We start from the raw sequence: 115,343 nt of genomic DNA, 5'->3' as shown, positions 1-115,343 counted from the left end.
GATTGCCCGCATCAAAGCCTCGCCGTGGTTTAAAAACACCGTGATTGTGGTGAGTTCCGATCATCTGGCGATGAATAACACGGCGCATCAGTATCTGATCAAGCAGCCGCGCCGCGATCTGTTTATGGTGATCCGTGGCGATCAGCCGCAGGCCGAGGTGCTGGACGGCAAGCGCAGCACGCTGGATAACGGCGCCACGGTGCTGGATATTCTCGGCGGGGATAACGCGATTGGCCTTGGCCGCAGCGGGCTGTCTTCAGCCTCGCTCTCCAGCCAGTTCGATGACATGGCGAAGAAGGTCACGGCGTGGAAAGCCGATATCATTCAGCTGTGGAATTTCCCCAGCCAGATGAAGACGTTCACCATCGACCAGCCCAAAAATACCTTTAGCTTCTCGGGCGCGACGTTCAGGCTGCCGATCCTGTTCCGCGTATCCGATCATCAGGTAGAGCCGCTGCCGGAAGGCGAATACGCCGCGCCGCTGCGCTTCCAGCTGGCCGATTTTGCCGCCAGCGATAAGTTTGTCTGGGTCGATCGCTGCTTCAAAATGGGCCGGCTGTGGCAGCCGGCGCTGGCGCTGTCGACCGATCTCTGCTTGGCGATGGGCCAGACCGGCGGACAGCCCACGGTGACGCGCATCGACCAGCCGGTGTGGCAGGGTAAAGCGCAGTTCCCGCAGGTGAAGGTCAGCGCGGCGACCTACCAGCTCAACGAGCAGCAAATGCGCATCGAGGATAATGCCATTCGCTACCAGGCGGACAGCTTCCTGCTGACCGTGCCGGGCGCGCCGGCCAGCGTGAAGCGCTTTAGCGGTATTTCACGGCCGGAAAGCTGGGGGCGCTGGTCGAACGCCAACCTCGCGCCGGAGGTGAACATTGAATATGTCGATCCGCTGCCGGCGCGTTTTGACGTGGTGATCACCGCACGCGCCTATGGGGCTAACGCCCATCGACCGATTCCGGTGCGCGTCGGCGAGCAAGTGCAGCAGCTCAATCTGGGTGACGCGTTCTCCACGCAAACGCTGCATTTCACCAACCCCGGCGCCAGCCGCAACCTGATCATCACGCCGCCAGAACCACAGCTGTCTAATCTCGGCAACATTACCGGTCAGGATCCACGCAAACTCGGTATCGGCATGGCGGAGATAAAAATAATTCCGCAGCCCGAAAAGTGATAAAAATGCGTGCCAGACCAGGGCCTGCCAGCGTGCAGGCCCTTTTTATTGCCGCTTAGCGTTACTCATTGTACGAATTGATATTTTTCGAGACGTCGCGCAAAATCCACATCATCACATGGTGCAACTATCACCACCTGGATAACCTTGCAGGCAACAGGAAAGGCGACCAGGAGCAACAGGGATGATACCGACGATGATGAACACCCATAAGGCATTCAAAGCGCTGCAGCAGGCGGGCGTGGCCGATCACCAGGCCGAAGTGATGGTCGACATTTTTGCCGAAATGCAGCAGGAAAACAGCCTGACCAAAACGCACCTTTCGCAGGCCATGGAAGGCGTGATGCGGGCAAATCACGCCACCTCGCAACGTGTCGATAAACTGGCACAGAGCCTCAGGCATTTTGAAAATGAGGTCCGCCATACGTTTAAAGCCATTGAGCTGCGATTTGACAACGTCGATGAGCAATTCCGGAAAATTGATCAACGCTTTGAACAAATCGATCAACGCTTCGAAAAGATGGATGCGCAATTCAAGCAAATCGATAAACGCTTAGAAAAAGTGGATGCGCAATTCAGGACAATCGATCAACGTTTTGAACAAATCGATGAGCGATTCAGGCAAATTGATAAACGCTTTGAAAAAGTGGATGAGCGCCTGCTGGATCTCGACCATCGCATGCAGCTCGGTTTCAATGAGCTCAAACGCGATAATCTGTGGCATCGGCGGCTGTTGATGGCGATGGCCAGCGCCTTTGTGTTGTCAGCCGCCAAATATATTTTTGCCGGTTAGCCGGGCAGCCAGCCCGGCGCGCGCGTCAGGCCTGACGTAATGTCTCCAGCCTGGCGCGTTGTTGCCCGCGGGCGTCGAAATTGTCTGCCGCCAGCCAGCGCTCAAAGCCCAGCTTCACCTGCGGCCATTCACAGTCGATGATAGAGAACCAGGCGGTATCCCGGCTGCGATTTTTATACACCACCACCTGACGGAACGTGCCTTCATAACGAAAGCCCAGCCGCAGTGCGGCGTTGTACGACGGCTGGTTACAGCTGTCGCATTTCCACTCGTAGCGACGATAGCCGAGTTGTTCGAAGGCGTAACGCATCAGCAGATAGTGGGCTTCGGTGGCCATGCGGGTTTGCTTCAGCAGCGGAGAGAACACCACAAAGCCGACTTCCATCACACCGTGCTGCGGTTCAATGCGCATCAGCGCCAGCGAGCCGACCGCCTGCCCGCTTTGCCGGTCAATAACCGCGAAGTGCAGGTAATCCGGACTCTGCTGGCACTGCTGCGCAAATGCCAGATAAGACGCTTCATCGTCAAAGCGCCCGACCGGCAGCCAGGTCCAGTCGCGGCCATCTTCCGCCAGCGCATAAGCCGCATACAGCTCGCGACCGTGACGTGCGGCATCCAGTGGCTCCAGCCGGCAATACTGGCCGGTGAAAATCTGCCCCTGCGGCAGCGGGCGCGGCTGCCACGCCTCCAGCGCCGGGCCGATGGGTTGTCCATAACGATTGGTCTGCGATGACATACGGCGATTCCTTCTGTGTGAGAGTGACAGCGTGCAGCGTGCCACTTTGCTGGTTCCGGAAAAAGCGCCACAATGTGACAAATCGATAGATCCACGGAGGCGCCGATGCGCGCATTAAACCGGCATTCGCTGCTGCTGGCACCGCTAGAGGCCGACGGCAGCCTGACGCTGCAACAGCAGCTGTATCAGCGGCTGCGCCAGGCGATACTGAATGGTCAGCTGGCGGCGGGCACGCGCCTGCCGGCGACCCGCCAGCTGGCGGCTGAACTGCAGGTGTCGCGCAATACGGTGATCGCCGTCTGGTCACAGCTGCAGGCGGAAGGATTTATCCTCAGCGACCGCCAGGGAAGCCGCGTCAGCCGACTGGCGCACACGCCGCTGCCCGCGCAGGCGTCCGACGACAGCGCCGACTGGCCGGTTTCCGCGCGCGCTGCCGGGTTGCACTCGCTGCATCGCCTCTCCAGCCAGGAGCTGGCACTGCGCCCGAGCACGCCGGCGCTGGCGCATTTCCCGCTGGCGCAGTGGCGTCGCGCGCTCAATCAAACTGCGCAGCAGGCACAGCTGCTGGGCTACGGCGATCCGCTGGGTGAGCTGGCGCTGCGTGAGGCGCTGGCGCAGCATCTGGCGCTGGCGCGCGGCGTGCGCTGTGCGCCGCAGCAGATTGTGATTACCGAAGGCGCGCAGCAGGCGCTGACGCTGTGCGTCGCGCTGCTCACCAATCGTGGTGACACCGGCTGGGTGGAAGAGCCGGGTTATCGCGGCGCCAAAGCGGCGATGCGCCTCGGCGATCTGCAGATCGAACCGATTGCCGTAGATGCGCAGGGACTGGCACCGACAGCGCAGGACTGGCAGCAGCGCCCGCCGCGGCTGATTTACACCACGCCGACGCATCAGTATCCCACCGGCGCGATCATGAGCGCCGCGCGCCGGCTGGCGCTGCTGGCGGCGGCACAGCGGCATCAGGCGTGGATTATCGAAGATGATTACGACAGCGATTTTCGCTACAGCGGCGAGCCCATCGCCGCGATGCAGGGCATGGCGCAGCCGACGCCGGTGATTTACATCGGCTCCTTCAGCAAAACCCTGTTTCCGGCGCTGCGTATCGGCTACATGGTGCTGCCTGCCCCGCTACTGCCACGGCTGCGGCCGGCCTTGCATGAGCTGTTACGCGGCGGTAACCGGCCGGAACAGCAGGCGCTGGCGCTGTTTTTACGCAGCGGGGATTTCAATCGCCACCTGAGCAAAATGCGCCGTCTGTATCGTCAGCGGCAGGCCACGCTGCGGGCTGCGCTACAGGAGACATTTGGTACTCAGGTGCCGCTGCTGGGCGGTGAATGCGGCATGCATCTGGTGTTGCCGCTGGCGGATACGGTGGATGATGTGGCGCTGACGGCGCAGCTGTTTCGCCATGGCTATGCGCCTGGCGCGCTGTCCGGCTTTTATCTGGGCGAGAAAAAACAGCAGGGACTGGTGCTGGGATACGGTAATACCAGCACCAGTCAGATAATGGCAGGCGTGGCGCAGTTAGCGCGCCTGCTGCCGGGCATTACCCCTTGAAGAAAATGTCGCCGGATTTACCCATCACGATCTTGCCGCTGTCGTCGGTGATCAGGATGTAGTTAGCGTTGATGTAAGCCCAGTGCGTGCCTTCCTGCGGTGCAGGCAGGTGGCGCGGCTGCCACTCAACGATGGTGTACTGCTTTTTACGGTACTCATCCGGCACGACGTCACCGACTTTATACTCTTTGTAATCGATGATGATGGTGTGCAGATCGTAATTATTGGCGGCGGATGGCGCTTCACCCGGACCGTTTTGTGACGGACGAATCGGCGCGACATCGCCACTGGATTCTGCCGGTTCACTGCTGGCGGGCGCATCGCTGGTGGCCGCTGGCGCTGAGGCGTCCGGTGCGGTTTGCTGCACCTGCGGCGGCATCGGTACGCTATCGGTTTGCTCACCTTCTGCCAGCGCTGCTGGCGTCAGGCTTAAAGCGCCCAGAAAAATTCCTGCTGAAAGAAGGGTGACGTGTGTCCTGCGCATTGGTGATTTCCACTCTGGTTAATTATTTAACTGTCCCATTTACTGACAAGCGCCACGTGCGGAAGGTTCCCGCGCCGCGCTTTGCGCGTCAAATTTCGCTCCACAGCATACCTCAGGCGGCGCGCTTTGCTGAGCAGCAAAATTGCAAGCAACCGTGTTCATATCCCGGCGATCTTTACGCGCCAAATCACGCAGCAGCGCAATGCCGAGATAGTTGCTCCAGTTGAAGGCATTCTGCAGCACCACGATGGCATTGCCGTGGGCGCGATCGTAGCCGATAAAACTGGCATAACCGCCAATATACCCCACCTGATAAGTGATCTGCTGCTGACCATAAGTATCGGTTACCCAGGCGATATTCTGCGCCTGGTTGCCATGCTGCTCATAAGGATAATTGATCTGCGCCAGCGCCTGACCGAGCGCGCCGTGCGCATCGCTGTGCAGATGCGCATCGAGGTAGCGAATCAGATCGCGCGCGTTGCTGTACAGGCTGGCGGCCGCCACCATATTGCCGCGAAAGGCCCAGTCCGGCGTCAGCTGACCACGCGCGATCAGTTTCGGCTGATCGCCGGCGTGGCCCAGCGCGCGCCACGGATAGCCGCGCAGGGTTTGCGGATGGAAGCTGCTGCTGGTCATGCCGAGCGGACCAAACAGCTGATGCTGCGCCAGCGTTTCAATGTCCTGATGCAGGCGATGCTGCAGAATATAGCCCAGCAGCGCATAGCCGAGATTGGAGTACTGCGCCGCCGGGTGCGCGGGGGCGCTGAAATCGGCCAGATAACTCAGCACGGCATCGCTATCCAGATTGCCGTAAAAATTTTCGCCGCTGCGCAGGTAAGCCATAAATTTCAGGAACATCGGCAGATCCATATCCTGGCGCGGCAGCCCCGAGGTGTGCGTGACCAGCTGCAGCAGCGTGATACGTTTTGCATCCTCACTCAGCGGCACGCCGCGCGGCAGCAGCGTGGCCAGCGTGTCGTTCCAGTGCAGCTCGCCGCGATCCACCAGCCCGATAATGACCTCTGCGGTAACGCCTTTGCTCAGCGAGCCCAGCGCAAACAGCGTATCCGGCGTGATGGGATAGCGCTGGCGCGCATCGGTGACGCCATAGCTGTAAAACTGCGGCGCGCCGCGCTGGTGAATGATGGCGATGCTGATGCCCGTCACCTGCTTCTGCTGCATGTAGTGGCGCACAATGTCATCGACGTTTTCATGGAAGGTGGCGTGGGACAGGTACACCCGATCGCTCACCGGTGCGGACGTTTGCGACAGTGTCCCGCAGCCGCTGAGCAGCAGACACAGGGCTGGCAGTAACAGGCGATACAGCGCGCGGGAAAGCGTCAGTCGCTGAAGTCTGACGAAGCGGGAAATAGCCATCAATTGATAAGTTATTTTTTATGTTATGCAGCAGGTGCCACTGATGTTGGTGGCGAAATATACCACAGAACAGCGGGTGCGCCACCTGTCAGCCGCAGGTGGCGCCGGGCATTATTGATTAACCGGGATAACCGATCCTTTGTAGTGCTGGTTGATAAATTCAGCAGTTTGTTTTGATTCGAGATCTTTCGCTAACGCGAGAATGCGCGGGTCGCTGGCCAGCTTTGGCGTGGTGACCAGCACGTTGGCATACGGATTATCCTTTGCCTGTTCCAGCGCCAGCGCGTCTTTTGACGGCACCAGCCCGGCCTGCAGGGCATAGTTACCGTTAATAATCGCCAGCTGCGCATCATCCAGCGCGCGCGGCAGCTGCGGCGCTTCAACTTCAATGATCTTCAGATGATGCGGATTGTCGCTGATGTCCGCCGTGGTCACCAGCGTACTGGCGCTGCGGCTTTTCAGTGTAATCAGGCCGCTGGCCTGCAGCAGATAGAGCGCGCGGCTCAGGTTAGTCACGTTGTTGGGCACCGCCACCTGCGCGCCATCAGGCAAATCTTTCAGTGATTTCACTTTGTGCGAGTAGATACCGAGTGGCTCAATATGCACGCTCGCCACCACGGCAAATTTTTCGCCCAGCGCTTTTTCCTGATCGCGCAGATAAGGCACATGCTGGAAATAGTTGGCATCGACGTCGCCACGCGCCAGCAGCTCGTTGGCGTTTAAATTGCCGTTAAGCTCGATCACCTTCAGATCGAGCTGTTTGTCGGTTTGTTTGATGTAGTTGAGAATCTCACTGTGCGGCACCGGATCGGCGGCCACGCGCAGTGCCGCGGCGGACGCCACGCTGCTGAACAGGGCCATCAGGGCCAGTGACGCTATCATCGTTTTCTGCATGGGCTTTCCTTACGTTTCTTATGATTTCACTGTGCTTAATGCATCAGCGTAATAGCGCTGCGCCACATCGCGATGGGAACGCAGACGCCCTTTGAGGTAGTTCCAGCCCACTTCACGCAGCAGCGGATTGTCAGGATCGCTGGTCGGGCCGTGGGCTTCTGCCGCCAGCTGCGGCGGCAACTGATACAGCGGTACTTCGGCGTCCAGCTGCGCACCGAGGAAAAAAGCGATCGACACGCGTTCACGATTAGCCGGCGGCGACACCACGCGGTGCACGGTGGCGCGCAGATACCCATTGCTGGCAATCTCCAGCAGTTCACCGATGTTGACCACAAACGCGCCCGGTTTTGGCAACGCATCCACCCAGTGACCGGGTGACACTTCCACCTGTAAACCGGGCTGATCGTCCTGCAGCAAAAAGGTGAGGAAGCCGGAGTCTTTGTGTGCGCCGACGCCCTGCTGGCTGGCTTCTGCCGCCTGACCGGGATAACGAATCAGCTTGATGTGCTCATTAGGCTGGGTGCCATACAGCGCGTCGAACGCATCCGGCGGCAGCGCCAGCGCTTTAGCAAAGGCCCGCAGCAGGCGCAGCGCGATGGCGGTCATCGCCTGCTGCCAGGCGTGCATCACCGGACGCAATTGCGGTAACGCCTCCGGCCATAAGTTAGGCCCCTGCAGCCGTTTCCACGCCGGATCGCCCGGCTGCAGCGTCAGCGCCGCGCGTTCGGCACCGATATCAAACTTTTCACGCTGATCGCGCTGGTCGCGGGTGTATTCCACGCCGGCATGGTTGTAGCCGCGAAAATGCGGCGAGTGGATCATCGCCACGCGCTGCTTTTCCGCCTGCGGCAGGGCAAAAAACGCCCGCGTGATACTCTGCACGTTGTGCAGCAGTTGCGGGCTAATGCCGTGATTAACCAGATAGAAAAAACCGACGTCACGCGCGGTCTCCCGCAGCTGCGCCAGGTAAGCTGCCTGCTCTGCGTCCGGTAGTTCCAGCAGGGCCAGATCCAGTACTGGCAGGGTATCCGCCATGATGTTGTCTCCTCGCTATCGGTAAATCCTGCGTTTACGCTGACATTCGCCGCCGTTTCCCGCCAATACTGTTGCGCCATAAGTTATGGCGATTCCTTTTTAGGCGCACTTCAGCTATCGATATGCAAAAAGCGGTAAATCAGGCGCGCTGCCGCTATAATCGCGCCCAGCAATTTTTGCCCACCAATGCACACCGCAGGAGACGCCGGATGAATCAGGGTCCGTTAACCGAAAAAGAGCTGAACTGGCTTGATGACATGCTGGAAAAATATGGCAACGAACACTCCGTGGTGGACACCGCCGAACTGGACGGCATGCTGACTGCCCTTCTCTCCGGCCCGAACGATATCGAACCAAGCGAATGGCTGGTGGCAATCTGGGGCGGCGAGAAGAAGATTCCTCAGTGGGCGAACGCGCGCGAAATGGACCGCTTCATGGCGCTGACTTTCCAGCACTTCAACGACATCGCCGAGCGGCTGGCGGAGTATCCGGAGCAGTTCGATCCGCTGTTCGGCGAGCAGGAGATGGAAGGCCAGCTGTTTACCGTGGTGGAAGACTGGTGCTATGGCTATATGCGTGGCGTGGCGCTGGATGCAGACTGGGCGCAGTTGCCGGCGGCACAGCAACCGGCGCTGCAGGCGATTGCGCTGCACGGCAGTGAAGAACAGCTGGCACAGCGTGAAGCCTTCACCCCGGACGCGTTTGAGGCCAGCATCGAGGCGATTCGCCCGGCGGCGCTGGAACTGCACGAATACTGGCAGGAACAGCGCATGGCGCAGCCCGATCCGGCCCCGCAGCTGCCGCATTTTGCCGGTGAAAAAACCGGCCGCAACGATCCCTGCCCGTGCGGCAGCGGCAAAAAGTTTAAGCAGTGCTGCCTGAATAAAGCCTGAGGCGCTCACCTCAACGCAGGCCAGCGCTAAAACTGGCCTGCGCACCGCGTTAATCCCCGGACGCGAGAAACTCCATCACCGCCGCATTCAGCGGCGCGGGGCACTCTTCAGGTAACCAGTGACCGCAGCCAGGTAACACTTTGCCGGTGACCTGCGAGGCGTAGCGGCTGACCACCTGCTGCTCATAAGCACCCAGTCCGCCGTGACCGCCACCGCCAATCGCCAGCATCGGCACGGCAATTTTCTCGCGGGAGAGCACTTTATTGTCCGCCACTCCCTGATTCAGCACCCGGTAATATTCAAAGGCGGCATTCAGGCTGTGCGGTTTTGCATAGGATTTGCTGTAAAGATCCAGCAGCGCCGGGGTGAACACCGCTTTGTTGGCGGCATGTTCTTTGATGAAATGCTCGAAGAACAGGCGCTCTTTACCGGCGATCAGCTGTTCAGCGAGCTGTCCCTGCGCCGCAAAGAAGCTGAAGTGCCACACCAGGGATTCGCCTTCAGGCGTAAAGGCCGGGAACTGATAGATGCTTTCATCCGGGATCGGCGCTTCCATAAAGATGGCGCGGCGGATGCTGTCCTGATGTTTCACCAGCAGCGGATAGGTATTCCAGATGCCAATATCGTGCGCCACCAGATCGAACTTTTTGCCGCCGGCGAACTGTTGTGCCAGCTGATAAAGCAGCGGCGCGACATCGGTGGCGCGATACGAATGCGGCACGTCAGACTGCCCCAGCCCCGGCAGATCCACCGCCACGACGGTGTGGTTTTTTGCCAGTTCCGGCATCAGCTGGTGCCACTCATACCACGTCTGTCCGAAACCGTGCACCAGATAAACCAGCGGTCCGCTGCCGCCCTTCACATAATGCAGGCGCACGCCATCCACAGTTTGATAGCTGCTGGTGAAACCGGCGGGCAGCGGGAATTCATCCGCGGCGGTGCCGGCGGCGGAAAACAGCGCGGCCGAGGCGAGCAGCAGGGTTAACAGTAATTTTTTGAACACGTGATTGATCTCCATTTTGTGATAATGCCATTTAAAACAGTGAATTAAATTTTCATGTACGCACGGCAGGTCAGTGACCTTGTACGCGCTGGTGCCGCGCGCCGGCCTGGAAACCGTGCTGACGCGCCTGCAGTGCGATGAGGAAGCCAACCGCCAGCAGCAACAGCAGCGCCAGCGGGAAGGACGCCACGCCCCAGTGAGTAAGCAACACGCCACCGGCCAGACCGCCGCCGGCAATCGCGCTGTTCCACACCACCACGTTCATCGACAGCGCCACATCCGCGCCCTCGCCCGCCGCATCCGCCAGTGCCGTTTGCAGCAGCGTGGCCGCCCCGCCAAACGTCAGCCCCCACAGCGCCACGCCGACATAAACCAGCAGCGGCAAGCGCGCCAGCCAGATGAACAGCAGCGAGACCAGCGCAAACAGCGCCAGACTGCCGAGCACGGCGACGCGCAGGTGGTGATCGACGAGGCGACCGGCCAGGCCGATAGCCGCCAGCGCCGCGATGCCAAACACCAGCAGCACGCTGTCTACCTGCCCGGCGAGACCCGCCTGGCTAACGAACGGCGCAATGTAGGTGTAGAGAATGTTGTGCGCCGTCATCCACGCCAGCACCACGCCCAGCACCGGACGCACGCCTGGCGTCATGAACACCGTGCGCAGCGGCAGACGCTGATCGCTGCTTTGTCCCGGATAGTCAGGCACCCGCAGCAGCACCCAGCCGATCAGCAGCAGCGTCAGCGCCGACATGATGCCGAACGCCGTGCGCCAGCCTACCGCCGTGCCCAGCCAGGTGCCGACGGGAACGCCCAGCGCCAGCGCAATCGGTGTGCCGACCATCGCCACGGCGAGCGCTTTGCCCTGCTGATGGACCGGCACCATGCGCCGCGCATAGCCGGCCAGCAGGCTCCAGGCGAGTCCCGCCGCTGCACCGGCGAAAAAGCGCGCCACCAGCGTCAGTGCGAAGTGGGTCAAGAACGTGGTGATGGAGTTGAAAATCAGGAAACCGACGATAGCCAGCAACAGCACGTTACGGCGGCGCCAGCCCTGGGTGGCGATGGTCAGTGGAATCGCCGCCAGCAGCGAGCCAAGCGCATAAACGGTTACGGTCTGCCCGGCCAGCGCGGTGGAAATGCCGAGGCCCGCCGCCATCTGCGGCAGCAGTCCGGCCGGTAAGGTTTCGGTGATGATGCAGATAAAACCGGTCATAGCCAGCGCCAGCAGCGCGCCCAGCGGTAGCGGCCGGGTTTTATCCGCGGCGGTATTCAAAGTCGTCACAATCAGCGTTCCCGATGTCATCAGCGTGCAGGTGAGGCGCGCGCCTGTCGTTGAAATTTAATGTACCGATCAGTATATAAACTGGCGAAGTGCGATAACCCGTTACGGCTTAAGCACAAACTACCGCGGATACGCTATCCGCCGCCCGCCGGCACAAATATATACTGATCGATACATTAATTGACGCGCGAGACCGTTGTCAACGACTTATGTATCGATTAGTATTTAAACATTGAGCTTAACGGAGCACTGAGATGGCCACTATGGGACGGCCGCGTACGTTCGATCGTGATGCGGCCATTGAACAGGCGATGAAGATTTTCTGGCAGCACGGCTATGAGTCGACATCGTTAACGCAGCTGAAGGCGGGAATTGCCGGCGGTATTTCCGCACCGAGCTTTTACGCAGCCTTTGGCTCGAAGCAGGCGTTGTTTCAGGAGTGTGTGCAGCGCTATCTGTCGACTTACGCGCAGGTAGTGGAGCCGCTGTGGGATAACAGCCTGCCGCCCCGTACCGCAATGGAGACCGCGCTGCGGCGCTCGGCCAGCATGCAGTGTGAGTCCGGTCATCCGCTGGGATGTATGGTCGGCCTGGGCGTGATGAGTGCGCCTTCCGCCGAACACGCGGACGTCACGCAGCCGCTGGCGCGCTCACGCGCCCGCACGCTGGCAGGTATGACGGCCTGCGTGCAGCGCGGCATCGACAGCGGCGAACTGCGCGCCGACACCGATGCCGCCGCCCTCGCCATCGCCCTCGACGCTTTTCTGCTGGGCGTGTCGGTGCTGGTGCGCGATGGCATCAACGGCGCGCAGATCGACACCGCCATCGCCCACGTCATGGCCGTGTGGGATGCGGCAAAATCCGTGACGGATTAAGTGACCCAGCCGCCTGGCGACGCACGCTGAACATTACCCCGCCGGTTTGACTTCGGTGACCAGCGTTGGCAGCTGCCATGCGCCGCCGGCGCGGATGGCACGGCACATGCCGGTGGTGGCCTCGCTGCTCTGCACGAACTGGCGGCCATCCCACACCCATGCAGCGGTGCTCCAGCAGTCACCAATGCCGCGCCCTTTCTGCGCTTCGCTGATCACGCCGTCGTGATAATCAGATCCGGAATCGGTGATCAGCTGCGGCGTGCCCTGCAGCGCGTTATCCAGCAGCCAGAAACCATAGCCTTCGTTGTAAGCCCCGCGCCAGCACAGCGCGGCGATCAGCACGTGCTGCGCATCCACCGGCGTCAGCGTAGGCGGTTCCGCGCCCTCTTCCGGCTGATCGTCGGACGGCGCGAGATTGTCACAGCTGTCGTCATCGGTTAGCGAGGCAATCAGCTTTGGCTTGACCTGTGCCAGTTCATCTGGCGTCAGCGGGCGCGGCGCGGCTTTCAGCACATGGACCTGCTGAATCACCGGCATCGCCACTGCCGCCGGCACGCCGGCTTCCGGCTGGTTGCCTTTACGCACCAGCGCGCCCGGCGTGTTCAGCCGTCCCTGCGCCTCATCCATTTTTAACAGCGTGGCAAAGGCCCCGTTGCCGGAGAGCTCAAACGGCTCGGCCGCACCGCGAAACTCCACTCTGGCGCTGCCTTTGATGGCGGCGATCAGCGCCTGGGTCTGCGCGTCGCTTAGCGTCCACTCATCGTTCTCCGCTTTACTGACTTCGCCCAGCGCGCGATCGTCAATCCACAGCGCCAGCGCATTCACCTGCTGCGCATCATCGTCGCCGGTATCGGCCAGCACCACGCGCCCGTGCGTCAGGCTGTCTGGCCCGCCGGCGCGCGTCAGCAGCACCGATCCGCCCGCGCCCTCTTCGGCGCTGTAGCCGGCGGCGCGGCAGGTCAGCGTATTATCACAAGCCAGCTCCCAGTCTTTATGGCTAAACGAGACGCCTTCGTCGGCCCACAACGGCGTGCTCAGGCTGGCGAACAGCGTCAGCGCCAGCAGCAATCGGCTTTTCATGCCATCTCTCCCTAATGGTAAAGGTGGCTAGTGTGATGATTTTTGCGGCGCGGGAGAAGTGAATTTTTTGCGTCGGGTCTTATTCCATCGCTGTCTGTGGTTGTGGCTGACGCGCCATCAGGCTCAGCGCCACCAGCATCGCCAGCGCCACGGCAATCGCGCCAGCGAGATACACCGAAGCCACGCCGCGGTGGGCGGCCAGCGCCCCCGCCAGCGGACTGGTGACTGCCAGCGCGATATCAAGAAACGCCACGTAAGCCCCCATCGCCAGGCTGCGGGTGTGCGGCGGCGCACGGCGTACCGCTTCCACGCCGAACGCCGGAAAGGCCAGCGAATAGCCAAAACCGGTCAGCGCCGCGCCGAGATAAACCAGCGTCGCGTCATCAGCGCCCCAAATCAGCAGCTGACCGCAGGCTTCAATCAGCACGCATACCAGCGCGACACGCGCGCCGCCCAGCTTATCCGGCAGATGGGCAAAGAACAGGCGCGCCGCGATAAACGCCACGCCAAACGCGGTGAACGCCAGCGACGCGTTGCCCCAGGCCCTGGCCGCAAACAGCAGCGCGATAAACGCGGTGATCATGCCAAAGCCGACGCTGGCGAGCGCCAGACCCAGTCCCGGCCGCCACACCGCGCCCATGACTTTGTAGAACGGCGTGCGTTTGGTCGAGGTCGGCGCGACGGCGCGCACCTGGGTGATAAACATCAGCGGCAGCAGCGGTACCACGATGATCGCCATGGCGATGCCGGTGAAGCGCCAGCCGTGATAAATCGCCACGCCCAGCGGCGCACCCAGCGCCCAGGCCCCGTAAATCGCGATACCGATCCACGCCATCACTTTACCAGCATTGGCTGGTCCCACCAGCCCGAGTCCCCAGCCGAGCGCGCCGGTGGCCAGCAGGCTCTCGCCCAGCGCCAGCACCACACGCCCCAGCAGCAGGATGGCTACCGAGCTGGCAGGCCGATCAATGAACAGCAGCGAAATCAGATAGATCACGCCGGAACTCGCCACCACTAACAGCCCGGTCAGCACCGCGCGTTTCGCGCCGCGCATATCGGCGAAGTTGCCCGCCCACGAACGCGTCAGCAGCGATGCGATAAACTGCGCGCCGATGACCGTGCCGATCGCCAGCGTATCCATGCCGAGGTTCTGCTGCAGATGCAGCGGCAGCACCGGCAGCTGCATCCCCATGGTGAGAAAAGCGATAAACACCGCCAGCGTCACCGGCAGCAAGGTGATAAATACATTATTTTTCATCGATATAATCCAGAAAAACTGCCGCGCGCAGCGGCAGCGTGATATCAGAGATGGGTGTAATAGGCAGGCGTATCGAGCTCGCTCAGCAGGTCCGGGCGGGTTGCAGACCAGTCCAGCAGCGTGCGCGTGCGCTGGCTGGAGACCGCCATGTTGCCCGCCGCCATGTTAGCGAACCAGCCAAAGTGTGCCCGGTCGCGCTCGCCGCTGGGCAATCCGAGCTGGCGCCCTATCGTCTCCGCGATTGCGCGGAACGGCACCGCCTCATCGGCCACCGCGTGATAAACGCGTTCAGTGACGCCCTGCTCCAGCGCCAGCCGATAGACGCGCGCCGCATCGCGACGATGCACGCCGGACCAGCAGTTTTCACCGCTGCCGCACCAGGCGGAAATCCCGCTCTCACGCGCCAGCCGCACCAGAATCGGTACAAAACCGTGGTCGCCGAGGCCATGCACCGACGGCGCCAGCCGCACTGTCGCCACGTGCACGCCGCGCTGCGACAGCGCCTGCGCCGCCGCTTCCGACTGACGCGGTGACACCGGCTGCGGCTGATCCAGCTCCGTCGCCCCGCGCGCCATACCGGACAGGCCGGACGTCACCAGCAGCATGCGATCCGATCCGGCAATCGCCTCGCCGAGCAGTTCGATCACCTGGCGGTCCTGCTCGCAGTTCTGCACGAAGCGCGAGAAATCGTGGTTAAACGCGGTATGAATGATGGCGTCCGCAGAACGCGCGGCGTCACGCAGCACGTCGGCATCTTCCAGCGAACCGCGAATAACCTGTGCGCCAGTGACGGCCAGCGCCACGGCTTTTTCCGCCGAACGCGCCAGCCCTGTTACCTGATGGCCTGCCGCGATCAATTCTTCCACTACCGCTGAACCCACCCAGCCGGTGGCCCCGGTGACAAATATCTGCATGGTCTTCTCCCCTGCACGTTAAAACGCGAGTGTTTCGTCGTGTTGATATGATGCGTGCTGTGGAGCGGTGGCGCTAATCGCATCAGCAATGCAGGAGCAAGCCTTGTCGGACAAGGCCTGAGGGCATGAAGACCGCGACTTATTCGGCGAGAGTTCAGGTTTACAGTGCCGCGACAATCTGCTGGCGCAGCCATTGCTGGGCGGGATCGCGATGCAGGCGCTCGTGCCATAGCATCAGGATGTCAAACCCTTCAATCTGCAGCGGCGGTGCAAGCACGCGGAGCTGCGGCGCGTTTCGCACCAGGCGCTCCGGCAGTACGGCGACCAAATCACTGCTGGCCAGCGTGTCGAGCATAAACAGAAAATGCGGCACCGAGAGCGCGACGCGGCGCGTGCGGCCGAGCGTTGCCAGCGCGCGATCGGTGGCGGCACTGAAGCCGCCGCCATCCGGCGAAACCATCACAAACTCCAGTTGGCAAAAGCGATCCAGCGTCAGGGGCTGCTGCAGCTGTGGATGATCGTGCCGGCCGGCCAGCACGTAGCGTTCGCTGAACAAGCGGCGCTGATGCAGCGTCGGCGGCGCGTTGTCGCCGGTGTGAAACACCATATCCAGCTCGCCCTTCTCCAGTTGCTGCGCCACCTGTGGCGGATTGAGTGCAAACACCGCCATGCGGCTGCGCGGTGCCGCTTCACGAATGAGTTTCAGCGCCGGCAGGATCAGCGCCGATCACATGTAATCGGTGGCGGCAATGCGCCAGGTGAGCTCCGCGCGCGCCGGATCGAACGCTGCCGGCGGTGCCACCGCGCGCTCCAGCGCTTCCAGCGCCAGACGCAGCGGCTCGCGCAGGGCCTCGGCGCGGGCGGTGGGCAGCATGCCGCGCGGACCGGGCAACAGCAGCGGATCGTCAAACAGCACCCGCAGGCGCGCCAGCTGGGCGCTCACCGACGGCTGCGACAGATTGAGTCGCTGCGCCGCGCGCGTCACGTTCTGCTCCACCAGCAGCACGTTCAAGGTTTGCAGCAGATTCAAATCCAGCGCGTGCATATTCATGCCATCTATACCTGAGATATCAGTAATTGATTTCTACTATAGCCAGCACTGGCTTAACCTGCAGCGGTTTTCATCTCACAGGATACCGCCATGAATGTTTTGATTGTGTATGCCCATCCGGAACCGCGCTCGCTGAACGGATCGCTGAAAGACTTTGCCGTGAATCATCTGCAGCAGGCGGGCTATCAGGTGCAGGTGTCAGATCTGTACGCCATGCAGTGGAAAGCACAGCTGGATGCCGCCGACACGCTGGCGCCCCCGGTGGGCGCGCATTTTGATGCCACGCTGGATTCGCGTTTCGCCTACGACCACCAGCTGCAGGCAACGGACATTGCCGCCGAGCAGGAGAAGCTGCGCTGGGCCGACACGGTGATTTTTCAGTTTCCGCTGTGGTGGTTTTCGATGCCGGCAATCATGAAAGGCTGGTTTGACCGCGTGTATGCCAACGGTTTTGCCTATGGCGTCGGCGAGCACAACGATCATCACTGGGGCGATCGCTACGGCGAAGGCACGCTCGCCGGCAAGCGCGCCATGCTGGTGGTAACCACCGGCGGCTGGGAGTCGCACTACGCGCCGCGCGGCATCAACGGCCCGATTGAGGATCTGCTGTTCCCGATCCAGCACGGCATGCTGTTCTATCCCGGCTTCAGCGTGTTGCCACCGCTGGTGCTGTATCGCGTGCAGAAGTCGGCGCAGGAACGCTTCGCCGACTGGTGCGCCGCGCTGGCGCAACGACTGGATCGCTTAGCGCAGGATCAACCGATTGCCTTCCGTCGCCAGAACGGCGGTGAATATGTGATTCCGGCGCTGACGCTGCGCGAGGATATTGCGGAAGGCGAGCGCGGATTTGGCGTGCACGTGGCGCGCTGAGCCGCAGGCCGCCAAACCGCAGCGGCGCGCTGCCGCATTATTCAAACAGCCAGCGCCCCGCCTGCGCCGATGCAATCAGCATGCCCAGCGTGAAATCCGGCACCACCGGCACTTCACGCTTATTGAACGGGTTGAGGATTTGCGCCAGCGACGGTTCGTCCGGGTAGTAGGTTTCAATAGCGAAATTCGCGCGTTCGACCGCGAACTCACTGAAAAACTCTTCCATCAGCGCGGCGGCTTCGTCGCGCTCGAAGTTGAGATCGCTGTCGATATCAATCTGCGGCGTGAGCGTTTTCTGCTTGAACAGATACACGCCGTCATAGCGCCGCACCAGTTCATAGATACGCTGTTCGAGTTGCTCTGTCATCGTCGCCTCTTCGCCTGTGCTGATAGGATCGCAGGGCATTTTGCCATGCCTTGCCGCGAGGCAGGAGGAAAAAAATGCCAGCCGTGAATACGTATCGCAATCCTGCATAAAAATCCCGGTAGCCATTGCTACCGGGACCCTTATCACTTAAGCGGCAGATAGATATCCGTCAGCAATTCGTGTTCCGCCACTTCATGCACGAAGTTGTGATAGTGGAAGAACAGCGGGAAATCGCGCAGCTCTTCGCCGCTGGCCGGCAACCATTCGCTATAAAGCGAACGCGCCAGATCGGTCAGTGCGCTGTGCGAGCCGTGATGACGCAGCACCGCGCAGCGTCCGCCGGGAATGGTGCTGTTAACGACGCCAAAGGCGTTGTCTTCATTAATCGGTGCGGTCACCGAGCCGCAAAGGTGATACTGAAAATCCGCGGCTGGCGTGCTGGCCGGATCGTGCGGCGCGACGCCGAACGTCTGGCTGCTGCGCACCGGCGATGCTCCGCTGCTTTTGCGCCAGGCAATAAACTGCGCCGCCGTTTCGTTGATGCGCTGCGGATCGCCGTGATGCGTGAGCATCGCCACCGGCGTGGTGGGAAACATTTTAATCTCTACTGACATACTCTCTCTCCGTTTGACGGGTGGCTGAGGCATGCGCTGATGCCAGGTCATCCAAACCGGCTGCTGACGAAATTCACTCGGCGTCACGTCAAATACCTGCTTAAAGGCGCGACTGAATGATTCGGCATGCTGAAAACCGGCATCGAGCGCAATCTCAATGATTTTCTCGTGCGGATTGAATGCCAGCCGGTACGACGCCCGCTTGAGCCGCATCAGCTGGATGTAACGCCCCGGCGGCATGCCGCACCAGGCGCTGAACTGGCGGTGAAAGTGGTACGGCGAAAAGTGCGCCACTTCACTCAGTTGCTCCAGCAGCAGCGCTTCATCAAGATGGCGTTCGATGTAGTCGAACACCTTGTCAAAGCGCTTGCGGTAGGTCTCGCGGTGATCATTTTTGTTTACTGGCATAGCATCCTCTCTGGGGAATGAGTATGCCCGTGCGGCGGAGAGTGGGCCTGATGGATCTTGCGGAGTTTTGAGGGAGAGTAAAGAGCGGTGATGGTTTTTGCTGTGAATGGGCGGGGGGATTATGCGCTTATGTTGCGTGATCATTTGAGGGCTGGCGGATTTTGGCTTCATGTTTTTCAAGCAACTTAAAGATACGGTAAGGCTGAAATGTCTGCTGCGTGCCAGCAAAATTATCAATCATCCACACTTATCTCAAAGAAAAAACATTATCACTAAAGGTCAACTTCTGCTCCTCGCTTACAGCGAACCTTCAGCTCTGATAACTTACCCGCTCTGTAACATAAGCGGACATTACCTAACACATTAATTATCTTCCCTGGTTTACGCGTTCTACACAGTAAGCGTCGTAGTTGATGAATTACCATGTTTTAAAATACCCATCTGATAAATCCCCCCGAATACTTTTCACTAATTTTGACTGCATAAAGATCATGAAGACTTAGGAAGAAATCGTTATCTTCTTTGAACATTAATTCCTCATACTCTGCCATTATCAAACTATGCTGTGTTGTTACTTTGGATATTTTCTCCATTTCACTGATAAGCATGGGTTTATTTTCATTTGTTGATAGATCCATAGCGATAAATTTCCGCATTAATGGTATTAGCTGATTAGGATCTATATTTTTTGTATTTTCCTTAGCTTTTTTTTGTCTTTCTGAATAGATGGCATTGACCGCATTTGTATATTTTTTTGCTAAGCTCCTTAACTCTGGATAGGAACCAGTAACTAAAGCAAGCTCTTCATACTTCAGGAATAAATTGGCCTTGCATTTTTTTACCGCCATTTCAAGGTCTTCAATTCCTTTTTTTAACTCTGCATTCTCCTTAATGATAGATATTGGAAGAGCTTCATAATACTGGCCTAACTTTGAATCAGGGGTCACTGTCATATGTACTATTTCATTAGACATGATCTGATAAGAACCAGATAAATCTCCATACTTTAGAAATAGTTCATTGTGTGAAGATGAACAAGAACCCTGTAATTCCATCATCGGCCTGAAGTAATCCTTTATAAGCTCTTCTTGAAGACCTTGATCTTTTTTGTAGCTTTCTAAAAACCCAGCAAAAAGAAATGACCCTAAAGATATAGAAATTATGGAAATTACCAATTGACCAAAAAATGATTGCATTCCATTACTCATAAAACACCTTTAAAAAATAATACATATATCCCAGAGAAATTGGACCGGTAGCATTTGAAACTCTTATGACTTATTTTAATCGAAGCCAGTTACGTACTCAATGCTAACTGTCAACATGGTCAGGTTCCCTTATCATCGCTCGTAGGTACAAAAAATCACTTTAACGTACAATAATTTTCTTTATCCAAACAGCCCTCTTCAAAGTCGTCATTGAAATGAAGTTTTAAACCAGCGATAAAGCGTTATCTCGCCAGTTATCTGACCGGAGAATTTGCCACGAGCTTATGTCGGGTATGCATGACGCAGTGTTTTTATCAGCCGGGCACCAGTCGTGCTTAACCGGTGATCAGAATGTGTGACCTTATCCTTACTTACTCCACGTTGATTCACATGGAATGCTGTTACCAATGTCCGCAGATCGCTCAAAGCACACCTGTCAGATTCGATTGTGAGCTACCAGCGGAAACCGTCAGATCAAGTCTGAGCTAATACAATCGAATCAAGATACCGAAATCTGTTACATATCATCTTCCTCGACAAACTCCAAAGCATCAAGATCTATCCGGACCATCGCAATCGAACCAATACGGATGAAATTTAGTGGGAGCAAATCCATGGCTGCGACCAATAACACCATTCTTAGTACTTACCAAGCCAATACATGCTCGATGCCGGGTTGCTCGCCCGTCAGAAGCCTGGAAAGCCTCACTATCTTTCTGTCCGTCTTAAACCCCCTGACAAGAGCCAATTTATTATTTTAATATTAATAACTTAGGGCCGATTACACACCTAAGAGTGAACGTCATGTGAGACTGGAAACAGCACAACGCTTCCCTTCCCGAACAGCCTTGAGCTATACGTTTGTTCCTCCTTAGACAGGTCATTTCTTTGTCCCATATCGGTTGCGATAGTCCGTATAGCAGGTATTATTTTGCGCACTGCATTCCAAAAACGACTTTTTGCCGGAGCATTTTGCTACACGGCCGCGATCTCCCCGAGGGTTTCATGACTAACATTAACTTTTCTCAAACGGCCGCATTTATTTGGTCGGTGGCTGATTTGCTGCGCGGTGATTTCAAACAATCTCAGTACGGGCGCGTGATCCTGCCCTTTACGCTGCTTCGTCGCCTTGAGTGTGTGCTCGCAGAGACTAAAGACGCGGTGGTGGCGAAATATGATGAATTAAAAACCAGCCCGCTGCCGGAAGATGCGAAAGAGAAGTTTCTGCTGCGCACCAGCACATTTTCCTTCTTCAACACCTCGAAGATGGATCTGGGCAAGATGGGGCAGAACGACATCAAAGCCAACCTGGAAAGCTACGTACAGGCGTTTTCCCCGGATGCGCGTGAAATCTTTGAGCACTTCAAATTCAGCGAGTTCGTCGGCCTGCTGGAAGATGCCAACCTGCTGTTTAAAGTTGTGAAGAAATTCGCTACCACCGATCTGAGCCCGAAAGCGATTTCCAACTATGAAATGGGCCTGGTGTTTGAAGAGCTTATCCGTCGCTTTGCGGAAAGCTCCAACGAGACCGCTGGTGAGCACTTCACCCCGCGCGATATCGTGCGTCTGACCACTTCACTGGTGTTTATGGAAGATGATGAAGCCCTGACGCAGCCCGGTATCATCCGCACCATTTATGATCCGACGGCCGGGACCGGCGGCTTCCTCTCTTCAGGCATGGAATATGTGCACGAGCTGAACCCTAACGCGGTCATGCGTGCCTTTGGTCAGGAGCTGAACCCGGAATCCTACGCTATCTGTAAAGCCGACATGCTGATCAAAGGTCAGGACGTCAGCCGCATTAAGCTGGGTAACACACTCTCTAATGACCAGTTACCACAGGACCAGTTCGACTACATGCTCTCTAACCCACCGTTTGGCGTGGACTGGAAAAAGATTGAGGGCGAGATTAACGACGAACATACGCAGAAAGGCTTTAACGGTCGCTTTGGCCCTGGCCTGCCGCGTGTATCCGACGGCTCGCTGCTGTTCCTGATGCACCTGATCAGCAAAATGCGCGACAACCACAACGTGGATGGCACCGTGAGCAACGGCGGGCGTATCGGGATTATCCTTAACGGTTCACCACTGTTTACCGGTGGTGCGGGCAGTGGTGAGAGCGAAATCCGCCGCTACATTCTGGAAGCCGATTTGCTGGAGGGCATCGTCGCGCTGCCAACGGACATGTTCTACAACACCGGCATTGCCACCTACGTCTGGATCCTCTCCAACAAAAAAGCGCCTGAGCGTAAAGGCAAAGTGCAGCTGATTGATGGCACCAACCTGTGCGGCAAGATGCGCAAATCGCTGGGTTCCAAGCGTAACCTGATGGGCGAGGACGATATTAAACTGATCACGCAGACCTTCGGTAATTTTGAGGTGGTGGATGCCACCACTCTGGAAGAACTGGGTCTGGAAAAAGCCGCTGAGCAAAAATCCAGCCGTGGTCGCCAGCCTGCCACAGCTAAAACCGAAGCGCCGAAAACCTTCGCCAGTAAAATCTTTAACAGCACCGACTTTGGCTATCGCCGCCTGACCATTGAGCGTCCGCTGCGGTTATCTGCTCAGGTGACAGATGAAGCGATTGCGACTCTGCGCTTTGCGCCGAAGCCCTTTAACGCGCCGATGGAACGTCTGTATGAAGAGTTCGCATCCCAATGGCAGGAGAATACCTACGGTGATTTTTCTGACCTGGAAGCCGAAGCGCGCGCGATCATCAAGGCTGAATTCGCCGAGCTGAAAGAGAAGCAGATTAAAGATCTGCTCGACAGCAAACTGTGGCTGGCGCAGCGCGCCTTGATGGAAAAAGCGCAGCAGATTCAGACGGCTCTGGGTACGCAGGCGGGTGGCAAGACGCTGGTGAGCAATGACTTCAACCATTTCCAGCTGACCCTGAAAGATGCTATCAAAGCGGCAGGCGTGAAGCTGGACGCGAAAGAGAACAAACAGTTTATCGACGCTATCACCACCAAAAACCCGGATGCTGAGCCAGTGGTAAAGAAGGTGCTGAAAGAAGCGGCTCAACCGCTGTACGGTGCATTTGAATACAAAGGCAAAGTGGTGGAGTTCGAACAGGACGGCGAGCTGCGCGATAACGAAAACTTGCCGCTGAACCCAGCAGTGTCCACCAGCGACCTGATTGAAAACTACTTCGAAGCAGAAGTGCTGCCGCACGTGGCTGACGCGTGGATCAACGCTGATAAGCGCGATGCTAAAGATGGTGAGGTGGGGGTTGTCGGTTATGAAATTCCGTTTAACCGCCATTTCTATGTCTATCAGCCACCGCGCCCGCTGGAAGAAATCGATGCCGACCTGGATGCGGTCAGCGCCGAGATTATGAAGCTGCTGCAGGAGGTACATTCCTAATGGCTGGATTGAATAAATATAGAGCTTATTCCGAGTATAATTTCACGAACATTGAAGGACTAGTGCAATTACCTTCTCAGTGGGAGTTAAAACAGGTCAGATATTTACTTAAAGATGGTGCAGAAGGTACTAAAATAGGACCTTTTGGGAGTTCCTTAAAATTAGAGGATATGGTTGACGATGGTGTGCAAGTGTATGGTCAGGAGAATGTTATAAAACGTGACTTTTCACTTGGAAAAAGAAGGATAAGCTTTAATAAATTTAAAGAAATGGGAGTCTATCAAGTATTTTTTGGTGATATTTTAATCACTATGATGGGGACGAGCGGAAAATGTGAGATTGTTCCTCAAACTGCTGAAAAAGGAATTATCGATTCACACTTAATCCGTGTGCGGGTTAATAATAAACAAATTATTCCTGATTTTTTTAAATTATTAGTCGATGAATCTCCTGAAATTAAGCATCAAATTAAAATTCAGGGTAAAGGGTCTATAATGCTTGGGCTGAACTCAGGTGTTATTAGAAGTTTGTACTTGCCTTTGCCAGGTATTTCTGAACAGAAACTTATATTAGGCTTCCTTGACTACGAAACAAAAAAAATCGATAACCTGATCGAGAAACAACAGCAACTGATTGAACTGCTGAAAGAAAAACGTCAGGCAGTGATTAGCCATGCTGTCACCAAAGGGCTAAACCCTGATGTGCCGATGAAAGATTCTGGTGTTGAGTGGTTGGGGGAAGTGCCGGAGCATTGGACTATTGCTCAATTAAAGTTCAATACTCTTGAAATGCAAACTGGCCCATTTGGTAGTCAATTACATGCTGAAGATTATATGATAGATGGTATTCCATTAATAAATCCTGCGCATATGAATGCAGGGATGATTATACCTGATCCGAAAGTTACTGTTGATGAAGCGACCCAAGAAAGACTAGAGCGACATAAACTTTCAGAGGGTGAAATTATTTTCTCTAGACGTGGCGAATTAGGTCGGTGCGCTGTTGTAAAGAAAAATAACGAAGGTTGGTTATGCGGCACAGGCAGTTTGAAAGCTAAGCTTACAAAAAAAATAATCCCAGACTACGCTTATACTCTGATTTCTTCTGAGGGCGTTGTTTCAGAACTGACATTGGAATCTAAAGGTTCGACAATGGCAAATTTGAATACCGAGACTTTGGGTAGAATTCGATTGCCAATTCCTCCGATTAGTGAGCAAGAGGCAACATTGGATTATATTAAGACAATTTCAGATAAATATGATTATCTCATTCGATCTGCAGACACTGCAATCAGACTTATGCAAGAACGCCGCACTGCCCTGATCTCCGCCGCCGTCACCGGAAAAATCGACGTCCGCGATTGGGTTGCCCCTGAGGCGCAGGATGTTGAGGAGCCACAGGAGGCCACCGCATGAGCATGGACAGCACCAAAGAGCTGATTTTCCAGGATGAAATGATTGCGCAGATGGTAGATCGCGGCTGGCTTGTTGGTAAAGCTAACGGCTACGATCGCGAACGTACGCTGTACTCACAAGATGCGCTAACCTTTGTGCAAACCACGCAGCCGCAGGAGTGGGAGAAGTTTGCCAAAATTTACCCCACCGATACCGAGCGTCATTTCCTCGATGCGCTTGTGGCGCAGCTGAAAAAAGCGGATATCAACGCCACCGATATGCTTTCTCGTACCTACGGTACGCTTGGCGTGCTGCGTCATGGTATCAAAAGTCATAACGCGCGTTTTTCCCTGTGCCAGTTTAAGCCGGAACATAATCTCAATCCGGAAACTCTGACCCGCTACAAACATAATATCTGCCGTATTGTGCCGGAGCTTGTTTACAGCCCGCATGCGTCGAACGCCGCATTCGAAGAAACGGGGATAAAAGCGAAGAAGTGGCGTATCGACCTGGTGTTATTCGTCAATGGCCTGCCGATAGCGACTCTGGAACTGAAGTCTGAATTTAAGCAGACGGTGCAAAACGCCATCACGCAATATAAGAAAACGCGTTTGCCGAAGGACCCAGGCACCAATAAGCCAGAGCCGCTGCTGACCTTTAAACGCGGCGCGCTGGTGCACTTTGCTGTCAGCCAATACGAAGTGTTTATGGCGACCAGGCTCGAGGGCGATAAAACCTTCTTCCTGCCGTTTAACAAAGGCACACATGACGGCGGCGCGGGGAACGACACTCCGGAAGATGCCAACGACTACGCCACCAGCTACTTGTGGAATGAGGTGCTGCTGCCGGACAATTTGTTGAAAATTCTCGCCAGTTTTGTGCATCTGCAAATCGTCGAAAAAGAAAATGCCGTTGGCCTGAAGTACAAATGCGAGAGCCTGATTTTCCCGCGTTATCACCAATGGGATGTGGTGAGCAAACTGATCACTGCCGCCACGGAGGAAGGGACTGGCAATAAATACCTGATTCAGCACAGTGCGGGGTCGGGTAAATCGAACTCTATCGCCTGGACGGCTCATCAGCTTTCCCGCCTGTACGATGAAAATGGCGAGAAGCAGTTCCACTCGGTGATTGTGGTGACGGACCGTACCGTGCTTGACGATCAGCTGCAGGACACTATCTATCAGTTTGAACATCAGGATGGCGTGGTTGGGCGTATCAATAACAAAGAAGGCGACGGCTCTAAATCAGAAAAGCTGGCCAGCGCGCTGGAAAACTCGCAGCCGATCATTATCGTCACCATCCAGACCTTCCCGTTTGTCCTGAAGGCGATTGAAAATAGCGTCAGCCTCAAGCAGCGTAAATACGCGGTGATTGCCGATGAAGCGCACTCTTCGCAGAGCGGCTCTACGGCGCGTCAGCTAAAAGAAGTGCTGATGACCGAAGAGGCAGATGACGATATGGAAATGTCTTCAGAAGATATTCTGGACGCTACCGTCGCCGCGCGTAAAGGCAGCAACAACCTCAACTATTACGCCTTCACCGCCACGCCAAAAGCCAAAACGCTGGAGCTATTTGGCCGTCGCCCGAATCCGCATGAACCCGCATCGAAAACGAACAAACCGGAAGCGTTCCACGTTTACTCCATGCGCCAGGCAATTGAAGAAGGCTTTATTCTTGATGTGCTGAAGAACTACACCAACTACAAGGTAGCCTACAAGCTGCTGCAAAAGCTGGACGATCCTGACCGGGAAGTGGACAGCAAGAAAGCAAAGATCAAACTCAACCAGTGGGTTTCGCTGCACGATCATAACGTGTCGCAGAAAGTGAAGGTGATTGTTGAGCACTTCCGTAAGCATGTGATGCACCTACTGGCCGGCCAGGCAAAAGCGATGGTGGTGACCAGTTCGCGTAAAGCGGCGGTGCGCTACAAGCTGGCGTTCGATAAATACATCACCGAGCAGAAGTACGACAAAATCAGCGCAATGGTGGCATTCTCTGGGGAAGTTGAATTCAATGAAGATGACCACAATAGCCTTGCGCTGCTTCACCAGAAGTTCACCGAGATTAATATGAACCCAGGCCTCAAAGGCCGGGATATGCGTAAAGCGTTTGATACCGACGACTACCAGGTGATGCTGGTGGCCAACAAATTCCAGACCGGTTTTGACCAGCCTAAGCTGTGCGCCATGTATGTGGATAAAAAACTGGGTGGCGTAGAGTGTGTACAGACGCTGTCGCGCCTGAACCGTACTTATCCTGGGAAGGCGCAGTCCGGCACCTTTGTGCTCGATTTCTACAACGAGCCTGACGAAATCTTGGGTGCTTTCCAGCCGTACTACCAGACAGCAGAACTAACGGATGTCAGCGATCCACAGCTTGTATTTGAGCTCTATGAAAAGCTGCGGACCAGCGGTATTTTCCTGTGGAACGAAGTGGAGCAGTTCTGCGAGGCGTTCTTCAGCAAAAACAAATCCAACGCGGCCATTAGCAATATTTGCAAACCTGCGGTGGAACGCTGGAAGCATCGCTACATCTCAGCGATTGATGCCTATGTGCTGGCCAAAGAGATGTTTGAACGCACCAAGAAGACCGGCGATGTTGTGCTGATCACCAATGCGGAAAACACCTTCAAAGAGTGCGAGAAAGAAAAAAGTAAGCTGGATATCTTCAAAAAAGATCTCGGCAGCTTTGTCCGCTTTTACGAGTTTATGTCGCAAATCGTTGATTATGACGACAAGGACCTTGAAAAGCTGAGCCTCTTCGCCCGCCATTTGCGTCCGTTGCTGCATGAACAGCGTATTGAAGAAGACGAGATTGATTTAAGCAATGTGGAGATGAGCCATTATCGCCTGTCTAAACTCCACGAACAGCACCTGAAGCTGCAAGAGGATGCAGAGGAATACAAAATCAAACCGGGTAATGATGTCGGCACGGCGAAACCAAAAGACAAAAAAGAGGAGTTTCTGTCAAATATCCTGGCTCGTCTGAATGAGCTTTTTGTCACCGATAATCTGTCCGATAAAGATATGATCAATTATGCCTTTGCGGTGCGCGACAAGCTGTCAGAAAACCAGGCGGTGATGACCCAGATCGCCAACAATACACGCGAACAGGCGATGCTGGGCGATTTCCCAAAGGCGATTGATGATGCTGTCATGGATAGCAATGAAGCCCAGCAGGAGATGATGGTGCAATATCTTTCTAATCCTGAACTGGCGAAGGGCTTTGCCCGCGTGGTGTTTGATATGTTGAAAGGGGCTTAACGCTTTTTCATCAAGGAGTGGTGTAAGAAATGCTGAATTCGCTTGAGATTTACCATGCGTTGAATGAGTTGGGTTACCGGCTTGAGGCTGGAAAATTCGAGCCAAGCTATGCATCCGAACATGCGCTCGGGAATGGAAAGTATCTGTATGTCAAACGCAGTCGGGACGGCGTGGTTAAAAAGAGTCCATTGGTTCTTGCACCAGAAACCCTTGCCTTAAAGGCGGAAATTGACCGCATTGCGGGTATCCACTGCCTTTGGGAAAAAGTCAAAAGCACCAGCTACCGCCGTTACCCGAAAGATAATGGGACATCCCAATATGGTTTCGCGGCTGATGTTGAGTCAGTTGAAGTGTTGCAGACGCTGGTGGCTTTGCTGGGTGGCCAGACTTCTTCAACCACCCAACCTGGAATAAAAAGAGATAACCAAAACAAGGAAGAATCGTCAATGTACCCCTTAAACCAAATCCTCTTCGGACCACCCGGCACAGGTAAAACCTACACTACCACCGAAATGGCAGTCAAAATTGCCGATCATGCCTGGTACCAACAGGCTACGCACGAACATCAAGGCAGCGATCTACGGGAAAAGGTAAAGCAGCGTTATCAGATGCTGGTAGAAAAGCAGCGCATCATGTTTACCACTTTTCATCAGAGTTTCTCCTATGAAGACTTTATCGAAGGGATTCGCGCTACGACTGATGAAAAATCGGGTACTCTTCGCTACGAAGTTGTAGATGGTATTTTTAAACAATTGTGCCTGAATGCCAGTGTTAAGGTTCAGGGGAGCGCAACACAATCTATCTCTCTCAAAGGTCGTCGGATCTGGAAGATGTCTCTCGGTAATACCATGGGGGGAGAAGAGGATGTTTACGAAGATTGCCTGAATAATAATTATGTCCTGCTAGGTTGGGGAGAGGATATAGATTTTAGTAATTGCTCTACCTTTGAATCAGTTAAAGCCCGGATTGCATCAGAAAAACAGTCACTGGAAGGCACCAGTAATTATATGGCTGTTGCCGTAAATACTTTTAAAAACATTATGAAGAATGGCGATATAGTCGTCGTCTCTGATGGAAATCATAAATTTCGTGCAATAGCTGAGATTACAGGTGAGTATAGTTATTTACCCAACGATGAACGTGAGTATTACCATCAAATGCGTTCAGTTAAATGGCTAAGAACATACACTCCAAGCCTTCCTAAAGAGCAAATTTTCACAAAGTCGTTATCTCAGATGACCCTTTATGAGTTGCAGAATACGACGATTGATCGTGAAAAATTAACTCAGTTGCTGGCTCCAGTTGAGAATGTCGATAGTCAGGATCTTCCACATGTACTGATAATAGACGAAATCAATCGTGGCAATATAGCGCGTATATTTGGTGAACTTATCACGCTTCTTGAAGCAGACAAACGTCAAGGGGCTGAAGATGAGCGATCGCTGATGCTTCCTTATTCGAAACAAACTTTCTCAGTACCGCAAAATGTTTATGTCATTGGAACGATGAATACTGCGGACAAGTCGCTCATTCAGATGGACTTGGCGTTAAGACGCCGTTTTAGCTTTAAAGAAATGCCTGCACGACCTGAGTTGTTAGCTGGGGTCACTGCGTTTGGCGTTGATGTCGAAACGTTGTTAACGCGCATTAATCAGCGTATCGAAGCGCTACTGGATAGTGAGCATATGATTGGTCATGCTTACTTCATGCCGCTAAAAAAATTAGAAAATAATGCCGACCGTAAAGCCTGTCTTGCCAGCATCTTCCAGGAAAAAATCATCCCATTGCTGAGAGAGTATTTCTTTGATGACTATGAGCGTATCGGTTGGGTGCTTAATGACTCAGTAAAAGAGAAAGAAAACCGTTTTATTCTGTTGCAGCAGTCAGCACAACTACCATCATTTTCTGCACTATTCCCGAAAGATATTGCGGATAGCTTATCTGACAGGCGCTTCCGTATCAATCAACATGCTTTCACGTCCGCAGAAGCTTATCAGGGTATTGTCGCATGATGATCCAGGTCCGGGAATATGCTCTGCTGACCTGTGATAGTTCTCAACCAGCCAGTATGGATCTGGGAATTGTCTCTGAGGCAACTTTCTCCTGGCTTGAGCAATTGCAACAAACGTGGAGTGGATCCTCTCAAATATTCAGCCGGGAAGGGAAGCGTTTTTTGCGTTTGGGAAGCTATGTCGGTTATCTACAATCCCCGAGTGGGGAGTCAATTGAAATTCTGCCAAAAACCACATTTGAAGCGCCAGCTGGGGTAGCCCCGCTGCGTCAGCTTTTACGCCGAATGCTAGGCGCCTCTTTAGGTATTACACCCCGTGAGGCGAACCAGGCGGCTTTGCAGTGTAGTGACCAGCCTCTGCATGAATGGATAATCAGTGAGTTTTTACGGCACCTTGCTGACTTAGTGCGCAAAGGACTGCGTTTCGATTATCACCTCATCGAGGACGAACATAGCGCGTTTATCCGTGGTCAATTAAATGTCACTGCGCAAATGAGAATGCCTCCGGGAAGGGGCACTCATTTTCATGTGCGTTATGCCGAGTTTTCCCCTCAGCGCATCGAGAACCGTCTGCTACGGACGGCTTTGGATTGGTCGCTTAAAGTGACCAGACAAGGGCAGAGCTGGAGACAGGCCAATTCACTTAGCCACCAACTGGATGGCATAGAAGCTGTTTGTGGCAGTACAACACAACTCTTTAGGCAATGGAGTGACGGCAAATATCTCTTCGGCTATCGTGCCATAAAACCGTGGTGCCGACTCATTCTTGAGCAGATGAATCCAGATTTTCAACATGGATCCCATCAGGGAATTTCTCTGTTGTTCCCTATGGAGAAGTTATATGAAGGTTGGGTCGGATGCGGTCTGGCTGATGCGTTGCATCACGACTACCAGCTTATTGGACAGACTAAAAGCCAGTACATGTTAGAGCATGTACCTGTTGGCGAAAAATCATCTCAACGATGGTTCATGCTTAAACCTGATTTTCTTATCACCGGCGGGCAGACGGTGGTTCTGGACGCTAAATGGAAACTATTAGATAGCAGAGCTGGTGATAGTCTGAGAAAATATGATATCAGCCAGTCAGATTTATACCAGATGTTTGCCTATGGGCAAAAGTACCTTCGTGGGAAAGGTAATATGATACTGATATATCCACATCACCAATACTTTAATATTCCGCTACCAGTTTTTCGGTTTGATGAATATTTATCGCTTTGGTGCGTTCCATTCAACCTTGAATCTGGAGCATTAGTAAAAGGTGACTGGCAAGGCTCTTTCCACTGTTTTTCTGGTGATGAGTCTCTGGCGGCTAATAATGAGAATAAAAAACCTTTTCAGCCGGATAAAGCAATGAGAAAAATTAACTATGATTTATAAAGATTTATACCATTTAATGCTCGAGTATTTCACCCAACCAGTTGAACTGGTTACAAGTGCGAAAAAATTGTCTTTCACCCTGTATTCTAAAGACAAAAAGCTGTTTGTCCGAAACGGGAAAAACAATGTAAGCCGGATTAATGCAAATGAAGTTGCAGCATTTGTTGAACGGTTTGAAGATTCCGGGAGTTTACTTCCGAAGGACTACCAGGATGTAACCTTCAAAGCTTCCTATTTGTTGGCCGCGATGCAATATATTACAAAAAAACTCACTGAACCCTGAGAATAAATAGCCACCTTAGGCGCTGGAGGGCTCTTTACTACTATCTTCCCGGGCATTCCTCCCTTTACTGGCCTGTCTTTTCCAACTCACCAATGTAAGCTCTGTACCACCGCATCAGTAAAATGATTTTGATTGAATCAGGTTGTCTTAGGTTAATTGAAAAGCAAAGAAAGCCCTGCGGCACTAAATCCCAGACACAAAAAAAGCCGCTCGTAAGCGACTTAAGTTGCATCAGATGGTGCCGAAGGCCGGACTCGAACCGGCACGTATTTCTACGGTTGATTTTGAATCAACTGCGTCTACCGATTTCGCCACTTCGGCACTGAAGAGGATGCGGAAAACGTGGGCGATTATACCGTTACGCGCTTGCGGCGCAACCGGAATCGATGGGGATGTGCGCTAAGCGTCGAAAAAAGCAGCGCTGCCAAAAACGCTGCGCAAAACCCCGGCAGTCGCCTCCGGAACACTCCCAAACTCGCGCGCGGCGGCCGCTTCTCCGGAACTTTCTGCCGCCACATGCCTCTTAACCACAACTGACGCAGTCAGACGTATAAGCACAACGAGGTTGAGATGAAAAAAGCAACACAACGGTTAGTTTGGGGATGGGGTATCGCGGCGGCACTGGTGGCCGGTAGCGCATCGGCGGCGAGCTGGCAGGATCAGCTGAGCAGCGCCGCATCGCAGCTGTCGCAGCAGAACAGCGGCAACACCGCCACCAGCAACACGCAGAACGGCGGACTGTCGCTCTCTTCGCTCAGCGGCCTGCTGAACGGCGGCGATAAAGCGGTGAGCGCCAACAGCATGACCAACGCCGCCGGCGTGATGGAGTATTGCGTGCAGCACAACGTGGTGGATAACAACGTGAAGTCGGTGAAGGATCAGGTGCTGAGCAAGCTGGGCCTGAGCAGCAGCACCGCGCAGCAGCAGAAAACCGATTACCAGCAGGGGCTGCAGGGCCTGCTGAACACCGGCAACGGCCAGCAGCTGAATCTGCAGAGCCTGAGCAACTCGCCAATGGGTGAGAAGCTGAAAACCAAAGCCTGCGATGTGGTGCTGAAGCAGGGCAAAAAATACATCGGCATGTGATTCCTTCGCGTGGGTTCAGAGGCCGCCTTCCTGCCGTCTGAATCGCCGCTCACCTTATGCCAGCCGGCGCGGGCTGTCCCCCGCGCCCTCTTCTCTCGCCACGCTGCCGCTAAGCCCTCAACAACGCCCGCGTCTCATCCATCACGCGCGCCAGCAGCGCCCGCGCCTGTTCAAACGACTGGATATTGGTGTAGCCAATCACCAGGCCATAGCGCTTTTGCGTCTGCGCGTACCAGCCCGACAGCGGCCGCGCGTATAGCGCCTGCTGCGCCCACAGCGTCGCCAGTGCCACGTCCTGGGTGCCACGCCGCAGAAACGCCACGATGTGCATACCACCGTCGGTCAGTTCAAAGGTAAACAGCCCCGGAAAACAGGCTTCGATGGCCTCCAGCATCATGCGGCGGCGCTGCTGATACAGGATGCGCATCTTCTTGATGTGGCGATAAAAATGCCCTTCGCTGAGGAACTGCGCGAGGATCTTCTGTGGCAGCAGCGGCAGGCCGGTTTCCAGAATCTCGCCCAGCTCGCCGAACTGCGCCAGCGTGTGCTGCGGCATCACCAGATAGCCGATGCGCATCGCCGGCATCATGGTTTTGCTGAAGGTGCCGGTGTAGATCACCCGGTCGTGCACATCCAGGCTTTTCAGCGCCGGAATCACCTTGCGCGTGTAGTGAAATTCGCCGTCGTAATCATCTTCAATAATCCAGCTGTCATGCTGCTGCGCCCACGCCAGCAGCTGATGTTTGCGCGGCAGCGACAGGCTAACCGCCAGCGGGCTCTGGTGCGTTGGCGTCACCACCGCAAAGCGCGCGTCGGTGTGATAGCGCAGCAGATACTCCACGTCGACGCCCTGCCCATCCACCGGCACATAGTGCAGGTTGGGTGCGATGCGCTTCAGCAGCTGCTGGCCGAAGAAGTAGCCGGGATCTTCGAACAGCACTTTGTCGCCCGGCTGCGCCAGCACCGCCAGAATCAGCCGCAGATTGGCACGGTAGCCGCTGGTGATAAAGATCTGTTCCGGCTGGCAGTTGAGGCCGCGCGAGATGTTCAGGTAGCTGGCGATGGCCGCCCGCAGCGGCGCATACCCCATCACCGGCGGTATCATCATCTCGTCCGGCCGCAGGCTGCGCGCCGCTTTCGCCGACAGCAGCCGCCACTTTTTATGCGGAAACTCGTCCAGCGCCGGGATGCCAAGCCGCAGCTCGCCTTTGCCCTCGGTCAGCGGCAGCAGCGCGGGCGTCGTCGCCGGTGCGCGCGTTGGCGTGGCTGCGCTCGCCAGCTTCAGCTGCGGATTGACGCGCGTGCCCTTCGCGCCCTGGCTGACAAAATAGCCTTCACCGATGAGGATTTCGTAGGCGGCCTCCACCGTTTTGCGCGCCACCTGCAGTTCGCCCGCCAGCACGCGGATCGCCGGTACGCGGTCGCCCGGCCTGAGCTGCCCGGCAAGAATCTGCTGCCGGAAGCGCTGGTAAATCTCTTTGTACCCCACGCGTCACTCCTTTCTCAGCCACTGTGCTATGTCCTACCTGTTTTCACGCGTAATGGCCCTGTTCGCTCAGACATAGCAGTTTAAGATGCAGGCATTCCCCCTGCAATACGGATGACAGCCATGAAAATTGTGCATTACGCCACCGCAGAACAACTCGCGCGCTGCTATCCGCTGATGCGTGCGCTGCGCGGGCGGCTGGCGGATGAGGCGCAGTTTATCGCCCAGGCGCAGCGTCAGCAGGCGCAGGGTTATCGCCTCGCTGGTATCGAACATCAGGGACAGCCAGCGGTGCTGGCCGGTTATCGCCTGCTGGAGAATTTTATCCACGGCAGCTTCTGCTACGTCGATGACCTGGTGAGCGATCCCGCGCTGCGCGGTCAGGGCTTCGGCGCCGCGCTGCTCGACGGCTTAGCGGTGCTGGCGCGGGAGTACGGATGCCACCGTATGGTACTGGATACCGCAATCAGTAATACCCGGGCGCAGGCGTTTTATCAGCGCTGCGGCTATCAGGCGCTCGGCCTGCATTTTTATCGCTCTATCGTATGAGGAACCACTGCATGAATGTGCTGCACATTAAAGTCAGCCCGGATCTGGCGGGATCGGCGTCGCGCATCGCCTCGGCGCGTCTGATCGAAAAGCTGCGCAGCCGCCATCACGATCTGCACGAGACGGTGCTGGATCTGGCGCAACAGCCGCTGCCGCATCTCGATGCTTTCACCATCAGGGCTTTTTTTACCCCACCGGAGGTGCGTGATGAAGCGCAGCGTGACGCCATTCGCACATCGGAACAGCGGGTGGATCAGTTGTTTGCCTGCGACACCCTGGTTATCTCATCGCCGATGTGGAACCTCGGGCTGCCGTCGGTATTGAAAGCCTGGTTCGACCATATTACCCGCGCCGGCCGCACCTTCGCCTTTACGCCTGAAGGCACCAAAGTCGGGCTGGTGAGCGGCAAAAAAGTTTACTGCGTGATGGCCAGCGGCAGCGTGTTTGCCCACGGGCCCTTTATGCAGGATGACCAGTTCACGCCGTACGTGCGCGCGGCGCTGGCGTACATTGGCATCAGCGATGTGCAGTTTATCCGCGTCGACGGCACGCACGACCCGCTCAGCCGTGCCCGCGCGTTACCCGAAGCACTCGAAACCATTGAACGTCTGTTCTGACGGAGGAAAATCATGACTCAACGCGTTAACCATTTCAAAACCACCCCGGCGCTGGCCAAAGCGATGTCGGATCTGTCGAATAGCGTCGCCAGCGCGTCGCTGGAGAAGTCGCTCAGGCATCTGGTGGATATCCGCGCCTCGCAGCTCAACCACTGCGCGTTCTGCCTCGATATGCACATCAAGCAGGCGGCGATTGACGGCGAGCACGAGCTGCGGCTGCACCATGTGGCGATCTGGCGTGAATCGCCGCTGTTCAGCGCGCGCGAGAAAACCGCCTTTGCCCTGACCGAAGCGCTGACGCGCATTGGCGAGCATGGCGTTGACGAGGCGCTGTACGGCGAGCTGCGCGCGCACTTCTCCGAGGTGGAGATCAGCGAGCTGACCTTTAAGATCGCGGTGATCAATACCTGGAACCGGCTGATGATCCTGTCGCAGATGGCACCCGGCGCGCTCGACAGCGCTTACGGGCTGGATCGTGCTGATTTGCGGTAATTTTTATCGTCAGTGGCTGCGGCTGCTGGCGATAGCATGTTTTTCTGCGCGCCCTGACGCTATAGTGAAGTTTTGCACCACACAGGACACCGCGCATGAAAGGCATCAACATTGCGATTTACTTCGATCCCGACCTGATTCGCATCTGCGTTCACCAGCCGGATGACAGCTACCTCAGCCAGACGTTTCATTACGCCGACAGCGTGATTGAGGAGATTTATCAGTGGCTGGAGCAGTTCACGCCGGGTCGCACCCACATTTGCCTGATTGAGCATGACACCGCCGATATCCTCGCCGATGAGCTGGTGGACAACGGTTATCACGTGCATCAGGTGAGTCAGCATGCGCTGCTCAGCTGGTTCGCCAGTGAACCGCCCGCCACGCCGGACGGCTCGCCGGTGCGCGCGCTGCTGCGCTATCTGGAGAACGAGAAGCCGGCAGAGTATCAGTCACGCACGCCGCAGATTGAAGCGCTGATGGAGTTGCTGGATGAGCTGGACGATCTGGAAGGCGTAGAGAGTGAGGAAGATGAGGATAACCTGCCGGATAACGTGCTGCGCCTGATGAAGCAGAAGAAAATCAGCGCCAGCGACGCCGCCCAGCGCCTGCTGCCAGACGTGAATGAACGCATTCGCGAGCATTTGATTCATTACCCCGAGCTGATGACGCCGGATTTGCTGGAAGATTTTTTCCCCGAGCTGCTGGAAGCAATGGAAACGCCGAAGCATTGATGCTGTCCAGGTGTGCATAAATGCGCACCCTACAGAATTTTCATTGCGTTACGTGGTCATGGCGGTGCGCATGAATGCGCACCCTACGAAAAAAATCGGTGCACAGGATATTGTAGGGTCGCCATTCATGGCGACCGTTGCGCTGGCAGCTGCGCGCCTGATATTAACCAGGGAATAAATCATGCTGGAACTGTTCAAAGCCATCGGGCTCGGCCTGGTGGTGATTTTGCCGCTTGCTAACCCGTTAACCACCGTGGCGCTGTTTCTCGGCCTCGCGGGTGACATGAACTTTCAGGAACGCAATCGCCAGGCGCTGCAGGCGTCGATCTACGTGTTCCTGATTATGATGGTCGCCTGGTACGCCGGTAACGCAGTGCTGCACACCTTTGGTATCTCGATTCCCGGTCTGCGCATGGCCGGCGGGCTGATCGTCGCCTTTATCGGCTTTCGCATGCTGTTCCCCGCCAAACCGGTCGGGCATTCGGTGGAGGCCAAACACAAGCTGGATGAACTCGACGCCAGCGACGATCCGCGCGAAACGGTGAATATCGCCTTTGTGCCGCTGGCAATGCCGAGCACCGCCGGGCCGGGCACCATCGCGATGATCATCAGTTCGGCCTCGACGGTGAAAGCCGGCGTCGATTTCCCCGCGTGGGTGGTAGCCATCGCGCCGGTACTGACATTCCTGGCGGTGGCGGTGATTTTATGGATTTCGCTGCGCAGCTCCGGCGCCATCATGAAGCTGGTCGGCAAAGGCGGCATCGAAGCGATTTCGCGCCTGATGGGGTTTTTACTGGTGTGTATGGGCGTGCAGTTTGTCATCAACGGCGTGCTGGAAGTGGCGCACACCTTTCATTAAACAATAAAAAATCGCACCGTACGGTAGCGGTGCGATTCATCGCACAATGCCCGACATCACGCGACGCCGGGCATTGCCATCAGGACAGCGCGACAGGTCGCGCTGCTACGTTTTAGTGCAGCGTTTTCCGCACATCCGCCACCTGTTCTTTCGTCACTGCCGGCGCGTGGTTGCTCCAGCCCTGACGAATAAAGGTGGCCAGCTGCGCCACTTCATCATCGGTCAGACGATACGCAAACGGCGGCATCGCCAGCGTTGACGGCGCTTTCTCCGTTGAGGGCTGCTGCGCACCGGCCAGAATGGTGTGAATCAACCCGCTGGGGTCCTGCGCATTGACGATAGTGGCCTGATCCAGCTCCGGGAAGATTCCCGGCGCGCCTTTGCCGGTGACAAAGTGACAGGCACCGCAGTTGTCGAGATACAGACGCTCGCCTTCGCTCAGATTCTTCGCCGCCGTCAGCTTCGCTTCGGTCTTCTGCTGCGCCTGCACGTCGTACGCCTGCAGCGGCGGATTGCCACCGAGGAACTTCAGGTAAGCGGCAATCGCTTGCAGATCGGCATCCGTCATGTGCGAGCTGGAGTGCTCCACCACCGACGTCATCTCGCCGCCCACCGCGGCTTTATCGTTACGTCCGGTTTGCAGATAATCGACAATCTCCTGCTCGCTCCAGCGTGGCACACCGCGCAGCGACGGCACCTCCCAGTTATTCAGGCTGCCGCCGGCGAGGAAGCGATTGTCGCTGCTGTCCAGCGCCTTCTCGTTCATGCCGAGGCCGCGCGGCGTGTGGCAGCTGCCGCAGTGGCCGAGGCTTTCCACGATGTAAGCACCGCGATTAACCTCCGCTGACGCGCCGCCAATCGGCTGGAACGGTTTGTCCGAAGTAAACGCCCAGTTCCAGAAACGCATGCCCCAGCGCTGGCTGAACGGGAAACTCAGCTTTGTTTCCGGCGGCTGTTCGCTGTCCGGCTTCACGCCCTGCATGAAGTAGACGTACAGCGCGTGCAGGTCTTCATCGCTGATTTTGGCGTAATCCGGGTACGGCATCGCCGGGTAAAGGCGCGAGCCGTCCGGCAGCACGCCTTTGCGCACCGCGTCCGAGAACTGCTGCTCGCTGTAGTTGCCGATGCCGTGCTGTTTATCCGGCGTGATGTTGGTGGAGTAAATGGTGCCGAGGTTCGAATCAATCGCCAGTCCGCCGGCGTAATCCGCTTTGCCGGCCACGGTATGGCACGCCATACAGTCGCCAAGGCGCGCCAGGTACTCGCCCTTTTTAATCAATGATGCGTCATCTGCTGCCTGCGCCTGCACCGCACAGCTTCCCAGCAGCACCGCGTGAGCGATTAACAATGATTTTAATTTCATGTGCTTATGCCTGTACCAGTGGGCCGGGATTCTGCAAATAGTGCTCTTTGATAGCCTGCGCCGCCATCAGGGTAATCGCGCCGATGGTGTCGGTCGGGTTCGCCTGGAAGTTCTGCGGGAAAGCGTTACCGCCCGGCACAAACACGTTGTGCACATCCCAGCTTTGCAGGTACTTGTTCAGCGCCGAGGTTTTCGGGTTGTCACCCATCACCGCGCCGCCCACGTTGTGGGTAGAGACGTATTTGGTCAGGTCAAAGTCAGCGCCCATCGGCAGGAAGCTCATGCTCATGCTGTCCGGATTCAGCTCTTTGGCGATGTCGCCAACGATGCCTTTCAGGTGCTGCTGCAGCTTGAGCTCGTTCTGTTTCCAGTTAAAGGTCATGCGCAGCAGCGGCTGACCGCGATGGTCGGTGTAGTGCGGATCCAGATCCAGATAAATATCGCGGTACGACTGGCAGGTGGTGGTAATACTGATCTTCATCGAATGGTTGTACCACTGCTCCAGCCCCTCTTTGTACCCCATGCCCCAGCTCGGTGTGCCTTTCGGCAGCGCGGTGCCAATCGGCGTACCGGTTGCCTGCGAACTGTGGATTTTGGCGCCGCCGAGGAAGCCGAGTCCCGGACCGTCGAAGTTGCCGGGCGAGATGTCATTAAACATCTGACCGGTCGCGCCAGCGGTGGCGAAGGCGTTGAAGTTTTTGTCTTTGAAGAACAGCGTGGCGCCGCCGTTGGAGAGAAACGCATAGTTACGCCCGACGACGCCCTCTTCGGTGATTGGGTTGTAGGGCTTGCCGATGCCGGACAGCAGCATCAGGCGCACGTTGTACAGCTGGAAGCTGGAGAGCACCACAATCTTCGCCGGCTGGAACACTTCGTTGCCGTCAGCGTCAAAATAGAGCACGCCTTTCGCGGTTTTGCCGTCGTCGTGCAGCACCACTTTGTACACTTCCGCGTGCACTTCATACGAGAAGTTCGGCATGCGCTTCAGCGCATCCATCACCGCCGTCTGCGGCGAGGCTTTTGAGTAGTTCAGGCACGGATATTTCGAGCAGTAGCCGCAGTAGTTGCAGGGAGCGATCTGATTGCCGTACGGGTTTTTCCACGCGCGTGAGACGCAGGCTGACGGGTTCGGGAACGGATGATAGCCCAGCTTCTTTGCTGCCTCTTTGAACATCACGTTATTCAGCGTATCGTCCAGCGCCGGCAGCGGATACGGCTCAGAACGCGGGCCTTCAAACGGGTCGCCGCCTTCCAGAATTTGCCCGCGCAGGTTGCCGGTGGTGCCCGACTGGCCGCAAATCAGCTCAAACTTGTAGAAATACGGCTCGATCTCATCCCAGGTGAACGGGAAGTCCATCACGCGCATGTCATCCTGCAGGATGCCGGGCTTATAGGCCTGATCGACGTAGGTTTTCAGTTTGATATCGGTGGGCGTGGGGCGAATCAGTACCGCCGTCCAGTGCATGCCCGCGCCGCCGACGCCGGTACCCGGAGCAAATGCGCCCCATTTGCGGGTTGGCAGCGCCGTCTGGTCCATGTTGTAACGCACGGTGACCGCCACTTCTTTTGGCGTGGCGAACACTTTGTTGCGCACGTTATAGGCGTACTCATCGGCCGGTTTCGGGTAAGCGAAATCCGGGTAGTCGCGCTCGCCACCGCGCTCAAGGGCGCGCACGTCCAGTCCGGCCATTGCCAGTTCAATACTCATCAGCGAGCCGGCCCAGCCGAGGCCGCACACCACGACGTCGACTTCTTTCTTTGTAATCTGTGCCATGTTTTTCTGTCTCACATACCAAATACGGGGATTCAGGCGCGTTCGCCCATCAGGCTGACCGGTCCGAGCGGATACGGCACGTTGTGCTGCTTCACCCACTCGGTGAAGCTGGCGCGTGCCCCCGGGAAGCCGATGGCGATCCAGGCTTTCATGCCTTTGTTGCCGCCGTACATCGGGTCAGCGAGGTAGCCGTGTTTGGTATCGGAAAGCAGCTGGCTGAAGAACTGCGAGGCTTTCAGGTTCGGTTCGCCCAGCGCGGCGAAGTCGATACCGTCGTTTTTATTCACTCTGGTCAGCACCGCGTCTTTCTCCGCCAGCGTCAGCTGCGAGAACGCTTTGTGGTAGGTGCTCTGCGTCCACTGCTCCACCAGTTTGATGCCGGTGCGATACATCTGCTGCGGCGTGAACGGAATCTGATAGCCCATGGTGGCGGGCGCGTGCACGTCAAACGGCCCCTGCAGGTAGATCTCTGCGCCGAACTCCGGGCTGTGCAGCTGCTGGTCAATGAAGATCGGCACGTTGGTTTCCAGCGCACCCGGCGCTTTGCCGTTGCCACCGGCAGGGATCAGGCGATCGGTCGCGGCCAGAATAAATTGCCACTCCTCAGCGCTAAAAAAGATCGGTTTATAGTCGGCAAGGTCCGGTGCTGCCATTTCCGCAGCCTGGGCTGCAGTCAGTCCTTTTAAAACCAGGTCGCTTAATGGCAAAGCCAGCAACGACCCAAGTAAAAACTTACGTCTGGTGGTTGGTTTTTCTAAAAGCATGGCGCGACGACTCTCACTTGCTAAGAAAGGGAATTATTTTTGTTAATAGATTTATAAATCGGCAAACAAGCTGGCAATCTTATGGATACAGATATTTCAGGATGTAAGAATTAAATTAGAAATGTGTTTTGATGAGGAACCATCAACCTGAAGAAAAGTCGCCACGCGCTGTGGGCGCGCTTTCGCAGCGGTAATTGCGCTTTTAACCGTACAAATGCCAGGAGATTAGCGCCAGAGATTGGGCAAATGACTGAAACAAATCGGCGTGAGAAATAGTCGCTCAGCTTAATTAATCAGAAAAAATCACACTTCCATACCAGAGCTTATTCTTATCAATAACCGCTTATTGGCTCAATGCGCAACGTCTGAGCGGTTTATTTCCTGAATATGACAGCGCGCGCACAAAATAACCGATTAGTTAATTGCCGGTATTAATTGTTATTTCCGGCACAGCTCAGAACAAACCGGCATTTAGCCAGCAGCGCGACAGCGATAAAGTCGTCGCATCAATTACTCAGGATAATCATGATGCGAGCACTCTTATTGTTCTTCACCTTATTCAGCAGCGCCTTTGCCCTGCAGGCCGCCACGCCAAAAGACACGCTGGTGGTGGCCGTGCCGCTCGACGGCATTATCAGCTTCGACCCGGCAGAAAGTTTTGAGACCGTCAGTAACAGCGTGCAGCGCAACATTTATCAGACGCTGGTAGAGGCCGATCGCGATGCGCCACAAAAACTCGCGCCGCTGCTCGCCACCTCATGGCAGCCCGGCAGCACGCCGCACAGCCTGGTGTTCAATCTGAAACCGGATGCGCATTTCGTCAGCGGTAACCCGGTGACCGCGCAGGACGTGGTGTTTTCGCTGACGCGCGCGGTGCAGCTCAATAAAGCCCCGTCGTTTATTCTCGCTGAGTTTGGCTGGACGGCGGACAACATCGCCAGCCAGCTGCGGGTTGTGAACGATCATCAGCTGGAGATTCAGTGGCCGGCGCAAATTGGTCAGGATCTGGCGCTGCGCCTGCTGACCGCGCCGGTGGCCTCGGTGGTGGACAGCAAAACCGTGCAGCAGCACATCATCGCCAACGACAGCGGCAACGGCTGGCTGCACACTCACTCCGCGGGCAGCGGCGCATTCAGCATCCAGCAATATGTGCCGCAGCAGGCGCTGGTGCTGAGCGCAAATCCGCACGCCAGCTCGCAGCCGCAGCTGAAACGCATCCTGCTAAAAGGCGTGGCCGATGCTGGTGCACGCCGCCTGCTGATTCAACAGGGCGATGTCGATGTGGCGTACCAGCTGGGCCCGGACCAGATCGATGCGCTGAAAAACGACAAGCAGTTGCGCATTGAAGCCTTCCCGTCGAGCCTGGTCTATTACCTGGCGTTTAATACGCAAAACAAAGCGCAGCCAGCGCTGGGTAATCCGGCGCTGTGGCAGGCGGCGCGCTGGCTGGTGGATTACAACGCCATTTCACGCGATCTGCTGAAAGGCCAGTACCGTATTCACCAGAGCTTCCTGCCGCAGGGCTTTGATGGCGCGCTGGAGAATCAGCCGTTCCATTACGATGTGGCCAAAGCCAAAGCGATTCTGGCGCAGGGCGGTATCAGGCCCGGCAGCAAATTCTCGCTGACGGTGATCAATCAGCCGCCGTACATCGACGTGGCGCAGGCGCTGCAGGCCAGCTTTGCCAAAGCCGACGTGCAGATTGAGCTGCAGCCGGTGGCGGAATCGGAACTGTGGAGCAAAATGCGCAGCCGTGATTTCCAGTCGATCTTTATTTACTGGGGCGCCGACTATGTGGATCCGAATACCAACGCCAGCGCCTTTGCTTATAACGTGCCGGGCGGCTCGAAAACGCTGGCGTGGCGCGTCGGCTGGGAGATTCCTGAGCTGAGCGCGCAGACGCGCACCGCAGCCGGTGAGAGCGACGCCAGCCAGCGTCGCGCGCTGTATACCGCGCTGCAACAGCGCGTACAGCAGGATTCGCCGTTCGTGGTGATGCTGCAGGGCGCGCAGCAGGTGGCGGTGCGCAATAACGTCAGCCACGTGCAGCAGGGCATCGGCGTGAGCCTGCTGTTTTTCGATGCGGTAGAGAAGAAGTAGGTTGGTGCGCGCTGCCCCTCATTCCAGCCTTCTCCCGCCTGCGGGTGAAGGGCCGATCGCGCGGGCAGCAACCGTAACTCCCTTTATTTTTCACCCAAATATCCCTCTCTCTCCCGCGCACCGCTTGCTATTCTTTGAGTCATTACGCAATGCCGGAGAGCGCAACCATCATGACTACCCCACTGCTGATCGCCCAGACGCCTGACCTTCAACTGCATCTGCTGCCCGCCATGGCTAACCGTCACGGACTGATAACCGGCGCGACCGGCACCGGAAAAACCGTGACGCTGCAAAAGCTGGCAGAATCCTTCTCCGCCATCGGCGTGCCGGTGTTTATGGCCGATGTCAAAGGCGATCTTTCCGGCATTGCGGCCGCAGGCGACGGCTCGGAAAAGCTGCTGGCGCGGCTGGCGAAGATTGGCGTCACCGACTGGCAGGCGCAGAAAAATCCGGTGATGCTGTGGGATATTTTCGGCCAGCAGGGCCATCCGGTGCGCGCAACGGTGTCCGATCTCGGCCCGCTGCTGCTGGCGCGACTGCTCAGCCTCAACGAGGTGCAGTCCGGCGTGCTGCAAATTATCTTCCGTATCGCCGACGATCAGGGCCTGCTACTGCTGGACTTCAAAGATTTGCGCGCCATGACGCAATACATCGGTGACAACGCTAAAGCATTTCAGACACAGTACGGCAATATCAGCAGCGCCTCGGTGGGCGCCATTCAGCGCGGCCTGCTGGCGCTGGAGCAGCAAGGGGCTGAACACTTCTTTGGCGAGCCAATGCTGGATATCCGTGACTGGATGCGCTGCGACGCTGATGGCAAAGGCTTCATCAATATCCTGGCAGCGGAAAAGCTTTATCAGCAGCCGAAACTCTACGCCACCAGCCTGCTGTGGCTGCTGGCGGAACTGTATGAACAGCTGCCGGAAGCCGGCGATCTGGAAAAACCAAAGATGGTGTTCTTCTTTGACGAAGCGCATCTGCTGTTTAACGACGCGCCGCCGGTGCTGCTGGAAAAAGTGGAACAGGTGATTCGCCTGATTCGCTCGAAAGGCGTTGGCGTGTACTTTGTCACGCAGAATCCGGCGGACATTCCGGATAATGTGCTCGGTCAGTTGGGTAACCGCGTGCAGCATGCGCTGCGTGCCTTCACGCCGAAAGACCAGAAAGCGGTGAAAAGCGCAGCCGAAACGATGCGCGCCAACCCGGCGTTTAATACCGTGGAGGCGATTCAGGCGCTGGGCACCGGCGAGGCGCTGATCTCCTTCCTCGATGAGAAAGGCAGTCCGTCGATGGTGCAGCGCGCCATGGTGATCGCGCCGGGCTCGCGCATGGGGCCGGCCACTCCTGATGAACGCAACAGCCTGATCAACCATTCGCCGCTGTACGGCAAATACGACAGTGCCGTCGATCGCGAATCGGCGTTCGAAATGTTACAGCAAGGCGTGCAGGCCGCGCCGCAGCAGGCCGATGCGCCGCCCAGCAAAGGCAATAGCGTGGCGGTGGATGACGGCATTCTGGGCGGGCTGAAAGAGATTCTGTTCGGCAGCACCGGGCCGCGCGGCGGCAAGCGCGACGGCGTGGTACAGAGCGTGGCGAAAAGCGCGGCGCGCCAGGTGACCAATCAGATCATCCGCGGCGTGCTGGGCAGTCTGCTCGGTGGACGCCGCCGTTAATCGCCCTCTGCTATGATCGTGGTATGGATAAATATCAACAATTAAAACGGAGCAAGCGTCTGGCCCTGTCGCTGCTGCTGATTGCCGCCGCGACCTTTGTCGTGACGCTGTTTCTGCCGCCCACGTTCTGGGTGCTGGGGCTGAAGGCGATTGCCGAAGCGGCGATGGTCGGCGCGCTGGCCGACTGGTTTGCGGTGGTGGCGCTGTTTCGTCGCGTGCCGGTACCGTTCATCTCGCGCCATACGGCAATCATTCCACGCAACAAAGATCGCATCGGCGAGAATCTTGGCCGCTTCGTGCAGGAGAAGTTTCTCGATACCGATTCGCTGCTGGCACTGATTCGCCGCCACGATCCGTCACAGCTGCTGGCGCAGTGGCTCAACACGCCGGGCAACGCCGATCGCATTGGTCGCCACCTGCTGCAGGTGATGCGCGGTTTCCTCGATCTTACTGACGATCAGCGTATTCAGCGCTTTTTGCGCCGCGCGGTGCATCGCGCACTGGATAAGGTCGATCTGACCCAGTCCAGCGCGCTGCTGCTGGACAGCCTGACCAAAAACAATCGCCATCAGGAGCTGCTGGACGCTGCGGTGCAACAGCTGCTGCGTCTGCTGCACAAACCCGGCACGCGCGAGTTTATCGCGCTGCAGATTGTGCGCTGGCTGAAACGCGAACATCCGATCAAAGCCAAAGTACTGCCGACCGAATGGCTGGGCGAACACAGCGCCGAGCTGGTCGCCAACGCGGTGGATTCGATTCTGGATGAAGTGGCGCGCGACCAGGGCCACGAATTCCGCCTCGGTTTTAACCGCGCGGTACAGCGCCTGATAGAGCGACTGAAAAGCGATCCGGAGATGGCCGAACGGGCTGAGACCATCAAACACTGGCTGAAAGAGGATGAGTCGTTTAACCGTTATATCGGCGAGCTGTGGCAGGACCTGCGCCGCTGGCTGAAGAGCGACCTCAACAGTGACGATTCGCGCGTGCAGGAGCGGGTGCGGCTGGCGGCGCTGTGGCTGGGCGAAACGCTCGCCGCCGATGAAGCACTGCGCGCCTCAATGAATCAGCATCTGGAAGACGCTGCACGCAGCGTCGCGCCGGAGTTCGCGGCGTTTCTCACCCGTCACATCAGCGATACGGTGAAGAGCTGGGATGCGCGCGAGATGTCGCAACAGATTGAGCTGAACATTGGTCGTGATTTGCAGTTTATCCGCATCAACGGCACGCTGGTGGGCGGTACCATTGGTCTGGTGCTGTTTTTGCTGTCGCAGCTGCCGGGTTGGCTGCAGACGTTGCGCTAACGGTGCGGGCATCGACCTGGTCGCCATGTATAAAAAAGGTCGCCATGAATGGCGACCCTACGGTAACGGTGCGGGAATGACAGGGGCGTCCTGAATCGCGCCCCTGCAACTATCACTACCGCCGCTTCAGCAACAGGTACAAACTGATGGCAAAGAATGCGCCGCTCGGCAGAATCGCGCCCAGCACCGGCGGTAAACCGTACACCAGACTCAGTGGCCCGAAGATCTGATCCAGCACGTAGAACAGGAAGCCAAAGCTGATGCCGGTGACCACGCGCACGCCCATCGATACGCTTCGCAGCGGACCAAAGATAAACGACAGCGCCATCAGCATCATCACCGCCACCGACAGCGGCTGGAAGATTTTGCCCCACATATTCAGCAGGTAGCGCCCGGATTCCTGGCCGCTCTGTTTGAGATATTTGCTGTAGTTATACAGACCGCTGATCGACAGCGCGTCCGGGTCCAGCGCCACCACGCCCAGCTTGTCTGGCGTCAGATTGGTTTTCCATTCGCCGCTCAGGCTCTGTGAACCGGTAATCTGCTTCGGATCTTTCAGGTCCGACTCATCCACCTGCGACAGCTCCCACAGTTTGCGATCTTTATTCCAGACCGCGGTGGCAGCATAGCGCACGCTCAGCAGACGCCGCTGGTCGGTAAAGCGATAGATACTGACGCCGTCGATCTCGTTGTCGCCTTTAATGCGCTCAATGTAGATAAAGTCGTTGCCGTCTTTCGCCCACAGGCCGTTTTGCGTCGATACCAGCGAGCCGCCATACAGCTGCTGCGCCCGGTAGTTACGCGCCATCTGCTCGCCCTGCGGGGCGACAAATTCGCCCACCGCCATGGTCAGCAGCACCAGCGGAATCGCGGTTTTCATTACCGCCAGCGCCACCTGCAGACGGGTAAAGCCGGAGGCCTGCATCACCACCAGTTCGCTGCGCTGCGCCAGCGTGCCCAGCCCCAGCAGCGCGCCCAGCAGCGCCGCCATCGGGAAGAAGATCTCGATATCTTTCGGCACGCTGAGCAGCGTGTAGTAACCGGCATCCAGCGCGGTATACGCGCCCTGCCCGGTTTTACGCAGCTGATCGACGAACTTAATGATGCCCGACAGCGACACCAGCATGAACAGCGTCATCATGATGGTGTTGAAGATGGTTTTGCCGATATAGCGGTCAAGGACCTTAAACATCACACGGATCCTCCACGGCTAAAGCGCGCGCGGAAGCGGCGCATCGGTACGGTATCCCACACGTTGAGCGCGACCGCCAGCGCCAGATACGCCAGGTTGACCACCCACATCCAGATCGCCGGATCAAACCGACCTTTCGCCGCGTTGGAGCGCAGCGAGCTCTGCAGCAGGAAGAAGATCAGGTAGAGCAGCATTGCCGGCAGCATCGACAGCACGCGGCCCTGGCGCGGGTTAACCACGCTGAGCGGCACCACCATCAGTGCCATCACCAGCACAGCGAACACCAGCGTCAGACGCCAGTGCAGCTCCGCCTGGAACTGCGGCGTTTTGGTTTTTATCAGCGTGCTGATATCGGCCTGATCGGCATCGTTAGGATCGAGCACCGCCTCTTTGTACCCCACCAGCGCCTGATAATTGACGAAGTCGGTAATACGGAAGTCACGCAGCAGCGCCGTGCCTTCAAAGCGTGTGCCTTTGTCCAGCGTCACGGTCTGCGAGCCATCTTTGTGCTGCTCCATGTGACCGCTGTCGGCCAGCACCACCGATGGCCGTGCATTGCCCTTCGGTCGCAGCTGCGCCAGGAACACGCTGCCGAACTTGTTGCCTTTCACGTCTTCGACGAACAGCACGGTATTGCCGTCGCTGGAGGTCTGGAACTGCCCCGCCGCCAGCGCAGCCGCTCCCGGGTTGGCTTTGGCATTTTGTGTCACTTCATCCTGATAGCGCGAGGACCACGGGCCAAGCCAGATCACGTTGACCGCCGCCACCAGCGAGGTGAACAGCATCAGGATCATCGCCGCTTTAATCAGGACGCCTTTACCCAGCCCGCAGGCGTGCATCACCGTAATTTCACTTTCGGTGTACAGCCGCCCAAGGGTCATTAAAATCGCCAGAAACAAGCTTAGGGGCAGGATAAGTTGTGCCATTTCAGGCACGCCAAGTCCTAACAATGTCAGAACCAGATTTGTTGGGATTTCGCCATCCACCGCCGCACCCAAAATCCTGACTAACTTCTGGCAAAAGAAGATAAGTAGCAGGATGAACAGGATAGCCAGCTGGCTTTTGAGCGTTTCCCGAACCAGATATCTAATGATGATCACGCTTAGTACGCCTGTGAAAACTTGTCTTTTTGCAGGAAAATCGCTAGTTTCAACGCTTATCAGCCATTTTTCTTCATCAATGGCCGTCATGGTAGCTAAAATAGTATGACGAACGCGTTAGGGTGGTGAAAAAACAACACATTGTCACCCCACTCATTATGGCCGCCGGCGTTAAATTGTCATGGCGTCGCAACAAATTAATGGGTTACGAACGCGCTACATTCTAACGACAGCTAAGGCCGTTGTCTTTAAGATTCAGGAGAGTGCATGGAGTTCAGTGTAAAAAGCGGTAGCCCGGAAAAACAGCGCAGCGCCTGCATTGTGGTTGGCGTTTTCGAACCGCGTCGTCTGTCACCGATTGCCGAGCAGCTGGATAAGATCAGCGATGGCTACATCAGTGCGCTGCTGCGCCGCGGTGAGCTGGAGGGCAAAGTGGGTCAGACGCTGCTGCTGCACCATGTGCCAAATATCCTGTCCGAACGTATCCTGCTGATCGGCTGTGGTAAAGAGCGCGAGCTGGATGAGCGCCAGTACAAACAGGTGATTCAGAAAACCATCAATACCCTGAACGACACCGGATCGATGGAAGCGGTGTGCTTCCTGACCGAGCTGCACGTTAAAGGGCGCAATACCTACTGGAAAGTGCGCCAGGCGGTAGAAACCTCTAAAGAGGCGCTGTACAACTTCGACCAGCTGAAAAGCAACAAAGTTGAGCCGCGCCGTCCGCTGCGCAAGCTGGTGTTCAACGTGCCGACCCGCCGTGAGCTGACCAGCGGTGAGCGCGCTATTCAGCACGGTCTGGCCGTTGCCGCCGGCGTCAAAGCGGCGAAAGACCTGAGCAATATGCCGCCGAATATTTGTAACGCCGCGTATCTGGCGTCGCAGGCACGTCAGCTGGCCGATGCGTACAGCAAAAACGTTACCACCCGCGTGATTGGCGAACAGCAGATGAAAGAGCTGGGCATGAACGCCTATCTGGCGGTCGGTGCCGGTTCGCACAACGAGTCGCTGATGTCGGTGATTGAGTACAAAGGCAGCAGCGACGCCGATGCGCGCCCTATCGTGCTGGTGGGCAAAGGGCTGACCTTTGACTCCGGCGGCATCTCCATCAAGCCTGCCGAGGCGATGGATGAGATGAAATATGACATGTGCGGCGCGGCGTCGGTGTACGGCGTGATGCGCATGGTGGCGGAGCTGAATCTGCCGCTGAATGTGGTCGGCGTGCTGGTGGGCTGTGAGAACATGCCGGACGGGCGCGCGATGCGTCCGGGCGACGTGCTGACCACCATGTCCGGCCAGACGGTTGAAGTGCTGAATACCGATGCCGAGGGCCGCCTGGTGCTGTGCGATGCGCTGACCTACGTTGAGCGCTTCGATCCGGAAGTGGTGATTGACGTCGCTACCCTGACTGGTGCCTGCGTGATCGCGCTGGGCCATCACGTCAGCGGGTTGATGTCGAACCACAATCCGCTGGCGCACGAGCTGATCAGCGCGTCAGAGCAGTCGGGCGACCGCGCGTGGCGTCTGCCGATGGCCGATGAGTATCAGGAGCAGCTGGAATCCAACTTTGCCGATATGGCTAACATCGGTGGCCGTCCGGGCGGCGCAATTACCGCCGCCTGCTTCCTGGCACGCTTTGCGCGCAAGTTTAACTGGGCGCACCTGGATATCGCCGGCACCGCCTGGCGCTCCGGCAAAGCCAAAGGCGCGACCGGCCGTCCGGTGCCGCTGCTGTCGCAGTTCCTGCTGAACCGCGCTGGCCTGAACGGCGACGATTAAGAGCCGGGGCGAATGCTGCAACGGTACGTATGAATGCGTTTGACAGCGTGCGGCCATTGGAACGGTGCGCATGAATGCGTTTGACGCCGTGCGGCCATTGATACGGTGCGCATGAATGCGTTAAATACCCTGCGGCCATTGATACGGTGCGCATGAATGCGCACCCTACGGGTGTAGGGTCGCCATTTATGGCGACCTGATTATCAGCCGCACGGTTTGTAAGGTCGCCATTGATGGCGACCTTATTATTGGACGCCGCAATCTTACTGTCGCACAATGCGCCCCACTGTCATTGATGGAAATAACCTGCCATGAAAAACGCCACCTTCTTCGTCATGGAGTCTGAAAGCGCCAGCGACGGCTTAAGCGCCATCGAAGCGCTGGTGTGCGATTTGGCCGCCAGCCGCTGGCGAGACGGTAAGCGCATCCTGATTGCCTGCGAAGATGAACAGCAGGCCAATCGGCTGGATGAAGCACTGTGGCAGCGTCCGGCCAACGCCTTTGTGCCGCACAACCTGGCCGGCGAAGGCCCGCGCTACGGCGCGCCGGTTGAGCTGGCATGGCCGCAGCGACGCGGCAGTGCGCCGCGCGATCTGCTGATCAGCCTGCTGCCGCAGTTCGCAGATTTTGCTACCGGTTTCCATGAAGTGATAGACTTCGTACCTTATGAAGAATCCCTGAAACAACTGGCGCGCGACCGCTATAAAGCGTATCGCAGCGTTGGTTTCCAATTGAATACGGCGACGCCACCCCCGCCGCAAACGACATAGCAGATATGGAAAAGACATATAACCCGCAAGATATCGAGCAGCCGCTCTACGAGCACTGGGAACAGCAGGGCTACTTCAAACCGAATGGCGATACCAGCCAGGAAAGCTTTTGCATCATGATCCCGCCGCCGAACGTCACCGGTAGCTTGCATATGGGTCACGCCTTCCAGCAAACCATCATGGATACCATGATCCGCTACCAGCGCATGCAGGGTAAAAACACCCTGTGGCAGGCAGGTACGGACCACGCCGGTATCGCCACGCAGATGGTGGTTGAGCGCAAGATCGCCGCTGAAGAGGGCAAAACGCGTCAGGATTACGGTCGTGACGCCTTTATCGAAAAAATCTGGCAGTGGAAGGCTGAATCCGGCGGCACCATCACCCGCCAGATGCGTCGCCTTGGCAACTCGGTTGACTGGGAGCGCGAGCGCTTCACCATGGATGAAGGCCTGTCCAACGCGGTGAAAGAAGTCTTCGTCCGTCTGTACAAAGAAAACCTGATTTACCGTGGCAAGCGCCTGGTGAACTGGGACCCGAAACTGCGCACGGCGATCTCTGATCTCGAAGTGGAAAACCGCGAGAGCAAAGGCTCAATGTGGCACATTCGCTATCCGCTGGCGGACGGCGTGAAAACTGCCGAAGGCAAAGATTACCTGGTGGTGGCCACCACCCGTCCGGAAACCCTGCTGGGCGATACCGGCGTGGCGGTCAACCCGGAAGATCCACGTTATAAAGATCTGATCGGCAAAGAGGTGATCCTGCCGCTGGTGAACCGTCGTATTCCGATCGTCGGCGACGAACACGCCGATATGGAGAAAGGCACCGGCTGCGTGAAGATCACCCCGGCGCACGACTTCAACGACTACGAAGTGGGCCGTCGTCACAAGCTGCCGATGATCAACATCCTGACCTTTGATGGCGACATCCGCGAGCGTGCGGAAGTGTTCGACACCAACGGTGAAGTCAGCGATGCCTGTTCCGATGAAATTCCGCCGCAGTTTCAGAAGATGGAGCGTTTCGCCGCGCGTAAAGCGATTGTCGCCGCCGTTGACGAGCTCGGCCTGCTCGACGAAATCAAACCACACGATCTGACGGTACCCTACGGCGACCGCGGCGGCGTGGTGATCGAGCCGATGCTGACCGATCAGTGGTACGTACGCACGGCACCGCTGGCGAAAGTCGCGGTGGAAGCGGTAGAAAACGGCGATATCCAGTTTGTGCCGAAGCAGTATGAAAACATGTACTTCTCGTGGATGCGCGACATCCAGGACTGGTGCATTTCGCGACAGCTGTGGTGGGGCCACCGTATTCCGGCCTGGTACGACAACAACGGTAACGTCTATGTTGGCCGCAGCGAAGAAGAAGTGCGTCAGGAAAATAATCTGGCCGCCGACGTGACGCTGCGCCAGGATGACGACGTGCTTGATACCTGGTTCTCTTCCGGCCTGTGGACATTCTCTACGCTGGGCTGGCCGGAGAATACCGAAGCGCTGCGCACCTTCCATCCTACCAGCGTGCTGGTGAGCGGCTTCGACATCATCTTCTTCTGGATTGCGCGCATGATCATGCTGACCATGCACTTCATCAAAGATGAAAACGGCAAGCCACAGGTACCGTTTAAAACCGTTTACATGACTGGTTTAATCCGCGATGAAGAAGGCCAGAAGATGTCCAAGTCGAAAGGCAACGTCATCGATCCGCTGGATATGGTAGACGGCATTTCGCTGGAAGATCTGCTGGAGAAACGCACCGGCAACATGATGCAGCCGCAGCTGGCTGAGAAGATTCGCAAACGCACCGAGAAGCAGTTCCCGGACGGTATCGTGCCTTCCGGCACCGATGCGCTGCGCTTCACCCTCGCCGCGCTGGCGTCCACCGGTCGTGACATCAACTGGGATATGAAGCGCCTGGAAGGCTACCGCAACTTCTGTAACAAGCTGTGGAACGCCAGCCGCTTCGTGCTGATGAACACCGAAGATCAGGATTGCGGCCAGAACGGCGGCGAGCTGAAGCTGTCACTGGCGGATCGCTGGATCCTGACGGAATTCAACAGCACCGTGAAAGCGTACCGTGAAGCGCTGGATAGCTATCGCTTTGATATCGCTGCCAACATTCTGTACGACTTCACCTGGAACCAGTTCTGTGACTGGTATCTGGAGCTGACCAAGCCGGTGATGAACAGCGGCAGCGAAGCGGAGCTGCGCGGCACGCGCAACACGCTGGTGACGGTGCTGGAAGCGTTGCTGCGCCTGGCGCATCCGATCATCCCGTTCATTACCGAGACCATCTGGCAGCGCGTGAAAGTGCTGAAGAACATCGACCACGATACCATCATGCTGCAGCCGTTCCCGCAGTATGACGCGGCGAAGGAAGACGCGGAAGCGAAGGCCGATATCGAGTGGATGAAGCAGGCGATTGTGGCGGTGCGTAATATCCGTGCCGAAATGAACATCGCGCCGAGCAAGCCGCTCGACGTGCTGCTGCGCGACTGCTCGCCGGCGGCGCAGCGTCGTGTTGAAGAGAACCGCAACTTCCTGTCGCGCCTGGCGCGTCTGGAGAGCCTGACCATTCTGCCAGCCGGCGAGAAAGGTCCGGTCTCGGTGACCAAGATTGTTGATGGCGCAGAGCTGCTGATCCCGATGGCAGACTTGGTCAACAAGGAAGCCGAGCTGGAGCGTCTGGCGAAAGAGCTGGTGAAGCTGGATGTTGAGATCGAGAAGATTCAGACCAAACTGGCTAACGAAGGCTTTGTATCGCGCGCACCGGAAGCGGTGGTGGCGAAAGAGCGCGAGCGCGTAGCCGAGCTGGAGCAATCAAAAGCAAAACTGATTGAACAGCAGGGCGTGATTGCGGCATTGTAAGCGCTTCAGTCCTGACGCTTAATCGAAGCCGGGCACTGCCCGGCTTTTTTCTATCGGAAGATTATGATGACCACCGCCACGCCACTTAACCTGCAGGTGCGCCCGATTGTCGCCGCCGATAATCCGCGGATTGCGCAGGTGATCCGCGATGTCTCCGCCGAGTTCGGCCTGACGGCGGATAAAGGTTATACCGTGTCCGACCCGCAGCTCGATCGGTTGTTTGAGCTGTACAGTGCGGCGGACAGCGCTTACTGGATCGTGGAGCATGAAGGTCAGGTGGTCGGCGGCGGCGGCGTGGCACCGCTCGCCTGCAGCGCACCGGATATCTGTGAGTTGCAGAAGATGTATTTCCTGCCGTCGGTGCGCGGGCTGGGTTTAGCGCGCGAACTGGCGCTGCGCGCAATGGATTTTGCCCGCCAGCGCGGGTTCCGGCGCTGCTACCTGGAGACCACCGGCAGCCTGACGCGCGCCATTAAGCTCTACCAATCGCTGGGCTTTGAACAGATTGCGGACGCGATGGGCTGTACCGGCCACGTGGATTGCGAAGTGAGAATGCTGCGGGTGTTGTGAGGGAAAAACCGCTCACTTCTCTGCCGCAACGCCCTGCGCCAGCTGACCAATCAACGCCCCCAGCGTCTCTACCGCCGCCTCAGCGCGTGCATCCCACGGCCAGGCAGTGTTGAAGCGGAAGCAGTGGCTAAAACTCTCGCTGCTGGAAAACAGCTGGCCTGGCGCAATACTGATGCCCTGCTGCAGCGCCAGGTGATACAGCTGCGTGGCGTTGATCTGCTCCGGCAAGCTAATCCACAAAAAGTAGCCTCCGGGCGTATCGCTGATGTGCGCCTCGGCGGGCAGCACGCGGCGCAGCGCCTGCTGTGCCAGCTGTTTGCGCTTCGCCAGCGTCTGGCGCAGCTTTTTCAGATGCGTATCGTAGCTGCGGGTGCTGAGAAAATCCGCCAGCGCCAGCTGCATCGGCGCGCTGGTCGAGAGCGTACTCATCATCTGAATGCGCTGCACGCGCTGCGCGTAGCGCCCCGCCGCGACCCAGCCCACGCGAAATCCCGCCACCAGATTTTTCGAAAAGCTGCCGCAGTGCAGCACGTAACCCTCGCGGTCGAACGCTCTGGCCGGCAACGGCTTATCGTGGCCGTGATACAGGTCGCTGTAGACGTCGTCCTCTATCATCGCCACCTGATAACGCGTCAGCAGTGCCACCAGCTGCTGTTTGCGCCCGGCGCTGAGCGTGAAGCCGAGCGGATTCTGCCGGTTGGTCATCAGCCAGCAGGCTTTCACCGGCCAGCGCTGCAGCGCCTGCTCCAGCTCATCCAGATCGATGCCCTGCTCCACATCGCTGGCGATAGCAATCGCGTTCAGCTTAAGCCGTTCAATCGCCTGCAACGCGCCATAGAAGGAAGGGTTCTCAATCACCACCCAGTCGCCCGGTTCGGTCACCGCCTGCAGGCTGAGGTTCAGCGCTTCCATCGCACCGTTGGTAATGACAATGTCATCCGGCGACAGCGTAATGCCCTGCTGCGCATAACGCTGGGCGAGGATTTTTCGCAGCGCTTCATTACCGGGCGGCAGATTATTCAGGGCATCGGTGGGTTTAAGATTGTGCGAGACCTTCACCAGCGAGCGCATCAGCTGGCGCTGGGGAAACAGTTCCGGATCGGGGAAAGCAGAACCAAACGGCATGATGGCCGGATCGCGCGTCGCCTGCAGCACATCAAACACGAAGCTGTTGGTATCGGCCTGATCGGTTTTAGCGATTGCCTGGGTTGGCAAACGCGGACGGCTCTCCGCCGCGCGCGGTGCCACGTAGTAGCCCGACTGCGGCTTCGACACAATCCAGCCCTGGCTCTCCAGCACTTCGTAAGCGTGCATCACCGTCATCAGGCTCAACCCGCTCTGCTCCGCCTGCTGGCGCAGCGACGGCAGCTTTTCACCCGGCGGCCAGATGCGTGCTTCGATTTGCGTACGTAGCTGATCTACCAGCTGCTGGTATTTGGCCATGGCGCCTCCGCTGCGGAAATGTCGCGCGCCAGTTTACATGGATTGATTCGGAGAGGATATCGCGTCCTCAGAGACATTCAGAACTAATGTTGCACCGTACGACTGGAAGCTGAGCGAAGGTGTCGGGGATGCTGCGACTTTTTGTTGGGTTGGGTGCGGTCTGGCCCTCACCCCGGCCCTCTCCCGCACGCGGGAGAGGGAGAAAAGACACACAGCGCGCACGTGGGATAGGGGGAATGATGTACCGCTATGCCCCTACTCCACCGTCAGCGCTGCGGGTTTGTCCTTCACAAAGTCCGGCAGCTCGCTGATGCGCTCTGGCGGCAGCGGTTTGCCCAGCAGGAAGCCCTGCAGGGTGTCGCAGCCGAGCCCGGTGAGGAACGCCTGCTGATCCTGGGTTTCCACGCCTTCGGCCACCACTTTGAGATCCAGCGACTGCGCCAGTGCGACGATGGCGGAGACGATGGTTGCGTCTTCCGATTTCGCCTGCAGCTCGTTAACAAAAGCGCGGTCGATTTTCAGCTCGCTGGCCGGTAAGCGCTTGAGATACAGCAGGCTGGAGTAGCCGGTGCCGAAGTCATCAATCGAGGCTTTTACCCCCATGCTGGTTAGCTCGGTGAGGATGCGCACGCTCTCTTCCGGATCGCGCATCGCGGTGGTTTCGGTGACTTCCAGCGTCAGCAGCTCCGCCGGGATCTGGTGCTGTTCCAGCGCCTGCGTCACGGTGTCGACCAGGTTGCACTGCTCAAACTGTAAGGCAGAGAGGTTCACCGCCACCGACCAGTGCGGATGGCCCTGCTGGTGCCAGATGTGCAACTGGCGGCAAGCCTCGTTGATCACCCAGTTGCCGATATTAATGATCATGCCGGTCTTCTCGGCAATCGGCAAAAACTTGTCCGGCGTCAGCAGGCCGCGCGTCGGGTGCTGCCAGCGCAGCAGCGCTTCGAAGCCAATGATCGGCCCGCTCGGCGCGCAGTACTTAGGCTGATAGAACAGACGCAGCTCGTTGCTATCCAGCGCCTGCCACAGATCGTTATTAAGCTGCAGCTGCGACTGCGCCAGCGTGTTCATGGACGGCTGGAAGAAGTTGTAGCCGTTGCGGCCGTTGTTCTTGGTGTGATACATCGCGGCGTCGGCGTTAAACATCAGCTCGCGCTCGTCCTTGCCATCACCGGGATAAACGGCGATGCCGATACTCAGCGACACCATCAGCTCGTAGCGTGACACGCTAAACGGGCGATCCACGGCTTTTACCAGCGCATCCGCCACCGCTGCGGCATCGTTGGGATCGCCGATCTCAATCAGCAGCACGAACTCGTCACCGCCCAGTCGCGCCAGCGTGTAGTGCCCTTTCATCTGGTCGGTCATGCGTTCGGTTACCGCAATCAGCAGGTTATCGCCGACGTGGTGACCAAAGGCATCGTTGACCGCTTTGAAACCGTCGAGATCCATAAACATCAGCGCAAACTGCGAGCGCTCGCGGTTGGCCTTGTTGATCGCCTGCTCGAGGCGATCCTCCAGCAGGATGCGGTTCGGCAGTCGCGTCAGGTTATCGTGCAGCGCCAGCTGCGCCAGCTCGCGGTTGGCCTCTGCCAGCGAGCGCGCGAGGATCGAGGTGCGCGCCTGCATACGCGCGTCGAGCATCGAAACCAGCAGCGTAATGCCGAGGATCGCCAGCGTCACTACCGTGACCAGCATCGCCAGCCAGTCGCTGTTCACGCCGTGATGCGTGGCGTGACTGTGCATCGGGAAGTTCGCCGCCGCCATGCCGGTATAGTGCATGCCGGCAATGGCGCAGCCCATCACCACGGCCGCCCCGACGCGCAGTAGCGTGACGCGGCCATGCCCTTCGCGCAGGTTGAACGCCAGCCACAGCGCGGCACCGGAAGCCACCAGCGCAATCAGCACCGAAACCGCAATCCAGCCCCAGTTCCAGCTGATGCCCGGCTCAAACATCAGCGCCGCCATGCCGGTGTAGTGCATCGCCACCACGCCGGAACCCAGTACCAGCGCGCCGCCCAGCAGTCGTCGCCACGGCAAGTCGCCGGACGAGCACACCAGCCACAGGGCAAAGATGGAGGCAAGAATCGCCACCACCATTGAGGCGGCGGTGAGCAGCGGATCGTAGCTCATCACCATATCCAGGCTCATCGACAGCATGCCGATAAAGTGCATGGCCCAGATGCCCACGCCCATGGCGAAACCGCCGCCCAACAGCCAGACCAGCGCCACCCGGCCGGTCGAGGAAGCGACGCGCCCCGCCATATCCAGCGCGGTAAACGAGGCCAGCATCGCTACCAGTATCGAAACGAGAACGGTAAACGCATCGTACGAAGTCACTAACATAGTGATTTCCCATATAAAAAAGCTGCGTTAAGTCAGCTGTGGTGTTGTTGAAATGAAAAAGAAAATGTTGGTTTTATAATTGAAATTATCGGCAGACCGGCTGCCGATATGAGTCACTGAACGATGAAAGCTTCCGATGTGAAGGAGAACAAAAATTGCTGGTCAGGCGCCGGTGAGCGGCAGCACGTTATCAGGAAAGTGCGGTGCAATCGGCGTTGACGCGTTGAATTCGCCGATGCGCTCCGCCGGTGTCGGTTTGCCCAGCAGATACCCCTGCAGCGTGTCAAAGCCGAGACCGGTCAGCAGGCGCTGCTGCTCTTCGGTCTCCACGCCCTCCGCCACCATGCGCAGGTTAAGGCTTTGCGCCAGCGTCAGCATGGCGGTCACCACGGTTGCATCCTCACTGTCGGCACGCAGGCTGTTAATGAAGGCGCGATCAATTTTCAGTTCGCTGGCCTCAAGATGCTTGAGGTGCAGCAGATTGGCGTAGCCAATGCCGAAGTTGTCGATGGCCACTTTGACGCCAAGCCGCTGCAGTTCGGCGATGCGCTGCTGGCTGAACTGCGGATCGCGCATGGCGATGCTTTCCGTGATTTCCAGCATCAGCGCGCCTTCCGGCAGCTGGTAGCGCTGCAGCGTCTGGCGCAGCGTATCGATCAGATCGCGCTGATGAAACTGCAGTGCGGACAGGTTAACCGAGACGCTCCAGTCGCGGTTGCCCTCGTCCTGCCACTGTCGCAGCTGACGGCAGGCTTCGTTGATCACCCAGTTGCCGAGCGCCACAATCTGGCCGGTTTTCTCGGCGCGCGCCAGAAACATATCCGGCATCAGCAAGCCGCGGCGCGGATGCTGCCAGCGCAGTAACGCCTCAAAACCCATCAGAATGGTCCCGCCCGCGCGAAACTTCGGCTGGTAGAACAGGCGCATCTCCTGGCACTCCAGCGCGTTCCATAAATCGTTGGCCAGCGCCAGCTGATGCTGCGCCACCGCGCTCATCACTGGCTCAAACAGGCTCCAGCCGTTACGCCCGCTGTGCTTGGTGTGATACATGGCCGAGTCAGCGTTAAACATCATCTCCTGCGGGCTGCGGCCATGCTGCGGGAAGATCACGATGCCGATGCTGAGCGAGACGCGCAGCGAGTAACGATCCAGCTCAAACGGTGCATCAATGCTGTGCACCAGCCGCTGCGCCAGCGCTTCAGCCTGGGTTGCCGCGTACTGCGGACACAGCATGACAAACTCATCGCCGCCAAGGCGCGCCAGCAAAATGTCCGCTTCCAGCTGGGTGCGCAGCCGTTCCGCCACGGCAACCAGCAAACGATCGCCGACGTGATGCCCCCAGGTATCGTTCACCGCTTTGAAGCCATCGAGATCCATAAACATCAGGGCAAAGGGCTGGTCATCCAGCGTCGCCTGTTTGATTTGCGTGCTGAGCTGCTGGTCGAGCATCACGCGATTGGGCAGTGCGGTGAGAGTATCGTGCAGCGCCAGCTGGCGCAGCTCGCTGTTGGCGCGCCGCAGCCGGGCGGCAAGACGCGCCGCGCGCAGCTGGGCGTCCAGCATTGAGATCAGCAGTGTCAGACCGAGAATGGTGAGCGTGATGATGGTTACCCACACCGCCAGCCCCTCCTGCCCCATGCCGTGGTGCTGCATGCTGCCGGGCGCGCTGAACTGCGCGGCCGCCATGCCGGTGTAGTGCATGCCGGCAATCGCCACCCCCATCGCCAGCGCCGCGCAGGCGCGCATCAGCAGCAGGCTCTCGCCATGGCGCAGATGGAATGCCAGCCACAGCGCGGCACCGGATGCGCCGTAGGCAATCAGTACCGACAACGCCACCAGGCGCAAATCCCAGTGAATGGCGGGTTCGATCAGCAGCGCCAGCATGCCGAGATAGTGCATGGCAACCACGCCGCTGCCGAGGATCACCGTGCCGCGCAACAGCCGGCGGCGCGTCAGATGGCTGCCCTGCAGGCCCTGCGCAAAGGCGAAGATGCTGGTGAGAATCGCCAGCAGCAGCGAGAAGGCGGTGAGCGGAATGTCATAGCGCATGGTCATCGGCATCATCATCGCCAGCATGCCAATGAAGTGCATCGCCCAGATGCCAATACCCATCGCCGTACCGCCGGCCACCAGCCACAGCTTCGCCAGCAGGCCGCGCGACACGGCGACGCGCCCGGCGGTATCCAGCGCCGTAAACGCCGCGATAAACGCCACAATCAGCGAAACGGCAACCAGAACGCTATCCCAGGTAACCAGCAACATGTGCGCTCCTCAACTCAACCCGCGGCGGCGCAGGTGCGGTATCGTCAATTAACAACAGAAAAAGTGAAAACATCAATGTGAGGCAGGTAATGACCACCAGCGATGCGGCAACACAAAAACAGATCCAGAAATAACTGGAGGTATTGCACGGCTATTTTTTATTCTCATCGTCTGTCGCGGCCGGGAAAAGTAATGATATCTGATTAATGCATGAACATAGCATTGAACCTGAAGTCGCGGTAGAGGGGGGAATCACTTGCCGTTTGGTTTTTTTAACGGGCCGCCAGCCCTTGTTATAACTGCATTACCGGGGAAAAGGATAAATTGATTAGCGAAAATTCTCCGGTGCGTTGTACAAGCGGCAAAAGGGTGTTCTATAGTAAATAAAACTGATATAAATCACTAACTCAGCCTTTAAGAATTTTCTTAGGTGGCAGGGCATTAAGTTCGTTTGCCGATCGCGGCGTCTTGTTATTTACGGGTTCGTTTCATTAATAAATCACCAGGCGAAAAAGCACTGACATTGGATAATCAGTAAGGATTGATTATGAAACTCAAGCTTTTTCTTTTGGCTACCAGCCTGAGCGCCGCGCTCGCCCCTGCAACGGTTTTTGCTGCCACCACAACGGGAACCATCAATGCCACATTGACGCTCACCACCGGCTGTCTGGTGAACGGTCAGTCCGCCACCAGCGGGGTTAACTTCGGTACCCTGAACTTCGGTAGCAGCGCTGCAACCTTTGATACCTTAAACGCCACCCTGGTGGGCGCATCCGGGAACGGCATTTTTGTCCGCTGCACCACCGGTCAAACCTTCAATGTGCAGGTCACCAGCAGTAATCCGGCACCGGCCACCATTTACGGTACGGTGAGCGGCCAGCCGCGTTACCTGATCCTCGGCTCCAACAATACGCAGGGCATTGCTTACACGCTGTACAGCGACGCCGCGTTTACCACCGCCATCGCCAACAACACCAACATTGCCGCCAGCGGCACCACCGATCCGACGCTCGGCACCAACTATGCCATTTACGGTCGGGTAGTCGGCGGCGGCTTTAACCCACTGATTCCGGCTGGTACCTACACCGATACCATTAACGTGGCGGTGAACTACTGACGCCAGCGGTGGGGTAAGAAGGATGGTCTGGCTGCTGCGTGCTGGCAGCCTGGCCCTGCTGATAGGGAGCGTCCCGGCCTGGAGTTTGCCGACGGCCACCTTCCAGGTCTCTGCGTCAGTGGTGGCAGGCTGCGTGATCTCCGGTACCAATACCGGCGTGTTTGGCACGCTGAATTTTGGCACCCAGTCGGGCGTGGCGAGCAGCAGCGTCAGCGCCAGCTACGTGCAAAGCACCACTCTCACCCTCGCCTGCACGCCGGGTACCGCCCTCAGCATGAGTATCAATGGCGGCAGCAATTACACCAGCAGCCGCAATCTCAAACACACCAGTAACACCGATACCGTGGCGTACAGCCTGTATACCAACGCAGCGCACACCACGGCGATTCCGGTTAACTCGCCGGTGGCGCTGAGTTACAGCAACGCCAATAACATCGTGCTGCCGATTTATGGCCTGTTAACCCTGCCCGGCCCGACGCGCGCCGGGACCTATACCGATACGTTAACCGTCACCCTGAGCTGGTGACGGCAGCATAAAAAAGGATGAAAGATGATGAGCCTGCGCGCCCTGCTTCTTTGGTTTCTTCTGGCCCTGTCGCCCGCCAGCTTCGCTGCCAACTCGCTGATGATCTGGCCGATCGATCCCGCCATCAATCCGCAGGAAAAAGCCAGCGAACTGTGGCTGGAGAATCGCGGTAACGCCACCACCATCATGCAGGTGCGCATCTTCAACTGGCAGCAGATTGACGGCCAGGAACAGTATCAAACGCAGCAGCAGGTGGTTGCCAGCCCGCCGATGGTGCGGCTGGAGCCGGGGCAGAAGCAGCTGGTGCGTCTGATTCGCCAGAGCGCGCCGCCTGCGGGCGTGGAGCAAGCCTATCGCGTGGTGCTGGATGAGATCCCGACGCCGCGCTCGCCGGGCGAGAATCAGGCCGGGCTAACCTTTCAGATGCGCTACTCGGTGCCGCTGTTTGTCTATGGCGATGGCCTGACGCGCGACAGCGCTAAAGCCGATCTCAGCTGGCGTCAGGTCAGCCGCGACGGCAAACGCTGGCTGGAGCTGACCAATCGCGGCAACGGCCACGCGCGCCTGAGCAACGTCACCGTCGGCGGTCGCGCGCTCGGCAACGGCCTGTTTGGCTATGTGCTGGCTAACAGCAGCCACCGCTGGCCGCTGAACAGCCCGGTGAGCGGTGAACTCGCGGCCGAGGTGAATAAAAATCACTGGCGCAGCGCTGCCGCGCGCTGATGAAACTGACGCCGCCTCCCTGCACGCTGGCGGTGACCAGCGTGCTGTGCTTTTCCCCGCTGAGCAGCGCAGAGACTTTCTCTGAGCTGCCACCGCCGCCTGCCGTTAGCCACAGCGCCAGCGGCCAGCAATACATGCTGGAACTGGTGGTGAATCAGCGCGAACGGGGCGAGATTGTGCCGGTAGAGCGGCGCGACGGTGAGTTCTGGCTGCGCAGCGGCGATCTGCAGCGCGCCGGCATTCCGGCGGCGAAGCTGGCTGGCGAACAGGTCGCTCCCGGTCAGTTGGGTGAGGTTAAAGTGGAATACGATGAACGCCGTCAGCGCCTGCTGCTGACGGTACCGCCCGCCTGGCTGCCGGAGCAGACGCTTGGTCAGCCGCAAAACGGCCCGCGCTACCCCGGCCAGGCCAGCAACGGCGCGCTGCTCAACTATGACCTCTACGCCACGCGCACCGACAACGCCGGTTCGCGTCTCTCCAGCTGGAACGAGCTGCGTCTGTTCGGCCCGGCCGGCCAGTTCTCCAGCAACGGTGTCTATATTCAGCAGCTTGCGGGCGACACCAGCGGCCAGCAGCAGGTTTACATTCGCTACGACACCTGGTACAGCAACGAGAACGAGAATGCCGCGCTCAGCTGGCGCGCCGGGGATTTGATTACGGATGCGCTGGGCTGGAGCAACAGCGTGCGCCTTGGCGGCGTGCAGATCGCGCGTGACTTCAGCGTGCGACCGGATCTGGTCACCTACCCGCTGCCGGCCTTTAGCGGCCAGGCGGCGGTGCCGTCGTCAGTCGATCTGTTTATCAATGGCTATCGCAGCGCGCAGGCCAACGTGCAGCCGGGGCCATGGTCGCTGACCAATGTGCCGTTCGTTAACGGGGCGGGCGATGCGGTGATCACCACCACCGACGCGGTCGGCCGTCAGGTGACGACGACGCTGCCGTTCTACGTCTCCAGCAGCCTGCTGAAAACCGGCCTGTCCGATTACGCCTTCTCCGCCGGGGCGATTCGCGAGAACTACGGCATTAAAAACTTTGATTACGGCGCAGCGGCGGCCAGCGGATCCTATCGCTACGGCCTGCGCGACTGGCTGACGCTGGAATCGCACGCCGAAGGCAGCAGTGACGTGGCGATGGGCGGTGCCGGCGCGCTGGTGAAGCTGGGCAGCCTTGGCGTCATCAATGCCGCGCTGGCGCAGAGCCAGCTGGACGGCAGGCCCGGCACCCAGTACAGCTGGGGTTACCAGTACAACAACAGCTGGTTCAGCCTCGGCACCCAGCACACGCTGCGCAGCGCGGATTTCGGCAACCTGGCGCTGGTCGGCAGCCGCGGCGATAGCGCCAACACCAGCTATTCGCTCGCCAGACGCAGCGCGCAGTACACCGCCAGCCTGTCGCTCAGCCAGTACGGCAGCCTCGGTCTGGCGTATCTGGATATCGCTGGCGGCAGCGGCGATCGCACTCGCCTGTGGAATTTATCGTGGAGTAAAAACCTGTGGGGTAACAGCAGTCTGTACATTTCTGCCAGCCGCGACCAGCAACAGGGCGACTGGAGCGGCGCGATTTCGCTGGTGATTCCGTTTGGCGAACAGAGCAGCGCATCGATCAGCGTCGAGCGCGATCAGCAGGGGCAAAGCAATCAGCGCCTGTACGTGTCGCGCGCCATGCCGAGCGACGGCGGTTTTGCTTACGATGCGTCATGGGCGCATCAGGGCGGCGACAGCGGCGATTATCGTCAGGGCAGCCTGCGCTATCGCAACAACAAGATCGATACTTCCGCTGGCTTTTACGGCGACGATGACAACACCACGCAGTGGGCCGATTTCACCGGCTCGCTGGTGCTGATGGACAACCATGTGTTCGCCGCCAACAACATCAACGATGCCTTTGTGGTGGTGAAAACCCGCTATCCGGACGTGACGGTGCGCTACGAAAACCAGACGATGGGCCGCACCGATGACGCTGGCTATTTGCTGGTGCCGTCCATCAGCAGCTATTACGGCGCGAAGTACGATATCGATACCCTCGATCTGCCGGCTGACATGACCGCGCCCAAAGTGGAGCAGCGTTTCGCGGTGAAGCGCAAAAGTGGCTATCTGCTGAATTTCCCGGTGGAGCGTCTGCGCGCCGCCAGCGTGATCCTGCACGACAGTGACGGCCAGCCGCTGCCGGTCTCCAGCCAGGTGTTGCGCCGCGATCGCGCCACTGAATATGTCGGCTGGGACGGCATCGTGTGGATGGAAGATCTCAGCGCCAGCAACCCGATGCGCGTGGTGACGCCGGACGGACGCCAGTGCGAGACCACGCTGGCTATCGCTGAGGGGCAGCCCAAAGCGCTGCAGACTTACGGTCCACTCACCTGCCCGCTGCCGCCTGCCGCGCCCGGTACGGCAGTGAATGCCGCCAACAACTCACAGTCAGGGATCTCGCCATGAGGAAATTTCTGTTCTTGCTGCTGTGGCTGCTGCCGGCCAGCAGCTACGCGCTCTGTTCGCTTTCGGCTCCCAGCGCCAGCTTTGGCACGCAAACCACGTTTTACGTGCAGTCGACGGCGGTCAATACCTCCAGTAACACCAACGTTAACTGCGGCACCGGCACGCTCAACCTGCTGGGCAGCGATTACGTCGCCTATGCGTTTACCACCGCCAACTACCTGAGCGGCACGCGCGCCACCATGAAGGCATCGGCCAGCGGCACCGATAACGTGCCGATTCAGCTGTGCATCGACAGCGCCTGTGCCACCGAACTGCGCCAGGGCGGCAGCTATCGCTGGAACTCTTCCGCGCTGCTGGCGCTCGGCAATAGCCTCAATTTTGTCATTCCACTCTATTTCCGTACCGTGCCTGGCCAGGTGATTGCCGCCGGCAGTTACACCACCACCATCACGCTGACGGTGAGTTATAACGTGTGTGCCGGGTTAAATGTGGCCGGCGTGTGCGTCGGCACGGTGCAGAGCAGCAGCGGGACGGCGATGCCGATCACCGTGAATATGGTGATCACTAACGACTGCACCACCATTACGGCGCCGAATGTCAACTTCGGCAGTGCGCCGCTGGTCGGCAGTTTTTCTACTGTGCAGCAGACGATTAACGTGGTGTGTTCAAAGGGCAGCACGTATACGGTGGGACTGAGTAATGGCAGCTATTTCAGCGGCACCACGCGCCAGATGGCGAGCGGCACTAACCGGCTGGCGTACGATATCTATAAAGGCACCACCACCACCAATCGCTGGGGCCCGAGCGGCAGCGACCGCTGGAGCAGCGCGACCTCGACATCGCTCAACGCGGATACCGTGACGCGCAACTTTACCTATACGGCGCAGATTCTGACTACGCAAAATACGCCCGCAGCGGGCAATTACAGCGATAGCGTGGTGGTGGATGTGGCGTTTTAGCGGGGTGGGACGGGAGCTGGCTGGCTCCCTCATCCCCCGCCTTCTCCCGCCAGCGGGAGAAGGGGCCGACCGCGCGGGCGTTGAGGTGAAGCGCAGGTCTGCGAAACCGCACCGAGCGGTTCCCTCTCCCGCGTGCGGGAGAGGGTTAGGGTGAGGGCCAGCAGGCAGACGGGAGCAGGCTGGCACCCTCATCCCCCGCCTTCTCCCGCTGGCGGGAGAAGGGGCCGACCGCGCGGGCGTTGAGGTGAAGTGCAGGTCTGCGAAACCGCACTGAACGGTTTCCCTCTCACGCGTGCGGGAGAGGGTCAGGGTGAGGGCCAGCGCGCAGAGCAGGAGCAGGCTGGCACCCTCATCCCCCGCCTTCTCCCGCTGGCGGGAGAAGGGGCCGATCGCGCGGATGTTGAGGTGAAGCGCAGGTCTGCAAACCCGCACTGAGCGGTTCCCTCTCCCGCGTGCGGGAGAGGGTTAGGGTGAGGGCCAGCGGGAGAAGGAGCCAACCAAGCGAGTGTTGAGGTGAAGTGCAGGTCTGCAAACCCACACCGAGCGGTTCCCTCTCCCGCATGCGGGAGAGGGTCAGGGTGAGGGCAAGTGGGAAAATGTTAAAGTGAGGGCCAGCGCATACCAAATCTAACTACAGCGACGCGCCCACTACCGTTGCGCTGTGCCGCGCCTGATACTGTTTCACCATACGGCCAATCAGCAGCGTGCCTACCAGACCGCACACCGCGGCGAACGACAGCCAGACGCCCGGCATCGCTTTATCGCCAGTAGCATGAATCAGATAGCTCGAAATCGCCGGCGTAAAACCGCCGAACAGCGCGGTCGCCAGGCTGTAAGCCAGCGAAAAGCCCGAAGCACGTACTTCAGCGGGCATGATCTCCGCCAGATACACCACCATCGCGCCGTTATAGCTGGCATACAGGAACGATAACCACAGCTCCGCTTCCACCAGGTGCGCGAAGGTCGGCGATCCTACCAGCCCGTGCAGCACCGGCCAGGTCGTCAGGATCATCAACACGGTAAAAGTAATCAGCAGCGGTCGCCTTCCGACGCGGTCCGACAGCGCGCCCATCACCGGCAGCCAGAACAGGTTGGAGATGCCGACAAACAGCGTCACGAGGAAGCTCTGTTTGTCACTCATCATCAGCACGGTTTTACCAAAGGTCGGGGTGAATGCGGTGATCATGTAGAACATCACCGTGGTGGTGACCACCATCAGCATGCCGGCCAGCACCAGCGCCCAGTTCTGTCCCACTGAACGCACAATCTGGCCCATCGACGGGTGCGATTTACGCTGGCTGAACGCTTCGGTCTCTTCCAGCATGCGGCGAATCCAGAACAGGAACGGCACAATCAGACAGCCGACCACAAACGGAATACGCCAGCCCCATTCGGTCACCGCGTCTTTCGCCAGCAGATGATTAAGCCCCAGCCCCAGCAGCGCGGCAAAGATTACCGCTACCTGCTGGCTGCCTGACTGCCAGCTGACGTAAAAGCCTTTACGGCCTTTGGGAGCCACTTCAGACAGATAAACTGAGACGCCGCCCAGCTCCACGCCCGCCGAGAAGCCCTGCAGCAGGCGACCCAGCAGAATCAGAATCGGTGCCGCCGCGCCCAGCGTGGCGTAGCCTGGCACCAGCGCGATAGTCAGCGTACCGAGCGCCATCAGACCGAGCGTCAGCAGCAGCCCTTTACGCCGGCCGTGATGGTCAATGTAGGCCCCCAGTATAATCGCCCCGAGCGGACGCATCAGGAAGCCCGCGCCAAAGGTCATCAGCGTCAGCATCAGCGAGGCGAACGGATCGTCGCCCGGGAAAAAGGTTTTTGAAATGGCGGTGGCGTAGTAGCCAAACACCATAAAATCGTACATCTCAAGAAAGTTACCGCTGGTAACGCTAAAGATGGTTTTGGCACCGCCCTGCGATGACTTTTGTAAAGCGTGACTTGAGCTCATATCGTCCTTCCTGGTTTTTCTCCTGTTTTAGCCTGCCGGCGCGCGAATAGATGTGATCCTGTTCACCATTGCACTTTACAAAAGTACAAACAAAGGTAACAAATAGTTAACACCGCCGGTCCGATCAGCTTATGAGGAAAGTTAATAATTCTGGGCTTTCCAGGTGACAGGTGCAGCACAGACTATCGACTTTACCAGTGGTATAAATTCAGCGATATCAAACCCCAGCAAGCAATATCATGAGCCATATCCCACTCTTTTTAATGCCTTTTTCATTAGCAGAACTTATTAAGATCAGTCTTAGAAACGAGACGATTCTGGTACATGGCGCTATCCCCTCCCCCTTTATGCTGGGCAGGCAACGGTAATCACGCCGTTGTTGATTTTGGTGGAGAACACTTATGCTAACACCTCTCAGCTTTGACCCCTTTTCATCCATTAATACCTTGCGAGTGGGCACACCTTATCCGCTGCTGAGCGGCAGCCTGCCGGCGCAGACCGGTGAAATCATTGAATTCATTATCAACGATCACCGCTACAGCACGCCGATTGCCGCAGACGGCAGCTGGTCATTTCAGCCGCCGTTCTCACTGAGCGAAGGCAGCCACGACATGGTGGCGCGCATCGGCGACAACGGTGAACCGCATCCGTTCTCTGTTGACGTCGCGCTCTCGGTGCCGGACAAACCGGCGATCACCGCGCTGTTTGATGATGTCGGCAGCGAAACCGGCCCGGTCGGGCGCGGTCACACCATTGATGACACCACGCCCAAAGTGCAGGGCTATGCGCTGCCGGGCAGCACGGTGCGGCTGTACGATCACGACAGGCTGATTGGCAGCACCGTGGCCAGTAAAAGCGGCGAATGGTCGCTGGAGCCGCTGCTGGGCGCGGGCGGGCATCAGCTAACCGTCACCGCCACCGACGAGTTTGGCCGCGTCAGCGAACCCTCTAACCACTTCGACGTCACCGTGGTTGAGAGCGGTCCGGTGCCGCCGACCATCAGCTACGCGATTGACGATGTCGGCACCGTGCAGGGCCAGCTCGCCAGCGGTTCCACCACCGACGACTTCTCGCCGCTGATCGTGGGCCGCGCGGAGCCGAACAGCATCGTTTATCTGTTCGCGCAGAACGATCACGGCGGCATCGGCTATAAAGGCAGCGTTAAAACCGATGCCAACGGCGACTGGGTGATTCAGTCACGCGCGATGATCAGCGGTGACGGCATCTACACCTTCTACGCTTCCTACGAGAACAGCAAAGACGACTACCGCCCGGATTTCAGCCTTAATATGTCGGCGCTGGAAAATCTGCGTCCGGCTATCGACTGCGCGCGTGACGATACCGGCGCCCATACCGGCCAGGTGTACCATCGCGGCACCACCGACGATAAAACGCCGGTGCTGGAAGGTCGTGGTGCGCCGGGCAGCATCGTTGAGATTGAGTACAACCTGAGTAACAGCGGCTGGCACAGCGCGGGCAGCGTGACGGTCGATGCGCAGGGCAACTGGCAGTTCGCCGGCTTTGAACTGACCTATTTTGGCGAATGGGGTTTCCGCTCGCGCGGCGTAGCCGATGGCAAAGCCAGCGCGTGGAGCGATAAGTTTGAGCTGCTGGTGATCCCCGGTGCGCCGCTGGAGCCGACCATCGACTACGCCTGGGACAACGCGGGCCCGCTGCAGGGGCCGGTTTATCAGCACGACTCAACCGATGACACCACGCCAACGCTGCACGGCAGCGGCACGCCGGGCCAGGTGATTGAGATCGAATATGGCGTGCAGGGTGAAGGCCTGCGCCACGCTGGCAGCGTGCAGGTCGATGCCGACGGCAAGTGGAGCTTCACCTCACCCTATCTGCATCAGCCTGGCGTGTGGGAATATCAGGCGCGCGCCTCAACCGGCGAGATGAAGAGCAACTGGAGCAGCAAATTCGTGCTCGACGTCAGCCCTGACGCCGCGTTCGATCAGCAGGCGCAGGATGAAGCCCAGCCGGACGCGCTGACGCTGCACCAGTTGCTGAGCGAAGGTGGCAAAGGGCTGTTCATTGAGGATGACAGCACCCAGCTGCTGGTGAACGGCAAGCCGGGCGACAGCGTGCAGCTGCAGGATATTCTGCCGGCAGGTGAAGCGGTCGACGGCTGGACGCAGCAGACCGGCACCCTGACCATCGCCGGTACGCAATATCACGTCTGGAGCCACGGCGACGCTGAACTGCTGGTGCAGGACGGCGTGCAATTACAACTGGTGTAACCCCCGATGCCGTGCGCGTAGCACGGCATCACCCTGCCCTCTTTTCCCGGCTTTTCACCCGTTCGGACTTTTCTCCCTTCGGGACAGGTCTCATACAGCGTTTTACGTCATCTATTACAAAATGCGCACTTTATAACAAGGCGCAGCGGGCTTTGCTGCAATAAACCCAACGTAAAACACAGGAATAATCTCCATGGATCTGTTTGATTTTAAAGAGGTGAAATACCTCGAGCGCGACACCAACACCCCAACGTTTTTCGGTAAAATCGATTCAGAAGTGGGCAAAGGCGGCCAGGTAATGATTACGCTTGGCGACAGGAATTTCTTTGTCGACATCAACCCGCAGGACGGCAGCTGGAAGTGGACGCCACCAGAAGCGCTGGCCGACGGTGAATACAGCATCTCCTTTATGACCATCGACACCGCCGGTAACCTCAGTACGCCGTCGCAGCGCACGCTGATCGTCGACACTACGCCGCCGGGCGCACCGACGCTGCTGAACCTGTACGACGATCAGGGCGCCATTACCGGCAGCTTTGACGCCGGTAAAATGACCGACGATCGCCGCCCGACCCTGACCGGCATCGCCGAAAAGGGCACCGTGGTGTATCTGAAAGAGGGCAACACCGTGATCGGCAGCGCCAAAGCCGACGAGAAAACCGGTCTGTGGACGCTGGAACCGAATGTGGACCTGGCGGATGGCCGTCACAACCTGACGCTGGTGGCGGCGGAAACCTTCGCCGGTAAGGTGCGTGAGGGCAAAGTATCCGATGAGTTTAACATTACCATCGGAAAAGATGGCGACGTGCCGAGCGATCCGGGCGGCGTGGCCAAAATCATTGATGCCGTTGACAACGCCGGCAGCCTGACCGGCTCACTGAAGAGCGGCGGCATTACCGATGACACCACGCCCGAGCTGCGCGGCAGCGCGCCGGAAGGTAGCATGGTGCGCATTCAGTACCGTAACGATAAAGGTGAATGGATCGACGGCGGCAATGCGGTAATGAACGGCACCAGCTGGAGCTGGACGCCAGACCCGGCGCTGGGTGCCGGTAACTGGGAATTCCGCGCCAACGCCGGCAGCGGCTGGACCGACGAATTTAAGCTGGATATCGATCTCGCACCGGCGGCAAAAACGGAAATCACTCACGCTTACGATGACTTTGGCCCGTTCACTGGCATGCTCGGCAACGGCGCGATTACCGATGACCGCACGCCAAACCTGCACGGCCGCGCCGAGTCTAACAGCCTGGTGTATATCCACTATCGCAATGTGCTGGGCGCATGGGAACTGCTGGACAGCGTGACTGCCGGCGCCGATGGTCGCTGGGAGTATGAAACTGACCGCCTTTCTCCAGGGACGTATGAGTTCCAGGCGGGAACGTCTGGCACACGTGATACGAACGGTAAACCGTTTGGGCTGCAGATTGTGGCGCCGGGCAGCGTCGCACCAGAGATCGCTATGGCCTGGGATGATGTGGGCAAAATCACCGGTGAGGTGAAATCGGGCGGGCTGACCAATGATACTCAGCCGGAACTGCGCGGCAGTGCCGAGGCGAATGCGGTTGTACAGGTCGAGTACTCACGCGACGGCAAAACCTGGCATAGCGGGTCAACGGTTGCGGATGCGAATGGCCGCTGGTCGTTTACGCCAAAAGACGAGCTGGAATATGGTAACTGGGATTTCAGAGCGAAAACCACCAATGGCAACAGCTATAGTGCAGATTATGCGCTGCGAGTTGTTGAACATGAAGTAATAGTTAAATCTTATGATTTTGAATCAATAATTCCAGGAGACATGACTAAAGATTTCATTTATGGCGATCTCAACTTCAAATTCAATAATCAGGAAAAGGTGAAAACCCGCATTGAAGATAATGCTATTTATGGGAAAAGCCTTATCATTGACAATATGAATCTCAATATAGAAACCGTCCAGAAAATAATGTTAGCTGAAAAAATTAACTATTTTGAACTAACTGCCATAGACTGGGAGGGAGCTGATTCATACGTTAGCTTTTATGATGCTAATGGTAGAGAGATTGGCCGCGTATACGCCACTGATACACGTAATGAAGCCCGTGAAGTGCTACGCTTCTTCTCCGGTGAGATTGAAATAAGTTATGTTGAGCTTCATTTAAAAAGCGCAAGAAATGTTTTTGGGATTGACAACATCATAACAAAACGTTACGCGAATGATGATATCACACATGGTAGCCATGGCTTTGAAGCTTTCGATAGCTATGAAGCAGCATATAAATTCCCTCTGGGCAAAGCAGATAAACTCGGCAGTGGTTTGATTTTCAAAACCGTGAAAGGCACTGAAGCAGAGGTTTATGACAATGCCAAGTCAAAATCCTACAAATCATTATATTTTAAAAACAACTCCACCTATGAAATAACTTTTGAACCAACCGATAAAATATCATTTGATTATCACAACGTTTTTTACTCTAACCGTCATAAAATCAAGATTTTTTCTACTTCTGGTGAGTTACTCTTTGAAGAATCACTAAAATCTGTCGGTGTTGACTACAGTAAGTTTGAGTATGTTGCACAAACAGGGAAATCAATTTCACATATTGAATTTATTGTTGGAGATGATTCCGGTGTTGAAAACACTGTAGATGGTGGGTTTACCATCGATCACATCGCATGGGGGGTAAACATCGACTCCGGCCTGGAATCATTCGATCAATATGCCGTTGACTACAAGTTCGACATGACCCGGGTTAACACACTATCTGGTGGCGTTAAATTTTCCGGAAAAGCACATCCAGATTCAGTCTCAAAATTAGATCAAGCCAGAGTTTCTAATGGCAAAGGTGAATATCGTGCATTTTTATTAGGCGATAACTCTACTTACACGTATGACTTTGGCAGCACGGATAAGGTCGAATTTGCGCTGAGCTCGGTACAATCAGCTAACCAGCATGAAATTATTGTTTACTCAACAACCGGTGAAATTCTTTACCGTGAAATGATTACAACCGTAGGTTACCGTACTGACACATCCCCTGACACCTATCAGTTTATCGCACCGCCGGGTAAAAAAATCGGTCATATCGATTTAGTGCTGGGTCAGGAAACCACACCAGACGACAATGATGCTGGTTTTTATATTGATGACATCAAATGGGGCGAATACGTCCATCCGGAAATCAACACCAACGGCGGCAAACTGTACCTGTTTGACGAAAACGATCTCTATGATCCGATCCAGGTTTTCGACGCCGATAATCAGCTCTATCAGCTGCTGGTCGACAGCGAAGATCAAACGGTGATTTTTGCCGACCAGGTGGAGGACGGCAGCAAAACCAGCGTGATCCAGATGGACAACGCCGGCAATAACGCTCTGACGCTCAGCCTGCAGGATGTGCTCAGGCACGGCAGTGAGAACCTGGCGATTGATGATGCCACTAAGCAAATTATCGTCAACGGCAACCAGGGCGACACCGTGCGCCTCGAAGACATCCTGCCAGAGGGCAGTGAGCAGAACGGCTGGGCCGAGCAGGCTGGAACCGTCACCATTGCCGGCACCCAGTACCACGTCTGGAGCAACGGCGACGCTGAGCTGCTGGTGCAGGACGGCGTGAAAACCGAGCTGGTGTAAGGGAGAGCTATCATGAACCAGATTCTTAATGCATCTTACCGCTACACCGACGACCCGCGCCGCGGCTACAGCGGCACCAGTCCGCAGGCGCGCAACGGCTTTGCGGAAATCGTCATCGACGGCAACAAGCCGTACACAGTCAGTGTCGGCCCGGACGGCCGCTGGAGCTGGACGCCGCCCGCCGACTGGACGCCGGGCGAACACATCGTGTCGGTGCGCATGATTGATGCCGCCGGCAACATCGGTGACCCCGCCCAGTTCATCCAGGTGGTCGACTACACGGCGCCGGACGCGCCGCGCCTACTCAATATGTACGATGACCAGGGCGATATCACCGGCAGCTTCGACGCCGGACGCATGACCGACGATCGCCGCCCTACCCTGACCGGCGTCGCCGAAAAGGGCACGGTGGTGTACCTCAAAGAGGGCGATACGGTGATTGGCAGCGCGCAGGCCGACGCCATCACCGGTATCTGGACGCTGGAGCCGGACGCCGACCTGAGCGACGGCACCCATCAGCTGACGCTGGTGGCGGTCGAAACCTTTAACGGCAAGCTGCGCGAGGGCGAACCTTCTGCGCCGTTTGAGCTGCTGATTGGCCGCGACGGGTCTGCCGCCACGGTGATTTCCCACGCGGTGGATGATGCCGGCCCGGTCACCGGTTCGCTGCTGAGCGGCGCGCTCACCGACGACGCCACGCCGCAGCTGCACGGCAGCGCCCCGGCGGGCAGCACGGTTTTCGTGCAGTACCGCAACGCCAGCGGCGAGTGGGTTGACGGCGGCGCGGCGCAGATGGACGGCACCCGCTGGAGCTGGACGCCACCGGCTGAGCTGGACGCCGGCAACTGGGAGTTCCGCGCCGGTCAGGAAGGCAGCTGGAGCGACAGCTTTACGCTCGACATCGCCTTCGTCGGCAGCGACGCGCTGCACGCCACGCTGACCCACGCCACTGACGACTTTGGCCCGGTCACTGGCACGCTGCTGAGCGGCGCGCTTACCGATGACACCACGCCAACCCTGAGCGGGCGCGGCGAAGCCAACAGCACCGTGGTGGTGCGCTACGGTGCCTTCGGCGAGTTCACCCATTCAGCGGTGGTAACGGTGGGCGCGGACAGCAACTGGAGCTTCACGCCGCCGGCGCTGGAGTACGGCGTCTGGTCGTTTGCCGCGCAGGCGCAGGGCGACAGCCAGTGGAGCGATACCTTCGAGCTGGTCCTGATGCCGGGCGGCCAGCACTCGCCAGAAATCCTCCGCGTGTATGACGACGTGGCGCTGTATATCGGCGAAGTCAGCAACGGCGGCATCACTAATGATCGCCAGCCGGAGCTGAGCGGCGTCGCCGAGGCCAACAGCGTGCTCAACGTCTACGACGGCAGCACGCTGATCGGCAGCGTGCAGGTCGGCTCAGACGGCAACTGGCGCTTTATCACGCCAGAGCTCAGCGATGACTCGCACAGCCTCAGCGTCAGTTACGGCGCTTACGACGCTGGCCTGCCTGCGTACAGTATCGTCGTGGACGCCACGCCGCCGGGCGAGGTGGAAATCAACGCGCTCGCCCCGCTCGGCCTGACGCTCAGCGACGTGGTGGAAGCCGGTCAGCAGGGCCTGTTCATTGACGACGGCAAAACCCAGCTGCGCGTCAGCGGCCAGGCCGGCGACAGCGTGCAGCTCAGCGACATTCTGCCGGAAGGCGAAGCGGTCAGCGGCTGGACGCAGCAGGCGGGCACCGTCACCATCGCCGGCAGCCAGTACCACGTGTTCAGCCACGGCGATGCGGAACTGCTGGTGCAGGACGGCGTGAAAATCGAGCTGGTGTAATCCCCCGATGCCGTGTGCGCAGCACGGCATCATCTTCTCCTTTTCCTCTGTTTTTAATCCGTTCGGATTTTTCTCCCTTCGGGACGTATCTCATACGGCGTGTTACATCATCTATTACAAAATGCGCTCTCTGTAACAAGGCGCAGCGGCCCTCGCTGCGGTGGACCCGACGTAAAAAACACAGGAATAATCTCCATGGAACTGTTCAATTATGAAGAGGTGAAATACCTCGAGCGCGACACCAACACCCCCACGTTTTTTGGCTATGCAAATTCAGAAATCGGTAAGGGCGGCACCATGCTGATTACCGTCGGCAAAGAGACCTTTTCGGTAGATATCGACCCTGCCAATGGCTACTGGAGCTGGACACCTGCAACGCCGCTGGAGGATGGTTACTACAACATGTCTTTCCAGTCGGTTGATAAGGCCGGCAACGTCAGTACGCCCAGTCTGCGTACGCTGATTGTTGATACCACGCCGCCAGTAGCGCCGACGCTGCTGAACATGTACGACGATCAGGGTGACATCACCGGCAGCTTCGATTCTGGCAAGATGACCGACGACCGCCGCCCCACCCTGACCGGTATCGCGGAAAAAGGCGTGATTGTTTACCTGAAGGAAGGTGATACGGTTATCGGCAGCGCCAAAGCGGATGAAAATACCGGGATGTGGAAGATCGAGCCAGAAATTGACCTCACCGACGGCCAGCATGATTTAACGCTGGTGGCGAGTGAAACCTTTGCCGGTAAGGTGCGCGAGGGTGAGGTTTCGGATGTTTTTAGTATCATCATCGGAAAAGATGGCTCAACCCCGCCCGATCCCGGCGCCATTCTGGAAATCACTCACGCAATAGATAATGTCGGCAATGCAACTGGCGAATTGAAAAGCGGCGGACTGACTGATGACACCATGCCGGAGCTGCATGGCAACGCAGCGGGAGGCAGTACGGTGCGCATCCAGTACCGAAATGCGCGGGGCGAGTGGGTTGACGGCGGCAACGCAGTGATGGACGGTACCCACTGGGTCTGGACGCCAAACCCGGCGCTGGGTGCCGGAAGTTGGGAATTCCGCGCTAACGCTGGCAGCGGCTGGAGTGATGAATTTACCCTGGATATTAATCTTTCTGCGTCCACGAAGACAGAAATTACTCATGCCTGGGACGATTTTGGTTTATATACTGGCATGCTCGGTAACGGCGCCATTACCGATGACCAAATGTTAGATCTGCATGGCCGCGCCGAGTCGAACAGCATCGTTTATATCCATAACCGTAATACACTTGGCACCTGGCAGTTACTGGGCAGCGTCATCGCAGGTGCCGACGGCCGCTGGCAATACGACGCGCCACGTCTGACATCCGGCAAATATGAATTTCAGGCGGGAGCCTCTGCTACGCGGGATACGAATGGCAAACTATTTGAACTGACCATTGCGGCATCAGGCAGCATCGTTCCGGCAATTCATTCAGCATGGGACGATGCCGGTCTTTATCATGGCGTGATTAAAAATGGCGGTTTCACCGACGACACCACACCTACCCTGTCAGGAAAGGCTGAAGCAAACAGCATCGTTATTATTGAGTTTACGGATAACACTGTTACGCATACTGCATCGGTTCAGGCAGATTACAAAGGGAACTGGTCTTATACGCCAGGCCAGCTTGAAATTGGAAAGTGGACATTTTCCTCAAAGACTCAGGGGAGTACCGAAAAAAGCGCTGGTTATGTTATCCATGTTGAAACAAAAGAATATGTTATGTCAGGGTGTAACTTTGACTACATTCCGGCCCATTTAAATGAATTTCTTCCTAAAACCTTCGAAGCTATTGGGAAAAATTTTAGCATGTATGAAACCTATGTATTTGACAATGGTTTCTCTTTTCGCTCGAATTATGGATATGCCTACTTATCCAATTACAACTACTTTGACGGAAGCCATAACCTTTATATCGCTTATGGTGCAGATATTAGGTTCACAATACCCGATTCAAAAAAATTTGAACTAGATTTTGCTCATGGGCATGGTGGCTATTTCTCTATCTCATTTTATGATAAAGATGGCCGACTCATCAGCCAGGAAAAAATAACCGCACCTCGAGATGGAGTACACCATAAAGAATTTTACTTTGAAGATAAAATAATAAGTTATTTTGACATCAAGGTTATGAATGTGAACGGCCTTTTCTTTGATAACTTCGCATGGAATAAACAAATCAACTCAATAACAGATATTGAAGACAATGCATCTTCAGTATTTGATTTTAACAGCGAAAACATTCTCAAAGATTTCTCCATGGAAGATGTCCTATCCAAAGGCCAAAAGGATCATTTCATTGACGACGGCAAAACCCAGTTAATGGTCAACGGCAACCAGGGCGATACCGTACGTCTCGAAGATATCCTGCCTGAAGGCAGCGAGCAGAAGGGCTGGACGCAGCAAACCGGCACCGTGACCATCGCTGGCAACCAGTACCATGTGTTCAGCCACGGCGACGCGGAACTGCTGGTGCAGGACGGCGTAACGGTGAATCTGGTTTAACCGCAGTTTGCCACCGCATAATGACATGGCGGCCTGCTCGGGCCGCCATAATAAAAAAGGTCGTCATGAATGACGACCCTACAGATATGGTGCTGGTATTACGCCGGTGAAACTATTTCTTCACCGTCTCCATGCCCATCAAACCAATCTTCAGATAACCCGCTTCACGCAGCTGATCCATCACCGACATCAGCGTTTCATAATCGACTGATTTATCCGCCTGGAAGAAGATGGTGGTCTCTTTGTTACCTTCGGTTTGCGCAGTGAGCGCGTTCACCAGCGTCTCTTTGGTCACCGCATCGTTACCGATGTAGATCTGTTTATCCGCTTTGATCGACAGATAAACCGGCTTCTCCGGACGCGGCTGCGGCGCGCTGGTGGAGGCAGGCAGATTGACGCGTACATCCACCGTGGCGAGCGGCGCAGCGACCATGAAGATGATCAGCAGCACCAGCATGACATCGATAAACGGCGTCACGTTGATTTCGTGCATTTCGCCATCGCCGACCGCATCATCGTTTAAACGCATCGCCATAATACTTATCCTACGCGCAGTTTCTGGGCCGCCGCCGGACGGTTAACTTCTTTTGCGGTATCGACGTTGCCGAGGTCCAGATCGCGGCTCTGCAGCAGCAGCACCTGCGCCGCCACGTCGCCCAGTGAGGCTTTGTAGCTGGCGATCATGCGGGCGAAGACGTTGTAGATCACCACCGCCGGGATTGCCGCCACCAGGCCAATCGCTGTCGCCAGCAGCGCTTCCGCGATGCCCGGTGCCACCACCGCGAGGTTGGTGGTCTGGGTTTTCGCGATACCGATAAAGCTGTTCATGATGCCCCACACGGTGCCGAACAGACCGATAAATGGCGCGACGGAACCGATGGTGGCGAGGAAGCCGTTACCGCGACCGGCGTGGCGGCTGAAGCCCGCGACGCGACGCTCAAGGCGGAAGCTGGTGCGCTCTTTGATGCCGTCGAGGTCTTCGCTGCCAGCAGAGAGTTCCAGTTCGTTACGCGTGTCGGCGAGCAGCACGGCGCTGTGGCTGTTGGCTTTGAAGTTTTCGGCAGCGCGATACGCGTCATTCAGTGAGCGCGCTTCGCCCAGCGCCAGCTGTTCGCGCTTCAGGCGACGTTTCGCCCCGCTCAGCTCCGCGTATTTGCCAAAGAAAATCGCCCAGGTGACGACCGAGGCCAGCAACAGGCCGATCATCACAATTTTTACCACGATATCGGCATGCTGATACATGCCCCAAACGGAGAGGTCCGTTTGCATCAAGTCACTGGCTACCACGCTGCGTCTCCGACTTCTGTTGCACCGTTCACGATTGAAGCGCGGATCATAGCAAAAAAACCGACCGAAGTGATAGTGGTTCTCATTACTATTTACAAAGCTGTAACCTGCTGAATTGATACGGCGCAATGTTTAGCGCGATAAATCGCGCCGCTACGGTTGGGTGCGATTTGCGGGATGGAGCAACAGGCACGATTGCGCGATAAATCGCGCCGCTACGGTTAGATGCGGTTTGCGGAATGGTGCAACTGGCATGGACGAACATCCCGCACGGGTTGTAGCGGCGCAATTTATTGCGCTTTGCTTTTCCGCCGCGTAATAAAAGCCGCAATCAGCCTCTTTCCGCGATTGTGCTGGCGTCACTCTGATATTCGGCAAACGGGCTCAACCCCGCGCCGCGATTCGTGGTAAGTTGAATGCTTTGTGAGACGTGTCAGGAAAGGCAGTGATGGCAACGAAAAAAATTGATACCCGGCTTGTCACCGCGGGACGCAGCAAACGTTACACTCAGGGCTCGGTTAACAGCGTCATTCAGCGCGCATCCTCACTGGTTTTTGACTCCGTCGCGGACAAACAACGCGCCACCGCCGGACGCGCCAGCGGTGAACTGTTTTATGGCCGGCGCGGCACCCTCACCCATTTTTCCTTCCAGGATGCGATGACCGAACTGGAAGGCGGCGCCGGCTGCGTGCTCTATCCGTGCGGTGCGGCCGCAGTCGCCAATGCCATCCTCGCGTTTGTCACCAGTGGCGATCATATTCTGGTCAGCGGCGCGGTATACGAACCCACCCAGGATTTCTGCACCAAAATTCTCGCGAAGCTTAACGTCACCACCACCTGGTTTGATCACTGCATCGGCAGTGAAATCGGCGAGCTGGTGCAGCCGAACACTCGCGTGGTGTTCCTTGAATCACCGGCTTCCATCACCATGGAAGTGCAGGATATTCCGGCGATTGTCGCGGCGGTGCGCGCCAAAGCGCCAGATGCGGTGATCATGATTGATAATACCTGGGCGGCGGGCGTGCTGTTTAACGCGCTGGAGCATGGCATCGACATTTCTATCCAGGCCGGCACCAAATACATCATCGGCCACAGCGATGCGATGATCGGCACTGCGGTGGCCAACGAACGTTGCTGGGCGCAGCTGCGCGAAAACTCCTACCTGATGGGCCAGATGGTGGATGCGGACACCGCGTACATGGCCAGCCGTGGCCTGCGCACGCTGGCTACGCGTCTGCGTCAGCACGAAGAAAGCGGTCTGCGCGTGGCCGAATGGCTGGCGGCGCAGCCGGAAGTGGCGCGCGTCAACCATCCGGCGCTGGCGCAGTGCAAAGGCCACGAGTTCTGGCGGCGCGACTTCAGCGGCAGCAGCGGGCTGTTCTCATTCATCCTGCATGAAAAACTCACCCCGGCGCAGCTGGCAAATTATCTCGATCGCTTCCACCATTTCAGTATGGCCTACTCGTGGGGCGGCTTTGAATCGCTGATTCTGGCGAACCAGCCGGAAGAGCTGGCGGCAATTCGTCCGGCGGGCGGCGTGGATTTTGACGGCACGCTGGTGCGTCTGCATATCGGGCTCGAGCACGTTGACGATCTGCTGGATGACCTGAAAGCCGGTTTTGCCCGCCTGAAAGCGTAAAAAGATAAACCAAACTTAAACCATCCGGTGCGGCGTAGCGGAGATCAACGATTACGCCGTCCCGGACGGTTAAAATACAAGCCTTGTGACTCGATGGGATAGCTGATGGGTGTTTTACATGAGATTGTCCAGGCGCTGTGGCATCAGGATTTTGCCGCGCTGGCCAATCCGGATGTAGTGTGGATTGTCTACGGCGTGATGTTTCTGACGCTGTTCCTGGAAAACGGTTTGCTGCCTGCCTCGTTCCTGCCCGGCGACAGCCTGCTGCTGCTGGCAGGGGCGATGATCGCCAAAGGCGTGATGGATTTTGTGCCAACCATGGTGATTCTGACCACCGCTGCCAGCCTCGGCTGCTGGCTGAGCTATCTGCAGGGGCGCTGGCTTGGTAATACTAAAATCGTCAAAAGCTGGCTGATGCATTTGCCAGCGCAGTACCATCAGCGCGCCTGGCACCTGTTCAACCGCCACGGCCTGATGGCACTGCTGGTTGGCCGCTTTCTGGCCTTTGTGCGTACGCTGCTGCCCACCATGGCGGGCATTTCGGGTTTGCAGAACGGGCGTTTTCAGTTCTTCAACTGGCTGAGCGGCGCGCTGTGGGTCGGGATTGTGGTGGCGATGGGCTATGGCATCAGCCAGGTGCCGTTTATCAAGCGCCACGAAGATCAGGTGATGGCGATCCTGATGGTGCTGCCTATTGTGCTGCTGTTTCTCGGCCTCGGCGGCAGCATTGTGGTGATCTGGAAAAAGCGGCGCCAGAAAGCCTGACCTCTGTAAAGCGCCGCCGTTTCAGGCGGCGTCAAACGGCTGCAGCGCCCCGGTCTGGCGCGCGCGGCTCGCCTCTTCTCCCGGCGTCACGCCAAAGTACCGTTTAAACTCCCGCGAAAACTGTGACGGGCTTTCATAGCCGACGCGCACGGCGGCGGCGCTGGCCTTCAGCCCATCCTGCAGCATCATTAACCGCGCCTGATGCAGCCGGTAACGCTTGAGATACTGCAGCGGCGAGGTCTGGGTCACCGCCTTAAAGTTATGGTGAAACGCCGAGACGCTCATGTTGACCTCTGCCGCCAGCATTTCCACGCTCAGGCTTTCGGCAAAGTGGTTCTCGATGCGGCGCAGCGCCCGGGCCACCTGGCTGAACTGCGTCTGGCGATTGACCAGCGACAGCAGCGCGCCGCCAATCGGTCCGGTCAGTACGTAATAGATGATTTCACGCACCAGCTGCGGGCCGAGCACGCGGGCATCACGCGGTTTATCCATCACATCCAGCAGCCGTTCCGCGGCGCACAGCATCTCCTCGCTCAGGAACGCAGAGTGAATGCCGGAGGTTTGCGGCTGCGGCTGAAACTGCTCGTCATCGCCAATGCTTAACAGCAGATCCTGCAAACTGGCCGGATCCACGGTGAGGCTCATGCCGGCCAGCGGCTGCTGCGGCGTGGCGTCAGTTTCGCACTCCACCGGCAGCGTGACCGTGAGCATCAGATATTTGGTGGCGTCGTAGCGAAACACCGTGCTGCCGAGGTAGCCGGTTTTGTGTCCCTGAAACAGGATCACGATGCCCGCCGGATACAACATCGGCGTACGCGGCAGCGGTTCCTCTGCGTAGATCAACCGTACGTTTTCCACCGCACACAGCGGCTTTTGTGGCTCGCGCATCAGCGTGATCACGCGCTGCGCCAGCTGGCGGCAAAGGGCATCGTTCGGCATGGCACTCTCTCGGGCAGCAAAAAACGCAGTGTGCCGCATTGCTGCATAAAGCTCCAGATGGCTGGAGAATCAGGCAAGATTTTTGCAGGATTGCAACGGGCGAAAGTGCCGTTCGGTTGCCACAATGATCCTCAGGTCAGGTTTGTTGACTAGACTTAAGCACATCGTTTCTACGGTAAGTCACTGCAACCGATAAGGAGTCACTATGGCAGAGCAACCCCGGATTAAACTGCACGACGGTAACATGATGCCGCAACTCGGCCTTGGCGTCTGGCAGGCCAGCATTGATGAAGCGCGCAACGCGGTGCTGGAAGCGCTGAAGGTCGGCTATCGTTCCATCGATACCGCCGCCGCGTATAAAAATGAAGAGGCGATTGGCCAGGCGCTGCAGGAAACCGACGTGGCGCGCGATGAGATCTTTATCACCACCAAACTGTGGAATGATGACCAGCAGAACGTTGAGCAGGCGATGGAGACCAGCCTGAAGAAGCTGCAGCTGGAGCAGGTGGACCTGTATCTGATGCACTGGCCGTGCCCGCAGAAAGACCACTACGTCGATGCGTGGAAGAAAATGGTGGAACTGCAGCAGCAGGGCCTGGCGAAAAGTATCGGCGTGTGTAACTTCCATGAGGCGCACCTCAAGCGGCTGATTGATGAAACCGGCGTGTCGCCGGTGGTGAATCAGATTGAACTCCATCCGATGCTGCAACAGCGCACGCTGCATGCGTGGAATGCGCTGCATCAGATTCAGACCGAGTCGTGGAGCCCACTGGCGCAGGGCGGTGAAGGCGTGTTTGATCAGGAGATCATTCGCGAGCTGGCGAAGAAGTACAGCAAGACGCCAGCGCAGATTGTGATTCGCTGGCATCTGGACAGCGGCCTGGTGGTGATTCCGAAGTCGGTAACGCCGGCACGCATTCAGGAGAACTTCCAGGTGTTTGATTTCCGGCTGGATAAGTCAGAAGTGAGCGAGATCGCGAAGCTGGATAAAGGCAAGCGACTCGGACCGGATCCGGAAGAGTTTAATGGGTGACGTGGGTTAAGGATGCGATGGGTGAAGGGTGCGGTTTGCCCCCTCACCCCGGCCCTCTCCCGCGCGCGGGAGAGGGAGATGTCCGCGCAAATCTGAAGCGGTGTGCCAGTGGGTAATACTGTGCAACCAGGCACCCTCACCCCGGCCCTATCCCGCACGCGGGAGAGGGAGATGTCCGCGCGACTCTGAAGCGGTGTGCCAGTGTTTAATACTGTGCAACCAAGCCCCCTCACCCCGGCCCTCTCCCGCACGCGGGAGAGGGAGGTGTCCGCGCAAATCTGAAGCGGTGTGCCAGTGGGGAATATTGCACAAAACGGTCCCCTCTCCCGCTGGCGGGAGAGGGTTAGGGTGAGGGAATAGCAACGCTCCTCGTCCCCGGTTCTCTCCCGCGCGGGTTAGGGTGAGGGAAAAGAAACGCACCTCACCCGACCGGATTCACCACCATCTGCCCTGCCGTGCCGCGGTCGGCGAGCTCCAGCGTCTGGCTGTAATAGACAAACGGGAAATGCTCTGACGAACTCTGCGGGAAACTCACCAGCAGTTCGACATCACCATCCACCCAGACCGTATCTTTCCAGCCGCGATCTTCTCCCATCGACTGCGCGCCGTTGACGCTCTTAATCAGGAACATCACGCCCTGAATATGCAGCGACTGCGGACGGTCGGCGTGAATGATCCAGCGCTCAAAGGTGCCCTGCTGCACCGTCGTATCGATGCGATTCATGTCCCACAGCACACCGTTAATGCCCGGCGTACCGTCGCCGAGGCGGAATTCGCGCGTGCGCACCGCCACGCCATCAAGAATCTGATCCGCCAGCAGGCGCATCGGCAGGTTGTCGGTCACCAGCGGCAGCAGGCCGGTTGGACGCAGCGTCAGCACCAGCGTGTTGGTCAGAATCGATGACGGCTCAAACAGTCCGCGCAGACGATCCATAATGCCTGCCGCCGTGCCTGCGGTGATCGACACTTCATCGCCCTGCGACATGTCCACCAGCACTTCGCGGCGTTCGCCCGGTGCGAGCGACAGCGTCTGCACCGCTACCGGCGCGGGCAGGAAGCCCTGATCGCTGGCGATCACCGTAAACGGCCGGTTGTCGCTAAAGCTGAGATCGAAACGGCGCGCATTGGCCGCATTCAGCAGGCGCAAACGCACCCAGCCGCGCGACACTTCGACATACGGATTTTGCACGCCGTTAACCAGCAGCGTATCGCCGAGGAAACCGCCGTCCGACGGTGGGTTATAAACCGGCGTGGCAAAGTTATCGAGGCGCTTGTCCTGAATAATCAGCGGGAAATCGTCGACGCCGTAATGCTTCGGCAGCGGCAGCGCTTTGCTGATGTCATCTTCAATCAGCCACATGCCTGCCAGGCCGTTATAAACGTGCGGTGCCATGCGATTCGGCGTGTTGGCGTGATACCAAAGCGTGGCTGCGCCCTGACGAATCGGCAGCACCGGTGCCCAGTCTACGCCGGCGGACATCATGCGCGGCGCACCGCCCATCAGCGCGCCCGGCACCTGCAAACCGCTGACGGTCATCGCCACCGGTTCATTGAGGCGGTTGCTGTAGATCAGTTTGACATCATCGCCGCTGTAAACGCGCACCGTCGGGCCAAGGTACAGGCCGTTAATGCCCCATACCGGCACTTTGTTGCTGTTACCGTTGAAGGACCAGTGGCTGCGCTGCAGCGTAAGGAACAGCGGCTGACCGCGGCGTGATTCAATCAGCGGCGGCACCGGCAAAGGTACATCGCCCAGTGGCGCGGCGGCGCGGGCGGCGTAAGGCATAACGCTGGAAGCCAGCGCCATACCGGCAGAAAGCTGAATAAACTGACGTCTGCTGCAAGACATAAAACTTCAGACCTTTTGAGCGTGGCGTGAATACGCCGTGTCCATGTTGTTATTTTTAATCGTGTTGTGAAGCGCCCGACCGGCGCTGCTGTGTGTCCGGGTTAGGTCAATGCGCATCCGGGACCCGGTGCGCATGAATGCGCACCCTACAAGCGGCGGGGCCCGGTGCGCATGAATGCGCATCCTACAAATGGCGGGATCCGCAGCAAATCAATGCACCCGACAGATCGAGCCATTGCGCGCTGCGGGTGAGCCATTTTTTGCCGGCTAGATTTTACCGTTTTTTTCGCGTTCGGCGACTTCAGCGTTCAACTCTTCCAGCTTAGCAGACATTAATTCACGGCAGTGGGTCGCCAGTTTACGTACCGACGTGGTTTCAAACTGCGTGGTATCCACTGGCGGCAGCATTTCCACGATCACTAAGCCATTGTTCCAGCGATTCAGTTTGATTTTGCCGTGGGTGTTAGAGACCACCACCGGGATGATCGGCACGCCCGCCGCCACCGCCGCATGGAACGCGCCGGTCTTGAACGGCAGCAGACCGCGTCCGCGGCTGCGCGTCCCTTCCGGGAACATCCAGAAGGAAATTTTCTTCTTTTTGAACTGCGCCACCAGCTCGCCGATGGTGCCGTGCGCTTTGGCGCGGTTATCGCGGTCAATCAGCAGGTTACCGGTCAGCCAGTAGAGCTGGCCGAAGAACGGGATCCACAGCAGGCTTTTCTTGCCCACCGTGACCGTGGTCGGCTGTACGATATTGGCAGCAGTGATCATGTCGTAGTTGTTCTGATGGTTAGCGATGTAAATCGCGTTACCGTAGCTTTCGGCATCCGCCGGTTTACGCAGTTCGACTTTGACGCCAAACACCGTCGACAGACGACCAAACATGTGACCAAAGGTCGCCACGTGGCGCGGATTACGCGGTGAAAACAGACACCAGATGCTGCCAAACACACAAACCAGAATCGAATAAATCACAACGATCAACGTGCGTAAAATTAGTAACATAGCTTCCTCAAATGTGGCAGTCCTTCGCCTTTTCAGTCTTACTCTTCGCTATTCGCGTCACTTTTTGGCCGCGCTGGCGCATTCACTTCCACGCTATCGATCCGCTGCAGTCCGCGCGATACGCTACCGCGACGGCCGCGCTCAGCACGCACTTTCTGCAGATCTTCATCACGCATGATCAGCTTACGCTTGCCGACATAGATAGTGATGGAACTGCCCGGCGGCAGAATCAGCAGCCACTGCAGCTTGTCCACGCCCGCGGCGGCGTCCGCGGACGGAATCGAGATAATCTTGTTGCCCTTGCCTTTCGACATCTGCGGCAGATCGGCCACCGGGAACATCAGCATCCGCCCCGCCTGGGTGATGGCCAGCAGCATGTCGTCGCCAGAGTGCACCGCCAGCGGCGTCATCACTTTGGCGTTTTCAGGCAACGTCAGCAGCGCTTTACCGGCGCGGTTGCGCGACACCAGATCGGCAAAGGTACAGATGAAGCCGTAGCCGGCATCGGAGGCCATCAGCAGCTTCTGATCGTCCGCTTCCATCAGCACCTGCTCAATCACCGCACCTGGCGGTGGCGTCAGCTTGCCGGTGAGCGGCTCACCCTGCCCGCGTGCCGACGGCAGCGAGGTCGGATCCAGCGTATAGCTGCGGCCGGTGGAGTCAATAAACGCCACCGGCTGGTTGCTCTTGCCGCGCGCGGCGGCACGGTAGCTGTCGCCCGCTTTGTAGCTTAATCCTGCCGGATCGATATCGTGACCTTTGGCGCTGCGCACCCAGCCCATCTGCGACAGCACAATGGTGACCGGCTCAGCGCTCACCAGCTCGTTCTCGCTCAGCGCTTTCGCTTCTTCACGTTCGTGCAGCGGTGAACGGCGATCGTCGCCGTAGGTCTGGCTATCCGCCAGCAGTTCTTTCTTCAGCAGGTTACTCATTTTGCGATCAGAGGCGAGGATCGCCTGCAGCTGATCGCGCTCTTTTTCCAGCTCGGCCTGTTCACCGCGAATCTTCATCTCTTCCAGTTTGGCGAGATGGCGCAGTTTCAGTTCCAGAATCGCTTCGGCCTGGGTTTCGCTGATGTCAAAGCGCGACATCAGCACTGGCTTCGGCTCATCCTCGCTGCGGATGATGTGAATCACCTCATCAATATTGAGGAACGCTACCAGCAAACCTTCGAGGATATGCAGACGACGCAGCACGCGTTCCAGACGATGATTGAGACGGCGCGTCACGGTATCGCGGCGGTACACCAGCCATTCCGAGAGGATCTCCAGCAGGTTTTTCACCGCCGGACGGTTATCCAGCCCGATCATGTTGAGGTTAACGCGGTAGCTCTTCTCCAGATCGGTGGTGGCAAACAGGTGGTTCATCACCTGATCGAGATCCACCCGGTTGGAGCGCGGCACAATCACCAGCCGCGTCGGGTTTTCGTGATCCGATTCATCGCGCAGATCCTCCACCATCGGCAGCTTTTTATTGCGCATCTGGCTGGCGATCTGCTCCAGCACGCGCGCGCCCGACACCTGATGCGGCAGCGCGGTGATCACCACCTCGCCGTCTTCTTTTTTCCACACCGCACGCTGGCGGATTGAACCACGGCCGTTCTGGTAGATCTTGCGGATCTCGTCGCGCGGCGTGATGATCTCGGCTTCGGTCGGGAAGTCCGGCCCCTGCACGATCTCCAGCAGCTCATCCAGCGTGGTGTTGGGCTTGTCGATCAGGCGCACTGCGGCTTCGGCCACTTCGCGCAGGTTGTGCGGCGGAATGTCGGTCGCCATACCCACGGCGATGCCGGTGGTGCCGTTGAGCAGGATGTTCGGCAGGCGCGCCGGCAGCATTTTCGGCTCCTGCAGCGTGCCGTCGAAGTTCGGGATGTAATCCACCGTGCCCTGCCCCAGTTCGCTGAGCAGCACTTCGGCATATTTCGACAGGCGCGATTCGGTGTAACGCATCGCCGCAAAGGATTTCGGATCGTCCGGCGCACCCCAGTTGCCCTGACCATCCACCAGCGGATAACGGTAGGAGAACGGCTGCGCCATCAGCACCATCGCTTCGTAGCAGGCGCTGTCGCCGTGCGGATGGTATTTACCCAGCACGTCACCCACGGTACGCGCTGATTTCTTGAATTTTGCGCTGGCGTTAAGCCCCAGCTCGGACATGGCATAAACAATGCGGCGCTGCACCGGCTTGAGACCGTCACCGATGTACGGCAGCGCACGGTCCATAATCACGTACATGGAGTAGTTCAGGTACGCGTTTTCAGTAAACTTGTGCAGGGCAAGACGCTCTGCGCCATCCTGTGTCATTTCACTCATTAAGCTGGCATCCTCACTTCGTGGCCCGCAACGGCGGGTCATCCGGCGGTCATTTGGCGAGGATAGTACCTTATTCGCGGGATTTAGTCACAGGGAAGCCGTTGAGGAGAGAAAGAATCTCCCGACCTTAAATAACGTGACGCCAGTTGAAAAAATAAAAAGGATTGAGAGCATCATCACACTTATTTAGCGCGTTATTGTGTGAGCAAACTCGCATTTAATTTCCTGTCATCTCGGTGTATTAATACTGTCCGCCTGACGGGACAACATTTAGTATTGTTGCAGCCGCCATCCTTTCCTAAATTCATACTCCATAAGACACACCTTTTTCGCGACGGCTTGCTGGCAATGAAATAAATGCCACAAGGAAAAATCCCATTAGGTTTTACCAAAATAAAGGGTGACCGAATGCAAATACTAACTTCGCGACAACACCGGTTAGTGAAATTGCTGTTGCAACAGGCGGCGCCGCAGCCGATTGGTCAGCTGGCGTTACAGCTCGGTGTCTCCGGAAAGACCATTCAGCGCGACCTGCAGTGGCTGGAGAGCTGGCTCAGCAACTGGGCGCTGACGCTGGAGAAAACCCCTGGCCGCGGTGTGCGGCTGCGGGTTGAGGATATGCAGCAGCGTTTGCAGCTGGAGCAACAGCTGAACGGCGACGAGGCCGGCGACGCGCTCAGTCATAACAGCCGGCGGATAAAAATCGCCTCCCAGCTACTGAGCGATGCGCCGCGTGCCACATCAATCAGCAAGCTGTCCGAGCGCTACTTTATCAGCCACGCCTCGATTGTGAACGACCTGAAAGTGATAGAAGAGTGGCTGCAGCCGCTGGGATTAACGCTGCAGCGCGGCCCGGGCGGTACGCACATAGAGGGCCATGAGCAGGCGCTGCGTCAGGCGATGGTGTCGCTGATCAACGATGTGATGCAGCAACAGGTCACCGGTACGCCGCTGCTGCCGCGGCTCGATCCCGGCAGCCAGCAGGCGCTGGTGCACTATTTTGGCGAAGAGGATGTGGCCTTTGTGCAGGCGCTGCTGCAACAGATGGAGCAGCAGCTGAGTTATCCGCTGGGCGATGCCTGGTATCTCAATCTGTGCACGCACATCCTGATCATGATGCACCGCATGGCGCAGGGCAACGCGCTGGCGCTGGACATTCTCACCACCGCTCACGATCTGGATCAGTCGATTCTCACCATTGCCCGGCAGATGGTGGCGCGCATTGAGCAGCGCATCGGCTGTGCATTGCCGGCCGATGAAGTCGGTTTTATTTATCAATATATCGTCTCCTCCGGCATTGTGGTGGAAGAGCGTGGCGATCAGGTGACGCTGCATAATCAATTTTCCACTGCCGAGTCGGTTAAAATAACCTGCGAATTAATTGATCGTTTCTCGGCGTTTATTCAGCAGGACTTATCTCAGGACCGTTTATTATTTGACGGTTTACTGGTGCATATAAAGCCATTATTAAACCGGCTTAAATATCACATTCATATTCGCAATCCGCTGCTGGATGATATTAAACAGGAAATGAAAGAGATATTTTCTCTGACTCAGCAGGCAATGCAGCTGACCGCGCGCACCTTCGCCCTGTCGCCGGTGGCTGAGGATGAGATTGGTTATCTGTGCGTTCATTTCCAGGCGGCACTGGAGCGGCAGATTGCTCATAAACGCATCCTGGTGGTGTGCTCCAGCGGCGTGGGCACCTCACACCTGCTCAAGAGCCGCATTTTACGCGCCTTTCCGGACTGGGAAATTGCCGGCGTGGTGTCAGCCAGCAATCAGGCGGCGTTTTGTCAGCACCACGCGGTGGATTTGGTGATCACCACCATCCACCTCGACGCCGGTGCCATTCCGGCCGTGTATGTCAGCGCCTTTTTTAATGATGACGATATCCGGCGGGTCACTGACGCCATGATTGGCAGCCAGCTGCCCAACGGCACGCCCTGCGCGTTGGCCGCACACTGATTGAATGAGGAGCAACCATGGACATTTCCCGCATTCTGACGCCGCGCCGCGTTAACCTGGCGCTCAGCGCCACCAGTAAAGAAGAGGCGATCAACGAACTCACCGATCTGCTGGTGAGCGACGGCGCCATCAGCGATCGCGCCGCGTTTATTGCCGATGTCTGGCTGCGTGAAGCGGAAGGCTCGACCGGCTTCGAAAACCATATCGCGATTCCGCACGGCAAATCGTCGGCGGTCAGACAAACCACGCTCGCCATTGGCCGCACCCGGCAGGACATTCCGTGGGAAACGCTGGATGGCAGCCAGGTGCGCTGCATCATCCTGTTCGCCGTGCGGCTGGAAGATCAGAACACCACCCATATTCGCCTGTTGTCGCAGGTGGCCAGCGCGCTGGCCGATGATGAGGTGATAGCCCGACTGCTGGCGGAGAATGACCCCGGCAATATCATCCGGCTGTTTAGTCAGTACGCCGAAACCGACCTCTGTTAACACCCAACACCTTGAGGTGCCACATGAATATCGTCTGTGTAGCGGCCTGCACCGCAGGCATCGCGCATACCTACATTGCGCGCGAAAAACTGATTAAGGGGGCTCACGCACTGGGCCACACTATCCACGTTGAAACCCAGGGCACCATCGGCACTGAAACACCGCTGACGCGCGAGCAGATCGACGCCGCTGACGTGGTGATCCTCGCGGTTGACGTCAAGATCAACGGCGAAGAGCGCTTTCAGGGCAAACCCATCGTGCGAGTGAAAACCGAAGTGGTGATCAGGTCACCGGTGAAATTCCTCGAAAAAGTGGCGGATTCACTGGCGCGCGCCTGAGGAGATCGATCATGAGCGATCACAAACGTCAGTACGGCCAGGAGATCAAAGGCCACCTGCTCACCGGCATCTCATGGATGATCCCGCTGATCGTCGCCGCCGGCATCTGCATTGCGCTCGGCCAGGTGATTGGCGGGCCGGACGTCGGCAAACAGACTGGCAGCATTGCGTGGATGCTGAACCAGATCGGCGGCTGGGGCATGGGGCTGATTGTGCCGCTGATCAGCGCCGCCATCGCCTACTCGATTGCCGATCGTCCCGGCTTTGCGCCTGGCCTGATCGTCGGCTTTATCTGCGGTCAGATCGGCACCGGATTCATCGGCGGCATTCTGGGCGGTTTCCTCGTCGGCTATACCGTGCTGCTGCTGCGCCGGGTGATCAGGCTGCCGCAGTCGATGCAGGGGCTGATGCCAATCATGGTGCTACCGCTGCTCAGCACCATCATCGCCGGCCTGCTGATGATGACCTTTATCGGCCAGCCCATCGTCTGGTTGCAAAAAACGCTGATTCATCTGCTGGAGTCCATGCAGGGCGGCTCCAAATTCGTGATGGGTGCCATCCTCGGCGCGATGGCCACCTTCGACTTTGGCGGGCCAATCAATAAGACCATGTCGCTGTTCGCCGACGGCATGCTGGTCGACGGCATTTACGGTCCGGAAGCGGTGAAGTTTGTCGGCTCCATCATTCCGCCGTTCGGCATCACCCTCTCTTATCTGCTGACGCGCCACAAATACACCAAAGCAGAGAAAGAGGCGCTGAAAGCCGCCTTCCCGATGGGCATCTGCATGATTACCGAAGGCGTGATTCCGATTGCGGCACGCGACCTGCTGCGCGTGGTGGCCAGCTGTGTGGTGGCATCCGCGCTGGCCGGCGGACTGATTATGGTGTGGGGCGTGGAAGCGCCGGTGCCGCACGGTGGCATGTTCGTGGTGCCGCTGTTCACCAAACCGTGGCTGTTCTGCCTGGCGCTCGGCATTGGCACCGTGGTGTGCGGCGTGATGCTGTCGGTGATGAAAAAACCGGTCACGCAGCAGGATGAAGAGTTCGATGACGTGGAAGCGCCTGGCGTCCGCGATGAAGAGATCAAATTCACTCTGGAGTAAGGAGCCCGCATGTTTGCCATGATGAATGACCTGATTCAGGCCGCCTTCCAGCACCAGTACGCGGTGCTGGCGATCAACTGCTTCAACCTCGAAACCGCCCGCGCGGCGATTCAGGCGGCGGAACAGCAGCGCGCGCCGCTGATCCTCAATGTGTATCAGGGGCACAGCGCGCATTTTCCGCCAGCGGTGGCGGCGCCGCTGGTACAGGCGCTGGCGGCTCAGGCTGCGGTGCCGGTGGCGCTGGCGCTTGACCACGGCAAAGCTTTTCCGCTGATTGGTCAGGCGTTTCGTGCCGGCTTTACCGGTCTGATGATTGACGCATCGGCCGAGCCGCTGGCGGACAATATTCGTCAGACCGCAGCGGTAGTGAAGATGGCGCATACCGCTGGCGTGTGCGTTGAAGGCGAGCTGGGGCATATCGCCGATGCGCCCACATATGAACTGGCCGATGCCGCCGTGAAGATGACGCGGGTAGAAGACGTGCTGCCGTTTATTGAGCAGACCGGCATCGATCTGCTGGCGATTTCGGTCGGTACCGCGCACGGGCTTTATCCGCCAGGCGTAAAGCCGAAGATCGACTTCGAACGGCTGCAGCAGCTGCACGCGGTGACGACGCGGCCGCTGGCACTGCACGGCGGCTCGGGCACCCCGGCGGAGGATATACGCCGCGTCAGCGCCTGTGGCGTCGCCAAGATCAACGTCGGCGCTGCGGTGTTCGATGCCGGTAAGCACGCGGTGCAGCAGGCGCTGCGCCAGCACCCGCAGGCTGAGCTGGCTGATGTGCTGGCGCTGATGGAATCCGCCTGTCGCGAAGTGGTTATTGAATATCTGAGCTGGTCAGGGTCGGCAAACCGCTACTGACGGCGCGCCGCCCCGATCGCGGCGCAATTTCCAACTGTTTCTTCTTATCCCTCATCGGGCCGGCGCGTGCGCCGGCTCTGGTAAAACTCACGCTAAGGAAACATAAACATGTTGATTTCAATGAAAGAGATGCTGGCCCCGACCCGTGAACATCGCTTCGCCATCGGCGCATTTAACGTCGCTGACAGCTGCTTTATCCGGGCCGTGGTGGAAGAAGCCGAAGCCACCAACACGCCCGCCATTATTTCTATCCATCCGAGCGAACTGGAATTTGTCACTGATGAATTTTTTGGCTACGTGCGCGAACGCACTCTGAAAAGCCGCGTGCCGTTTACCATTCACCTCGATCACGGCGCTTCAATTGCGCAGGTGCTGCGCGCTATTCAGTGCGGGTTTACCTCGGTAATGATTGACGGCTCGCTGCTGCCGTACGAAGAGAACGTGGCGCTGACCAAAGAGGTGGTGAAGCTGGCGCACGCGGTGGGCGTGTCGGTGGAAGGCGAGCTCGGCACCATCGGCGATACCGGCACCACGGTGGAAGGCGGCGTGAGCAAGGTGATCTACACCGAACCGGCGCAGGCGGAAGATTTTGTGCAGCGCACCGGCGTCGATACGCTGGCGGTGGCGATTGGCACCGCGCACGGTATTTATCCCAAAGATATGAAACCCGAGCTGCAGATGCACATTCTGAAGGATATCTCCCAGCGCGTAGACATTCCGCTGGTGCTGCACGGCGGTTCGGCCAATCCGGACGCGGAGATCGCCGAGGCGGTGACGCTGGGCGTAGGCAAGATCAATATCTCCAGCGACATGAAGTTTGCCTATTTCGCCCGACTGCGCGAGATCCTCGCGCGGGAGAGCTGGTGGGATCCGAATGTGATTTATCCGGACGCCATCGCCGCCGCGAAAGCGGTGATTCGCTACAAGATGAATCTGTTTGGCGGGCTGGGTAAAGCCGGATTGTATCGTTGATTTCAAAACAATAAATAGGGCCGCTACGCAAGTGCAGGATGTCAGTTGCACATGCCGTAGCGGCTTTATTTATCGCGCGTATTCACCCGCCTCACTGCTGCTGATTGCGCAATAAATTGCGCCGCTACGGGACGGTAACGCCTGTCGTAATACCCTTTATCGCTAACGATTACTTCACTATGCCCAGCCACTGTCTGGCGATCTGCGCATATTCACCGGTGGCGGTGCTGAGGTGCAGCCACTGATCGACATACAGCTTCCAGCTCATATCATCACGCGGAATCATGTAAGCCTTCTCGCCATATTGCATCGGCTGTTGCGGATTGATGGCACACAGCGACGGATAGTGCTGCTGCTGGAACAGCGCTTCGGAAGCATCGGTAATCATTACGTCGGCTTTGTTATCCACCAGCTGCTGGAAAATACCGGTGTTCTCCGCCAGCTGCAGGCTGGCCTGCGGCAGATGACTGTGCACAAACGCTTCGTTGGTGCCACCGGCCGGCTCGATTACCCGCACCTGCGGCTGGTTGATCTGCTCAACCGTCTGGTACTTCGCTTTATCCGCGCAGCGCACCAGCGGAATCTTACCATCGACGCCCAGCGGTTGCGCGAACCAGGCGATCTGCTGCCGTTTAAGCGTCACGGAGACACCGCCCAGCGCGATATCACACTGTTTCGCCACGAAATCCTCGCTCAGGGTTTTCCACGTGGTTGGTACCCACTCTACTTTTGCGCCGAGGCTGGCGGCCAGCGACTGCGCCATGCTGATGTCCAGCCCTTCATACTGGCCGTCGCTGCGCAAAAAGGTGTAAGGCTTGTAATCGCCGGTGGTGCAGACCTTCAGGGTTTTGCTCTGACGAACGTCATCAAGGTGGGATTGCGCCTGAGCCGCGCCGGCCACCAGCAGTAAGGCACTCAGTATCACTGTTTTCATGGTGTGTTCTTTTTAAGTGGATGTTGGTTTGCGTGCGGATTGTTGCATAAGTGACGGCATTATTGCTTTGAGAGCAAAAGTCTTGTGATCAATCACGCATTTTTTTGCCCCGCGCGCGCGCGTAGAGTGGGCGGCATCTATGAGAAACGGAGCGAATTATCCATGAGCAAGATTTTGATTATCGACGGCGGCAAGACCTTTGCCCATTCCAAAGGCGAGCTGAACCATACCCTGACCGAGGTGGCGGCCAGCCAACTGCGCGATCTGGGCCATGAGGTTCAGGTGACCGTTGCCGATAGCGACTACAACGTGGCAGACGAAGTACAGAAATACCTCGACAGCGACGTGGTGATTTATCAGATGCCGGGCTGGTGGATGGGCGAGCCGTGGACGGTGAAAAAGTACATCGATGAGGTGTTTACTCAGGGCCACGGCGCACTGTACGCCAGCGATGGCCGTTCGCGCAGCGATGCCAGCAAAAAATACGGTTCCGGCGGCCTGATTCAGGGCAAAAAATACATGCTGTCGCTGACCTGGAACGCCCCGCTGGAAGCCTTTACCGATGCCGACCAGTTCTTCGAAGGCGTCGGCGTGGACGGCCTGTACCTGCACTTCCATAAAGCCAATCAGTTCCTCGGCATGGAAAGTCTGCCGACCTTTATCTGTAACGACGTGATTAAACAGCCGGACGTGCCGCGCGATATTGCACGTTATCGGACTCATCTCAGCCAGATCTTTGCTTAACTGTAAGCACAACGGGAAAAAACAGAAGGAAGCGTTATGTTAACTGTGGTTGCAGAAATTTGCGTTAAGCCGGGCCGCCGTCAGCAGGTACTGGAGGCGATTAATAAACTGATCCCTGTCGTGCTGGAAGAAGAGGGTTGCCATCAGTACGATGCGCTGGTCGATCACCAGGCGCAGGTGCCGTGGAAGCAGAACTCACCAGACTCGATCTTTATGCTCGAGCAGTGGGAATCGCTGCGCCATCTGGAGCAGCATCAGCAGATGCCACACATGGATGCGCACCGCGCCACCATCAAAGATGACGTGGTGGACGTGAAAATTCTGGTGCTGGAACCGACCGCCTGATTTTTCCGCTGCAGGTATAAAAAAAGCCCCGGTTTTGCGACCGGGGCTTTTGTTTAGCAGCTAATCAATGATCAGTGCTGTTCGTTATGCAGGTTCTGCACCAGCAGTTCCGCATCACCGTTGCTGTAGACGTTATACTCGGTGCCGCCGACGGTGACGGTACCGGTCGCCTGCTGCCAGGAGCTGGCATCTTCACCGGCTGGCAGGATGTCTTCCAGCGTCAGCGCCTCGCCCTGTTTAGCGTTCACTACCAGCTGCGACTTGCCGTTGTCGATGAACAGGGAGTCCTGACCCTGCGCCATGATGTCGTTAAGCGACATGCTCATCAGCCCTTCTACATCCGTGGCACCCGCAGCGAAGATGGAGTTGATCTCTGGCGGCGGCGGCGGGGTGACGTCGACGTTGGTCTTAACGGTATGGTCGATGACCAGTTCGTTGCCGGCTGCATCGCGAACCGTGACGTTAAAGGCATAATCGCCTTCTGCCAGTTTGTCTGACTCATAGCGCCACACGCCGTTTTCTACCACGGTAGAACCGATCAGCTGGGTACGCGCTTCGTCGCCCCAAATCATCACGATAGTACCGTCTTCTGAGCCCTTACCTCTGAAGATCAGCGTGTCATCGTTGGTGTCCGGCCGCACTGGGATTTCAGTGCCGGTTTTATCCGCGAAGACGCCTTCGAAGTTAGCCTTGTCGCCGCCTTCTACTGGCTCCGGCTTAGTGGTATCAACGTCAAAGTTAATCGCCGCCTCTTTATCGCCTTTCACACCGGACTGGCTCACTGGCTGTACTTCAACTTTATGGTTGCCCTCGCCCAGTTCTGGCAGCTCATAGCTCCACTTGCCATCCTTAACATCAACCACGACAGGTTCCCGATCGTCGATGTAGATGATGACCTGCGACAGATCCGGTGACGTGCCCTTCAGCGTTGGCTGTTTGTCATCGGTGACCGTGCCATTTTCGATCTCACCCTGGATAGGACCGACGTTATCCTCCAGTATGTACGAACCTTCCATTGAGCCTGGTTTTTTGGTGTCGATGATCAGATCGATAGGATCGGATGGCTGCGATTCGTTACCGGCCGGATCGGTGATCTCGATGATAACCTGATAGTTACCGTCATCGATTGGGTTCTCAGGTTTCACTTCCCACTTGCCGTCTTCGCCCACGATACCGGTACCAATCACCACCGGATTACCTTTACCGTCATCAATGATGACTTCCACTTTGTCGCCAGGGGTACCGCCTTCGCCGCCGAAACCTGGACGGTTGTCATCAATTGGCTTACCTGGTTCAACCGGACCGGTGTTGTCACCTTCGTTATCGACAATCGTTGGTGGTTGCGGCTGATCCGGAGGCGTAATATCGATAATCACGTTAATTGGATCTGAGGTCGGTGACTCTTTGCCGGTGGATGGATCTTTAGCGATCAGTTCAATATCGTGTGAACCTTCCGCCAGCTCTGGCAATTCAATTTCCCATTTACCATCTTTAACGACAGTTGAAGCCACCGGCTCTTTTTCGCCGTCAACAATTACATAGATGATGTCGCCGTCGTTGCCTTCACCGCGCAGCACTGGCGTGGTGTCGTTAGTGGAATCGCCTGGCTGCAGAACACGCTCTTCATCACCGTTGTTGGCGACCATCTCATCCACCACCGGTGCCGGCAGGATGTTGCTGTCGATAACCAGTTTGAACGGATCGGTTTTCTCAGAAACGGTGCCGCCTTTGCTGATGGAATCCACAACCAGCGAGTGCTCACCTTCACCCAGCTCAACGTCCAGTTTCCACTCACCGCGATTGTCCGCCTTGGTAGAACCGATCAGTTTGTCGCCGTCCCATACGCGCACAATCACGCCAGCATCTGCTTTACCCGACAGGGTTGGGGTTTTGTCATCGGTGATGTCACCTGACTTCAGCGGACCGGTAACGCGTCCTTCGTCATCCAACACCTCACTCAGTGATGGCGTGCCCGGCACAGAGGTATCCAGCGTCAGCGCGAAGTTGTCAGAACGCGGGCTTTCGGCGCCGAAGCGGTCAGTGTAGCTGGCGCTAAACACGTGGGTGCCGTCGGTGGTCAGTTCCGGCGTGAAGCTCCAGCGGCCATCGGAACCGGCTTTTACGCTGCCAATCACGTTGGAGCGAATATCGTAGATTTTTACCAGACTGTCCGGCTGAGCAACACCGTACAGAGTTGGGGTTTTGTCATTGGTGTAGTTGCCCGGCGTCAGATAGGTATCCGCGCTGCCTTCATTATCAATCACGCGCATAATCTGCGGCGCTTCTGGTGCAGAGGTGTCGATATTGCGGATAAGCTGAGTTGATGGTCCCCAGTTACCCGCACGGTCCAGATAACGAATGCCGGCAACGTGCAAACCCTCTTTCATTTCCGGCGAGTCAAACTGCCATTTGCCGCTGCCATCAGCACGGGTGGTGTAAACGGTTTCATCAATAACGATCTGTACTAATGCATTGGGTTCAGCATTATCAGCACTCAACGAAATAATGTTTTTATTGATGGTTTTAATGGGTTTACCCGGAAACGGAACCGCGTCCATAGTGGTTGATTCTGCTGGCGTTACAGATACCGCTTCGTTAACCGCCTGAGTGACCACACCGTCAGCAATCGTCAGGTTGAAAGCATCAGAGATCGGGCTTTCATGACCAACCGTATCCTTCGCCATCACGGTCAGTTGGTGCTCGCCGTCTGCCAGCTCCGGCGTGATGCTCCATGCGCCCATTTTGTCTGCTACCACTGAGCCGATCTCTTTACCGTTATCGTACAGGGTAACAATGGTGCCAGGCTCTGCCACACCAGCCAGCGCCGGCGTTTTATCGCTGGTGGCTTCACCCGGCGTCAGGTAGTGATCTTCCGCCGCAGCGTCATCAATCACGCGCCAGATTTCCGGTTTTGCCGGAGGCGTCGTATCCATATCAAGAATGAAGATACGCGGTGGGCTCGGGTTAGTCGCTTTATCAATCGATACCAGCTGAATGACATGGGTGCCGTCTAACCAGCTGGTTTTCGGGTCGAATGACCATTTACCGTCCTCGCTGATATCAACCATGTGCACTTCACCATCGATTGTAATCTCCAGCTTGCCGCCGTTGGCACCTGCTACGCTCTTATCAATCCATTTATAAAACTGATCTTTGGTCGAGATAACGGTCGCGTTATCTGCTGCTGTAATATTAGCCATGATGTGTATTCCTTTTACGTTAAATAATGTTTCGGGATTTCCAGCCGAATACAGGTTTAATTTCGCTCTTTATGCCTGAAGACAATACGAGAAACGTCTTAATCGATTAAGTTATATGAACCCTTAATAACTTTATCGAGGCACAGCGCCTCACACCTCATCAATATGAGATGTGAGAATGCGCTGCTAAAATAATTAAATCAGATTACTTGTTTTCAACGCTGATAATAACCCGGCGCTCGCTGGCATAGCATGCTTTCTGCTCCTGCAGGCTGCCTGAACAGTTAGTATCAACCTGAGACTCACCCATGCTCTGCGCGGTGATATTGGCCGCATTCATTCCCTGAGCAATCAGCAGTGCTTTCACCGCCTCAGCGCGACGCTGGCCCAGCGCCATATTGCTGCTGTCGCTGCCAATCGGATCGGTAAAGCCGGTGACGATGATGTGGCGTTGAGCAGCATTTTCCTTTTTCAGCATGCTGGCAAAACTGCTGAGTGCTTCGCGCCCCTGTGCGGAGATGTCGTTGCTGTTGGCGCTGCCGAAACGGAACAGCAGGTCAGATGAAAACGCATAGTTATCATAAGCTTCAGTTGTTCCTTCCTGACAGCGCTGTACCGACGATGCGCGTGACAGCAGATGAGCCTGACGTTTGGTGCTCAGCAATTCCTGCTGCGCCTGCTGCTGGCTGACCACCAGCGGACGACCGCTGTCATCGAGGTTAGCGCGAATGTAGTAGGTTTTACCGGCAGCCAGTTTATCAGTCCACGATTGCGCGCGTTTACCCTGATAATCTGGCGCGTCGTTGACATAACTGCCCAGCGAATGCGTTCCCGGCGCAACACAAAACACCGTATAGCCACCGGCCAGTAACGACGTATGGAATTCACCGTCGACATAAATATTCGCCGGTTTTTCCCCGGTTAATGAAGCCGGACGATAATAAACCACCCGCGCCTGCTCTGCCGATACCGGCGATAAACTACGCCATGCGCCATCAAATGAATTTTGCGCCTGGGTTGAAAAAGTCGTGAATACTGGCGCACACACCAGTGAAGCTAAAAGTAATTTTTTTGCAATTTTCATTTAAGTTTCACAGGTGCAATAAATTGCACCTGTATGCTCCAGATAAATTAGAATTGTTCGATTTCGTTCTGTAAGAACAGCGCATCTGATTGGGAATTATTTTCAGCTATCACACCACTCTGGCTTTCCTGATTATTCCAGTCATTAAACGCATCGTTATTAAGCTGCAGTAATTCCGCATTAATCGGCTGCGGCTGATCGTCGGCCTCATTGAACAGTTCATGATTGTCCAGGGAAAGCAGAGCGGAAATATCAAGACCGGCCAGCTCCAGCGCATTAATCTCCGGCGGCGGCGGTGGAATGGTGTCGACTTCCACTTCATAAATGTCCGTTTTGCCGGTCACTTCGCCATCGCTGGAGAACACGCCGCGCAGTTGATAAACATCATCCGCCAGATCCGGCGTCGTCAGCTCCCATTTGCCGTCAGCCCCAATCGTGGTAGTGAAGCTGTAGCTGTTCTCGAGACCGACAATATAGATGGTTACCAGTTCACCCGGCACGCCTTTACCGGCGACAATGATGCTCGGATCGTTCATCGCGCCGCCGTTTTCGATTGGCGTACGCACGCCGGCGTCGTTATTGTCTTTAAAGATATGCTCAATCATGCCGGAAACCGGAACGTCCGGATCGGGCAGGCCGTCAACAGGCTCAGGATCGACCGGCACTTGCGTGTCGCCTTCAAACCCAATCGTGACCTTTTCAGAGGCCGGCGATTCGTTGCCTGCCGGATCGCGCACCACGATTTCCAGCTCGTGCTCGCCCGGTTGCAGATTGTTTTCTGGCGTGAAGGTCCACTTGCCGTCTTCCACAATCACCGAACCAATGGGCTTGCCGTTGTCGATAATCACCACGATATCGCCATCTTCACCGGTGCCTTCCAGCGTCGGACGCAGATCTTTTGTGGTGGAACCGTCTTCCAGCGGATTACCTTCGCTGTCTTTGATCACGCCAATGCCCGGATTTTCCGGCGCCACGGTGTCCACATCAACGATGAACGGATCGGATGGCAGAGATTTGTTACCCACCTGATCGACCACCACGATGCTCAGCTCGTGTCGCCCATCCTGCAGCGCCGGAGCCGTAAAGGTCCAGTTACCCTCGGCGTCCACCTTTGCGGTGCCCAGCTTCACGCCATCGTTCCAGATTTCTACCGTCGAGCCCGCTTCAGCTTTACCGGTCAGCGTTGGCGTATTGTCTTTCGTCACGCCGCCTTTTTCGATCAGCACCGGCGGATCCTGCATATCGTCCATCACGCTGCCGATGGTGCCTTTGGCTGGTGCAGTCAGATCGATGATGAATTCCCACGGATCGCTCTCTTCACCCACCACGCCTTCGGCGTTACGCTCGGCGGTAACGATGCTGTGATTGCCAGCCGCCAGCGGTTTTTCCGGCGTAAAGGTCCAGTTACCCTCGTCATCCACCAGCACTTCACCCAGCAGCGTCTCACCATCCCATATTTCAATGGTATTGCCTGGCGTACCGGTGCCGTTGAAGGTGGGCATGGTGTCGTCGGTGCGGCCGCCATTTGCTACCGAACCGGTTACGTCGCCGATATCATCAATCACATCGCTGATGGTGGGCTTGCTGATATCGCCGCCGCCGCTGCCACCGCCGCCTTCACCTTTGCCGCTGTGGCTGCCGTCGTTATTGTCGTAGTGGTGTTTCGCCGCGACATAGCCGAGGCCTGCCGCTGCCGCGATAGCCGCCAGGCCACCCAGCGCAATCAGCGCCGGCGACCATTCAAAGCCGCTGGCCAGTGCGTAGCCGGAATTATCATCAACGCTGCCTTCACCCAGCGCCAGCGCGGTGGTTTCGCCGTCGGCCAGCGCGGCCGCTTCGTGGTCGGCATTGCCGTCCGTCGCGACGTAAGCGTGCATTTCGCCGTCTTCCGCTTTACCCACTAAGGTGCCGGATTTAGCGAAGAAATCTTCGATAATCAGATCCGGCTTGCTGGCGTCTGAGCCTTCCAGCATCACCAGCAGGTTTTTCCCTGCGCGTTTAACGGTGATGTTTTCAGGCGCGGTGCCGTCCTGGTTCTGCGTCAGCAGATATTTACCGTTGGTAATTGCCTGAATCTTCACTGCTTTGCCGTCTTTACCGGCGCGCAGCACTTCCGCTTTGGTTATGGTTTTCTTATCGATAACCGCCACACTTACGGGTGAAACGTTCATGATTCTTCCTTCCGTCGATTAATTTTGACTGCGCGTTTGCAGGCAAGCGCCGCAATCTCCCTGGCTCTGCCCACGGGTGGGCTCAAAGTTGCGACATAATCCGGAAAGAGATAAATCCGAGACATAAGAAATGTCCCGTTAGGAAAAAATTCTTAAATGGGCGGCCGAAAGATAGCTAAATCATTAACCGATTGAATTAAAGCGTTTTTATCGATGAGGGCAGAACATAACAGGAAAGGTTATTCAAACAGAACAGGACTATAACAGATGATTTTCCTGAATTTTTTCCCGTAAAAAATCCAGAAAACAGGTGATGCGGGAACTGAGCGACTGGTTGCGATAGTACACCGCGTGAATCGGCAGGCGCAGTTCGCGCGTGTCATTTTCCAGCACCTGCACCAGCCGGCCGCTGGCGCGATCCTCGCGGCTGACAAAATCCGATAGCCGCACAATGCCCTGGCCGGCCAGCGCCAGCTGGCGCAGGGTTTCGCCGCTCGACGCGCACAGCGTGGGTTTGATGCGCAAAAACTCGCCTTCACGCTGCCATACCGGCCAGACATTGTGCGCGTCCAGCTGGCTGAATCCCAGCAGCTGGTGCGTCAGCAGATCTTTCACGCTCTGTGGCGCGCCGGCTTTTTCCAGATAGGCCGGACTGGCCAGCAGGCGAATCGCGCTGCTGCCCAGCACGCGCGCGCGCAGCGTGGAGTCGCGCAGTTCACCAATGCGAATAGCGATATCAGTTTGCTGCTCAAGCAGGTCGATGACAATGTCATCGGTGTTCAGCTCCAGCTGAATTTGCGGATAGCGCGCGCAAAATTCGGCAACCAGCGGCACGATAACATGCAGGGTAAATGGCGTATTGGCGTTGACGCGCAGCCGTCCGGAGGGAATGTCGCGCCGCTGCGCGATATGCTCTTCGGCCTGCTCCACCGACGCGAGGATTTGCCGCGCGTGATCGAGAAAAATCAGCCCCTCTTCGGTCAGCGCCAGGCGACGCGTGGTGCGGTGCAGCAGTGTGGTTTGCAGTTTGCTTTCGAGGCGGCTCAGCGCCCGGCTGATGCCGGAGCTGGTTTGATCCAGCTGTTCCGCTGCGGCGGTAATCGAACCGGTGTCCACCACCGCGACCCAGGCGCGTAACTCTTCCAGTGTGATTTTCACTCTTCCTACCTCAGCGCATTGCTACTTCGAGACCGGTCTTAGCCTCGTTCTCACGGCTGCTGAGGTAGATTGCTCCACGTTCAGCAGCGGCAGGATACCACAATGCAGCAAAACGCAGGGATTATCGCTGACCCGGGTCAGCAGGCGGCCTGGTTATGCCGCGCACACGCGGTTTTTATTAACGGACATGCGGCGATGGGATAGATCGGGACGGGCAGCGATAGCGCGTGTTGCCGGCATAAAAAAGGGACGCCGCAGCGTCCCGTTTGCATCACACTTCGAGGTCGGCGAGGTCGCCTTTTTCCTGTAGCCAGTTGCGGCGGTCTTCCGAGCGTTTCTTCGCCAGCAGCATGTCCATCATCCGTAACGTCTGCTCGACGTCTTCTTCGTCGACCGTCAGTTGCACCAGACGACGGGTGTTGGGATCGAGCGTGGTTTCGCGCAGCTGCAGCGGGTTCATCTCACCCAGACCTTTAAAGCGCTGCACGTTCGGCTTGCCTTTTTTCCGCTTCAGCTGCTCCAGCACGCCCTCTTTTTCGTCTTCATCGAGCGCGTAATACACCTCTTTACCGAGGTCGATGCGGTACAGCGGCGGCATCGCCACATAGACGTGGCCCTGCTGCACCAGCGAGCGGAAGTGCCTCACAAACAGCGCGCACAGCAGCGTGGCAATGTGCAGGCCGTCGGAGTCGGCATCCGCGAGGATACAGATTTTGCCGTAGCGCAGCTGGCTGAGATCTTCACTGTCCGGATCGATACCGATCGCCACCGAAATATCGTGCACTTCCTGCGATGCCAGCACTTCGTCCGACGACACTTCCCAGGTGTTGAGGATCTTGCCTTTCAGCGGCATGATCGCCTGATATTCGCGGTCGCGCGCCTGCTTGGCGGAGCCGCCCGCAGAATCCCCTTCCACCAGGAACAGCTCGGTTTTATTCAGATCCTGCGCGGTACAGTCGGCCAGCTTGCCGGGCAGCGCCGGTCCGCTGGTCAGCTTTTTACGCACCACCTTTTTCGCCGCGCGCATACGGCGCTGTGCGCTGGAGATCGCCAGCTCGGCCAGCATTTCGGCGGCCTGCACGTTCTGGTTGAGCCACAGGCTGAAGGCATCTTTCACTACCGCCGAGACAAACGCCGCGCACTGGCGTGAGGAGAGACGCTCTTTGGTCTGTCCGGCAAACTGCGGATCCTGCATTTTGACCGACAGCACATAGGCGCAGCGATCCCAGATATCCTCCGCCGACAGCTTCACGCCGCGCGGCAGAATATTGCGGTATTCACAGAATTCGCGCATCGCGTCGAGCAAGCCCTGACGCAGGCCGTTAACGTGCGTTCCGCCCTGCATGGTCGGGATCAGGTTGACGTAGCTTTCGGTCAGCAGCTCGCCGCCCTCCGGCAGCCACAGCAGCGCCCAGTCGACCGCCTCCACATCACCGGCAAAGCTGCCGACAAACGGTTTTTCTGGCAGCGTTGGCAGGCCGTTCACCGCTTCGCTCAGGTAATCCGTCAGACCATCCTGATACAGCCAGGTTTGCTCGGTATCGTTCACCTTGTCTTTAAAGACAATTTCGACGCCCGGGCACAGCACCGCTTTGGCTTTCAGCAGGTGCTTGAGGCGGGAGACCGAGAAGCGTGGGCTGTCGAAGAAGCTTTCGTCTGGCCAGAAGTGAACGCTGGTGCCGGTGTTACGTTTGCCTACCGTACCAATCACCGCCAGATCCTGCACTTTATCGCCGTTTTCGAAGGCGATCTGGTAAATCTCACCGTTGCGGCGCACCGTGACTTCCACACGCTTCGACAGGGCGTTCACTACCGAAATCCCCACGCCGTGCAGACCGCCGGAGAACTGGTAGTTTTTGTTGGAGAATTTACCGCCGGCGTGCAGGCGACAGAGAATCAGTTCGACCGCTGGCACGCCCTCTTCCGGGTGGATATCGACGGGCATACCACGGCCATCATCGATCACTTCCAGCGACTGATCGGCGTGCAGGATGACTTCCACGCGTTTGGCGTGACCGGCCAGCGCCTCATCGACGCTGTTATCGATCACTTCCTGGCCCAGATGGTTAGGGCGTGTGGTATCGGTGTACATGCCCGGACGGCGACGTACCGGTTCGAGGCCGGTTAAAACCTCAATGGCGTCAGCATTATAGCTAGATTGGCTCATCGTAACAGTCTGATTAGCAATAGGAAAATGGGCCCATCCCGCAGCATCAGGGAGTATTCAGTCCCAGAAAATCAATCATCTGCGCAAAATGGCGTTCGAATCCGATATAGGCATGATTGCCGCCCTCTTCTACCGTCTGACGGCACGCGCTGTAGTAATCCAGCGCCTGGCGATAGTCGAGCACTTCATCGCCGGTTTGTTGCAGCAGCCAGAGTAGATCGGGCGCTTCCAGAGGGTCAATCTGCATCACTTTCAGATCGTAAATGTGGCGAGACTCTAACACATATTGCTGGCCGGTGTAGGGATTCCGGTTTTCACCCAGATAATCCACCAGCAGTTCAAACGGCCGCACCGCCGGATTCACCACCACCGCCGGCAGCATGAAACACTGCGACAGCCAGGTGGCAAAATAACCACCGAGCGATGACCCCACCAGCCCGAGCGGTTCCCCGGCATACTGCATCACCAGCTCTTCCAGCAGCGCAGCAGCCTCAGCGGGAAAAGTCGGCAGCTGCGGCACCAGCACCTCAATGTGCGGATGCTGCGCCTGACACCACTGCTGTAACTGCGTCGCTTTAGCCGACTGCGGTGAGCTGTTGAATCCGTGCAGATAAATCAGCGCCGCCATGGTTTAGTAGCCCTCGGAATCCAGATCCGGACGGAACAGATCGCTCTGCAGACGATTCACTTCGGTGTGTAGCGTGCCATCCGCATGCAGCGTCAGCCAGCGCCAGCCGGGCGCCACAGTATCAATGGTGAAGTTGGTGCAGTGCGGTTTGAACTGGACGCAGGTCGAAGGCGACGCCAGTACGCGGCGGCCGTGCCAGTCGAGATCCAGCTCCTGATGAATGTGGCCGCACACCAGGTGGCGCGCCAGCGGGAAGTTTTGCAGCACCGCATCCAGCTGATGCGGATTGCGCAGGCTGTGCTGGTCAAGCCAGGTACAGCCAGAGGCCAGCGGATGATGGTGCAGCAGCACCAGCGTGTAGCGATCGGGGAACTGACGCAGCGTGCGGTCCAGCCACTCCAGCTGATAGTCGCTCAGCATGCCGTGCGGCACGCCAAAAACCTGGCTGTCCAGCAGCACCAGCTGCCAGTGCTCGCCGAGCAGCACATGCTTGTCCGCAGCGATGCCGGCCTGCGCCAGCGTATCCACCATCGCCGGCTGAAAATCGTGATTGCCCGGCAGCCAGACGCACGGCTTCGGCAGACGTGCAATGCCCGCAACAAAATGCTGATAAGCTTCGACGGTGTGATCCTGGGCGAGATCGCCAGTGGCGATAATCAGATCGTAATCGCGCTGTTGCGCCGCGATGGCGTCCAGCACCGCATCAAAACTCGACCAGGTATTCACTCCAAGCAGCGATTGATGTTTTCCCGCGAAAAGATGGGTATCCGTAATTTGTAAAATCCTGATATCGGACCCATTTGCCGCAGGAAGAGTTAGCAGGCTATCCAAAGCGTTTCCTTTCTCTCCACGCTATCGTTGCGTTATATACCCGTGCGGATTCAGGGTATCGCTATCAGCACACCGGCACGGCCATCGCGCCGTGCGCCAGGCAGTACCGCAACCAGTCGGCAAGGAACTGGTTAATCTGATGTTTTTCATCGCGCTGATGCAATTTTTTATTAGGATAATCATAGCGCGCTTTGAAGCGATAGATCTGCTGAGTGGAACACACTTCAGCCACCATCGCATCATGGTAGAGCCGCACCGACATGGACGGCAGGCTCCAGTAGCTCACTGCGGGTGCCACCTGGCGGATCTCCACCAGCGTGGTATAGCGCGTCGACTCTTCAATAGTCAGCTGATAACTGGCGCCGTTCACCTGATACATCACCGACGCACCTGCCTCGTCACTGCGCGGCAGCAGGCGGCGCAGCTGAGCGAAATTGGTTTCGCACAGACGCATCATTTCGGGGAAATCAGGGGTATAGCGCTGTTTCATGTTGGCTTCCACTCTTCTCTTAGTTTCTCATGGTGCAACGCCAGCCATTGCAGAGCGATGACAGATGCCGCGTTATCAATAATCCCCTCTTCCACCCAGCGGTAAGCCTGTTCGCGGCTTACCACATGCACAAGAATATCCTCATTCTCTTCCTCCAGCCCGTGGTTTCCCTCTGCCTGGCTGGCATCCACTTCGCCCACCAGCACCGACAAACGCTCAGAGGTTCCGCCGGGGCTGGCTAAGTAATTCACTATCGGTTTGACGCGGCCAACCTTGAGGCCAGCCTCTTCGACCGCTTCACGACGCACCACATCTTCCGGCGTTTCGCCCGGTTCAATAATGCCGGCCACCATCTCCAGCAGCCAGGGCGTGGCGCTGGAATCATAGGCCGGGATGCGGATCTGTTCGATCAGCACTACTTCGTCGCGCAGGGGATCATAGGGTAGCAGCACGGCAGCGTGTCCGCGCTCAAAAACTTCGCGCACCACTTCACCGCTCATCTCGCCGTTAAAGCGGCGATGGCGGAAGCGGTAGCTGACGATGGAAAAAAAACCATCGTAGCGAGTATCGCGTGCAATAATTTCTACATCGTTTTTTGTGAAAGTCACAGGGGATTTTTTTTCACCCGCCATCATCTGGTTCCTTATGCAGATTGGGATGGAGCGAAGAAAAGCCAACCCTTGTGCTCCGTCCGAGTGGTTCTTTCTGAATTATTTACGTAAATTAGGGGGAGAAGGCACGTTCAGCCAACTTATCTCTGACGCCGCCTCTGTAGAATCGGCGATTATTTTTTGGCTTACCTGCAGCACACTCTCTGTGCATTTGCTGCAACACAAGGAATGCAAATGAAAAAACTGCTCCCACTTTTTATTGGACTGAGCCTGGGCGGTTTCAGCCTTGCCAGCCAGGCAGAAAACCTGTTGCAGGTCTACCAGCAGGCGCGCCTCAGCAACCCGGATCTGCGTGCTTCAGCCGCCGATCGCGACGCTGCTTTTGAGAAAATTAACGAAGCGCGTAGCCCGTTGCTGCCGCAGCTGGGTCTGGGTGCAGATTATACCTATAACAGCGGCTATCGCGACAACAGCGGTCTCCATTCCAACACGACCAGCGCCTCGCTGCAATTAACGCAGACGATTTTCGACATGTCGAAATGGCGTGCGCTGACGCTGCAGGAAAAAACGGCCGGCATTCAGGACGTTACTTATCAGGTAGCGCAGCAGGATCTGATCCTGAACACCGCAACCGCCTATTTCAACGTGCTGAAGGCCATTGATACGCTTTCTTACACTGAAGCGCAGAAACAGTCGATCTACCGCGAGCTGGATCAGACCACCCAGCGTTTTAACGTCGGTCTGGTGGCCATCACCGATGTGCAGAACGCCCGTGCTCAATACGATAGCGTGCTGGCCAACGAAGTAACCGCGCGTAACGACCTGGATAACGCGGTGGAATCGCTGCGTCAGATCACCGGCATGGATTATCTGTCGCTGGCGTCACTGAATATCGATCGTTTCAAAACGGCGCGTCCGGAAGCGGTATCCAATTTGCTGAAACAGGCTGAGAGCCGTAACCTCAACCTGCTGTCTGCTCGTCTGAGCCAGGATCTGGCGCGTGAGCAGATTCGCTCCGCTGAGTCCGGCCACATGCCGACGCTGGATCTGACCGCCTCTACCGGTCTGTCAAACAGCAAATACGGCGGCAGCCGCGCTAATCAGAGCGCCGGTACCACCGACTCGATCACCGGCTCCAACCAGGTTGGCCTGAGCTTCTCACTGCCTCTGTACAGCGGCGGTTCAGTGACCTCGCAGGTGAAACAGGCGCAGTATAACTTCGTCGCCGCCAGCGAGCAGCTTGAAGGCGCGCACCGTAGCGCGATTCAGACCGTCCGTTCTTCGTTCAACAACGTGAACGCTTCGATCAGCAGCATCGACGCTTACAAACAGTCGGTAATCTCGGCGCAGAGCTCATTAGATGCTTCGGAAGCCGGTTATCAGGTGGGTACGCGTACCATCGTTGATGTGTTAGACGCGACCACCACGCTGTTTAACGCTAAACAGCAGCTGTCGAATGCGCGTTACAGCTACCTGATTAACCAGCTGAACATCAAATATGCGCTGGGCACGCTGAACGAGCAGGATCTGCAGCAGCTGAACAGCACGCTGGGCAAAGAAGTGACGACCTCACCAGAAGTGGTCGCGCCGGAAAACAGCCAGCAGGCCGCGCGCGTGGATAACGGCCCGAAAGCGACCTCCGCGTCCGCCGCCGCTCAGGCCCGTCCGGCCGCGGCACGTAACAGCGCCAATCCTTTCGCTAATTAAGCCTTCAAGGGGCCGCTTGCGGCCCCTTTCGCATTCAAACGTATAACAACGTAAAGATCCCCTTGCCACCCGGCTTCCCGCTTCATTTTCCACCACTCATCACCTATCCTAAGCCCCACCTTTGGGCACAGGATGAAGATAATGAAACGGACAAAAAATATTCGTCATGCCGCTTTCCGTAAAAGCTGGCAGGCACGCCATTTAACGCCGGTCGCACTGGCGGTCACCGCCGTGTTTATGCTGGCAGGCTGCGAACAGAGCGATGAAACGGTTTCGATGTACCAGAACGCCGATGATTGTGCGAAAGCCAATCCGGGCCAGAGCGCTCAGTGCACCACCGCTTACAACAACGCGCTGAAAGAGGCTGAGCGCACCGCGCCAAAATACGCCACGCGTGAAGATTGCGTCGCGGAATTCGGCGAAAACCAGTGTCAGCAAACCCCGGCACAGGCGGGCGTCGGTACCACGGCGAACAACGCTGAAGCGCAGCAGAGCGGCAGCTTCTGGATGCCTCTGATGGCTGGCTACATGATGGGTCGTCTGATGGGCGGCGGTGCCGGCTTTGCGCAGCAGCCACTGTTCTCGCCAAAAACCCCTAACAGCCCGGCTAACGGCCAGTTTGTTGATGCTTCCGGTAAGAACTACGGTGCGGCCACCTCGGGCCGGACGGTAAACGTGCCGAAAACTGCGCTGGCGCCAAAACCGGCCACTACGTCCACCATCACCCGTGGCGGCTTTGGTGAGACGGTAGCCAAACAGAACACCATGCAGCGCAGCAGTGCCACCAGCACCGGCAGCCGCTCGCTGGGAGGCTAAGCCCGCGCATGCAACGTATTGCTATCAGCGAACGTCCGAACTGGCGCGAAAAGGCGACCGAGTACGGCTTTCAGTTTCACACCATGTATGGCGAACCCTACTGGTGCGAAGACGCTTATTACCAGTTTACGCTGGCGCAAATTGAACAGCTGGAAGCGGCCACCGCTGAACTGCACCAGATGTGCCTGCAGGCGGTAGAAAAAGTGGTGAACAGCGAAGCGCTGCTCACTCGTTTCTGCATTCCGAAACACACCTGGGATTTTGTGCGCGAATCCTGGCAGCAGCGTCAGCCCTCGCTCTATTCACGCCTCGATCTGGCGTGGGATGGCACAGGCGAGATCAAGCTGCTGGAGAACAACGCCGATACGCCAACCTCGCTGTACGAAGCGGCGTTTTTCCAGTGGATCTGGCTGGAGGATCAGCTCAACGCCGGCAACCTGCCGCAGGGCAGCGATCAATTCAACAGCCTGCAGGAGCAGTTGATTGAGCGCTTCGCCACGCTGCACCAGCAGCACGGTTTTAACTGGCTGCACTTTGCCTGCTGTCGCGATACGGAAGAGGATCGCGCCACGTTACAGTATCTGCAGGATTGCGCCACTGAAGCCGGCCTGCCGAGTGAATTTCTCTACATTGATGAGATCGGGCTGGGCGAAAAAGGTCAGTTTACCGATCAGCACGATCAGGTGATCAGCAACCTGTTCAAGCTCTATCCGTGGGAATTCATGCTGCGCGAGATGTTCTCGACCAAGCTGGCCGATGCCGGCGTGCGCTGGCTGGAGCCGGCGTGGAAAAGCATTCTCTCCAACAAAGCGCTGCTGCCGCTGCTGTGGGAGATGTTCCCCAACCATCCTAACCTGCTGCCCGCCTGGTTTGCCGATGATGCCAGCGCGCCGCAGATGGAAAAATATGTGGTGAAACCGCTGTTTTCCCGCGAAGGTGCCAATATCACCATCGTGGAAAACGGTCAGGAAATCGCGCGCGCCGACGGCCCCTATGGCGAAGAGGGCATGATCGTCCAGCAGTTCTGGCCGCTGCCGAAATTTGGCGACAGCTACACGCTAATTGGCAGCTGGCTGATTGACGATCAGCCTGCCGGTATCGGTCTGCGCGAAGATCGTGCGCTGATCACCCAGGATCTGTCACGTTTCTATCCGCACACCTTTATTGAGTAACGCACGTGCCGCCCGGTCTGCGGGCGGCACAGGTGTCAGCCAACCTGCACCGACAGCATACTGATCGAACCCATCTCCATGCCTTCCACCGGGATGCTCACCGCCTCACCTTCAGCTCGCGCGCCGAGAATATACAGCAGCGGCAGATAGTGCTCCGGCGTCGGGTTAGCCAGCTGCGCGCCTTCATGCTGCTGATAATTCACCAGCGGATGCTGCACCGCCTCGCCTTCGTAGTCCAGATTATCGCGCACAAACTGGTTGAAGCTCTCCGCCCACGGATAAGCGCTTTCCGCGCCCTGCCAGCGAATCATGCGCAGGTTATGCACCACGTTGCCGCTGGCCACCAGCATCACGCCTTCGTCACGCAGCGCCGCCAGTTTACGTCCCAGCGCAAAATGCCACGCCGCCGGCTGGGTGCCATCGATGCTGAGCTGAATCAGCGGAATATCCGCCTGTGGATACATCTTCGCCAGCACGCCCCACGAGCCGTGATCAAAGCCCCACTGCTGATCGGCCTGCACTGCTACCGGCGCCAGCAGATCGATAACGCGCTGTGCCAGCGCTGGCGAACCCGGCGCCGGATAGCGCACGTCGAACAGCGCCTGCGGGAAGCCACCAAAATCATGGATGGTGCGCGGATTGCTCATCGCCGTCACCGCCGTGCCGCGCGTGTACCAGTGCGCCGAGATGGCGAGAATAGCGCGCGGACGCGGCAGGGTTTCGCCCAGCTGTTGCCATACGCGGGTATAACGGTTGTCTTCTAATACGTTCATCGGGCTGCCGTGGCCGAGAAACAGAGCGGGCATGCGGGTCATTATTCATCCTCTGGCGTCGGGATCGCGTTAATGACTGTCACGATACGCGCTTTCGCCAGGGGAAAAACGCTGATAAGCGTGATGATGTTTATCAGCAAATTTGAATAAGATTTTGCCGACATAACTTTACGCTAAATAACTCGATATTTTATGGGGTTAACTATATTGTAACTGGTAATCATTATCATTAAGGAGCCCATCATGTCAGTACCTCTGCTGCTAACCATCCTGGCTGGCGGTGCCACTTTCGTCGGCGCGATTTTTGGCGTGCTCGGTCAAAAGCCGTCGAACCGCGTACTGGCCTTTGCGCTCGGCTTTGCCGCCGGCATCATGCTGCTGATTTCCCTGATGGAAATGCTGCCCGCCGCGCTGCATGCGGAAGGCATGTCGCCGGTGCTTGGCTACGGCATGTTCATGCTCGGCTTACTGGGTTATTTCGCCATGGATCGCCTGCTGCCGCACCAGCATCCGCAGGATCTGATGGCGGTCAATCGCCGCCCCACTAACCTGAAACGCACCGCGATCCTGCTGACGCTCGGTATCAGCCTGCATAACTTTCCCGAAGGCATTGCCACCTTTGTCACCGCCAGCAGCGATATGGAACTGGGGCTGGGCATCGCGCTGGCCGTCGCGATCCACAATATTCCGGAAGGGCTGGCGGTGGCCGGACCGATGTACGCCGCCACCGGCTCGAAAGCCAAAGCGCTGTTCTGGGCCTGCCTGTCCGGCATGGCGGAGATTCTTGGCGGCATTATCGCCTTTCTGCTGCTGGGGCCGGCGGTCTCACCGGTGATGATTGCGGCCATCATGGCGGCGGTGGCGGGCATTATGGTGGCGCTGTCCGTGGATGAACTGATGCCGCTGGCGCGCGAAATCGACCCGCATAACAACCCCAGCTACGGCGTACTGTGCGGCATGACGGTGATGGGCCTGAGCCTGACGTTGCTGCAAACCAGCGGGGTAGGCTGACGCGAGATTCGTCTCATTCACCACCACTTCGGCCTTAACTCTCAACGACTTAGACTTGTTAAGGCGTAGTCGAGACGGGTCTTGTTAACACCCGACGGCGGGCTCATTACACTCCACGCGACTCTTAGAAAGCAGTGGAGTGTTATGTTAATTCAGGGAGCCATTTTATGCCTGGCGATGAATATCTATCATGAAGCGCGCGGCGAACCGGTAAAGGGACAGATTGCCGTCGGCACTGTCACCATGAACCGGGCTAACTGGGACGTCAAAGAGATCTGTCCGGTGGTGTACGCACCCAAACAGTTCTCCTGGACGTCTCTGCACAAAT

General features: G+C 57.3%; 90 protein-coding genes, 1 tRNA gene and 1 pseudogene (2 of these 92 cut by a window edge). 50 read left to right on the top strand and 42 right to left on the bottom strand.

The window, feature by feature from the left end; genetic code table 11:
- Positions 1-1,174, top strand: partial view of a phosphatidylglycerol--membrane-oligosaccharide glycerophosphotransferase gene (gene opgB, locus C1N56_RS03175; protein ID WP_127834570.1) — the 3' portion only. The gene continues 1,127 nt to the left of window position 1, outside the view; 1,174 of the gene's 2,301 nt are visible here — the last part of the coding sequence; its start codon lies beyond the left edge, outside the window; it ends in the stop codon at positions 1,172-1,174.
- 241 nt (positions 1,175-1,415) lie between these two features.
- Positions 1,416-1,967 (top strand): hypothetical protein, encoded by a 552-nt coding sequence (locus C1N56_RS03170; protein WP_394517117.1) that lies wholly within the window; start codon positions 1,416-1,418, stop codon positions 1,965-1,967.
- A 25-nt stretch (positions 1,968-1,992) separates the two neighbouring features.
- Here the strand turns inward: C1N56_RS03170 and C1N56_RS03165 are convergent, their stop codons facing one another.
- Complete coding sequence (locus tag C1N56_RS03165; protein ID WP_394517116.1) at positions 1,993-2,703, bottom strand: GNAT family N-acetyltransferase; 711 nt, start codon at positions 2,701-2,703, stop codon at positions 1,993-1,995.
- A 105-nt stretch (positions 2,704-2,808) separates the two neighbouring features.
- Here C1N56_RS03165 and C1N56_RS03160 point away from each other — a divergent pair, with 105 nt between their 5' ends.
- A complete protein-coding gene (locus tag C1N56_RS03160) occupies positions 2,809-4,260 on the top strand; it encodes a MocR-like pyridoxine biosynthesis transcription factor PdxR (RefSeq protein WP_211727429.1) in 1,452 nt (483 codons plus the stop codon).
- On the opposite strand, the gene C1N56_RS03155 is transcribed toward C1N56_RS03160, so the two are convergent.
- The 4 genes from C1N56_RS03155 to C1N56_RS03140 form a co-directional block, all read right to left on the bottom strand.
- Complete coding sequence (locus tag C1N56_RS03155; protein WP_031279558.1) at positions 4,250-4,744, bottom strand: RcnB family protein; 495 nt, start codon at positions 4,742-4,744, stop codon at positions 4,250-4,252. The two genes, C1N56_RS03160 and C1N56_RS03155, sit on opposite strands and share 11 nt — an antisense overlap.
- 39 nt (positions 4,745-4,783) lie before the next feature.
- A complete protein-coding gene (locus tag C1N56_RS03150) occupies positions 4,784-6,121 on the bottom strand; it encodes a serine hydrolase domain-containing protein (protein ID WP_394517115.1) in 1,338 nt (445 codons plus the stop codon).
- 111 nt (positions 6,122-6,232) lie between these two features.
- Positions 6,233-7,015, bottom strand: coding sequence for a MetQ/NlpA family ABC transporter substrate-binding protein (locus C1N56_RS03145; protein ID WP_058776432.1), 783 nt, complete (start codon positions 7,013-7,015; stop codon positions 6,233-6,235).
- 18 nt (positions 7,016-7,033) lie between these two features.
- Positions 7,034-8,053, bottom strand: coding sequence for an isopenicillin N synthase family dioxygenase (locus tag C1N56_RS03140; protein WP_394517444.1), 1,020 nt, complete (start codon positions 8,051-8,053; stop codon positions 7,034-7,036).
- A 206-nt stretch (positions 8,054-8,259) separates the two neighbouring features.
- Here C1N56_RS03140 and C1N56_RS03135 point away from each other — a divergent pair, with 206 nt between their 5' ends.
- Positions 8,260-8,943 carry a YecA/YgfB family protein gene (locus tag C1N56_RS03135; RefSeq protein WP_058771427.1) on the top strand — a complete coding sequence of 228 codons (684 nt, stop codon included), beginning with the start codon at positions 8,260-8,262 and terminating at the stop codon, positions 8,941-8,943.
- 49 nt (positions 8,944-8,992) lie between these two features.
- On the opposite strand, the gene C1N56_RS03130 is transcribed toward C1N56_RS03135, so the two are convergent.
- Both C1N56_RS03130 and C1N56_RS03125 read right to left on the bottom strand, forming a co-directional pair.
- On the bottom strand, positions 8,993-9,946 hold the full coding sequence (locus C1N56_RS03130; RefSeq protein WP_211727430.1) for an alpha/beta fold hydrolase: 954 nt from the start codon (positions 9,944-9,946) through the stop codon (positions 8,993-8,995).
- A gap of 70 nt (positions 9,947-10,016) precedes the next feature.
- Entirely contained in the window at positions 10,017-11,156 is a 1,140-nt protein-coding gene (locus C1N56_RS03125; protein ID WP_394517443.1) for an MFS transporter, read from the bottom strand.
- A gap of 323 nt (positions 11,157-11,479) precedes the next feature.
- Here C1N56_RS03125 and C1N56_RS03120 point away from each other — a divergent pair, with 323 nt between their 5' ends.
- Complete coding sequence (locus tag C1N56_RS03120) at positions 11,480-12,100, top strand: TetR/AcrR family transcriptional regulator (protein WP_394517114.1); 621 nt, start codon at positions 11,480-11,482, stop codon at positions 12,098-12,100.
- Between the two features lie 33 nt (positions 12,101-12,133).
- Here the strand turns inward: C1N56_RS03120 and C1N56_RS03115 are convergent, their stop codons facing one another.
- The 4 genes and pseudogenes from C1N56_RS03115 to C1N56_RS03100 form a co-directional block, all read right to left on the bottom strand.
- On the bottom strand, positions 12,134-13,180 hold the full coding sequence (locus C1N56_RS03115; protein ID WP_394517113.1) for a DUF1176 domain-containing protein: 1,047 nt from the start codon (positions 13,178-13,180) through the stop codon (positions 12,134-12,136).
- 79 nt (positions 13,181-13,259) lie between these two features.
- The gene (locus C1N56_RS03110) at positions 13,260-14,438 is read right to left on the bottom strand and encodes an arabinose transporter (RefSeq protein ID WP_394517112.1); all 1,179 of its coding nucleotides are present in this window, start codon (positions 14,436-14,438) and stop codon (positions 13,260-13,262) included.
- A gap of 44 nt (positions 14,439-14,482) precedes the next feature.
- Positions 14,483-15,352, bottom strand: coding sequence for an SDR family oxidoreductase (locus C1N56_RS03105; protein WP_021506745.1), 870 nt, complete (start codon positions 15,350-15,352; stop codon positions 14,483-14,485).
- A gap of 160 nt (positions 15,353-15,512) precedes the next feature.
- Positions 15,513-16,403, bottom strand: a pseudogene (locus C1N56_RS03100) (LysR family transcriptional regulator).
- A 90-nt stretch (positions 16,404-16,493) separates the two neighbouring features.
- Between C1N56_RS03100 and C1N56_RS03095 the strand changes: the two are divergent.
- On the top strand, positions 16,494-17,273 hold the full coding sequence (locus C1N56_RS03095; protein ID WP_338670755.1) for an NAD(P)H-dependent oxidoreductase: 780 nt from the start codon (positions 16,494-16,496) through the stop codon (positions 17,271-17,273).
- A 37-nt stretch (positions 17,274-17,310) separates the two neighbouring features.
- Here C1N56_RS03095 and C1N56_RS03090 read toward each other — a convergent pair whose 3' ends face one another.
- From C1N56_RS03090 to C1N56_RS03080, 3 genes are all read right to left on the bottom strand, one after another.
- On the bottom strand, positions 17,311-17,640 hold the full coding sequence (locus tag C1N56_RS03090) for a DUF1493 family protein (protein WP_338670754.1): 330 nt from the start codon (positions 17,638-17,640) through the stop codon (positions 17,311-17,313).
- A 143-nt stretch (positions 17,641-17,783) separates the two neighbouring features.
- On the bottom strand, positions 17,784-18,662 hold the full coding sequence (locus C1N56_RS03085; protein ID WP_394517111.1) for an AraC family transcriptional regulator: 879 nt from the start codon (positions 18,660-18,662) through the stop codon (positions 17,784-17,786).
- A gap of 428 nt (positions 18,663-19,090) precedes the next feature.
- Positions 19,091-19,870, bottom strand: a complete 780-nt coding sequence (locus C1N56_RS03080; protein ID WP_394517110.1) for a hypothetical protein — start codon at positions 19,868-19,870, stop codon at positions 19,091-19,093.
- 1,005 nt (positions 19,871-20,875) lie between these two features.
- Here C1N56_RS03080 and C1N56_RS03075 point away from each other — a divergent pair.
- Genes C1N56_RS03075 through C1N56_RS03050 form a run of 6 tightly spaced genes read left to right on the top strand, consistent with a single transcriptional unit; the run spans position 20,876 to position 31,570 of the window.
- Complete coding sequence (locus C1N56_RS03075) at positions 20,876-23,236, top strand: type I restriction-modification system subunit M (protein ID WP_394517109.1); 2,361 nt, start codon at positions 20,876-20,878, stop codon at positions 23,234-23,236.
- A complete protein-coding gene (locus C1N56_RS03070) occupies positions 23,236-24,651 on the top strand; it encodes a restriction endonuclease subunit S (protein ID WP_394517108.1) in 1,416 nt (471 codons plus the stop codon). The genes C1N56_RS03075 and C1N56_RS03070 overlap by 1 nt, the downstream gene beginning before the upstream one ends.
- A complete protein-coding gene (locus tag C1N56_RS03065; RefSeq protein WP_394517107.1) occupies positions 24,648-27,896 on the top strand; it encodes a type I restriction endonuclease subunit R in 3,249 nt (1,082 codons plus the stop codon). Before C1N56_RS03070 ends, C1N56_RS03065 begins: the two co-directional genes overlap by 4 nt.
- A 29-nt stretch (positions 27,897-27,925) precedes the next feature.
- Positions 27,926-29,908: an AAA family ATPase gene (locus C1N56_RS03060; RefSeq protein ID WP_394517106.1), complete on the top strand. Its 1,983-nt coding sequence runs from the start codon at positions 27,926-27,928 to the stop codon at positions 29,906-29,908.
- The gene (locus tag C1N56_RS03055) at positions 29,905-31,287 is read left to right on the top strand and encodes an McrC family protein (protein ID WP_338670746.1); all 1,383 of its coding nucleotides are present in this window, start codon (positions 29,905-29,907) and stop codon (positions 31,285-31,287) included. The genes C1N56_RS03060 and C1N56_RS03055 overlap by 4 nt, the downstream gene beginning before the upstream one ends.
- On the top strand, positions 31,277-31,570 hold the full coding sequence (locus C1N56_RS03050; protein WP_082678675.1) for a hypothetical protein: 294 nt from the start codon (positions 31,277-31,279) through the stop codon (positions 31,568-31,570). The genes C1N56_RS03055 and C1N56_RS03050 overlap by 11 nt, the downstream gene beginning before the upstream one ends.
- 236 nt (positions 31,571-31,806) lie before the next feature.
- Here the strand turns inward: C1N56_RS03050 and C1N56_RS03045 are convergent.
- Positions 31,807-31,891, bottom strand: a tRNA-Leu gene (locus tag C1N56_RS03045).
- A 249-nt stretch (positions 31,892-32,140) separates the two neighbouring features.
- Between C1N56_RS03045 and C1N56_RS03040 the strand changes: the two genes are divergently transcribed.
- On the top strand, positions 32,141-32,656 hold the full coding sequence (locus tag C1N56_RS03040) for a DUF2501 domain-containing protein (protein ID WP_394517105.1): 516 nt from the start codon (positions 32,141-32,143) through the stop codon (positions 32,654-32,656).
- Positions 32,657-32,765: 109 nt separating this feature from the next.
- Here C1N56_RS03040 and C1N56_RS03035 read toward each other — a convergent pair whose 3' ends face one another.
- Positions 32,766-34,145 (bottom strand): MocR-like pyridoxine biosynthesis transcription factor PdxR, encoded by a 1,380-nt coding sequence (locus C1N56_RS03035; RefSeq protein WP_394517104.1) that lies wholly within the window; start codon positions 34,143-34,145, stop codon positions 32,766-32,768.
- Between the two features lie 120 nt (positions 34,146-34,265).
- On the opposite strand from C1N56_RS03035, the gene C1N56_RS03030 reads away from it, so the two are divergent.
- The 5 genes from C1N56_RS03030 (at position 34,266) to C1N56_RS03010 (ending at position 37,390) form a co-directional block, all read left to right on the top strand.
- On the top strand, positions 34,266-34,691 hold the full coding sequence (locus tag C1N56_RS03030; RefSeq protein ID WP_059011143.1) for a GNAT family N-acetyltransferase: 426 nt from the start codon (positions 34,266-34,268) through the stop codon (positions 34,689-34,691).
- 11 nt (positions 34,692-34,702) lie between these two features.
- Positions 34,703-35,308, top strand: coding sequence for an FMN-dependent NADH-azoreductase (locus C1N56_RS03025; RefSeq protein ID WP_136547163.1), 606 nt, complete (start codon positions 34,703-34,705; stop codon positions 35,306-35,308).
- Positions 35,309-35,320: 12 nt separating this feature from the next.
- Positions 35,321-35,800 (top strand): carboxymuconolactone decarboxylase family protein, encoded by a 480-nt coding sequence (locus C1N56_RS03020; RefSeq protein WP_021506730.1) that lies wholly within the window; start codon positions 35,321-35,323, stop codon positions 35,798-35,800.
- Positions 35,801-35,895: 95 nt separating this feature from the next.
- Positions 35,896-36,531, top strand: a complete 636-nt coding sequence (locus C1N56_RS03015) for a hypothetical protein (RefSeq protein WP_021506729.1) — start codon at positions 35,896-35,898, stop codon at positions 36,529-36,531.
- A gap of 181 nt (positions 36,532-36,712) precedes the next feature.
- Positions 36,713-37,390 (top strand): MarC family NAAT transporter, encoded by a 678-nt coding sequence (locus C1N56_RS03010; RefSeq protein ID WP_021506728.1) that lies wholly within the window; start codon positions 36,713-36,715, stop codon positions 37,388-37,390.
- Positions 37,391-37,502: 112 nt separating this feature from the next.
- Here C1N56_RS03010 and C1N56_RS03005 read toward each other — a convergent pair whose 3' ends face one another.
- The 3 genes from C1N56_RS03005 to C1N56_RS02995 are packed head-to-tail and all read right to left on the bottom strand — an operon-like array spanning position 37,503 to position 41,291.
- Positions 37,503-38,753: a c-type cytochrome gene (locus C1N56_RS03005; protein ID WP_394517103.1), complete on the bottom strand. Its 1,251-nt coding sequence runs from the start codon at positions 38,751-38,753 to the stop codon at positions 37,503-37,505.
- Between the two features lie 4 nt (positions 38,754-38,757).
- The gene (locus C1N56_RS03000; RefSeq protein WP_021506726.1) at positions 38,758-40,527 is read right to left on the bottom strand and encodes a GMC family oxidoreductase; all 1,770 of its coding nucleotides are present in this window, start codon (positions 40,525-40,527) and stop codon (positions 38,758-38,760) included.
- 32 nt (positions 40,528-40,559) lie between these two features.
- Positions 40,560-41,291, bottom strand: a complete 732-nt coding sequence (locus C1N56_RS02995) for a gluconate 2-dehydrogenase subunit 3 family protein (protein WP_394517102.1) — start codon at positions 41,289-41,291, stop codon at positions 40,560-40,562.
- A gap of 525 nt (positions 41,292-41,816) precedes the next feature.
- Here C1N56_RS02995 and C1N56_RS02990 point away from each other — a divergent pair.
- The 3 genes from C1N56_RS02990 (at position 41,817) to C1N56_RS02980 (ending at position 46,365) form a co-directional block, all read left to right on the top strand.
- Complete coding sequence (locus C1N56_RS02990) at positions 41,817-43,391, top strand: ABC transporter substrate-binding protein (RefSeq protein WP_394517101.1); 1,575 nt, start codon at positions 41,817-41,819, stop codon at positions 43,389-43,391.
- A gap of 170 nt (positions 43,392-43,561) precedes the next feature.
- Positions 43,562-45,064: a helicase HerA-like C-terminal domain-containing protein gene (locus C1N56_RS02985; protein ID WP_058757213.1), complete on the top strand. Its 1,503-nt coding sequence runs from the start codon at positions 43,562-43,564 to the stop codon at positions 45,062-45,064.
- 23 nt (positions 45,065-45,087) lie between these two features.
- Positions 45,088-46,365: a DUF445 domain-containing protein gene (locus C1N56_RS02980; protein ID WP_058781930.1), complete on the top strand. Its 1,278-nt coding sequence runs from the start codon at positions 45,088-45,090 to the stop codon at positions 46,363-46,365.
- Positions 46,366-46,480: 115 nt separating this feature from the next.
- On the opposite strand, the gene lptG is transcribed toward C1N56_RS02980, so the two are convergent.
- Both lptG and lptF read right to left on the bottom strand, forming a co-directional pair.
- Positions 46,481-47,557 (bottom strand): LPS export ABC transporter permease LptG, encoded by a 1,077-nt coding sequence (gene lptG, locus C1N56_RS02975; protein ID WP_021506721.1) that lies wholly within the window; start codon positions 47,555-47,557, stop codon positions 46,481-46,483.
- Positions 47,557-48,657 carry an LPS export ABC transporter permease LptF gene (lptF, locus tag C1N56_RS02970; RefSeq protein ID WP_031279533.1) on the bottom strand — a complete coding sequence of 367 codons (1,101 nt, stop codon included), beginning with the start codon at positions 48,655-48,657 and terminating at the stop codon, positions 47,557-47,559. Before lptF ends, lptG begins: the two co-directional genes overlap by 1 nt.
- Before the next feature lie 267 nt (positions 48,658-48,924).
- Between lptF and pepA the strand changes: the two genes are divergently transcribed.
- The 4 genes from pepA (at position 48,925) to C1N56_RS02950 (ending at position 54,637) form a co-directional block, all read left to right on the top strand.
- Positions 48,925-50,436, top strand: a complete 1,512-nt coding sequence (gene pepA / locus C1N56_RS02965; protein ID WP_021506719.1) for a leucyl aminopeptidase — start codon at positions 48,925-48,927, stop codon at positions 50,434-50,436.
- A gap of 311 nt (positions 50,437-50,747) precedes the next feature.
- Positions 50,748-51,206, top strand: a complete 459-nt coding sequence (locus tag C1N56_RS02960; RefSeq protein ID WP_021506718.1) for a DNA polymerase III subunit chi — start codon at positions 50,748-50,750, stop codon at positions 51,204-51,206.
- Positions 51,207-51,211: 5 nt separating this feature from the next.
- Positions 51,212-54,067, top strand: coding sequence for a valine--tRNA ligase (locus tag C1N56_RS02955; RefSeq protein WP_058757216.1), 2,856 nt, complete (start codon positions 51,212-51,214; stop codon positions 54,065-54,067).
- A 63-nt stretch (positions 54,068-54,130) separates the two neighbouring features.
- Complete coding sequence (locus tag C1N56_RS02950) at positions 54,131-54,637, top strand: GNAT family N-acetyltransferase (protein ID WP_370586218.1); 507 nt, start codon at positions 54,131-54,133, stop codon at positions 54,635-54,637.
- A 12-nt stretch (positions 54,638-54,649) separates the two neighbouring features.
- Here the strand turns inward: C1N56_RS02950 and C1N56_RS02945 are convergent, their stop codons facing one another.
- From C1N56_RS02945 to C1N56_RS02935, 3 genes are all read right to left on the bottom strand, one after another.
- Positions 54,650-56,080, bottom strand: coding sequence for an aminotransferase-like domain-containing protein (locus C1N56_RS02945; protein ID WP_394517100.1), 1,431 nt, complete (start codon positions 56,078-56,080; stop codon positions 54,650-54,652).
- Between the two features lie 255 nt (positions 56,081-56,335).
- The gene (locus tag C1N56_RS02940; protein WP_058757218.1) at positions 56,336-58,426 is read right to left on the bottom strand and encodes a putative bifunctional diguanylate cyclase/phosphodiesterase; all 2,091 of its coding nucleotides are present in this window, start codon (positions 58,424-58,426) and stop codon (positions 56,336-56,338) included.
- A 162-nt stretch (positions 58,427-58,588) separates the two neighbouring features.
- Positions 58,589-60,688, bottom strand: coding sequence for a putative bifunctional diguanylate cyclase/phosphodiesterase (locus C1N56_RS02935; protein WP_394517099.1), 2,100 nt, complete (start codon positions 60,686-60,688; stop codon positions 58,589-58,591).
- Positions 60,689-61,235: 547 nt separating this feature from the next.
- Between C1N56_RS02935 and C1N56_RS02930 the strand changes: the two genes are divergently transcribed.
- From C1N56_RS02930 to C1N56_RS02910, 5 genes are read left to right on the top strand one after another with little or no spacing between them, the layout of a single operon-like run.
- The gene (locus C1N56_RS02930; protein WP_021509578.1) at positions 61,236-61,805 is read left to right on the top strand and encodes a spore coat protein U domain-containing protein; all 570 of its coding nucleotides are present in this window, start codon (positions 61,236-61,238) and stop codon (positions 61,803-61,805) included.
- Positions 61,806-61,827: 22 nt separating this feature from the next.
- Positions 61,828-62,331 (top strand): Csu type fimbrial protein, encoded by a 504-nt coding sequence (locus C1N56_RS02925; protein WP_021509579.1) that lies wholly within the window; start codon positions 61,828-61,830, stop codon positions 62,329-62,331.
- Between the two features lie 24 nt (positions 62,332-62,355).
- Entirely contained in the window at positions 62,356-63,054 is a 699-nt protein-coding gene (locus tag C1N56_RS02920) for a fimbrial biogenesis chaperone (RefSeq protein ID WP_370586629.1), read from the top strand.
- Positions 63,054-65,486, top strand: coding sequence for a fimbria/pilus outer membrane usher protein (locus tag C1N56_RS02915; RefSeq protein WP_394517098.1), 2,433 nt, complete (start codon positions 63,054-63,056; stop codon positions 65,484-65,486). Before C1N56_RS02920 ends, C1N56_RS02915 begins: the two co-directional genes overlap by 1 nt.
- Entirely contained in the window at positions 65,483-66,445 is a 963-nt protein-coding gene (locus C1N56_RS02910; protein ID WP_394517097.1) for a Csu type fimbrial protein, read from the top strand. Before C1N56_RS02915 ends, C1N56_RS02910 begins: the two co-directional genes overlap by 4 nt.
- A 631-nt stretch (positions 66,446-67,076) precedes the next feature.
- Here C1N56_RS02910 and C1N56_RS02905 read toward each other — a convergent pair.
- Positions 67,077-68,399 (bottom strand): MFS transporter, encoded by a 1,323-nt coding sequence (locus C1N56_RS02905; protein WP_211725074.1) that lies wholly within the window; start codon positions 68,397-68,399, stop codon positions 67,077-67,079.
- Positions 68,400-68,800: 401 nt separating this feature from the next.
- Between C1N56_RS02905 and C1N56_RS02900 the strand changes: the two genes are divergently transcribed.
- The 4 genes from C1N56_RS02900 to C1N56_RS02885 all read left to right on the top strand — a co-directional run bounded on the left by C1N56_RS02900 (position 68,801) and on the right by C1N56_RS02885 (position 78,614).
- Positions 68,801-70,645, top strand: a complete 1,845-nt coding sequence (locus tag C1N56_RS02900) for an Ig-like domain-containing protein (RefSeq protein WP_394517096.1) — start codon at positions 68,801-68,803, stop codon at positions 70,643-70,645.
- A gap of 193 nt (positions 70,646-70,838) precedes the next feature.
- Positions 70,839-74,258: an Ig-like domain-containing protein gene (locus tag C1N56_RS02895; protein WP_394517095.1), complete on the top strand. Its 3,420-nt coding sequence runs from the start codon at positions 70,839-70,841 to the stop codon at positions 74,256-74,258.
- A gap of 12 nt (positions 74,259-74,270) precedes the next feature.
- Positions 74,271-76,076: an Ig-like domain-containing protein gene (locus C1N56_RS02890; RefSeq protein WP_394517094.1), complete on the top strand. Its 1,806-nt coding sequence runs from the start codon at positions 74,271-74,273 to the stop codon at positions 76,074-76,076.
- Between the two features lie 195 nt (positions 76,077-76,271).
- The gene (locus tag C1N56_RS02885; RefSeq protein WP_394517093.1) at positions 76,272-78,614 is read left to right on the top strand and encodes an Ig-like domain-containing protein; all 2,343 of its coding nucleotides are present in this window, start codon (positions 76,272-76,274) and stop codon (positions 78,612-78,614) included.
- 112 nt (positions 78,615-78,726) lie between these two features.
- Here the strand turns inward: C1N56_RS02885 and exbD are convergent, their stop codons facing one another.
- Entirely contained in the window at positions 78,727-79,149 is a 423-nt protein-coding gene (gene exbD / locus C1N56_RS02880; RefSeq protein ID WP_021509588.1) for a TonB system transport protein ExbD, read from the bottom strand.
- 5 nt (positions 79,150-79,154) lie between these two features.
- Positions 79,155-79,883 (bottom strand): tol-pal system-associated acyl-CoA thioesterase, encoded by a 729-nt coding sequence (gene exbB / locus C1N56_RS02875; RefSeq protein WP_031280126.1) that lies wholly within the window; start codon positions 79,881-79,883, stop codon positions 79,155-79,157.
- Between the two features lie 466 nt (positions 79,884-80,349).
- Here exbB and metC point away from each other — a divergent pair, with 466 nt between their 5' ends.
- The gene (gene metC, locus C1N56_RS02870; protein WP_021509590.1) at positions 80,350-81,540 is read left to right on the top strand and encodes a cystathionine beta-lyase; all 1,191 of its coding nucleotides are present in this window, start codon (positions 80,350-80,352) and stop codon (positions 81,538-81,540) included.
- Between the two features lie 105 nt (positions 81,541-81,645).
- On the top strand, positions 81,646-82,305 hold the full coding sequence (locus C1N56_RS02865; protein ID WP_021509591.1) for a DedA family protein: 660 nt from the start codon (positions 81,646-81,648) through the stop codon (positions 82,303-82,305).
- Between the two features lie 21 nt (positions 82,306-82,326).
- On the opposite strand, the gene C1N56_RS02860 is transcribed toward C1N56_RS02865, so the two are convergent.
- Positions 82,327-83,244, bottom strand: a complete 918-nt coding sequence (locus tag C1N56_RS02860; protein WP_058771382.1) for an AraC family transcriptional regulator — start codon at positions 83,242-83,244, stop codon at positions 82,327-82,329.
- Between the two features lie 205 nt (positions 83,245-83,449).
- On the opposite strand from C1N56_RS02860, the gene dkgA reads away from it, so the two are divergent.
- Positions 83,450-84,277 (top strand): 2,5-didehydrogluconate reductase DkgA, encoded by an 828-nt coding sequence (gene dkgA / locus C1N56_RS02855; RefSeq protein ID WP_021509593.1) that lies wholly within the window; start codon positions 83,450-83,452, stop codon positions 84,275-84,277.
- Between the two features lie 421 nt (positions 84,278-84,698).
- Here dkgA and ftsP read toward each other — a convergent pair whose 3' ends face one another.
- The 3 genes from ftsP to parC all read right to left on the bottom strand — a co-directional run bounded on the left by ftsP (position 84,699) and on the right by parC (position 89,443).
- Positions 84,699-86,126, bottom strand: a complete 1,428-nt coding sequence (gene ftsP, locus C1N56_RS02850; protein WP_031280127.1) for a cell division protein FtsP — start codon at positions 86,124-86,126, stop codon at positions 84,699-84,701.
- A 267-nt stretch (positions 86,127-86,393) separates the two neighbouring features.
- Positions 86,394-87,131 carry a 1-acylglycerol-3-phosphate O-acyltransferase gene (locus C1N56_RS02845; protein WP_058759788.1) on the bottom strand — a complete coding sequence of 246 codons (738 nt, stop codon included), beginning with the start codon at positions 87,129-87,131 and terminating at the stop codon, positions 86,394-86,396.
- A gap of 38 nt (positions 87,132-87,169) precedes the next feature.
- Complete coding sequence (gene parC, locus C1N56_RS02840; RefSeq protein WP_021509596.1) at positions 87,170-89,443, bottom strand: DNA topoisomerase IV subunit A; 2,274 nt, start codon at positions 89,441-89,443, stop codon at positions 87,170-87,172.
- A 408-nt stretch (positions 89,444-89,851) separates the two neighbouring features.
- Between parC and C1N56_RS02835 the strand changes: the two genes are divergently transcribed.
- The 6 genes from C1N56_RS02835 (at position 89,852) to C1N56_RS02810 (ending at position 95,173) form a co-directional block, all read left to right on the top strand.
- Entirely contained in the window at positions 89,852-91,411 is a 1,560-nt protein-coding gene (locus tag C1N56_RS02835; RefSeq protein WP_394517092.1) for a BglG family transcription antiterminator, read from the top strand.
- Positions 91,412-91,428: 17 nt separating this feature from the next.
- Positions 91,429-91,899, top strand: coding sequence for a PTS sugar transporter subunit IIA (locus tag C1N56_RS02830; RefSeq protein WP_283342638.1), 471 nt, complete (start codon positions 91,429-91,431; stop codon positions 91,897-91,899).
- 23 nt (positions 91,900-91,922) lie between these two features.
- Positions 91,923-92,237, top strand: a complete 315-nt coding sequence (locus C1N56_RS02825) for a PTS fructose transporter subunit IIB (RefSeq protein WP_058771378.1) — start codon at positions 91,923-91,925, stop codon at positions 92,235-92,237.
- A gap of 11 nt (positions 92,238-92,248) precedes the next feature.
- Positions 92,249-93,340: a PTS fructose transporter subunit IIC gene (locus C1N56_RS02820; protein WP_058759786.1), complete on the top strand. Its 1,092-nt coding sequence runs from the start codon at positions 92,249-92,251 to the stop codon at positions 93,338-93,340.
- Positions 93,341-93,349: 9 nt separating this feature from the next.
- Positions 93,350-94,201 carry a class II fructose-bisphosphate aldolase gene (locus C1N56_RS02815; RefSeq protein WP_394517091.1) on the top strand — a complete coding sequence of 284 codons (852 nt, stop codon included), beginning with the start codon at positions 93,350-93,352 and terminating at the stop codon, positions 94,199-94,201.
- A 108-nt stretch (positions 94,202-94,309) separates the two neighbouring features.
- Positions 94,310-95,173 carry a ketose-bisphosphate aldolase gene (locus C1N56_RS02810; RefSeq protein WP_021509600.1) on the top strand — a complete coding sequence of 288 codons (864 nt, stop codon included), beginning with the start codon at positions 94,310-94,312 and terminating at the stop codon, positions 95,171-95,173.
- Between the two features lie 169 nt (positions 95,174-95,342).
- On the opposite strand, the gene C1N56_RS02805 is transcribed toward C1N56_RS02810, so the two are convergent.
- On the bottom strand, positions 95,343-96,107 hold the full coding sequence (locus tag C1N56_RS02805) for a transporter substrate-binding domain-containing protein (protein ID WP_264250509.1): 765 nt from the start codon (positions 96,105-96,107) through the stop codon (positions 95,343-95,345).
- A gap of 162 nt (positions 96,108-96,269) precedes the next feature.
- Here C1N56_RS02805 and C1N56_RS02800 point away from each other — a divergent pair, with 162 nt between their 5' ends.
- Positions 96,270-96,851 carry an NAD(P)H-dependent oxidoreductase gene (locus C1N56_RS02800; protein WP_394515851.1) on the top strand — a complete coding sequence of 194 codons (582 nt, stop codon included), beginning with the start codon at positions 96,270-96,272 and terminating at the stop codon, positions 96,849-96,851.
- Positions 96,852-96,887: 36 nt separating this feature from the next.
- Positions 96,888-97,196: a putative quinol monooxygenase gene (locus tag C1N56_RS02795; RefSeq protein WP_021509602.1), complete on the top strand. Its 309-nt coding sequence runs from the start codon at positions 96,888-96,890 to the stop codon at positions 97,194-97,196.
- Positions 97,197-97,267: 71 nt separating this feature from the next.
- On the opposite strand, the gene C1N56_RS02790 is transcribed toward C1N56_RS02795, so the two are convergent.
- The 9 genes from C1N56_RS02790 to nudF form a co-directional block, all read right to left on the bottom strand.
- Positions 97,268-100,396, bottom strand: coding sequence for an Ig-like domain-containing protein (locus tag C1N56_RS02790; RefSeq protein WP_282954825.1), 3,129 nt, complete (start codon positions 100,394-100,396; stop codon positions 97,268-97,270).
- Positions 100,397-100,601: 205 nt separating this feature from the next.
- Complete coding sequence (locus C1N56_RS02785) at positions 100,602-101,345, bottom strand: OmpA family protein (RefSeq protein WP_196368262.1); 744 nt, start codon at positions 101,343-101,345, stop codon at positions 100,602-100,604.
- 182 nt (positions 101,346-101,527) lie between these two features.
- On the bottom strand, positions 101,528-103,651 hold the full coding sequence (locus C1N56_RS02780; RefSeq protein WP_104188260.1) for an Ig-like domain-containing protein: 2,124 nt from the start codon (positions 103,649-103,651) through the stop codon (positions 101,528-101,530).
- A gap of 258 nt (positions 103,652-103,909) precedes the next feature.
- Positions 103,910-104,809 (bottom strand): LysR substrate-binding domain-containing protein, encoded by a 900-nt coding sequence (locus C1N56_RS02775; protein ID WP_059009799.1) that lies wholly within the window; start codon positions 104,807-104,809, stop codon positions 103,910-103,912.
- A 271-nt stretch (positions 104,810-105,080) separates the two neighbouring features.
- The gene (gene parE, locus C1N56_RS02770) at positions 105,081-106,976 is read right to left on the bottom strand and encodes a DNA topoisomerase IV subunit B (RefSeq protein ID WP_021509608.1); all 1,896 of its coding nucleotides are present in this window, start codon (positions 106,974-106,976) and stop codon (positions 105,081-105,083) included.
- Between the two features lie 46 nt (positions 106,977-107,022).
- A complete protein-coding gene (gene yqiA / locus C1N56_RS02765; RefSeq protein ID WP_058771368.1) occupies positions 107,023-107,604 on the bottom strand; it encodes an esterase YqiA in 582 nt (193 codons plus the stop codon).
- 3 nt (positions 107,605-107,607) lie between these two features.
- Positions 107,608-108,435 (bottom strand): 3',5'-cyclic-AMP phosphodiesterase, encoded by an 828-nt coding sequence (cpdA, locus tag C1N56_RS02760; protein WP_058759776.1) that lies wholly within the window; start codon positions 108,433-108,435, stop codon positions 107,608-107,610.
- Between the two features lie 64 nt (positions 108,436-108,499).
- Positions 108,500-108,925, bottom strand: coding sequence for a DUF1249 family protein (locus C1N56_RS02755; protein WP_021509611.1), 426 nt, complete (start codon positions 108,923-108,925; stop codon positions 108,500-108,502).
- Entirely contained in the window at positions 108,922-109,557 is a 636-nt protein-coding gene (gene nudF / locus C1N56_RS02750; protein ID WP_058776538.1) for an ADP-ribose diphosphatase, read from the bottom strand. Before nudF ends, C1N56_RS02755 begins: the two co-directional genes overlap by 4 nt.
- Before the next feature lie 213 nt (positions 109,558-109,770).
- Here nudF and tolC point away from each other — a divergent pair, with 213 nt between their 5' ends.
- The 3 genes from tolC (at position 109,771) to C1N56_RS02735 (ending at position 113,231) form a co-directional block, all read left to right on the top strand.
- Positions 109,771-111,243, top strand: a complete 1,473-nt coding sequence (tolC, locus tag C1N56_RS02745; RefSeq protein WP_021509613.1) for an outer membrane channel protein TolC — start codon at positions 109,771-109,773, stop codon at positions 111,241-111,243.
- A 141-nt stretch (positions 111,244-111,384) separates the two neighbouring features.
- Positions 111,385-112,059: a DUF1190 family protein gene (locus C1N56_RS02740; protein WP_021509614.1), complete on the top strand. Its 675-nt coding sequence runs from the start codon at positions 111,385-111,387 to the stop codon at positions 112,057-112,059.
- Between the two features lie 8 nt (positions 112,060-112,067).
- The gene (locus C1N56_RS02735) at positions 112,068-113,231 is read left to right on the top strand and encodes a glutathionylspermidine synthase family protein (protein ID WP_394517090.1); all 1,164 of its coding nucleotides are present in this window, start codon (positions 112,068-112,070) and stop codon (positions 113,229-113,231) included.
- A gap of 35 nt (positions 113,232-113,266) precedes the next feature.
- Here C1N56_RS02735 and ygiD read toward each other — a convergent pair whose 3' ends face one another.
- Complete coding sequence (gene ygiD / locus C1N56_RS02730) at positions 113,267-114,037, bottom strand: 4,5-DOPA-extradiol-dioxygenase (protein WP_369974313.1); 771 nt, start codon at positions 114,035-114,037, stop codon at positions 113,267-113,269.
- Positions 114,038-114,247: 210 nt separating this feature from the next.
- Here ygiD and zupT point away from each other — a divergent pair, with 210 nt between their 5' ends.
- Together zupT and C1N56_RS02720 are read left to right on the top strand one after the other, a co-directional pair.
- On the top strand, positions 114,248-115,015 hold the full coding sequence (gene zupT, locus C1N56_RS02725) for a zinc transporter ZupT (protein ID WP_021509618.1): 768 nt from the start codon (positions 114,248-114,250) through the stop codon (positions 115,013-115,015).
- A 144-nt stretch (positions 115,016-115,159) separates the two neighbouring features.
- A protein-coding gene (locus C1N56_RS02720; RefSeq protein WP_394517089.1) for a cell wall hydrolase crosses the window boundary here: on the top strand, positions 115,160-115,343 show its beginning. Its footprint extends 200 nt past the window's final position; 184 of the gene's 384 nt are visible here — the first part of the coding sequence; the start codon lies at positions 115,160-115,162; its stop codon lies beyond the right edge, outside the window.

The sequence above is a fragment of the Pantoea sp. SGAir0175 genome (genome assembly GCF_043547855.1).
The sequence above is the reverse complement of the archived record's forward strand: the minus strand, read 5'-3'. Positions and strand labels throughout refer to the sequence as shown.

What these genes read in the sequence shown, in the direction of transcription:
- C1N56_RS03165 (WP_394517116.1), bottom strand. Translation starts at nt 2,703, where the DNA reads ATGTCATCGCAGACCAATCGTTATGGACAACCCATCGGCCCGGCGCTG.
- C1N56_RS03160 (WP_211727429.1), top strand. Translation starts at nt 2,809, where the DNA reads ATGCGCGCATTAAACCGGCATTCGCTGCTGCTGGCACCGCTAGAGGCC.
- C1N56_RS03155 (WP_031279558.1), bottom strand. Translation starts at nt 4,744, where the DNA reads ATGCGCAGGACACACGTCACCCTTCTTTCAGCAGGAATTTTTCTGGGC.
- C1N56_RS03150 (WP_394517115.1), bottom strand. Translation starts at nt 6,121, where the DNA reads ATGGCTATTTCCCGCTTCGTCAGACTTCAGCGACTGACGCTTTCCCGC.
- C1N56_RS03145 (WP_058776432.1), bottom strand. Translation starts at nt 7,015, where the DNA reads ATGCAGAAAACGATGATAGCGTCACTGGCCCTGATGGCCCTGTTCAGC.
- C1N56_RS03135 (WP_058771427.1), top strand. Translation starts at nt 8,260, where the DNA reads ATGAATCAGGGTCCGTTAACCGAAAAAGAGCTGAACTGGCTTGATGAC.
- C1N56_RS03125 (WP_394517443.1), bottom strand. Translation starts at nt 11,156, where the DNA reads ATGACCGGTTTTATCTGCATCATCACCGAAACCTTACCGGCCGGACTG.
- C1N56_RS03120 (WP_394517114.1), top strand. Translation starts at nt 11,480, where the DNA reads ATGGCCACTATGGGACGGCCGCGTACGTTCGATCGTGATGCGGCCATT.
- C1N56_RS03115 (WP_394517113.1), bottom strand. Translation starts at nt 13,180, where the DNA reads ATGAAAAGCCGATTGCTGCTGGCGCTGACGCTGTTCGCCAGCCTGAGC.
- C1N56_RS03110 (WP_394517112.1), bottom strand. Translation starts at nt 14,438, where the DNA reads ATGAAAAATAATGTATTTATCACCTTGCTGCCGGTGACGCTGGCGGTG.
- C1N56_RS03105 (WP_021506745.1), bottom strand. Translation starts at nt 15,352, where the DNA reads ATGCAGATATTTGTCACCGGGGCCACCGGCTGGGTGGGTTCAGCGGTA.
- C1N56_RS03095 (WP_338670755.1), top strand. Translation starts at nt 16,494, where the DNA reads ATGAATGTTTTGATTGTGTATGCCCATCCGGAACCGCGCTCGCTGAAC.
- C1N56_RS03090 (WP_338670754.1), bottom strand. Translation starts at nt 17,640, where the DNA reads ATGACAGAGCAACTCGAACAGCGTATCTATGAACTGGTGCGGCGCTAT.
- C1N56_RS03085 (WP_394517111.1), bottom strand. Translation starts at nt 18,662, where the DNA reads ATGCCAGTAAACAAAAATGATCACCGCGAGACCTACCGCAAGCGCTTT.
- C1N56_RS03080 (WP_394517110.1), bottom strand. Translation starts at nt 19,870, where the DNA reads ATGAGTAATGGAATGCAATCATTTTTTGGTCAATTGGTAATTTCCATA.
- C1N56_RS03075 (WP_394517109.1), top strand. Translation starts at nt 20,876, where the DNA reads ATGACTAACATTAACTTTTCTCAAACGGCCGCATTTATTTGGTCGGTG.
- C1N56_RS03070 (WP_394517108.1), top strand. Translation starts at nt 23,236, where the DNA reads ATGGCTGGATTGAATAAATATAGAGCTTATTCCGAGTATAATTTCACG.
- C1N56_RS03065 (WP_394517107.1), top strand. Translation starts at nt 24,648, where the DNA reads ATGAGCATGGACAGCACCAAAGAGCTGATTTTCCAGGATGAAATGATT.
- C1N56_RS03060 (WP_394517106.1), top strand. Translation starts at nt 27,926, where the DNA reads ATGCTGAATTCGCTTGAGATTTACCATGCGTTGAATGAGTTGGGTTAC.
- C1N56_RS03055 (WP_338670746.1), top strand. Translation starts at nt 29,905, where the DNA reads ATGATGATCCAGGTCCGGGAATATGCTCTGCTGACCTGTGATAGTTCT.
- C1N56_RS03050 (WP_082678675.1), top strand. Translation starts at nt 31,277, where the DNA reads ATGATTTATAAAGATTTATACCATTTAATGCTCGAGTATTTCACCCAA.
- C1N56_RS03040 (WP_394517105.1), top strand. Translation starts at nt 32,141, where the DNA reads ATGAAAAAAGCAACACAACGGTTAGTTTGGGGATGGGGTATCGCGGCG.
- C1N56_RS03030 (WP_059011143.1), top strand. Translation starts at nt 34,266, where the DNA reads ATGAAAATTGTGCATTACGCCACCGCAGAACAACTCGCGCGCTGCTAT.
- C1N56_RS03025 (WP_136547163.1), top strand. Translation starts at nt 34,703, where the DNA reads ATGAATGTGCTGCACATTAAAGTCAGCCCGGATCTGGCGGGATCGGCG.
- C1N56_RS03020 (WP_021506730.1), top strand. Translation starts at nt 35,321, where the DNA reads ATGACTCAACGCGTTAACCATTTCAAAACCACCCCGGCGCTGGCCAAA.
- C1N56_RS03015 (WP_021506729.1), top strand. Translation starts at nt 35,896, where the DNA reads ATGAAAGGCATCAACATTGCGATTTACTTCGATCCCGACCTGATTCGC.
- C1N56_RS03010 (WP_021506728.1), top strand. Translation starts at nt 36,713, where the DNA reads ATGCTGGAACTGTTCAAAGCCATCGGGCTCGGCCTGGTGGTGATTTTG.
- C1N56_RS03005 (WP_394517103.1), bottom strand. Translation starts at nt 38,753, where the DNA reads ATGAAATTAAAATCATTGTTAATCGCTCACGCGGTGCTGCTGGGAAGC.
- C1N56_RS03000 (WP_021506726.1), bottom strand. Translation starts at nt 40,527, where the DNA reads ATGGCACAGATTACAAAGAAAGAAGTCGACGTCGTGGTGTGCGGCCTC.
- C1N56_RS02995 (WP_394517102.1), bottom strand. Translation starts at nt 41,291, where the DNA reads ATGCTTTTAGAAAAACCAACCACCAGACGTAAGTTTTTACTTGGGTCG.
- C1N56_RS02990 (WP_394517101.1), top strand. Translation starts at nt 41,817, where the DNA reads ATGATGCGAGCACTCTTATTGTTCTTCACCTTATTCAGCAGCGCCTTT.
- C1N56_RS02985 (WP_058757213.1), top strand. Translation starts at nt 43,562, where the DNA reads ATGACTACCCCACTGCTGATCGCCCAGACGCCTGACCTTCAACTGCAT.
- C1N56_RS02980 (WP_058781930.1), top strand. Translation starts at nt 45,088, where the DNA reads ATGGATAAATATCAACAATTAAAACGGAGCAAGCGTCTGGCCCTGTCG.
- lptG (WP_021506721.1), bottom strand. Translation starts at nt 47,557, where the DNA reads ATGTTTAAGGTCCTTGACCGCTATATCGGCAAAACCATCTTCAACACC.
- pepA (WP_021506719.1), top strand. Translation starts at nt 48,925, where the DNA reads ATGGAGTTCAGTGTAAAAAGCGGTAGCCCGGAAAAACAGCGCAGCGCC.
- C1N56_RS02960 (WP_021506718.1), top strand. Translation starts at nt 50,748, where the DNA reads ATGAAAAACGCCACCTTCTTCGTCATGGAGTCTGAAAGCGCCAGCGAC.
- C1N56_RS02955 (WP_058757216.1), top strand. Translation starts at nt 51,212, where the DNA reads ATGGAAAAGACATATAACCCGCAAGATATCGAGCAGCCGCTCTACGAG.
- C1N56_RS02950 (WP_370586218.1), top strand. Translation starts at nt 54,131, where the DNA reads ATGATGACCACCGCCACGCCACTTAACCTGCAGGTGCGCCCGATTGTC.
- C1N56_RS02945 (WP_394517100.1), bottom strand. Translation starts at nt 56,080, where the DNA reads ATGGCCAAATACCAGCAGCTGGTAGATCAGCTACGTACGCAAATCGAA.
- C1N56_RS02940 (WP_058757218.1), bottom strand. Translation starts at nt 58,426, where the DNA reads ATGTTAGTGACTTCGTACGATGCGTTTACCGTTCTCGTTTCGATACTG.
- C1N56_RS02935 (WP_394517099.1), bottom strand. Translation starts at nt 60,688, where the DNA reads ATGTTGCTGGTTACCTGGGATAGCGTTCTGGTTGCCGTTTCGCTGATT.
- C1N56_RS02930 (WP_021509578.1), top strand. Translation starts at nt 61,236, where the DNA reads ATGAAACTCAAGCTTTTTCTTTTGGCTACCAGCCTGAGCGCCGCGCTC.
- C1N56_RS02925 (WP_021509579.1), top strand. Translation starts at nt 61,828, where the DNA reads ATGGTCTGGCTGCTGCGTGCTGGCAGCCTGGCCCTGCTGATAGGGAGC.
- C1N56_RS02920 (WP_370586629.1), top strand. Translation starts at nt 62,356, where the DNA reads ATGATGAGCCTGCGCGCCCTGCTTCTTTGGTTTCTTCTGGCCCTGTCG.
- C1N56_RS02915 (WP_394517098.1), top strand. Translation starts at nt 63,054, where the DNA reads ATGAAACTGACGCCGCCTCCCTGCACGCTGGCGGTGACCAGCGTGCTG.
- C1N56_RS02910 (WP_394517097.1), top strand. Translation starts at nt 65,483, where the DNA reads ATGAGGAAATTTCTGTTCTTGCTGCTGTGGCTGCTGCCGGCCAGCAGC.
- C1N56_RS02905 (WP_211725074.1), bottom strand. Translation starts at nt 68,399, where the DNA reads ATGAGCTCAAGTCACGCTTTACAAAAGTCATCGCAGGGCGGTGCCAAA.
- C1N56_RS02900 (WP_394517096.1), top strand. Translation starts at nt 68,801, where the DNA reads ATGCTAACACCTCTCAGCTTTGACCCCTTTTCATCCATTAATACCTTG.
- C1N56_RS02895 (WP_394517095.1), top strand. Translation starts at nt 70,839, where the DNA reads ATGGATCTGTTTGATTTTAAAGAGGTGAAATACCTCGAGCGCGACACC.
- C1N56_RS02890 (WP_394517094.1), top strand. Translation starts at nt 74,271, where the DNA reads ATGAACCAGATTCTTAATGCATCTTACCGCTACACCGACGACCCGCGC.
- C1N56_RS02885 (WP_394517093.1), top strand. Translation starts at nt 76,272, where the DNA reads ATGGAACTGTTCAATTATGAAGAGGTGAAATACCTCGAGCGCGACACC.
- exbD (WP_021509588.1), bottom strand. Translation starts at nt 79,149, where the DNA reads ATGGCGATGCGTTTAAACGATGATGCGGTCGGCGATGGCGAAATGCAC.
- exbB (WP_031280126.1), bottom strand. Translation starts at nt 79,883, where the DNA reads ATGCAAACGGACCTCTCCGTTTGGGGCATGTATCAGCATGCCGATATC.
- metC (WP_021509590.1), top strand. Translation starts at nt 80,350, where the DNA reads ATGGCAACGAAAAAAATTGATACCCGGCTTGTCACCGCGGGACGCAGC.
- C1N56_RS02865 (WP_021509591.1), top strand. Translation starts at nt 81,646, where the DNA reads ATGGGTGTTTTACATGAGATTGTCCAGGCGCTGTGGCATCAGGATTTT.
- C1N56_RS02860 (WP_058771382.1), bottom strand. Translation starts at nt 83,244, where the DNA reads ATGCCGAACGATGCCCTTTGCCGCCAGCTGGCGCAGCGCGTGATCACG.
- dkgA (WP_021509593.1), top strand. Translation starts at nt 83,450, where the DNA reads ATGGCAGAGCAACCCCGGATTAAACTGCACGACGGTAACATGATGCCG.
- ftsP (WP_031280127.1), bottom strand. Translation starts at nt 86,126, where the DNA reads ATGTCTTGCAGCAGACGTCAGTTTATTCAGCTTTCTGCCGGTATGGCG.
- C1N56_RS02845 (WP_058759788.1), bottom strand. Translation starts at nt 87,131, where the DNA reads ATGTTACTAATTTTACGCACGTTGATCGTTGTGATTTATTCGATTCTG.
- parC (WP_021509596.1), bottom strand. Translation starts at nt 89,443, where the DNA reads ATGAGTGAAATGACACAGGATGGCGCAGAGCGTCTTGCCCTGCACAAG.
- C1N56_RS02835 (WP_394517092.1), top strand. Translation starts at nt 89,852, where the DNA reads ATGCAAATACTAACTTCGCGACAACACCGGTTAGTGAAATTGCTGTTG.
- C1N56_RS02830 (WP_283342638.1), top strand. Translation starts at nt 91,429, where the DNA reads ATGGACATTTCCCGCATTCTGACGCCGCGCCGCGTTAACCTGGCGCTC.
- C1N56_RS02825 (WP_058771378.1), top strand. Translation starts at nt 91,923, where the DNA reads ATGAATATCGTCTGTGTAGCGGCCTGCACCGCAGGCATCGCGCATACC.
- C1N56_RS02820 (WP_058759786.1), top strand. Translation starts at nt 92,249, where the DNA reads ATGAGCGATCACAAACGTCAGTACGGCCAGGAGATCAAAGGCCACCTG.
- C1N56_RS02815 (WP_394517091.1), top strand. Translation starts at nt 93,350, where the DNA reads ATGTTTGCCATGATGAATGACCTGATTCAGGCCGCCTTCCAGCACCAG.
- C1N56_RS02810 (WP_021509600.1), top strand. Translation starts at nt 94,310, where the DNA reads ATGTTGATTTCAATGAAAGAGATGCTGGCCCCGACCCGTGAACATCGC.
- C1N56_RS02805 (WP_264250509.1), bottom strand. Translation starts at nt 96,107, where the DNA reads ATGAAAACAGTGATACTGAGTGCCTTACTGCTGGTGGCCGGCGCGGCT.
- C1N56_RS02800 (WP_394515851.1), top strand. Translation starts at nt 96,270, where the DNA reads ATGAGCAAGATTTTGATTATCGACGGCGGCAAGACCTTTGCCCATTCC.
- C1N56_RS02795 (WP_021509602.1), top strand. Translation starts at nt 96,888, where the DNA reads ATGTTAACTGTGGTTGCAGAAATTTGCGTTAAGCCGGGCCGCCGTCAG.
- C1N56_RS02790 (WP_282954825.1), bottom strand. Translation starts at nt 100,396, where the DNA reads ATGGCTAATATTACAGCAGCAGATAACGCGACCGTTATCTCGACCAAA.
- C1N56_RS02780 (WP_104188260.1), bottom strand. Translation starts at nt 103,651, where the DNA reads ATGAACGTTTCACCCGTAAGTGTGGCGGTTATCGATAAGAAAACCATA.
- parE (WP_021509608.1), bottom strand. Translation starts at nt 106,976, where the DNA reads ATGAGCCAATCTAGCTATAATGCTGACGCCATTGAGGTTTTAACCGGC.
- yqiA (WP_058771368.1), bottom strand. Translation starts at nt 107,604, where the DNA reads ATGGCGGCGCTGATTTATCTGCACGGATTCAACAGCTCACCGCAGTCG.
- C1N56_RS02755 (WP_021509611.1), bottom strand. Translation starts at nt 108,925, where the DNA reads ATGAAACAGCGCTATACCCCTGATTTCCCCGAAATGATGCGTCTGTGC.
- nudF (WP_058776538.1), bottom strand. Translation starts at nt 109,557, where the DNA reads ATGGCGGGTGAAAAAAAATCCCCTGTGACTTTCACAAAAAACGATGTA.
- tolC (WP_021509613.1), top strand. Translation starts at nt 109,771, where the DNA reads ATGAAAAAACTGCTCCCACTTTTTATTGGACTGAGCCTGGGCGGTTTC.
- C1N56_RS02740 (WP_021509614.1), top strand. Translation starts at nt 111,385, where the DNA reads ATGAAACGGACAAAAAATATTCGTCATGCCGCTTTCCGTAAAAGCTGG.
- C1N56_RS02735 (WP_394517090.1), top strand. Translation starts at nt 112,068, where the DNA reads ATGCAACGTATTGCTATCAGCGAACGTCCGAACTGGCGCGAAAAGGCG.
- ygiD (WP_369974313.1), bottom strand. Translation starts at nt 114,037, where the DNA reads ATGCCCGCTCTGTTTCTCGGCCACGGCAGCCCGATGAACGTATTAGAA.
- zupT (WP_021509618.1), top strand. Translation starts at nt 114,248, where the DNA reads ATGTCAGTACCTCTGCTGCTAACCATCCTGGCTGGCGGTGCCACTTTC.